This window comes from Pseudomonas sp. MWU12-2029, assembly GCF_023242425.1.
In the GTDB taxonomy this organism is placed as follows: domain Bacteria; phylum Pseudomonadota; class Gammaproteobacteria; order Pseudomonadales; family Pseudomonadaceae; genus Aquipseudomonas; species Aquipseudomonas kribbensis.
Genome location: NZ_JALJDY010000011.1, coordinates 1 through 110,484, shown reverse-complemented (window position 1 = coordinate 110,484; position 110,484 = coordinate 1). Strand labels below are relative to the sequence as shown.

Genomic DNA, 110,484 nt, shown 5'->3' with positions numbered 1-110,484 from the left:
CAGTTCCCCTGGGATCGAGACGGCAAGAACGACGAAACCAGTTCCTGCTGGGTCCGCGTGGTGTTGCCGTGGAGCGGCAAGGGTTTCGGCATGCAGTTCGTCCCGCGCATCGGCCAGGAAGTCATCGTGACCTTCATCGACGGCGATCCGGACCGGCCGCTGGTCACCGGTTGCGTGTACAACGGCGACAACGCCCTGCCCTACGCCTTGCCGGCGAACCAGACCCAGTCGGGGATCAAGACTCAATCATCCAAGAGCGGCGGCGGTTTCAACGAGCTGCGTTTCGAGGACAAGAAGGATGCCGAAGAGGTGTTCCTGCAGGCGCAGAAAGACTTGAAGATCAACGTGCTCAACGACACCACCGCCACCGTCGGCCACGACGAAACCCTGACGGTGCAAAACGCCCGTACCCGCACGGTCAAGGATGGCGACGAGACCGTCACCCTGGAAAAAGGCAAACGCAGCGTGACCATCCAGACCGGCAGCGACAGCCTCGATGTTAAAGACAGTCGCACCGTAAAGGTGGGCGCCGACCAGAACCACAGCACCGGCGGCAACTACACCGACAAGGTCACCGGCGACTACAACCTGACGGTGGACGGCAACCTGACGATCAAGGTCAGCGGCACCCTCACGCTGCAAAGCGGCGGCAGTTTCACGATCAAGAGCGGCGCGGATCTGGCGACCTCGGCCAGCACTTCGATCACCCAGAAGGCCGGCACCGCCATGACCAATCAGGCCGGTACTTCGCTGGACAACAAGGCCGGAACGACGCTGACCAACGATGCCGGCATCAGCCTGACCAACAAGGGCGCGGCCTCGCAGACCGTGGACGGCGGCGGCATGCTGACCATCAAGGGCGGGCTGGTACAGGTCAACTGACAAGGAGTCGCCATGGCGATCACACCGCTGGATTTGCAGCAGGATGACAAACACCTCAAGGGACGATTGCAGGACGGCCAGCTCGACGGTCCGTTGAATATCAAGGATGACGGTCGCCAACAGGCAGACCTGAATTACACCCAGGGCCAATTGCAGGGCACGTCCCTGCTCTACCATCCCAACGGCAAGGTCTCGGCGCAGATGCCGTTCGTGCGCGACAAGCTGCAAGGCGTCGCCAGTTTTTATGCGCCCGAAGGCTGGTTGCAGCGCAAGGCAACCTATCGGCGCGGCTTGTTGCATGGCGAGGCGTTCAATTACTTTCCCGACGGGCAAGTGGCGGAGGCCGAGTTCTATCGCGACGGTGTGCGCGAGGGGCGCTATCAGCGCTTTCATCCCAACGGCAAACCGGCGGTGGATGCGCGCTATCTGAATGGGCAGTTGATGGAGCCGGAGCAAGGATTTGCCGAGGACGGGCGACCGCTGGATGCCGATGGCAAGCCGATTTCCCGGGTGCGCTGGTGGTTTCGCAAGTGGACGGATCCGCAGCAGGCCTGACTCAGGGAATCAACATCTGCATCTGCCCCGGCATCACGATCTTGATCACCCCCGCCCAGTTGCACATCAACGTGCTGTTGGCATCGATCGCCGGCATCCCGCCCAACAACAGGGTCGGCGCGCCCCCGGGGATCCACGGCGTGGCGGTGGCGGGAATGCACGGCATCGGCGTCAACACGCCCAGCGCAGCAGCCGTGGCTGCGGCGACCATCGGGTTGGCCATGCTCATGCACATGCCGAACGTGGTGACGTTGACCAGCGGAATATGATCCATGATGTTCGCCGCCGGCATCCCGCCGGTCAGCGTGCGATTGACCGGCAGCACGTTGAGCACCGCCGGTGCGGCGCCGAAACTGCATTGCAGCGTAGCGCTGGCACAGACTTGCGGACAGCCCATTTCAAAGCTCCTTTGTGAACAAGGCATACGCGCTAAACCTTAGTCGCCAGCGGCCCGCCGCGCACATTCCCAAAGGTGATTATCGTCCAACACGCTAACCTATAAGACCGAACCGCGCTTGTGACCGCCCGAGCGCGCCATTAGATTAGCCAATGATGTCTGGCCTCCAAAATAAGCAGAAGGGATAAGCATGGCGCTTACTGACCAGTCCACCCGTATCCGCTCTGGCGAAGAACTCGATGCCAGCCTGATCGATCCGTACCTCAAGGCGCACATTCCGGGCCTGAGCGGCACGCCGCAGATCAGCCAGTTTCCTGGCGGCGCGTCGAACCTGACCTACCTGCTGGAATACCCGGACCAGGAATTCGTCCTGCGCCGTCCGCCGTTCGGCCACAAGGCCAAGTCCGCCCACGACATGGGCCGCGAATTCCGTATCCTCAACCAGTTGCGTGACGGCTTCCCGTATTGCCCGAAAGCCTACGTGCACTGCACAGACGAATCGGTGATCGGCGCCGAGTTCTATGTGATGGAACGGGTCAAGGGGATCATCCTGCGCTCGGACCTGCCGCCGGAACTGGGCCTGGACGCAGCGAAAACCGAAGCCCTGTGCAAGAGCTTCATCGACCGTTTCGTCGAGCTGCACCGGGTTGATTACAACGCCTGCGGCCTCGGCGATCTGGGCAAACCGGAAGGCTACGTCGCCCGCCAGATCAAAGGCTGGAGCGAACGCTACGAAAAAGCCCTGACCCCGGACGCACCGCACTGGGAAAAGGTCAAAGCCTGGCTCAACGACAAGATGCCGGCCGACCACCCGACCTCCAGCATCGTGCACAACGACTACCGCTTCGACAACGTCATCCTCGACCCGAACAATCCGATGCAGATCATCGGCGTGCTCGACTGGGAACTGACCACCCTCGGCGATCCACTGATGGACCTGGGCAACACCCTCGCCTACTGGATCCAGGCCGACGACCCGGCACCGGTGCAACTGATGCGCCGCCAGCCAAGCCACGCGCCGGGCATGCTGACCCGTCGCGAATTCGTCGACTACTACGCCGAGCGCTCGGGCATCCAGATCGACAATTTCGACTTCTACTACACCTACGGCCTGTTCCGTCTGGCCGGCATCGTGCAGCAGATCTACTACCGCTTCTTCCATGGCCAGACCCAGGACAAACGCTTTGCGCAGTTCATTCACATGAACAAACTGCTGGAGCAGATGAGCCTGCAGGTCATTGCCAAATCCAGCCTCTGATGACGGCGTTATAACAAGGCTCACTACAAGGGAATCCCATGTCCAAGACTCAGTTGTTCGACCTCGACGGCAAGATCGCTTTCGTCTCCGGCGCCAGCCGTGGCATCGGTGAAGCCATCGCCAAACTGCTGGCCCAGCAAGGTGCCCATGTGATCGTTTCGAGCCGCAAACTCGAAGGCTGCCAGCACGTGGCCGACGCCATCATCGCCGCCGGCGGCAAGGCCACAGCGGTCGCCTGCCACATCGGCGAAATGGAACAGATCAGCCAGGTGTTCGCCGGGATCAAGGAACAGTTCGGGCGCCTGGACATCCTGGTCAACAACGCCGCGACCAACCCGCAGTTCTGCAACGTGCTGGACACCGACCTCGGCGCCTTCCAGAAAACCGTCGACGTGAACATCCGCGGCTACTTCTTCATGTCGGTGGAAGCCGGCAAGCTGATGCGCGAAAACGGTGGCGGCAGCATCATCAACGTGGCCTCGATCAACGGCATTTCGCCGGGGATCTTCCAGGGCATCTACTCGGTGACCAAGGCTGCCGTGATCAACATGACCAAAGTCTTCGCCAAGGAATGCGCGCAATTCGGCATCCGCTGCAACGCCCTGCTGCCGGGCCTGACCGACACCAAATTCGCCTCGGCCCTGGTGAAAAACGACGCGATCCTGAAGCAAGCCCTGACGCAGATCCCGCTCAAACGCGTAGCCGACCCGAGCGAAATGGCCGGCGCCGTGCTGTACCTGGCGAGCGATGCCTCGAGCTACACCACCGGCGTATCGCTGAACGTGGACGGCGGTTTCCTGTCCTGATCCGCCGCTGATGTAAAAGAAAAGGCAGCCCAAGGGCTGCCTTTTTCATGCCTCCAGAACCTTCGGCAACTGCCAGCCGAAATGCACCAACAACAACCGCAACAACAGACACACCGCCCCCGCCAGCAACGCAGCCGCCACCGGCGAAACGCCCAGCCTGCGCCCGACAATCAACACCGCCGCCCCGACAAACGCCGAACTGGCATACAAATCCGCCTGCAACACCAACGGCACCCGCGCCAGCACAATGTCCCGCAGCACCCCGCCACCAACGCCGGTAATCGTCCCCATCAGCATGGACACAAACGGCGAAATGCCGAAATTCAACGCCTTCTGCGCCCCGGCCACGGCAAACAGCGCCAACCCCGCCGCGTCCAGCACGATCAAAGTCGAACCGGACCAGCCCAGCACCTGCTCATGAAACACAAACGCCACCCCGCCCATGGCAAACGCCAGCGCCGGATAACGCCAGTCGGCCACAGCCTTGGGCGGCGTAGCGCCGATCAACAGATCACGGGTCACCCCGCCGCCGAGCGCGACGATGAAGGCAATCACCATCACGCCCAACAGATCGAGTTGAGCGTGCATCGCCGCAATGGCGCCTTCAACGGCAAACACAGCGGTGCCGACCAGATCGGCCACCAGCACAATCCACTCGACCCGCGCCTTCGACGGCGCGTGCGTTATTGAGTGACGCAACGCGTCTTGGTGATGTGTCGGGTTACCTGCCCGTCGGCATACATGTCACCGGCGACTTCGGTATTTTCCATCACCTGACAGGTGCGTTCAGGGGGTGGAGGCGGCGCTGCCGGCGGAGGGGGTGGAGGACTGGCACAGCCACTGAGCAGCACCAGACCGAAAGCCGACAACAACGAAAAACACACGCGTTTCCCAGGATTGTTCATAGGATGACCCGCGATAAATGGAAGACAAACTCCCGTCGCCGAGCGTGCAAATACCCGGTTATGGAAACCGAACCACTCATTCCTTATAGACCAGTGGGGGGTGAGTGCCAGTGGAATGGGGAGAACAGGTGATATTTGCTGTCGATTTTCGGGATGAGCAAATATCGACTAAATGCGTCGACTGATAGGCCGCCATCGCTGGCAAGCCAGCTCCCACATGGTTCACGTACAGCCGAAGGTAATTGGCCGGCTATCAGGCCGCCATCGCGAGCAGGCTCGCTCCCACAGAAGAGCAAGCGGCGAAGCCGCCCCACTCAACACGATGAGCGTTAGCTCGAGTACCGCTTTTGATCGCAGGGCCCGTCGGCAGGCTGAGTGGAGGGATTGATCCGGGGGTGGGAGCGCAGCGACCGTTTGGCGAAGCCAAACACATCGAGAGGAGGTGCAGCGAAGCAAACCGTAGGCGATGCCCCCCGGATCAATCCCGGAGCGAAGGAACACCGAGCCAAAGCGAGGTGCCGAACGTCAGGGCACAGACCTTTTGGTTCCTTTTGGGGCGTTTGCCAAAAGGGACTCGCCGTAAGGGCGAAACCGCCAGCCGCAACACCCGAAGAAACGGATATTCACTCAAAAAACCATGAACCTGGTCGGCCCAGAGGCCGCCAAGTTCACCCCGGCGACCGCAAAGAATTACTCTCAAGCTCATACCGCAATTCATCAATCAAGGCATCCACCGCTTCCGGCGTCCGCAAGGCATCCAGACTCAACCCACTGATTACCAAATCCACCCGCCCCGAAACCGGCTCATACAACTTCACAGTAAGCGAATGATCCCCATCCACCACACACTCACAAGCCAACGGCGAAAAACTGCGCTCAAGCTGCGCCCGCAACTGCGCCAGATAAATCATCGCGCCAGCTCCACACAACGAAACTCAACGACAAACAACACATTCATAAGGGGCTGATCCATTAGCAGGTTCAATAGGGACGCGATCACGGAGAAAAAACCGCACCGCACCTCACCAGACTAAGAACACCCCGCCCGATCAAACACCCGAATTTGCACCCCATGAACTAGTGCATTTGCACCTTACCGCTGCCCCCTGCTGCTCCCCGAAAACAACCCGCGCTCCCGAGCCCAGACAATCGCCTCGCTGCGACTGTGCACATCGAGCTTGGAATACACCGTCGCCACATGATTGCGCACCGTGTTCGGCGCCAGCTTCAACCGCGCAGCAATCTCCTTGTCCGCCAGCCCCTCACAGATCAGCCCCAGCACATCACGCTCGCGAGCCGTGAGATCGGTGAACGAAACGCTGGGCAGTTGCGGCGAATTGACCTTCTTCACATTGGCCAGTTTTTCGATCAGCGTACGGCTGAACCACGAAGCATCCTTCATCACCTCTTCAATCGCCGCCACCAGTTCAAGCTCGGTACGCTTGCGTTCGGTGATGTCCATCAGCACCAGCAGATAGCACACCGTGTCCTGGATGTTGACGGTATCGGCGGACACCGCGCACTCAAGCAGTTCGGCGTCTTTCTTGCGGATCCGCATATCGACGCGGTCAACGCGACCAGTCTTCTCCAGCGCCGCCAGCAACCGGGCGCGTTCCGCCGGTTCATCGATGAAGTCCAGCTGCGCGACGGTCTTGCCGAGTACGTCGTCGCTCTCGTAAGCCAGGGTATCGAGAAAGGCCTGATTGACGTCGATCAGCCGCTGCTCGTCGGCGCTGCAGATCAGGATCGGCACCGGCGTCAGGCGAAAGGCCTTGGCGAAGCGCTCTTCACTTTGGCGCAGGGCGACTTCAGCCTTGTGCCGCAGCTCCATGTCGACGAACGAAAACAGCATGCAGTCCTCGTCGTTGAGCACCAGCGGCTGGCCGGCGACGATCACCTGCTTGCTGCCACCGTCCGGCAGACGCAACTCAGCCTGCATCTGCGGAATGGTCGCGACATCCCGCAGGCGCTGGATGGCGAGTTCCTTGCGTTCGGCCTGTTCGAGAATGTCGAGCTCATAGGTCGAGGCGCCGATCACTTGATCCCGGGTATAGCCAGTCATCTCCAGGAACCCCGGATTGACCTTGATGTAACGCAGATCACTGAGGCGGCAGATCACCGCCGGTGCCGGGTTGGCATTGAAGGTTTTTTCGAAGCGCTGCTCGGCGTTGGCCCAATCGGTGACGTCGCTCATGATCAGCACCAGCGATTCGGTCTCGCCGTCACGATCGGTCAGCACCATGCTGCGCACACTGTGCACCCAGGTGCGCTCTTCATCGCTGTGCGGGGTGACTTCCACCAGCACGTCACTGAAGGTTTCCCCCGCCGCCACGCGACTGATCGGGTACTGCTCCGGTGTCAGCGTGTGGTTGTTGCGATAGCGCAAATTGAAGCGCTCGGCATACTCCCCGGCATTGTTGCCCAACTCGCCGATGCGACTGACGCCATGCATCGCCAGCGCAGCTTCGTTGGCCCAGAGAATGGTCTGGTCGAGTTCCAGCAGAATCACCCCGTCGGACAGACCGGCGATGATCTGTTGCAACTGACGGCGATTGGTTTCGGTGGTCAGGACGTCCCGGCTCATTGCTTCTCCACAAGTTCGCGCATGTGAAGATTACGACCGCTGGCCGTTGTGATCGTGCCGGGCAATTTTGTCCTTGGTTATCGCGATGAGTGATCGACCAGTTCCCGCAGCGTATCGAGAAACAGCTTGAGCACCGGCGAGGCATCGTCCGCCCGATAGGTCGCGTACAGCGGCACTTGCGGCAACGCCGGGGTCAGGCGCCGGAACACCAGCCCGGCGGGCGCCAGTTGCTCGATGGAGGCCGGTAACAGCGCCACGCCGAACCCGGCGCGTACCAGACTGAGCAAGGTCTGCACCTCGATCACCTGCTGGCGGATCTGCGGGGTGAACCCGGCCTGAATGCAGCACTGATAGAGAAAATTGGCGAAGCGCGACTGCTTCAATTCCAGCGCCACAAACGGTTCCTGCGCCAGATCAGCCGGCGCCAGCACTTCACGCCGGGCCAGCGGATGATCCGCTGGCATCACCACATGAATCGGCTCGTGGATCAGCAATTCATTACGCAACTGCGGGTCGTCATAACCGACGCGGAATACGCAGGCGTCGATGCGTTTTTCCTTCAACGCCTTGACCTGCGCCGCCGGGGTCATCTCATGCAAGCGCCAGGTCACCTGCGGGTAACGCTCGCGAAACAGGTGCAGCGCCTTGGGCAGCACGCCGACCATCACCGAGCTGATCATGCCGATTTCCAGCTCGCCCAGTTGCCCGCGCCCGGTCTGCCGGGTCAGGTCCAGCGCCCGTTCGAGTTGTTCGAACACCAGCGGCGCCTGCTCCTTGAGCATCTGCCCCGCCGACGTCAGCTCGACACGGTGATGGCTGCGTTCGAACAGCGGCGTGCCGAGCTCTTCCTCCAGCAAACGGATCTGCTGGCTCAGCGGCGGCTGGCAGATGTGCAAGCGTTCGGCGGCACGGCCGAAGTGCAGCTCATCGGCCAGGGCCATGAAGTACCGCAGCAATCGCAGGTCCATGGCGGCTTACCCCAGGTTCAATGGCGTGGAACGCTGACGCACCCCGGTCAGGCTGAACAGCGCATTGGCAATCGCCGGAACCACCGACGGGCTGCCCAGCTCTCCGACGCCGCCCGGTTTGTCCGGCTGGCCATCGAGCACGAGGATGTCCACCGGCGGCATGTCGGACATGCGCGTGACGCGATAGTCGTGGAAATTGCTCTGCACTACCCTGCCCTGCTGGATGTCGAGACGGTCGAACAGCGCATGGCCGAGGCCCCACATCAGTCCGCCATATATCTGCTCTTCAACCCCGCCCGGCGACACCGCCAAACCGCAGTCGACCACACAGGTCAGCTTCTCTACCCGCGCCTTGCCGTCTACCTTCGCAACCCGCGCCACCACGGCGATGAAACTGGTGTAGCCCTGATTGGTGGCGATCCCCAGCGCCGTGTCCGGCGGCAGTTTCTGGCCCCAACCAGCGCGTTCGGCTGCCTGTTTCAACACCGCGACGTGCCTTGGCCGCTCCTGCATGTTGGCCAGCCGGAACGCCAACGGATCTTCACCGGCGGCATGGGCCAGTTCATCCATGAAGCTTTCCACGGCAAACACGTTGGGAATGAAACTTACGGAGCGATACCAGCCGCTGGGCACATGGCTTTCGTGCCTGACCCAGTTCAGTTCCAGGTGCGGCGGACGGTAGGCGAAGTCCCACGCGGTGATCGCTTCGGTGGTGCTGTAATCCATGTGACCCGGACGCTCGAAATAGCCCGGCTCCCACTGCTCCGGCGAGGCCGGCGACACTGCATGCAGTTGCAGCGCGGTGAGTTTGCCCTGGGCATCCAGTGCGCCTTTTACCCGATGCAGCGTGGCCGGGTGATTGAACAGCGCGTGCATTTCGTCTTCGCGGCTGTTGAGCAACTTCACCGGCACGCCGGTCTGCTGCGCCAGATACGCCACTTCGAACAGCCAGTACTTGGCTTCCCGTGCACCGAAGCTGCCGCCGGAGACCAGCTCATGGATGGTGACCTTGTCCTTGCCGATGCCGCACACGGTTTGCGCCGCTTCCAGTGCCGACGACGGCACCTGCACGCCGCCCCAGTAGGTGATCGCCTTGTCCTTGACCTGCGCGGTGATGCAGATCGGCTCCAGCGGGTTTTGCACCTTATAGGGCATCGTGTAATCGGCTTCGAGCAGCTTCGCCGCGCCCGGCCATTGTCCGGCGACATCGCCCTGGGTCATGGCTTTGACGGTTTGCGTTGCCGGATCGCTGATCGCTGCGACCTGTGCCTTGGGCAGCTCGGCACTGTCGAAACTGGCCAGCGGAGAGTCGCTCCATTTGATCTCCAGCAGTTTGCGTCCTTGCTGCGCCGCCCAGAACGTTTCCGCCAGGACCGCGACACCTTCGAGGTTGCCACCCAGCACGTCCGGGCGGCCCGGAATCGCAATCACCTTGCGTACACCCGGCACCTGCAACGCGGCCGCCGAATCCACCGCGACAACCTTGGCGCCCACTACCGGCGCACGCTGGATCACCGCCACCAGCATCCCCGGCAACTGCACGTCGATGCTGTATTTGAAACGCCCGCACACTTTGGCCGCCGCATCGCGTTTGTGACGCAATTTGCCGATGTATTTGAACTGCGCCGGATCCTTCAGCGTGACATTGGCCGGCGCCGGCAGATGCGCCGCCGCGCCGGCCAGTTCGCCATAGCCGAGGCTGCGTTTGCTCGAGGCATGCACGACTCGGCCTTCTTCGGTGGAACAGCTGTCGGGGCTGACTTTCCACTGCTGCGCCGCCGCACTGATCAGCAGCGCCCGGGCCGTGGCGCCGGCCATGCGCAGGCGATCGTATTCCAGCGACACACTGGTGCTGCCGCCGGTGGAGAAAACCTTCCAGACCGGATGAATGTAGGTTTCGAAAAACGGATCTTCCGGGGTGATGACCTGCACGGTCATCGGGTTCACGTCCAGTTCCTCGGCCACGCACGCGGCCAGCGCGGTCTGGGTTCCGGTGCCGGAATCGTGCTTGTGCACCACCAGTTTCACCGTGCCGTCAGGCAGCACGCGCACCCAGGCGTTGGGTTCGAATTCAGTGGCCGTGGTTTTCGATTCAGTTGCTGTACCGTTTGGCAGATACAGCGCAATCGCCAGGCCGGACGCCACCGTCACCGTCTGCTTTAGAAACACCCGGCGCGACAGTTCGAAACCGGCATTTTCGACGAGGCTCATCACGCCTCCTTCGGCGCGTTCGCCGCACGTTTGATCGCCTTGTTGATGCGCCCGTAAGTGCCGCAGCGGCAGATATTCCCGGACATGGCGTTGCGGATCGAGTCGTCGTTGACCGGGGCGCCGGTGTTGAGCAGCGCGGCGGCGGACATGATCTGCCCGGATTGACAGTAGCCGCATTGCGGCACATCTTCGGCGACCCAGGCCAGTTGCAGCGGATGGCTTTCGTTGGGCGACAGGCCCTCGATGGTGGTGATGCTGTGGCCCGCGACGGCGGCCAGCGGCAACTGGCAGGAACGCACCGCGACGCCGTTCAGGTGCACGGTGCAGGCACCGCAAAGGCCCATGCCGCAGCCGAACTTGGTGCCGGTGAGTTTCAACTGATCACGCAACACCCATAACAAGGGCATGGAGGGGGACGCTTCATCCAGCTCGCGTCGTTCGCCGTTAACCGTGAATGCAATCATTGTCAGGCTCCAAAAGAGCGGCCCGTCTTTGTGCGGGCCTGGTCACCGATTATTGGAACCCCGGGCAACACGCGGCCAGCGACGATTTCTGCCAACCGGTGTAAGCAGGACTAACAACATGTACAAGCGATACCCGTCGGTGCAGTCCATGAGCGCGTTCATCCACGCGGCGCGCAGCGGCAGCTTTTCCAGCGCCGCGCGCAAGCTCGACCTGACCCACAGCGCAATCAGCCAGCAGATCCGTGCGCTGGAAGAATTCATCGGCCAGCCGCTGTTCGTGCGCGAAGGCGGCGGCAGCAACCTGACCGACGCCGGGCAGTTGTTTGCCAGCGTGCTGTCGGATGGTCTGGCGCAGATAGACCGGGCGCTGTCCTCGGTGAAAAACCGCAGCGTGGCCCAGCGTCTGACCCTGGATATCGACAGCGAACTGGCGCAGAGCTGGCTCAATCCGCGCCTGCCGCAGTTGCTCGACGGCTTGCCGGATTACGAAGTGACGATCCTGTCGATGCCGCGCAGTGATCGCAGCACGTTCGAACGGGTGGACCTGTCGCTGCGCTATGGTTATGGCGATTGGGATGATTGCGAGATGACGCAGATCTGCGGGGATCGGGTGCTGGCGGTGGCGTCTCCGGCGTTGCTGGAGCGGCATGGTTTGCAGCTGCCGTTGAGCCCGGCGCAGATTCTTGAATTGCCGCTGCTGGGGTATACGCGCAGGTCGTGGATTCCGTGGCTGGATGCGGCCGGGATGACACCGAGCGAACCGCCGGCGCGGGTGGTTTTCGATAATGCGGCGAATCTGATTGCGGCTGCGGAGGCTGGCGTTGGCGCCGGGCTGGTGCGTGGGTTATTGGCTGCCGATGCGTTGCGCAACGGGCGGCTGGTGGCGTTGAACGAGGCGCAGATTGCGGCGCATTACAACCTGTATGCGGTGTGGCCCCATGGGCAGGCCGAGCGGGTGGCGCCTGTTGTTGAAGTGATCAAGCAGTTGGCCCGGCAAACACAGTCCTGACGCTATCTCCGGCAAGCCCATATCGAACAAGTATCACCACCCCACCCAATTAATATTGTACGAACCCTCCCCCGCCTTCCAATACTCGCCTCAAGCAACCACCCACCCGGGCCGGATGCGAACAGGCGAGGGAATGCGCGAGTGCTGCGCATAGAAACGGCCGATTGCCCGGGACGTGGATGCTGTGAGCCGCAAGGCTCCCTTCCCCGCTATCAGGAGATCGACTTCAATGATCATCGATATCAGCTGCTATCCCACCGATCTGGTGGACCTCGCCTGGAGGCATGACGGTGACCCGTTCACCGGCGAGCGTCTGCTGGAGATGATGGATGGCCCGTACATGGTCAACGGCAAGCCTCGCCGCATCGACAAAGCCTTCATCCAGCCACCCCAGGGCAACACCATTTACACCTGGACCGACGGCGAACTGTCGGGCCGCGAATCCATCGACGCCTACATGGCCTACACCCTGAAAATGGTCCAGACCTACCCGGACCGTTTCATCGGCTGCTTCGTCTACAACCCGCGCTGCGGCGTGGAAAACGGCGTCGAGGCGATCGAGCGCTACGTCAAGGAACACGGTTTCAAGATGGTGCAGATGCAGGCCAACATGCACGCCTACCGTCCCGACCGTGCGCTGGACTGGGTGCGTCCGGCCTTCGAGAAATGCGCCGAGCTGGGCATTCCGGTCAAGCTGCACACCGGCGACGGGCCTTACAGCATCCCGTCGGAATGGGTGCCGATGATCAAGGAATTCCCCAACGTCGATTTCATCATGGCCCACTTCGGCGTGCAGACCGGCGGCGTCTACGTGTTCGAACCGATGCAGTGGGCGATGGAGCTGCCCAACGTCTATTGCGAGTCCGGCTGGTGCCTGCAATCGCGGATCGTCGAGTTCGCCAAGGTCCTGCCGACCCACAAGATCCTGTTCGGCACCGACACACCGCCGAACGAACCGGGCATGTGGCTGCGCCTGCTCGAAGTGCTCTGCCACGAGCCGCCGCAGGGCCTGAACCTCGACGAGGACACCCTCGAGGATTACCTGGGCAACAACACCGCACGGATGATCGGCCTTCAGCCGTCCCCGCCGCCGCGTTCCGTTTCCGAAGCAGAGGCGCAACTCAAGCGCCCCGTCACCACTCAACTGGCCAGGAGCTGAACCGATGATCATCGACACCCATCTGCACCCCACCAACCTGGTCGACGAGGCCTGGCGCCACACCGGCGAACCGTTCACCGGCGAGCGCATGCTCAAGCTGATGGACGGCCCGTACATGATCAACGGCAAGCCACGCCGGATCGACATGGGTTTCATCCAGCCGCCACCGGGCAACACCGGTTATCGCGACGGCAACCGCCGTGGCCGCGAGGGCGTGCGCGACTACATGTCGTACGTCGCCGAACTGTGCGTGAAGTACCCGGACCGCTTCATCGGCAACTTCAATTTCAACCCGCGCTGGGGACCGGAAAACGGCGCGGCGGAGCTGGAATTCCACATCAAGGAATACGGCTTCAAGATGCTCAAGCTGCACGCCAACATGCACGGCTATCGCCCGGATCGCGCACTCGACTGGCTGCGCCCGGCGATGAAAGTCTGCGCCAAGTACAACATCGTGGTGCTGATCCACACCGGCGACGGCCCGTACACCATTCCGACGATGTTCTACCCGATCATCCGCGAGTTCCCGATGGTCAATTTCATCATCGGTCACTTCGGCATCCAGACCGGTGGCAACTATTCGTTCGAGGCGTTCTGGATGGCGATGGACACGCCGAACGTGTACTGCGAATCCGGCTGGTGCTTCCAGTCGCGGATCGTCGAATTCGCCAAGGAACTGCCGCGCAACAAGATCGTGTTCGGCACCGACTCGCCGCCGAACGAACCGGGCATGTGGCTGCGCGAGCTGGAAGTGTTGTGCTCGCCGGCGCCGCAAGGCCTGGGGATCGACGAGGATCACCTTGAGGATTACCTGGGCAACAACATCGCCCGGTTGTGCGGGATCGAACCGACCCCGCCGCCGAAGGATCTGGCCGAGGCGGACATTCGTCTGACCACGACCTACCTCTAAACCCGTACACAGCGACTTTACAGGCGCGAAGATGACCCGGCGTTCGCTCGACCGGCAGGCCAACGGCTTGTCGATCGAACGCCAGCCTCACCCCTGCGCGCCTGCTTTTTACGAGGTGAAACCATGACCCGTTCGACGCTCGGCGACTCTCAGGATTTTCACGTATTCATCGACGCCTATCGCCGCCAGTACCCGGACGATGTGCTGACCATCACCCAACCCCTTTCTGCCGATCAGGACGTCACCGCCCTGGTCGATGCCCTCGCCGCCCAGGGCCGCGACCCGCTGTTGATCTGCGAACACGTCGGCAACCTCGGCGTGCCGGTGGCGACCAATCTGTTTGCCTCTCGCCGTCGCATCGCCCGGCTGTTCGGCGTCAGCGCCGCGCAGTTGCACGAAACCTTCCAGACCCGCGCCAACCAGCCGATCCCGCCACGCTACGTCGAAACCGGCCCGATACTCGACGAGGTGTTCGAAGGCGAAGCGCTGGATCTGGCGCAGCTGCCGATGCTCAAGCATTTCGACAGTGATCGTGGCCCCTACATCACCAACGCGATCATCATCGCCGAGGACCCGCAGACCGGCATCGCCAACATGAGCTACCACCGCTCGATGCGCCACGCCCGTGAGGCCCTGGCCACCAGCCTGCATTCACGCGGGCACCTGTGGCGGATGTTGCAGACCGCCCGCGAGCGCGGCGAAGAATTGCGCGTGGCCATGGTGGTCGGCGCGCACCCGCTGTTCATGCTCGCCGCTGCGGCTCGCTTGCCCTACGGCAGCGACGAACGCGCGGTGGCCGGCGGGTTGTTCGGTGCGCCGCTGGAACTGGTCAAGACCCCGCGCTACGGCATCGGCGTTCCGGCTTACGCCGAGTTCGTGCTCGAAGGCGCGATAGACCCGGCGGCCTATGCCGAAGAAGGTCCGTTCGGCGAATTCAGCGGTTACTCCTCGGATCGCTCGACCAACAACGTGCTGCGCGTCGACACCCTGTTACGACGCAAGGACGCCTGGCTGGTGGACGTAATGGGCGGGCGCTATGCAGAGCACCTGACCCTGGCGCGGCTGCCCCGCGAAGCGGAAATGAGCGAGAAGCTCAAGGCGCGCTTCCCCGCCGTCACTGCCGTGCATTACCCCAACTCCGGCACGCATTTTCATTGCTACGTAGCGCTGGACCAGAGCCGCGACGGTGAGGCCCGGCAGATCATGCTGGCACTGCTCGGCTGGGATCCGTACCTGAAAACCGTGATCGCGGTGGACAGCGATATCGACCTCACCGACGACAGCCAGGTGCTGTGGGCACTGGCCACGCATTTCCAGCCGCACCTCGACATTTTCACCATCGACGGTTTGCCCGGTAGCCCGCTGGACCCGTCGTCCTCGGTCAATGGCACCACTTCACGCATGGGCCTGGATGCCACGCGCGGCTCGGGGTTCGACGGGATCAAGGCACAGCTCGATCAGGACGTGCTCGAACGCGCCCGGCAACTGCTTGAAGGCCTGCCATCGTGAACCGTCAGCGGATGGTGGTCGGCATCAGCGGCGCGTCCGGGTTCATCTACGGCGTGCGCCTGCTGGAGTTGCTGGCCGGGCTGAACATCGAAAGCCACCTGATCATCAGCCGTGCAGCGCTACTGACCATGGCCCACGAAACCGACTACAAACTGGCGGACGTCACCGCCCTCGCCAGCCATTACCACCGCGCCGATGACGTCGCCGCCGGGATCGCCAGCGGTTCGTTCCGTTGCCTGGGCATGGTGGTTGCGCCCTGTTCGATGCGCACCCTGGCGGAGATCGCCACCGGCACCTCATCGGGGCTGATCGGTCGCGCCGCCGACGTCACCCTCAAGGAACGCCGCACCCTGGTGTTGATGGCCCGCGAAACGCCGCTGACCCTCGCCCACCTGCGCAACATGACCGCCGTCACCGAGATGGGCGGCATCATCGCCCCGCCGGTGCCGGCCTTCTACGCCCGCCCCGACAGCCTGGCGCAAATGGTCGACCACAGCCTCGGCCGCGTCCTCGACCTGTTCGGCCTCGATGCAGGCACCGCACTGCGCTGGGGTGAAGCCCCGGCCACCGACCAAATCCAGCGTCACTCCCCTTCATCGTGCACCGGTCTATCAATACCAAGGAGCCTCACATGAACACCCCCTTCAACGCCCCGACCCCGAACACCAAAATCCCGGTCACCATCCTCACCGGGTTCCTCGGTGCCGGCAAAACCACCCTGCTCAATTACATCCTCAAGGAAAACCATGGCCGCAAGATCGCGGTGATCGAAAACGAGTTCGGCGAGGTCGGCATCGACGGCGATCTGGTGCTCAGCTCCGAGACCGAAGAAATCTACGAAATGGTCAACGGCTGCGTTTGCTGCACCGCCGAAGTCCGCGAGGATCTGGTGCGCATCGTCCGTGAACTGGTGGCGCGCCCGGTGCGGCTCGACCACATCCTGATCGAAACCAGCGGCCTGGCCGATCCGTACCCGGTGGCCCAGAGCTTTTTCATCAACGACCCGATTGCCGAGGAAGTCGAACTCGACGCCATCGTGACCATGGTCGATGCCAAACACATCGCCCAGCACCTGGAAGACCTGCAACTGGACGGCGTCGATAATCAGGCAGTGGATCAGATCGTCTGCGCCGACCGCATCGTCATCAACAAGGTCGATCTGGTCAGTGCTGAAGAGGTGGAAATCCTGCGCGGCAAGATCCGTGGATTGAACGCCACGGCGGATCTAGTGACCTCGACCCATGCGCAGATCGACCTGTCGAAAATCCTCGGCATCGGCGCCTTCGAATGCACGCAGAAGCTGATGGAAATCGGCGCGGATCAGCACGATCACGATCACCACGACCATGACCATCACGCCGAAGAGCCCGATCACGAACACGACCCGAGCGTGTCCTCGGTGGGCATCGCCGTGGATGGCGCCGTCAACCTGATGGCGTTCCACCGCTGGATCAGCGAGTTGCGCAGTGCTCAGGCCGACAACCTGTACCGCATGAAAGGCGTGCTGGCGGTGGCCAACGAAGACCAGCGCTACGTGCTGCAAGGCGTGCACAGTCTGGTGGAGTTCCGCGCCTCGACCGCGTGGGGCAGTGAGCCGCGCTCGAGCAAGATCGTGTTCATCGGCCGCGACCTGGATCGGGCGGCGCTGAACCAGGGCTTCGCCGCCTGCCTGGCCGGCTGAAACCCGGCATCGGAGCCGGTGGATGGCGGTTCCGGGCACACAGAACGAATACCCCTCTGTACCGAATAACAACAGCTAGAGGTGATTCCCCATGTCGTCAGCCAGTTCCTCCTCCACCGTCCACCCCGTCGACCGCGTCCTGCCGGTGCGACAGATGCTCACCCTCGGCCTGCAACACATGGCCGTCTCGTACATCGGCGCCATCGCCGTGCCGTTGATTGTCGCCAGTGCCTTGAAGATGTCCCACGCCGACACGGTGGTGCTGATCAGCACCACGCTGTTCTGCTCCGGCATCGCCACCCTGTTGCAGACCGTCGGTTTCTGGAAGTTCGGCGTGCGTCTGCCGATTCTGCAAGGTGTAGCGTTCAGCAGTGTCGGACCGGTGATCGCCATCGGCAGCAATCCGGAGGTGGGTTTCGCCGGGGTCTGCGGGGCGGTGATCGGTGCGGGGATTTTCACCCTGCTGATGGCGCCGTTCGTGGGCCGCTTGCGACGATTCTTTCCGCCGGTGGTGACCGGTTGCATCGTCACGGTGATCGGTCTGCAGCTGTTCCCGATTGCCTACGAGTGGGTCGGCGGCGGGCGCAACGCGAGCAATTTCGGCGCCCCGGCGTTTCTCGCCGTGGCGGTGCTGGTGCTGCTGACCATTCTGCTGGTCAACCGTTATGGCAGCCCGTTACTGCGCAACATGGCGGTGCTGGTGGGAATGCTGGTGGGCGCCGGTCTGGCCTACGGTCTGGGCATGGGCAACTTTCACAGTGTGCAGGACGCGCCGTGGCTGACCGTGCCCTACCCGTTCTATTTCGGCCTGCCGACCTTCAGCCTGATCCCCATCGCGACCATGGTGGTGGTGATGATCGTGCAGATGGTCGAGTCCATGGGGCTGTTCGTGGCCATCGGCGACATCGTCGATAAACCGGTGGACGACAAGCAGGTGATCAACGGCCTGCGCGCCAATGGCCTGGCCAGCACCATCGCCGGGATGTTCGCCGCGTTCCCGTTCATTGCCTTCATGGAGAACGTCGGGCTGGTGATCCTGACCGGCGTGCGCAGCCGCTGGGTGGTGGCGATCAGCGGTCTGCTGATGTGCTCGATTGCCTTGGTGCCGAAGGCCGGGGCGATCATCGCCTCGATGCCGACCGCTGCACTGGGCGGTGCCGGCATCGCCATGTTCGGCGTGGTCGCGGCGGCCGGCATCCAGACCCTGGCCAAGGTCGACTACGAGCGCAACCGCTACAACGTGCTGATCGTCGGTTTCACCATCGCCGCCGCCCTGGTGCCGGTGCTCGCCCCGACCCTGTTCAAACAATTGCCCGAGTGGTCACAGCCGTTCCTGCACAGCAGCGTGGTCATCGCCTGCCTGGTGTCGGTGCTGCTCAACGCGGCGCTCAACGGCGTCAGCGTGCCAGAAACCACACCCGGCAAATCCGCCTCGCACATCCTCTGACTGGAGCTGCCCATGACTCGACTTCAAAATATCCTGATCAAAAATCCCGTGGCGGTGATGACCGGCCTGCGCGGCCCCCGGGCCCGGGCTGGCGCCGTGGACATCCGCGTGGTCAACGGCCGTATCGCCGAAATGGCCGCCAACCTTGAGCCTCAGCCTGGTGAACGAGTGATCGACGCGCGTAATTCGGTGGTCTATCCGGGCTGGATCAACACCCACCATCACCTGTTCCAGAACCTGCTCAAAGCCGTGCCCGAAGGCTTGAATCAGGATCTGCAGGGCTGGCTGGCCAGCGTGCCCTACCCGCGCCTGAACCGCTTCACCCCGCAACTGGCGCGGATTGCCGCACGGCTGGGGATGGTCGAGCTGCTGCTGTCCGGCGTCACCACCTGCGCCGATCACCACTACCTCTACCACGCCCACGGCAGCACCGAGACCGGTGATTTGCTGTTCGACCTTGCCGATGAATTCGGCCTGCGTTTCGTGCTGTGCCGTGGCGGCGCGCTGGAGTCTGCCAGCGCGCATCCAGGCTTCTCGAAAACCGCGTTGCAACCGGAATCCCTGGAACAAATGGTCGGCGATCTCGAACGGCTGAAATCGCGCTACCACCAGGACACCCCGGACGCATTGCGCCGGGTGGTCGTGGCGCCGACTACGCCGACCTTCTCGCTGCCGCCGACGCTGCTGCGCGAACTGGCGCACACCGCCCGAGGCATGGGACTGCGCCTGCACACGCACCTCTCGGAAACCGAGAATTACGTGAACTTCTGCCGCGACAAGTACAACTGCCTGCCGGTGGAGTTCGTCGCCGAACACGAATGGCTCGGCCCCGACGTCTGGTTCGCCCACGCCGTGCACCTGCAACCGGGGGAAATCCGCATGCTCGCCCAGACCGGCACCGGCGTCTCCCACTGCCCGGTGAGCAACGCCCGGCTGGGCAGCGGCGTCGCGCCGATTCCGCAGATGTACGAGGCCGGCGTGCCGATCTCCCTCGGCGTCGACGGTGTGGCCTCCAACGAATCCGGGAGCATGGTCGGCGAAGCCAACACCGCGTGGCTGATCCACCGCGCCGAACAAGGCGCCTCGGCCACCACCGCCGAAGACGTCATCCACTGGGGCACCGCCGGCGGCGCACAAGTGCTCGGCCTCGGCGCGGTCGGCACACTGGAAGTCGGTCAGGCAGCGGACCTGGTGATCTACAGCCTCGACCATCCACGCTTCTACGGCTTCCACGACAGCGCCGTCGCACCGGTCGTCGCGGGTGAACCGATTGCCGTGAAATACAGCCTGGTGGGTGGGCGGATCGTGGTCGATGACGGGGTGATTCCGGGGCTGGATATCGAGCGGATGCGGGCCGAGGCGTGGGAGGGAGTGCAGGCGATGATGACGGTCGACGATTGATGCATGACCAGTGGAAGCGGCGGTGCGACGATTCGTCTCGTCGGCTTCCACCGGCGGCATTAGCGACTTCCGGTTTTGTCGACTAACGTTAGTACCTCATCGGATTGAGCCCCTGCCAGCTACACCGGGCTCTTGATCAAGGAGAGACTGATGACATCCAACCGCCTCATCGAACAGACCTATCGCACCTGGTCCAGCCCCATCCTGCTGGAGCTGAAAAAGCGCGAGCACCAGATGGCGCCGGCCGAGCGTCAGGCGCTTGAGAATGTAATGGTGGAAAGACGATTGCTGGACGTTGGCAATCCGAATGGCGTTGAGCGGCGCAAGAGTGCGACGAGTAAAACCGACAATCCCGGGTAATCACTTCACCCGCCTGAGTTTGCATTCAGCCCCAGGCTCAGTAGCTCCTTGCGCAAGATCGAGGGCTTTAGAATCGCCGCCCCAGCCTGCCACTCAATCGGCAGCAAACCACTCAACTTCTGCTGGCTGACCTCGGGTTCGGCCAGCAAACAACTTTTGCGCTGGTTGATGCTGATGACGTTCAGCAACCAGTCATCGCCCTGCCCGTCCATCCAGCGGCAAATCTCGCTGCGATGCTTCTCGATCAATGCATCGGCGTCCCACACGGTCATCTGCGCGAAAACCTCGGGCAACCGGCTCTCGGGTTTCATGCGTTTGAGATCGGCGGCCAATGCAGCAGACATATCTGATTCGATGGCCGCCTGACATTCGAGGAAGTACTGCTCGGGCCAGTCCGCCGTGAGTTTCCCGTGTAGCGCGAGTTCGGCGTAGGCCTCGATGTCCGCCGCCGTGGTCATCTGCCCGGTGAAATTCAGCGTGTTGTCCAGAATCGCCGTGGCCAGCAGCGCGGCGCTTTGCTCGCTGATCCTCGGCAGCAAACCTGCGGTTTTCCAGCGCTGGAAAACCTGGGTCGCCGCCGCGCCGATCGGGCGGATGTCGGCAGCAGATCCGAGCTTCTGCGCCCAATGGTCTTCAAAGCCCGGATGATGGTCGATGACTTCCACCACCCGATCGAGTGCGACCATCGGGTCGAAGTGCTGGTAATCGGAAACGTCGACCAGCACGAACCCGTCGCTGGATGTCGGGCGGTAATCGTCCAGAACAGTGCCCCAGCCCAGCACGGTATTCGAGACGCTGGCATTGGGTTTTGCGCTACTGACGGCGCGGGCGGGAATGCCTTGCAGGTTGAGCAGTTCGGCGTAGGCGATGCTGCAGCCGTAGGCGTCGATGTCCAGATACGCCGAGCCTGAGGTGATGACTTTGATGGGCGACATTGCGCGTCCCTGACTTCCTTTTCCGGGGCGGCAACGTCGCACATTTTCATGAACGATTAATGAACGTCAGGCAGCGCGTTGCCCCCCGGCCACCGCTGCCGAAGCCGCCAGCATCGCCCGCAGCAACACCGCACAGCCCGCCGCCAGATCGTCCGGCGCGGCGTTTTCGATTTCGTTGTGGCTGATGCCGCCTTCGCACGGCACGAAGATCATCCCGGCCGGGCCGAGTTCAGCGAGGAAGATTGCGTCATGACCGGCACCGCTGACGATGTCCATGTGCGACAGGCCGAGACCTTTGGCGGCGCCGCGCACCGCTTCGACACAGCCTTTTTCGAAGTACAGCGGCGGGAAGTCGGCGGTCGGGGTCAGCTCGTAGGTCAGGCCGTGTTCTTCGCAAGTGGTTTCGATGACTTGCCTGACCTCCGCGATCATCGAATCGAGGCGCGCCGGTTCCAAATGCCGGAAGTCGAGGGTCATGCGCACTTCGCCGGGAATGACGTTGCGCGAGCCGGGATAGGCTTGCAGGCAACCGACCGTGCCGCAGGCGTGGGGTTGGTGGCCGAGCGCTGCGCGATTGACTGCGCCGACGATCACCGAGGCGCCGACCAATGCATCCTTGCGCAGGTGCATCGGGGTCGGGCCGGCGTGGGCTTCGACGCCGCGCAGTTTCAAGTCGAACCACTTCTGCCCCAGAGCGCCGAGCACCACACCGATGGTTTTCTGTTCGTCCTCCAGGATCGGGCCCTGTTCGATGTGTGCTTCGAAATAGGCGCCGACCTTGTGCCCGCTGACCTTGCGTGGTCCGGCGTAGCCGATGGCGTTCAGCGCTTCGCCGACCGTTACGCCGTCGGCATCGACCTTGGCCAGGGTTTCTTCGAGGGTGAATTTTTCCGCGAACACGCCGGAACCCATCATGCACGGGGCGAAGCGCGAGCCTTCTTCGTTGGTCCAGACCACCACTTCCAGCGGCGCCTCGGTTTCCACGCCCAGGTCGTTGAGGGTGCGCAGCACTTCGACCCCGGCCAGCACGCCGAAGCAGCCGTCGAACTTGCCGCCGGTGGGCTGGGTGTCGATGTGGCTGCCGGTCATCACCGGCGGCAGGTTCGGATTGCGGCCGGGGCGGCGGGCGAAGATGTTGCCGACCTCATCGACCGAGACGCTGCAACCGGCGTCCTTGCACCACTGCACGAAAATATCGCGGGCCTGACGGTCGAGATCGGTCAGGGCCAGGCGACAGACCCCGCCCTTGACCGTGGCGCCGAGTTTGGCGAGTTCCATGAGCGACGCCCACAAGCGGTCGCGGTTGATGTGCTGATGGGTCGATTGCAGAACGTCTACGGCTGCGTTCATGGGGATCTCCTCAGGCAGTTCTTATGGGAATTACAACGGCGATTTGACGATGACCGGGCTGGTCCGCATCGCGCACAACCCGTAATAGATCAATCCGCCCAGCGCCGAGCCAGTGAACCAGCCGTAGCTGTAAAACCAGCTGAACGCGCTGCTGCCCAGCGACAGCAAGGTCAGCACCACCGGCACGCCGAACGCGATGAACCCGGCCCAGTTCCACGCCGGGTACACGTCGTCCCGGTACAGGCCGGCCAGGTCCAGTTGCTGTTTCTTGATCAGGAAATAGTCCACCACCATGATCCCCGCAATCGGCCCGAGCAGGCTGGAATAGCCCAGCAGCCAGTTCGAATACACGGTTTCCAGGCTGACATCGGAGACGATCCAGCCGAGCTTTTTCAGCAACTCATGGCCCATCAGCGCGAGGCCGACGAACCCGGTGAGAATCACTGCCTTGGTGCGGTTGATGACCTTGGGCGCGATGTTCTGGAAGTCGTTGGTCGGCGAGACGATGTTGGCGGCGGTGTTGGTCGACAGCGTGGCGATGATGATCAGTGCCATGGCTACCGCGACCCACACCGGGCTCTGGATATGGCCGATCAAAGTCACCGGATCGGAGACGCTGACGCCCACCAGTTTCACCGACGCGGCGGTCATCACCACGCCCAGTGCGGCGAACAGGAACATGGTCAGCGGCAGGCCGAAAATCTGCCCGAGGATCTGATCCTTCTGGCTGCGGGCATAACGGCTGAAGTCGGGAATGTTCAGCGACAACGTGGCCCAGAAGCCAACCATCGCCGTCAGCCCGGCAGCGAAGTAGCTGACCACGCTCGCGCCTTCGGGACGCTTCGGCGGAATCGCCAGCAGTTCGGTCATCGACACATTCGGCGTGGCCCATACCAGCAGCCCAATGCCGACCGCCACCAGCAGCGGCGCCGACAGGGTTTCCAGCCATTTGATCGACTCGGCGCCACGGATCACCACCCACAGGTTCAGCGTCCAGAAGATCATGAAACCGATCACTTCCCCCGTGCCGCCGAGGGATTTCCAGCCCTCGAAGATCGAACCGAGAAACAGGTGGATCGCCAGACCGCCGAACATGGTCTGGATGCCGAACCAGCCACACGCCACCAGCGCGCGGATCAGACACGGCACGTTGGAGCCGAGAATCCCGAACGAAGAGCGCAGCAGCACCGGAAACGGAATGCCGTATTTGGTGCCGGGAAACGCATTCAGCGTCAGCGGGATGAGGACGATGATGTTGGCAAACAGAATCGCCAGCAGCGCCTCGCCGACGGTCAAACCGAAATACGCCGTGAGCACGCCGCCCAGGGTGTAGGTCGGCACGCAGATCGACATGCCGACCCACAGGGCAGTGATGTGCCATTTGTTCCAGGTTCGTTCGCGCACCTTGGTCGGTGCCATGTCGTGGTTGTAACGGGGACTGTCGAGGACGTCGCTGCCGGCTTCGAGTTCGAACAAGCCGTCGCGCTCGGTCACTTGCGATCTGTTCTGTTGCATGGCCGCTCCACTGTTTCTTCTGATTATTTTTTGCTCATCAGGCGGCTGCACTCGCGGGTGCGAGCCGGACGATGGCCGGAGGAACTGACAACCTTCATGCACCGGCCATGGTGTCAGCGGCGGCATCAATAAACGTGCCGGGTGCCCCGCTTGCGCATCGGGCCGTGCTTTTCATTTCTTGTAACCAACTGATGTTTATCAGTTTTAATTATTCACCTTATGAGCCCGCGAACACTTGACTGAACACTCAGGCTAAATGCCAGGCAAGTTGTCCGAACTGTCAGGACTCAATCTGGTGCACTGCACTTTTTTTCATCGTGGGCGCTCAGCCGCAGCTCAACTTCAAGCGGCTGATTTCACATAGGAAATCTTGCTCATATTTCCAACCTGTCAAGTGCGTCAAAATGGTGAAGTGCCTCACCATTTTGGGGATTTGTGATTTTTATCGTTATTTATCAGTAAGTTAAAACAATTATAAGCTTATAAAAAATAATCTTGATCAATTGCAGAACTGCGACTAGCGTCTATTCCTGACAGCGCTGACAAGATTACGCATTTGGCGCTGCAACTAATAAAACACTAGAACCGGCACAAGTCGGTCATGCCTGCGAGGAACTCGGAATGTCTCTGTTGATCCGTGGCGCCACCGTTGTTACCCATGATGAAAGTTACCGCGCCGATGTCTATTGCGCTGACGGCGTGATTAAAGCCATTGGTGAAAACCTGGATGTTCCCGCCGGCGCCGAAGTGCTCGACGGCAGCGGCCAGTACCTGATGCCCGGAGGCATCGATCCGCACACCCACATGCAACTCCCGTTCATGGGCACCGTGGCCAGCGAAGACTTCTACAGCGGCACCGCCGCAGGCCTGGCCGGCGGCACCACCTCGATCATCGATTTCGTGATTCCCAATCCGCAGCAATCGCTGCTCGAAGCCTTTCACCAGTGGCGCGGCTGGGCGGAGAAGTCGGCGTCGGACTATGGCTTCCACGTCGCGATCACCTGGTGGAGCGAGCAGGTCCGCGAGGAAATGGCCGAGCTGGTCAGCCATCACGGGATCAACAGCTTCAAGCATTTCATGGCCTACAAGAACGCGATCATGGCCGCCGACGACACGCTGGTCGCGAGCTTCGAACGCTGCCTGGAGCTCGGCGCCGTGCCGACCGTGCACGCGGAGAACGGCGAACTGGTCTATCACCTGCAACGCAAGTTGATGGCCCAGGGCATCACCGGGCCGGAAGCGCATCCGCTGTCGCGACCCTCGCAGGTGGAAGGTGAAGCGGCGAGCCGGGCGATCCGTATCGCTGAAACCATCGGCACGCCGCTGTACCTGGTGCACGTCTCGACCCAGGAAGCCCTCGACGAAATCACCTACGCCCGCAGCAAGGGCCAACCGGTCTACGGCGAAGTGCTGGCCGGGCATCTGCTACTGGACGACAGCGTCTATCAACACCCGGACTGGCAAACCGCCGCCGGTTACGTGATGAGCCCGCCGTTCCGTCCGCGCGGGCATCAGGAAGCGCTGTGGCATGGTCTGCAGAGCGGCAATCTGCACACCACCGCCACCGACCATTGCTGCTTCTGCGCCGAGCAGAAAGCCGCCGGCCGCGACGACTTCAGCAAGATCCCCAACGGCACTGCCGGCATCGAAGACCGCATGGCGGTGTTGTGGGATGAAGGGGTGAACACCGGGCGGTTGTCGATGCAAGACTTCGTCGCCCTCACCTCCACCCACACCGCCAAGATCTTCAACCTCTACCCGCGCAAAGGCGCAATCCGCGTCGGCGCCGATGCCGACCTGGTGCTGTGGGACCCGCAAGGCACCCGCACCATCTCCGCCAAGACCCACCATCAGCAGGTGGACTTCAACATCTTCGAAGGCAAGACCGTGCGCGGTGTGCCGAGCCATACCGTCAGCCAGGGGAAAGTGGTCTGGGCCGACGGCGACCTGCGCGCCGAGCGTGGGGCGGGCCGGTATATCGAACGGCCGGCGTATCCGGCGGTGTTTGATTTGCTGAGCAAGCGGGCTGAGTTGCACAGGCCGGTTGCGGTTAAACGCTGAAATCCAGGCCTTCGGCCTTCGCTAGCAAGCTAGCTCCCACAGGGAAACGCATTCCAAATGTGGGAGCGAGCTTGCTCCGGGCGGCGATCCGACGAAGAGGCCCGCACAGACAACACAAAAACCACTGCCCGACAGAGGCAGAAAACCTCAAATAACCGTGAGGCAAAAAACCGTGATCGAGACCCTGAACCATCTCCCGCACCCGCACGAAAGTGCGGCCGCCCTCGCCGGCCACTTCACCGATCTGGCGCCGCCGTTCAACGACCGTCAGGCGCATCTGGAAGCCTCGCGCTGCCTGTATTGCTACGACGCGCCGTGCGTGAATGCGTGCCCGAGCGAGATCGACATCCCGTCGTTCATCCGCAACATCCATCAGGACAACGTGCCGGGCGCCGCGCAGAAAATCCTCTCGGCGAACATCCTCGGCGGCAGTTGCGCCCGGGTCTGTCCGACCGAGATCCTTTGCCAGCAAGCCTGTGTGCGCAACAACGCCCACGAATGCGCGCCAGTGCTGATCGGCCTGCTGCAACGCTACGCCGTGGACAACGCGCACTTCGCCGAACATCCGTTCCAGCGCGCCGCCGCCACTGGCAAACGCATTGCCGTGGTCGGTGCCGGTCCGGCGGGTCTGTCCTGTGCCCACCGCAGCGCCATGCACGGGCATGACGTGGTGATTTTCGAAGCGCGGGAGAAGGCTGGCGGGCTCAACGAATACGGAATCGCCAAATACAAACTGGTCGACGACTACGCGCAGAAGGAACTGGATTTCCTCCTGCAAATCGGCGGCATCGAAATCCGCCACGGGCAGAAACTCGGTGAGAACCTGACACTCAGCGAACTGCACCAGCAATTCGACGCGGTGTTCCTCGGCCTCGGCCTCAACGCCAGCAAACAACTCGGCCTCGCCCACGAAGACGCCCCCGGCCTGCTCGCCGCCACCGACTACATCCGCGAACTGCGCCAGGCCGATGACCTGTCGCAACTGCCGCTGGCCGAACACTGCATTGTCCTCGGCGCCGGCAACACCGCCATCGACATGGCCGTGCAAATGGCCCGTCTCGGCGCCCGCGACGTCAATCTGGTCTATCGCCGTGGCGCGGCGGACATGGGCGCCACCGGCCACGAGCAGGACATCGCCAAAGCCAATCAGGTGCGGCTGCTTACCTGGGCACAACCGGACGAAGTGCTACTCGATGCTCAGGGCAAGGTGCGCGGCATGCGCTTCGCCCGCACCCATCTGGTGGAAGGTCGCCTGCAAACCACGGGCGAGACCTTCGAACTGGCGGCCGATGCGATCTTCAAAGCCATCGGCCAGGCCTTCGACGGCAGCGCCCTCGCCGATCCGCTGGCCCGTGAGCTGAAGCGTCAGGGCGAACGGATTCAGGTCGATGAAAACCTGCGCACCAGCATCCCCGGCGTGTATGCCGGCGGCGACTGCACCAGCCTCGATCAGGACCTGACCGTGCAAGCGGTGCAACACGGCAAGCGCGCCGCCGAGGCGATCAACGCTCAACTGATGCTCAACGTGGAGGCTGCGTAAATGGCCGATCTCTCGATTGTCTTCGCCGGCATCAAAGCCCCCAACCCGTTCTGGCTGGCCTCCGCGCCGCCGACCGACAAGGCCTACAACGTGGTGCGCGCCTTCGAGGCCGGCTGGGGCGGCGTGGTCTGGAAAACCCTGGGTGAAGACCCGGCGGCGGTCAACGTGTCCTCACGCTACTCGGCGCATTACGGCAACAACCGCGAAGTGCTGGGCATCAACAACATCGAACTGATCACCGACCGCTCGCTGAAGATCAACCTGCGGGAAATCACCCAGGTGAAAAAGGACTGGCCGGACCGCGCACTGATCGTGTCGCTGATGGTGCCGTGCGTCGAGGAGTCGTGGAAACACATCCTGCCGCTGGTGGAAGCCACCGGCGCCGACGGCATCGAGCTGAATTTCGGCTGCCCCCACGGCATGCCCGAACGTGGCATGGGCGCGGCGGTCGGTCAGGTGCCAGAGTATGTCGAGCAGGTCACGCGCTGGTGCAAGACCTATTGCTCGTTGCCGGTGATCGTCAAACTGACGCCGAACATCACCGACATCCGCGTCGCCGCCCGCGCCGCGCACCGGGGTGGCGCTGATGCGGTGTCGCTGATCAACACCATCAACTCGATCACCAGCGTCGATCTGGAACACATGGTCGCCCTGCCCACCGTCGGCAGCAAAAGCACCCACGGCGGTTATTGCGGCTCGGCGGTCAAGCCGATCGCGCTGAACATGGTCGCGGAAATCGCCCGTGATCCGCAGACCCAGGGCCTGCCGATCTGCGGCATTGGCGGCATCGGCAGTTGGCGCGACGCGGCGGAGTTCATCGCCCTGGGCAGCGGCGCGGTGCAGGTGTGCACGGCGGCGATGCTGCATGGTTTCCGGATTGTCGAGGAAATGAAGGACGGCTTGTCGCGGTGGATGGACAGTCAGGGTTACGCCAGCATCGCCGAGTTTTCCGGGCGTGCGGTGGGCAACACCACGGACTGGAAGTACCTGGACATCAATTATCAGGTGATTGCGAAGATCGACCAGGAAGCGTGCATCGGTTGCGGGCGTTGCCACATTGCCTGCGAGGACACGTCGCACCAGGCGATCAGCAGCCTGAAACAGGCCGATGGCACGCATAAATATGAAGTGATCGATGACGAGTGTGTGGGGTGCAATCTGTGCCAGATCACCTGTCCGGTGGCGGACTGTATCGAAATGGTGCCGATGGAAACGGGCAAGCCGTTTCTGGACTGGAATCATGATCCGAGGAATCCCTACCATGTAGGTGCCTGAACCACCGCCATCGCTAGCAGGCTAGCTCCCACTGTTGGAATGCACTTCCCTGTGGGAGCTAGCCTGCTAGCGATGAGGCCGGCAGCCGCACCCTTGCCTCATGGCTCCAACCCTATCCCCCGCAGAATCACGCTAGTCACCGTCTGCACAGCCCGCTCGAACTGCATGTCCGACAACGGCTGATGCTCATTCAAAATATTCACCTGATGATCGAAGTCCGCATAGTGCTGCGTCGACGCCCAGATCATATAGAGCAGGCTCGAAGGCTCCACCGGCAGAATCCGTTTGTCCTCCACCCACTGACGGATCTTCGCTTCTTTCATCTTCGCCCAATCGTACAGGCTCACATCCAGCGCCTCACCCAGGGTCGGTGCGCCGTGGATGATTTCGTTGGCCCAGACTTTCGAGCCGTAGGGCCGGCTGCGCGAGTGGTTCATCTTGGCGCGGATGTAGCTGCTGAGCACCACGCGCGGATCGTCGAACATCTCGAAGCACAGCGCGTCCTGTTTCCATACTTCCAGCAGGTCGAACAGCACGGCGCTGTACAGCTCGCTCTTGGTTGAGAAGTAGTAATGCAGATTGGAGCGCGGCAGCTGCACTTCGGCGGCGATGTCGGCCATGGCGGTGCCGCCGAAGCCTTTTTCGGCGAAGACTTTTTCCGCCGCCAGCAGGATCTTGTCGACGTTGGTGCGGCGGATTTCGATCTTGTGATTGCCCATGAGGGCTCCCTGAAGACAACGTTGTTGAAGACTAGCATCCGCTCTGGGCAAGGGGCGACAGGCGAGAACGATTCTTCACACACTTGGGCTTTTTTCTGGTTTAGGATCGCCCCCCTTCTCCCTGTCAGACACTGAAGGATCTTGTCCATGACCATTCGCAAACGTATTGCCGCGGACGATCAGCAACTTGCCGACCTGTGGGAACGTTCCGTCCGCGCCACCCACGACTTTCTTCCGGAAGACGACATTCACCGACTGTTTCCGCTGGTCCGTGACGCCTACCTCCCCGCGCTGGAGGTCTGGGTCTTCGAGAACCCCGACAACTCTCCGGCAGGCTTTATTGCCACCGACGACGACACCGTGCAGATGCTGTTCATCGACTCGGCTCAGCGTGGCAAGGGCATCGGTCGACGCTTGCTCGACCATGTCCGCCGCCCGTTGCTGAAGGTCGACGTCAACGAACAGAATCCCCAGGCCCACGGCTTCTATCTGCACTACGGCTTCGAGGACATCGGCCGCTCGGAACTCGACGGCGAAGGCCGGCCCTTTCCGGTCGTGCACATGCGCCTGAAAAGCTTGTGAACCTCGCTCTATACTCAGCCCGCCATTTCACTGAAAGGACACTGCCCATGTCGATGAAAAAGCTGTTCACCGCCGGCGCCCTGCTCGCTTCGCTGGTCGTCACCTCCCAGGCGTTCGCCCATGCGCATCTGAAAAGCGAAACCCCGGCCGCCGACAGCACCGTCGCCGCGCCTGCGGATCTGCGCCTGGTGTTTTCCGAAGGCGTCGAAGCCAGCTTCACCAAAGTCATCGTGACCCACGACGGCGCGCCGGTGAAGATCAAGCCGCTGACCACCGAAGGCGACAAGAAAACCTTGATCGTCACCCCCGAAGCACCGTTGACCGCTGGCCAATACAAGGTCGAATGGCACGCGGTGTCGGTCGATACGCACAAGAGCGAAGGCGCCTATCAGTTCAAGGTTGGCCAGTAATTCATGAGCGACGCGCTGGTGCTGTGCCGGTTCCTGCATTTCATCGTGGTGTTGATGCTGTTCGGGGCCTGGCTGTTCCGGCCGCTGCTGCTCAAGGATGAGGCGCCGGCGCTGGATCGGCATCTGGCGCGACTGGCCCGCTGGTTGACGGCGATTGCGCTGGCCAGCGGCGTCGCCTGGGCGTTGCTGATCACCGCGAGCATGGCCGGCTCGGCTGCAGCGGCGTTCGACCCGGACACCGTCGAGCTGGTGCTGGGCCATACGTTTTTCGGTCAGGTGTGGCGCTGGCATCTGCTGATCAATGCCCTGTTGCTGGCGTTGCTGTTTACGCCCTGGCGTTCGAGCCAGCCATTGCGGCTGGGCCTGAGCGCATTGCTGCTGATGACCCTTGCGCCGGTCGGCCACGGGGCGATGCTCGACGGATTCAGCGGCCAGATGCTGATCCTTAATCAGATCGTTCACCTGACCTGCGTCGGCGCCTGGCTCGGTGGGTTGTTGATGCTGGTGATGATCCTGCGCCAGTCCGGCGAAACGGTGCGCTACGTCTTGCAGCGATTCAGCGGGGTCGGCTACGTACTGGTTGCCGGTTTGCTGATCACCGGAATGATCAACGTGCGCGTTCTAACCGGCCAATGGTGGCCGACGCCGTTGTTCTCGGGATTCGCCCTGATCCTGCTGATCAAGGCTTTGCTGGTGCTCGGGATGCTGGGGCTGGCGCTGTTCAATCGCTTGCGCATCCGTGATTGCGAACAGCGCGTCGACACCCTCAAACGCAGTGTGATGCTGGAGTGGCTGTTGGGGATCGGCGCGGTGGCGGCGGTTTCCGTGCTCGGCACCCTGCCGCCGATGATCGCCGCCTGACGTCAGTGTTTCTGAGTATCACCCTTCGCCGTATCGATGCTGACCACCACCGACATCCCCGGCCGCAAGCGCTCGATTTCCTGCTGATCCGGATCGATGGTCACCCGCACCGGCACCCGCTGGGCGATCTTCACGAAGTTGCCGGTGGCGTTGTCGGCCTGCAATAACGCGAATTCCGAACCGGTGCCGGGCGAGATGTGCTGAACGTGGCCGGTGAATTTGCGGTGGTTCAGCGCATCGACGGTGAAGCTCACCGGTTGCCCGACCCGCACGTTGTCCATCTGGGTCTCTTTCATGTTGGCGATCACCCACTTCTGGTCCGGCACCAGCGCCATCAACTGCGCCCCGGAATTGACGTAGGCACCGAGGCGCACGCCGATCTGCCCGAGCTGACCGTCACGCGGGGCGATAATCCGGGTGTTGGACAGATCGATCCGCGCCAGTTGCACCGCGGCCTCGGCGCTGGCCACGGCGGCCTCCAGCGAACCGCGATTGACGATCACCGTTTGCAGATCCTGCCGGGCGATTTCCAGATTGGCCTTGGCCTGCGCTACGGACGCAATGCTTTGCGCATTGGCGGCCAGCGCCACGTCCATCTCGCGTTTGGACACCGAACCATCGTTGACCAGCGCCGTGTTGCGGCGCAGGTCAGCCTCGCTTTTGCGCAACTGCGCCTCGCTGTCGGCCACCACCGCCTGTCGCAACTTGATGGTCGCTTCGGCGCTGTTGCGCTGCTGCACTACATTGGCCAGTGAGGCTTTCTGCACCGCCAGTTGCGCCAGTGACTGATCGAGACGCTGCTGATAAATCCGGTCATCGAGACGTACCAGCAAATCCCCGGCCTTCACAAACTGAAAATCCTGCACCGGGACTTCATAGACATAACCGCTGAGCTGCGGGCCGATGATCGTCACCTGCCCGCGCACCAGAGCGTTTTCGGTGGTTTCGACCGCACTGCTGAACGGCGGCAACTGCCACGCATACAGCACGATCAGCACACCGACGATGGCAATCGCGGCAAAACCCAGCGACGAGATGATCCGCACCCGCAACGAGCGCGGCTCGGTGTTCGGTGATGACGGCGGTGCCTCGCCCTCGGGCGTGGCGGCAATGGCATTAGTGGTCGTGGTGGTCGGTTCAGTCATGAAGAAGTGGCACCGCTGGAAGGTACGGAAGGTGTCGGAGCGACGGCTTTGGTGGTGCTGATCAGCCATAGCGCACGGATGGAAATCCAGATCATGGTGAGGATCGCGATCACCGCGATCAGCATGAACACATCGTTGTAGGCCAGCACGTTGGCCTCACGGGTGGCGGCGTTGGCCAGGCTGCGAATGCCTTGCAGGTTGCGCAGGCTCGGGTCCGCTATCAGGGAGCCGACCGCCGAACCGCCACTCTGCACCCGAGCGGCCACCAACGGGTCGGACAGCACCAGTTGCTCGACGATATGGCTGGAATGGAATTTCTCGCGAACGATCTGGAACGTCCCCAGCAACGCCGCGCCGATCAGGCCGCCGAGGTTGTTGCAGATCCCGAACAGCACGGAAAAGCTCACCAGATTGCGCGGATTGGTCAGCACGTTGCGGGTGCCAAGGACCATGGTCGGACCGAGGAAAAAGGTGCTGCCGAAGGCCAGCAGGAACTGGCTGAAATACAGGTTTTCCGGACGGGTCAGGTTGTTCGAGGAACTGTCGATGATCGAACCGGTGGCCATCAACGCCAGCGAGACAATCAGCGGCATCAGCAGGTGTTTCGGGTCGATGGTCAGCGCACTGGTCAGCAGCCCGGCGACGCTGCCGATCAGCATCACCACGTACAGGCTGTGCAACTGCTGGCTGCTCATGTTCAGGTTCTGCATGAAACCCACGGCGCCGGTAGATTGCTCCGAGGTCACCATGCGAATCAGGATCACCGCCAGCGCCAGACGAATCATCACTCCGCTGCCGAGCCAGCGGGTCATCAGCATCGGGTTGCTGCGGTTGTGCTCGATGGCCAGCCCCGCGAGGATCAGGGCAATCGATGCGGCGAGGGCAATGCCGATCCATCGCGCCTCCAGCCACCAGTCAATCCGGCCCAGGGACAGCACCGCACACAACAGCGCCACTCCGGTGGCGAGGATGGCGAAAGTCAGGAAGTCGAGGGGCTCGAAAGTCTTGAAGCGGTCACCCGGCGGCAGCTTGAGCATCAGTACGCAGCCCAGCGACAGCAGCGCCATGCCCAATTCGAACAGGTACAGGCCGCGCCATTCGGCGATCTGCAAAAGGTCTTCGGAAAACAACCGCGCCAGCGGCAAGGCCAGTTGCGAAGTGCCCAGCCCCAGCACCAACGCCTTCATCCGCCACTTGGCCGGGAACGCCTGCACCATGTAATACAGGCCCAGCGAACTCAGCGCCGCGCCGACCATGCCGTGGGCTGCTCGCACGGCAACCGCCGAATTCAGGTCATTGACGAACAGATGGCCGAAGGTCACCAGCGCATACAGCACCAGAAACACCTCGGTGAATGCCCGCAAGCCGAACTGCTGGCGAAACTTCACCAGCAGCAGGTTCATCGACACGTTGGTCATCACATACGCCGCCGGCAGCCAGGCCATCTCCGCCGTGGTCGCCCCGAGCGCACCTTGCAGATAAGGCAGGTTGGCGACCACCAGCGAGTTGCCCAATCCGCCGGTCAACGCCACCAGCAACCCGACCAGCGCATACGCCAGGCGCTTGGGGTTGGAGTGCAACGGCGTCGAGGGGGATCCGGGCAGACTGGGCTTCTCGTGAGGCTGCCAGTTGCGCGGGGCGTATCGATCCATGGAAAGGCCTTGTACGGTGATGGCTTGAGTGTGCCGCAAAACGGCAGCCAAACACATATCCCTGTGGGAGCTTGCTCCCACAAGTCAGTGGTGGATTCGTAAATTTTGTTTAAAGGTCATCTCGCCCGCAGCGGATTTTTCCCAAGCGTAGCGGATGCCAACCTTGCCGCACTTCTCAACCTGCAAGGTGCCCGTTATGACCACGTCCCGCTGGCAACGCTCCCCGCGTCTGCTGAAAAACCTGCTGGCAGCCACCCTGTTGCTGCCCGCCCTCGCCTTCGCCCAGGAACGCCCGTGGCCGGATGGCTCGCAACTGGTGATTTCGGTGTCGATGCAATTCGAAACCGGTGGCCAGCCCGAGGGCGCGGAAAGCCCGTTCTCCGGCACACCATTGCCAAAAGGCTACCCGGATCTGCCGGCGCAGACCTGGTTCGATTACGGCTACAAGGAAGGCCTGTGGCGCATGCTCGATCTGTGGGATCGCACCGGCATCAAGGTCACCTCCCACGTGGTCGGCGAAGCGGCGCTCAAGCACCCGGAACTGGCCAGGGCGATAGCCGAGCGCGGCCATGAATTGGCGGCCCACGGCATGCGCTGGGCCGATTCATACAACATGAACTACGCCCAGGAAAAACAGTTCATCGGTGACGGCGTCGCGGCGGTAGAGAAAATCACCGGCCAGCGCTCGGTGGGTTACAACGCCAACTGGCTGCGGCGCAGTCCCAATACGCTAAAGGTGCTGCAGGACCTGAACTTCACCTACCACATCGACGATGTCAGCCGCGATGAGCCCTTCGTGACCATGGTTCGCGGGCGCAAATTCGCCGTGGTGCCCTACACCCTGCGCAACAACGACATTGTGCTGATCGAAGGCAGGCATTTCTCCGCCGAGCAGTTTTATCAGCAGCTGGTGCTGGAATTCGATCGCCTCTACGCCGAAGGCGCGAGCAAGCGGCGGATGATGTCAGTGAGTCTGCACGACCGCATCGGCGGCACGCCGGCAATGGTCGAGGCGATGGAGCGTTTTATCCGCTATGCGCAGTCACATCCGAAGGTGACCTTCATGCGCAAGGATCAGATCGCCCAGGTGGTGCTGACCGAGAAAAACCCGCTGATCGACAACACCGAGGCAGCGTACAACCAGTGACAAAAAAAATCGCAGCCAAGGCTGCGATTTTTTCTGCTTGACCACTCACGCCCGCAGCAGCATATAAGCCGCAACCACCAGGCACACACTGGCGAATCCCACCTGCAATGTCCTCGCCGGCACTCGCGCGCAAAGTTTGCGCCCGATGATCATGCCGACAATGCTGGCCACGATAAACGCCGCGCCCAAATGATCGATCCGCACCCCGGCATGGAACGCGCCGATCACGCCGATGGCGGAAATCAGGCTGATGACCATCAGCGACGTGGCGACGATGCCGCGCATCTGCACATCGGTCAGTTGCTTGAACGCCGGCACGATCAGGAACCCGCCGCCGACGCCGAGAAGTCCGGACACCACACCAGTGACCGCGCCCAGCGCCGCGAGGGTTGCGGTGCATTTGGCGGTCCAGTCGAAACGGCCGGTCTGTTCATTGAGCATGCAGTTCTTCTGGCCCCAACTGGCGTGGCCATGATCGCTCGGCCCCTCTTGCTGGCGTTCGCGACGCAGCATGCGCCAGGCCACCATGACCATCAGCAGGCTGAAGAGGATCATCAGGACCTTTTCCGGCAACTGGTGCGCGAAGTAGATGCCCAGCGGCGAAAACACCGCCCCGAGCGCCGCGATCAACAGCGCCGCGCGGTAGCGCACCAGTCCATGACGCAAACCATCGATGGCCCCGACCGCCGCCGCACTGCCCACGGCAAACAATGCCACCGGCGCCGCTTGCGTCATCGTCCAGCCCAGACCGAGCACCAGCGCCGGCACCGCGAGAATCCCGCCGCCGGCCCCGGTCAGCCCGAGGATCAATCCCATCACCACGCCAAACAGACTTGCCAGCAACATAGGGAGTTCTCAGTCGACTTTGGACAGACTCGTCAGCCACTCACGGCCCTTGAGCATGCCGTTCCAGTAGAACCACGGCAGCAGGGACGCCTTCAGCCACCACGCGGAACGCCGTGGCACGGTCGGGTCGAGGGGAAAGGTCGGCAGCAACTTGCCGCCATAGCCGAACTCGGCGAGGATCACCTTGCCCTTCTCCACCGTCAGCGGGCAGGAGCCGTAGCCGTCGTATTTCAGCGGCAACGCCAGAGACTTGCGCTGGGCCAGCAGGTTCTCGGCGACCACCACGACCTGCTTGCGCACGGCAGCAGCGGTTTTCGCGTTGGTGGTGTTGCAGATATCACCGAGCGCAAACACCTCGGGATAACGCGGATGTTGCAGGCTGTGCGGGTTGACCTCGCACCAGCCGGCGGCGTCGGCCAGCGGACTTTGTGCGATGAAGTCCGGGGAAACCTGTGGCGGCACCACGTGCAGCAGATCGAAGGTCTTGGCCACCCGAGTGACGTTGCCGTCGGCATCCTTGATCTCGAACCAGGCGGTTTTCGCCGGGCCGTCGACCTTCACCAGATTGGCATTGAACGCCAGGCGGGCGTTGTATTTTTCGATGTACTTCATCAGCGGCGGCACGAACGTCGCCACGCCGAACAGCGCCGCGCCGGCCAGGTTGAATTCAACCTCGACCTTGTTCAATACGTCCTTCTTGAGCCAGTGATCGCAGGACAGGTACAGCGCCTTCTGCGGCGCGCCCGCGCATTTGATCGGCATCGCTGGCTGGGTGAACAGCGCCTTGCCGCCGCGCAACTTCTGCACCTGATCCCAGGTGTACTGCGCATGCTGGTAGCTGTAATTGGAGGTGACGCCGTGCTGGCCGAGGTTTTCCTGCAAGCCTTCGATTTTCTCCCAGGCCAGACGCAGGCCGGGGCAGACAATCAGATTCTGGTAGCTGACAGTCCGTTGATCGTTGAGGGTGAGCTGGCGGTTGTCGGGATCGATGGCCGTCACTGCCGCTTGAATCCAGGTGGCCTGGCGCGGCATCACCTTGTTCATCGGTCGGGCGGTATCTTTGGCGTCGTAGGCACCACCGCCGACCAGCGTCCACGCCGGTTGGTAGTAATGCTGGGCACTCGGCTCGATCACCGTAACTTTCAGGTGCGGATCACGCTTGAGCAGACTGGCGACAAAACCGATGCCGGCGGTGCCGCCGCCGATGACCACGATGTCTGCACTGATGGATGGGCCCCAGTGTTGATCGTTCATTGCTTGTTCCTTATTGCTGCACGCAAGGATAGCCGGGTCTATTGCGCCCAGCTTTTGAGCACGGCTCCGCAGTAGAGTCCGGACAGGGTTTTCATCACCTGGATGACTTCATGACTGGCGAGGCCGTAGAAAATGTACTTGCCTTCACGTCGGGTCGCGACCAGCCCTTCATCGCGCAGGATGCCCAACTGTTGGGACAGGGTCGGCTGGCGCACGCCGGTCATTTTCTCCAGCTCGCCGACATTGCGTTCGCCCTGGGTCAACTGGCACAGGATCAGCAGCCGGTCCTCATTGGCCAAGGCCTTGAGCAGCGAACAGGCCTTGGAGGCCGAGGCCCGCAGTTGGGCGACTTCACATTCGGTCAGACTGGATTGCATTTGCAGGATGCCTTCAACGTCACTTAAGCTGCGGACATTATGTGTTTACATAAAGTGTTGCAACCCTGACTTTCCACCTTCCTGCACAGGACCGTGTCCATGCCCGCGCTGATTGAAGCTTTCCTCGACCCCGCCTCCTCGACCTACAGCTACGTGGTCTACGAGGCCGATGGCGGACAGTGCGCAATCGTCGATCCGGTGCTCGACTACGACGCTGCCGCCGGCCGCACCTGCACGGCCCAGGCAGACAAAATCATCGCCTTCGTGCGCGCTCACCAGCTGCAAGTGCAGTGGCTGCTGGAAACCCACGCCCATGCCGATCACCTGTCCGCCGCACCCTACCTGCGCCGCGAGCTGGGCGGCAAGATCGCCATCGGCGAATCGATCAGCAAAGTGCAGAACGTGTTCAAGGCACTGTTCAACCTCGAGCCGGAATTTCGTGTCGACGGCTCGCAGTTCGATCACCTGTTCGCACCGAACGAGTCCTTCCTGATCGGCAACCTCAAGGCCACCGCCCTGCACGTCCCCGGCCACACACCGGCGGACATGGCCTACCTGATCGACGGCGAGCAGATCCTGGTCGGCGACACGCTGTTCATGCCCGACGTGGGCACCGCCCGCTGCGACTTCCCCGGTGGTAACGCACATCAACTGTTCAACTCGATCCACAAACTGCTGGCCTTCCCCGCCAGCGTGAAACTCTACGTCTGCCACGACTACCCGCCGCAGGGTCGCGCCTCACAGTGCCAGACCACCGTGGGCGAACAACGCAAAAGCAATATCCATGTGCATGACGGCATCGATGAAGCCGCGTTTGTCGAGATGCGCACCAAACGTGATGCGGGGTTGGGCATGCCGACCCTGCTGCTGCCGGCGATTCAGGTCAATGTGCGGGCCGGGAATCTGCCGCCGGCGGAAGGCAATGGCGTGACGTACCTGAAGATTCCAATCAATGCGCTATAAGAAAAAACTGCACAGGGCGTGATGGAGGAAGCTTTTCCCACATCACGCGTCGATAACCATGAACTGGTTTAATTCCGGCCAGCAGGCAGACTTCATTGGGCAATCAACCAATGGAGTTTTGGCAATATGGATATTCGCCGCAACCACCGGGATCTGTCCCGGGATGAGAAATCCGCTTTCATCGACGCGGTTCTGAGGCTGAAAAACAATGTCGACAGCGTACTGCGCCCCGGTCAGCAGAGTCGTTACGACGACTTTGTCCAGATCCACAAGAATTCGATGGGTCGGGGCAACCCGCTGGTCCCCAATCCGCACGGCAGTCCCCTGTTCTTTCCCTGGCACCGGATTCTGATCCGTCAGTTCGAGCTGGCCCTGCAAGCTGCCGTCAATAATCCCGGTATCACCTTGCCCTACTGGAACTGGCAACTCGGGGGTGCGGACAACCCGTTCACCTCCGACTTCATGGGGGGAAACGGCGACAACACGCTGGAGCAGCGCGTCACCACCGGCCCGTTTTCCCGGGAGCATTCTCAATTTGAAGTGGCGGTATGGGACGAGGCGCCGGGAAACACGGGCCTGCTTCGAAACCTGGGGGCAGAAGGTGCCTTGCCGTCGGAAGACGCCGTCATCTCTGCCCTCAACCGGACGCCCTACTGGCTGGAGCCGGCGGGTTGGGAAAACGTGGCGGAAAGAGAGTTGCACAACCCGGTTCACGCCTGGGTGGGCGGCAACATGCTGCACGCGGCCTCCCCGAACGATCCGGTCTTCTTCCTGCATCACTGCTACATGGATCTGCTGTGGGAACGCTGGAAGCATCAACATCCGCGCCTCCCGGCATTTACGTCCAGTGAAGGCGATCCCGCTGCGATGAATGAAACTGCGCTGGTCTTCCACCCGGAGAATGAACCCGCCCCCTGGGCCCAAACATTCACGGTTGGGCAGGCGATCCATACGACGGAGCTGAATTATCGATATGACCGCCTGTAATCCGACCAGCGATCAGTTGCCGAGGGTCAGACCGTTCGCCGGCAACGGCAAAGCGGTCTTGTAGCGCACCTGCTTGAGCGCAAAGCTCGACCGAATGTTGGCCACGCCCGGCACTTTGGTCAGGAAGTCCATCATGAAGCGCTCAAGGGACTGAATGGTCGGCACCAGCACCCGGATCAGATAGTCCGGGTCGCCGGCCATCAGGTAGCACTCCATGACCTCCGGCCGGTCGGAAATCGCTTCTTCGAAATGCTGCAGCGCTTCCTCCACCTGCTTCTCCAGGCTGACGTGAATGAACACGTTTACGTGCAGCCCGAGCAGGTCGGCATCCAGCAGGGTCACCTGCTCGCGGATCAGCCCCAGTTCTTCCATCGCCTTGACCCGGTTGAAGCACGGTGTCGGCGACAGATTGACCGAACGGGCCAGGTCGGCGTTGGTGATGCGCGCATTCTCCTGAAGGCTGTTGAGAATGCCGATGTCGGTACGGTCCAGTTTGCGCATGAGACAAAACCACCTGTTTTTTATGTTTATGCAGATTTTCTATCTGCAAATGATCTCCAGCGCAACGAAACAGAGAGAAATATTCTTCTTGCCCGGGCCTATGATTGTTGTAGGACAAGATTTCTTTTATCGAAGAATGACTGCCAGCTCACTACAAGAAATTCACAAGATCGAGCGTAGAAGCCATGACCCAAGCGTATGAACCGCTGCGTCTGCACGTCCCTGAACCTTCGGGCCGCCCAGGCTGCAAAACCGACTTCTCCTACCTGCATCTGACCGATGCCGGCACGGTGCGCAAACCTTCCATCGACGTTGAACCCGCCGACACTGCCGACCTGGCCCGTGGCCTGATCCGCGTGCTCGACGACCAGGGCAATGCTCTCGGCCCATGGGCCGAAAACGTGCCGGTCGAGATCCTGCGCAAAGGCATGCGAGCCATGCTCAAGACCCGGATCTACGACAACCGCATGGTGGTCGCCCAGCGTCAGAAAAAAATGTCGTTCTACATGCAGAGCCTCGGCGAAGAAGCCATCGGCAGTGCCCAGGCCCTGGCCTTGAACACCGACGACATGTGCTTTCCCACCTACCGCCAGCAAAGCATCCTGATGGCCCGCGACGTACCGCTGGTCGACCTGATCTGCCAGTTGCTGTCCAACGAGCGCGATCCGCTCAAGGGCCGTCAACTGCCGATCATGTACTCGGTCAAGGACGCCGGTTTCTTCACCATTTCCGGCAACCTCGCCACCCAGTTCATTCAGGGCGTGGGCTGGGGCATGGCTTCGGCAATCAAGGGCGACACCAAAATCGCCTCGGCCTGGATCGGTGACGGCGCCACCGCCGAATCGGACTTCCACACCGCCCTCACCTTCGCTCACGTCTACCGTGCGCCGGTGATCCTCAACGTGGTCAACAACCAGTGGGCGATCTCGACCTTCCAGGCCATCGCCGGTGGTGAAGCCACCACCTTCGCCGGACGCGGCGTCGGTTGCGGTATCGCTTCCCTGCGCGTTGACGGCAACGATTTCTACGCGGTCTACGCCGCCTCTGCCTGGGCTGCCGAACGCGCCCGCCGCGGCCTCGGCCCGACCATGATCGAATGGGTCACCTACCGCGCCGGCCCGCACTCGACCTCCGACGATCCATCCAAATACCGTCCTGCCGATGACTGGAGCCACTTCCCGCTGGGCGACCCGATCGCCCGCCTGAAACAGCACCTGATCAAGGTTGGCCACTGGTCGGAAGAAGAGCACGCCGCCGTCAGCGCCGAGCTCGAAGCCGAAGTGATCGCCGCACAAAAACAGGCCGAACAGTACGGCACCCTCGCCGGCGGCCAGATTCCAAGCGCCGCGACCATGTTCGAAGACGTCTACAAAGAGATGCCGGAGCACTTGAAGCGCCAGCGTCAGCAGTTGGGGATCTGACATGAACGACCACAACAACAATATTCAGTTGGAAACCGCCATGACCACGACCACCATGACCATGATCCAGGCCCTGCGCTCGGCCATGGATGTGATGCTTGAGCGTGACGACAATGTGGTGGTGTTCGGCCAGGACGTCGGTTACTTCGGCGGCGTGTTCCGTTGCACCGAAGGCCTGCAGGCCAAGTACGGCACCTCGCGGGTGTTCGACGCACCGATCTCCGAGAGCGGCATCGTCGGGACCGCCGTGGGCATGGGTGCCTACGGTCTGCGCCCGGTTGTGGAAATCCAGTTCGCCGACTACGTCTACCCGGCCTACGACCAGATCATTTCCGAGGCGGCACGCCTGCGTTATCGCTCGGCCGGCGAATTCACTGCTCCGATGACCCTGCGCATGCCTTGCGGTGGCGGCATCTACGGTGGCCAGACTCACAGCCAGAGTATCGAAGCCCTGTTCACCCAGGTCTGCGGCCTGCGCACCGTCATGCCGTCCAACCCGTATGACGCCAAGGGCCTGCTGATCGCCTCCATCGAAAACGATGACCCGGTAATCTTCCTGGAGCCGAAACGCCTGTACAACGGCCCGTTCGACGGCCACCACGAACGCCCGGTAACCCCGTGGTCGAAACACCCGGCCGCACAAGTCCCGGACGGCTACTACACCGTGCCGCTGGACGTTGCCGCCATCGCCCGTCCGGGCAAGGACGTCACCGTGCTGACCTACGGCACCACCGTGTACGTCTCGCAAGTCGCGGCAGAAGAAAGCGGTGTGGACGCTGAAGTCATCGACCTGCGCAGCCTGTGGCCGCTGGACCTGGAAACCATCGTCAAATCCGTGAAGAAAACCGGCCGCTGCGTCGTGGTTCACGAAGCCACCCGCACCTGCGGTTTCGGCGCCGAGCTGGTGTCGCTGGTGCAAGAGCATTGCTTCCACCACCTGGAAGCGCCGATCGAACGCGTCACCGGTTGGGACACCCCCTACCCGCACGCGCAGGAGTGGGCGTATTTCCCTGGGCCGTCCCGAGTGGGCGCGGCGCTGAAACGGGTCATGGAGGTCTGAATGGGCACGCACGTTATCAAGATGCCGGACATCGGCGAAGGCATCGCAGAAGTAGAACTGTCGCAATGGCACGTCAAGGTCGGCGATCTGGTCGTTGAAGACCAGGTGCTGGCGGATGTGATGACCGACAAGGCGATGGTCGACATTCCGTCGCCGGTCCACGGCAAGGTGATTGCACTCGGCGGTCAGCCGGGTGAAGTGATGGCGGTCGGCAGTATTCTGATCAGCATCGAAGTGGAAGGCGCAGGCAATCTGAAGGAGTCCGACAAACCGGCTCCTGTTGCGACGAAAGAAGCACCTGTTGCACCAAAAGTTGAAGCGGTCGTTGAAAGCAAACCCGCCGCGCCACGTACGGCTCCGGTTTGCCAGGGCCCGATGGTTGCCCGCGAAGCCGATGAGCGTCCGCTGGCCTCGCCCGCCGTGCGCAAACATGCGCTGGATCTGGGCATTCAACTGCGTCTGGTGCGCGGCTCCGGTCCGGCCGGTCGCGTGTTGCACGAAGATCTCGAGGCTTATCTGGCCCAAGGTCAGTCGAACGCTTCGGCGCCGGTCGCCGCCGCGTACGCCCGGCGCAACGATGAAGAACAGATTCCAGTGATCGGCATGCGCCGCAAGATTGCCCAGCGCATGCAGGACGCAACTCAGCGCGCTGCACACTTCAGTTATGTCGAGGAAATCGACGTCACCGCGATTGAAGAACTGCGTGCCCATCTGAACGAAAAACACGGCGCCAGCCGTGGCAAGCTGACCCTGTTGCCGTTCCTCGTGCGTGCACTGGTCGTCGCTCTGCGCGACTTCCCGCAGATGAACGCCCGTTACGACGACGAAGCCCAGGTCATCACCCGCCTCGGCGCAGTGCATGTCGGCGTCGCCACCCAAAGCGATGTCGGCCTGATGGTGCCGGTGGTGCGTCACGCCGAAGCGCGCAGCCTGTGGGACAGCGCGGCGGAAATCTCCCGCCTCGCCACCGCCGCCCGCAATGGCAAGGCCAGCCGCGATGAACTGTCCGGCTCGACCATCACCCTGACCAGCCTCGGTGCCCTGGGCGGCATCGTCAGCACTCCGGTGCTGAACTTGCCGGAAGTGGCCATCGTCGGCGTGAACAAAATCGTCGAACGCCCGATGGTCGTCAAAGGCCAGGTGGTGATCCGCAAGATGATGAACCTCTCCAGCTCCTTCGATCACCGCGTGGTCGACGGCATGGACGCGGCGCTCTTCATCCAGGCCATTCGTGGTCTGCTCGAACAACCCGCGACCCTGTTTGTGGAGTGATGGCATGCAAACTCTGAACACCACGCTGCTGATCATCGGCGGCGGCCCCGGCGGTTACGTGACGGCCATTCGCGCCGGGCAACTGGGCATTTCGACCATTCTGGTCGAGGGCGAATCCCTGGGCGGCACCTGCCTGAACATCGGCTGCATTCCGTCGAAAGCGCTGATCCATGTGGCCGAGCAGTTTCACCAGACTCAGCATCACAATCAGCATTCGGCACTGGGCATCAGCGTTTCCGCGCCGACCCTCGACATCACTAAAAGCGTCGAATGGAAGGACGGCATCGTCGATCGCCTGACCACTGGCGTCGCGGCATTGCTGAAGAAGCACAAGGTTCAGGTCATCAACGGCTGGGCCAAGGTCATCGACGGCAAGACCGTGGAAGTCGGCGACACCCGCATCCAGTGCGAACATCTGGTGCTGGCCACCGGTTCGAAAAGCGTCAACCTGCCGATCCTGCCGATTGGCGGGCCGATAATTTCGTCCACCGAGGCGCTGGCGCCGAAGTCGGTTCCGAAACGCCTGATCGTGGTCGGCGGTGGTTACATCGGTCTGGAGCTGGGCATTGCGTATCGCAAGCTTGGCGCCGAGGTCAGTGTGGTCGAGGCGCAGGATCGCATCCTGCCGGCCTACGACGCCGAACTGACCCAACCGGTGCACGAAGCGCTGAAGCAACTGGGTGTGAAGCTGTACCTGAAGCACAGCGTGCTGGGCTTCGACGGTACGTTGCAGGTCCGCGACCCGAACGGCGACACCCTGAACCTGGAAACCGATCAGGTGCTGGTGGCCGTCGGTCGCAAACCCAATACCCAGGGCTGGAACCTCGAAGCGCTGAACCTGGACATGAACGGCTCGGCGATCAAGATCGACAGCCGCTGCCAGACCAGCATGCGCAACGTCTACGCCATCGGCGACCTGAGCGGCGAGCCAATGCTGGCCCACCGCGCCATGGCCCAGGGCGAGATGGTCGCCGAGCTGATCAGCGGCAAGACCCGCGAATTCAACCCGACCGCCATCGCCGCCGTGTGCTTCACCGACCCGGAACTGGTCGTTGTCGGCAAGACCCCGGATGAAGCCAAGGCGGCGGGACTGGACTGCATCGTGTCGAACTTCCCGTTCGCGGCCAATGGCCGGGCGATGACCCTGGAGTCGAAAACCGGTTTCGTGCGAGTGGTCGCTCGTCGGGACAATCATGTGATTGTCGGCTGGCAGGCGGTCGGCGTCGGGGTGTCGGAGCTGTCGACTGCGTTTGCGCAAAGCCTGGAAATGGGCGCGCGACTGGAAGACATCGGCGGCACCATTCATGCGCACCCGACCCTGGGTGAAGCGGTGCAGGAAGCGGCGTTGCGTGCCCTCGGGCATGCATTGCACCTGTAACTCTCAGCCTCAGATCGTTCCCACGCTCCGCGTGGGAACGATCAAAAGAACCGACGCGGGGGAGTTTTTTCATAAGCAGGCTAATAAATCTGCTGATCCCCCCATCGCCCGGGCTGCGAAACCGCTCAAGAATGAAGTATTGTTGTGCCCATCCAAAAAAACGTCAGAAGCCTTGAACCGTTTCGACGGTTGTTAAGTGATAGAGGGTGTCATGGGTAACGAAAGCATCAATTGGGACAAGCTGGGTTTTGACTACATCAAGACCGATAAACGCTATCTGTCGTACTTTCGCAACGGCGAGTGGGACAAAGGCACCCTGACCGAAGACAACGTGCTGCACATCAGCGAAGGCTCCACTGCCCTTCACTATGGCCAGCAATGCTTCGAAGGCCTGAAGGCCTATCGTTGCAAGGACGGCTCGATCAACCTGTTCCGTCCGGACCAGAACGCCGCGCGCATGCAGCGCAGCTGCGCCCGCCTGCTGATGCCGCATGTGTCCACCGAGCAATTCATCGAAGCGTGCAAGGAAGTGGTTCGCGCCAACGAGCGCTTCATCCCGCCTTACGGCACCGGCGGCGCGCTGTACCTGCGTCCGTTCGTGATCGGCGTGGGTGACAACATCGGCGTGCGTACCGCGCCGGAATTCATCTTCTCGGTGTTCGCGATTCCGGTCGGCGCCTACTTCAAGGGTGGCCTGACCCCGCACAACTTCCAGATCTCCAGCTTCGACCGCGCCGCGCCACAAGGCACCGGTGCCGCCAAGGTCGGTGGCAACTACGCCGCCAGCCTGATGCCGGGCTCCCAGGCCAAGAAAGCGCACTTCGCTGACGCCATCTACCTGGATCCGCTGACCCACAAGAAGATCGAGGAAGTCGGTTCGGCCAACTTCTTCGGGATCACCCACGACAACAAGTTCGTGACCCCGAACTCGCCGTCGGTACTGCCGGGCATCACCCGTCTGTCCCTGATCGAACTGGCCAAGTCCCGTCTGGGCCTGGAAGTGGTCGAAGGCGACGTGTTCATCGACAAGCTGTCGGACTTCAAGGAAGCCGGCGCCTGCGGTACCGCTGCGGTGATCACCCCGATTGGCGGCATCAGCTACAACGACCACCTGCACGTATTCCACAGCGAAACCGAAGTCGGCCCTGTGACCCAGAAGCTCTACAAAGAGCTGACCGGCGTACAGACCGGCGACGTCGAAGCGCCAGCCGGCTGGATCGTCAAGGTTTGATCTGACGCCCAGATGCACAAAAGCCCCCATCGAGAAATCGATGGGGGCTTTTTCATGGGGTCTGTTTTTGCAGCCAGGTCAGAAACACCTGAGCCGCTGCGGAGGCCTGCGGCGCAATGCCGTAGTAATAACGGGGTAGCGGCATCCGCAAATCAGGCAACGGGCAGACCAGCCGACCGCTCGACAGGTGCGTGCCCAACAATGTGGTCGGACACAACGCAACGCCCTCACCCGCCACGGCGGCCTCCATGACTCGGTGCATGTAATCGAACTGACGAATCTCCTGGCTTGGACTCTGACTCTGGCCAAAACGCAGCGCCCAGTGGTGCCAGTCTTCGCGTCGGGCCCTGACGGTCAGCAAAGTGTGCCGGCCCAGATCCGCAAGATCCGCCAAGGGGATTCGCTCGATCAGCTCGGGCGACGCCACCATCAACAATTCATCCTCGAACAACGGGTGCGATTCGATGGTCGGCGCCCAGTCGTCGCGGCCACGGCGGATAACAATGTCGAAGCTGTCTCGCGCAGGATCCGGAGACCGGGTCTGGGTGATCACCTGCGGTTCGATGTCCGGATGTTCCGCCGTGAAGTCATCCAGCCGGGGCATCAGCCACAACTGAGCAAAGGACGGCCGGGTGTTGATGGTCACGGTCGGCCGTGCTGCCTGCTGCCGCAACTCGGCAGCAGCGTCGGCAATCTGCGCCAGGCCGGCGCTGACCTGCTGATAAAAACGCTGGCCGGCAGGCGTCAGCAACGATTGCCGGATACGCCGCTCGAACAGCAATACACCCAAGTGTTCTTCCAGCAATTTGATGTGCCGGCTGACGGCGCTATGGCTCACGTGCAGTTCTTCGGCCGCCAGCGTGAAACTCTGATGACGGGCGGCGACCGCAAAGGCGCGAACCGCATTGAGCGGCGGGAGTGATTTGTTCATGGGTCTAATTTAGTCACGTATGCGCTGCATTTAAAGCGTTTGTCACACGTTCGTCACCACGCCAATCTGCCCGCACGCCCAACCCCGCGCCCCGACGGAGCCAGACATGCACAGCTACGGACTCTTTGTACTCTTCGCCACCCTGACCATTTTGAGCCCCGGCCCGGGTGTGGTGCTGACCCTGTCCAACGCCGTACGCCTGGGCTGGACCGGCGCAGTGCCCGGGATTCTGGGGATTGCCTCGGGGGCCTTCGTGGTTGCCGCCGTCAGTGCAACCAGTGTCGGCCTGATCCTCAGCGCCTCGGCGACGGCCTTTACCGTGCTCAAATACGCCGGCGCCGCTTACCTGTTGTACCTGGGTTTCAAGAGCTGGCGTTCGGATAGTTTCCGCACCCTGCAACACGTCCGCCCCTCGCGCCCGAGCTACCGCTTTCTGGAAGCCGCGTCCCTGCAGTTTCTCAATCCCAAAGCCATCTTCTTCTTTCTGGCAGTGTTCCCGCAGTTCATCGACACCACACAGGCTTTCCTTCCGCAGTTCTTCAAACTGGTGGCTTCTTACGCGGTGCTGGTGATTCTGGTACACGGCAGTTATGCGCTGCTCGCCAATGCCGCCAAAGGTTGGCTGTCGAGCCCGAAAGGTTCCTGGCTGACGGCGAAAGTCTCGGGGGTGACCTTTGCCGGTTTTGGTTTGTTGATGGCTTCGGTGACGCGTTGAACGGACGGCGGATGCTCCACCTGTTTCAACGCAATACGTTTGCCGCCACGCCCGGCGATGCCGCCGGCCTGCCCGTTCTGCTGTTTGCCCATGCGCGCCTGGGTAATCAATCCGGGGATCAATTCGCCCTCTGGCAGATTCTTCCAGAAGCGCATGGGCAAGTGCCCTTGCATGACCTTCTCGTTCAACCGCGCCGGGTTGAAGATGTGGCTGTAGTACGCTAGCCACAGCTCACCCTGCGGATCGTCAACGTTCTGCGCCAGTTGCTGCCATTCCACCGGGCACTGGCGCTGATGAACCAGTTGTTCGCCATCGTAATAAACCCCGTCCCGTGGCGTAGCGATCAGCCAGCGATGACGCCCCATGCGCCCGATGAAGTGTTCACTGGCGCTATGCAGAATGTCGTGGGCCGGTTCGTGCCACGCGACGTATTGCGGGCCCGGCAGCCCTGACGGGCGCTCGATGAAGCGCACGAACGCATGCAGATGATGGGCCTCGCGCTGCACCTGCTTGATCCGCCGCTGTAACTCGCTGCCGAGTTTGTCGCCGACCATCATTGCCGTGCGATCGCCATGACTGACGCGCCAGAGCACTTCGTAAAGCAGACTCCAGCGCTGATCGCCACGGTAGCGTGACGCTTGTTCCAGGGTGTCGAGCAACGCACGCGGAATCCGCGCCTGAAACGGCCCCTGCCCTTCAGGCACCGACACATCACTGGCAAACAGATCACTCACCCCTTCCGACGCCCAGCTCACCAGGCTGGGATCGATTTCATGGCTGAGCAACCAGCGTGCCTGTTGGCGCCAGGTGTCGAACAAGTCATCGCAATCAAGATTGATCATCCCCACAACCCCATCTGCTGCGGCATCGGCCGGTCGCGCAACTGCTGATAGAGCATCTGGCTGGTGACTTCTGCCTGCTGCGGGTGATAGTCGCTGGTGATGATGAATGGCTTGGCTTTGGCCAATACGCAGCGCATGCGCGCCACATCTTCGTAGCGGATGCGCCGCTGCCGACGCAGCTCCACCAATCGCTCGGTGGTACGCAGGCCAATGCCGGGAATGCGTGAGATCAGCGCCGGTTCGGCGCGATTGAGATCCAGCGGAAACACCTCGCGATTCTGCAGCGCCCAGGCCAGTTTCGGGTCGATGTCCAACGCCAGATTGCCCGGCCCCTGAAGCAATTCACCGGCGGTATAGCCATAACCGCGCAATAGAAAATCAGCCTGATACAAGCGGTGCTCACGCATCAGCGGCGGCGCGGCCAGCGGCACGCTTTTCGGGCTGTCGGGAATCGGGCTGAATGCCGAGTAATAGACCCGGCGCAATCGGAAGTTGCCATACAACGCCTGGGCACTGTGGAGGATGGTGCTGTCGTCGGTGTCATCGGCACCGACGATCATCTGCGTGCTCTGCCCGGCCGGGGCGAACTTCGGAGCGCGGGGTTCGTTGAGCACGGTCTGCACGCCGGTATAGATGGTGTTCATCGCCTGCTTGATCGAGCCGATCTGCTTCTCCGGCGCCAGTGTCTGCAAACTGGCATCGGTGGGCAATTCGATGTTGACGCTCAAGCGGTCGGCATAACGCCCGGCCTCTTCGATCAGCGCAGGATCGGCTTCGGGAATGGTCTTGAGATGGATGTAGCCACGGAATTCGTGTTCCTCACGCAGCAACTTCGCAACACGCACCAGTTGCTCCATGGTGTAGTCCGCCGACCGGATGATCCCGGAGCTGAGGAACAACCCGCTGACGCAATTGCGCCGGTAGAAATCCAGGGTCAGCGTCACCACTTCCTCCGGCGTGAAACGCGCCCGGGGCACGTCGCTGGAGCGTCGGTTGACGCAGTATTGGCAGTCGTAGAGACAGAAATTGGTCAGCAGAACCTTGAGCAGCGACACGCAACGCCCGTCCGGCGTGTAGCTGTGACAGATACCCATGCCATCGGTGGAACCCAGCCCGCTCTTGCCCTCGGAGCTGCGCTTGGGCGCGCCACTGCTGGCGCAGGAGGCGTCGTACTTGGCGGCGTCAGCGAGGATGCTGAGCTTGTCGATAAGTTGCATGGCACGGACCTTATACTGTTCGCATATACAGTATAGAGTCCGTCCGCGGGCGACAAGCCGTAAAACGACCCTTTGTCAGTCGGACTTATTACAGTCGGCTGTCGGCTGCGATGGTCGAAGATTTACGCATCTGGGCAGGCTGCATCGCTTCGGGCCATTTCACCCCGAACCGCGCCGTCATCTCCTTGCGTCCCGCCGCCGTCAACGTCAGCGCCCGACTGTCCAGATCCTGCGTCACCCATTTACGCTTCAACGCCACCTGCAACAGCGCCGCTCCAAGCGATCCACCCAGATGTGGCCGGCGCATGCTCCAGTCCAGACACGGGCAGGCAAACCGTCGGCGTAACGTCGAAAGATCCCTGACCTCGACTCCCAACCCTTCGAACAGCGACTCTCCGCTCTCGCTCAAGCGATACGCCTGCTCATCGGTCTCCACCAGCCAACCGCCCTCCAGCAACCGGTCATGCAGCAGTACCGCCAGCGTCCCGGCCATGTGGTCGTAGCAGGTGCGGGCGAATTGCAGGCGATCGGGCGTGTGTGGTTTGAAGGTCGGCGCGGGGTTCTGGCCGATCACCATCAGCGCTTCCAGTGCCTGGGCCACGCGCTTGTCGGCGAGGCTGTAATAACGGTGGCGGCCCTGCACGTGCAGACGCACCAGTGCCAGGTCCTTCAGTTTGGCCAGATGTGCGCTGGCGGTGGAGGCGCTGACGTCGGCGAGGGTTGCCAGCTCCGTGGCGGTGCGGGCGTGGCCGTCCATCAGCGAGCACAGCATTTTGGTTCGCGCCGGCTCCGCGATGGCGGCGGCCACTTGCGAGACGCCGATGTCTGCATGTTCTGCGTGCATATTTCGCTCCCGGACGAATCATCGCCCTCAAGGACTGGAGATAGTAGCAACACTTTCCCCACCGACAAGGTTGCGATCCATGGACCCGATCATCGCTGCGACTCACGCCGATCCCTATCCCTACTACGCCGAACTGCGCGCGGCGGACGGGCTGACCTTTCATCACGGACTGAAACTGTGGGTGGCCAGCAGTGCCCGGGCGGTTTGCGCAGTGTTGGCGCATGCGGATTGCCGGGTGCGTCCGGTGCAGGAGCCGGTGCCCAAGGCGATTGCCGATGGCATGGCGGGCAAGGTGTTCGGCCAGCTGATGCGAATGAATGATGGCGAAGATCAGCGTTGCCCGCGTTCGGCCATTGAGCCGCCGCTGGGGCTTATCAATGACAAAGATGTCAAAGTGCTGATCGCCGCGCGGTTGATCACAAACGATGCCGACGGCTTATATAAGGCCATGTTTCGCGGCCCGGTGTGCGTGGTCGCGGCTTTGCTCGGATTCACTCCGGCACAAGCGCGGACGATCAGTGAGCTGACCGCCGATTTTGCAGCGTGCCTGTCGCCGCTGAGTAATGACCTGCAACTGGCGGCAGCCCATCGGGCGGCGGAGCAATTGCACGGTTACTTCATTGAATTACTGGCAGATCCGAACCTGTTTCTCGCCGACATTCAGCAGCGCTTTTCAGGCGAAGAGGACGTGCTGATCGCCAACCTCATCGGCCTTTGCTCGCAGACCTTTGAAGCCACCGCCGGCCTGATCGGCAATGCGCTGGTGGCGTTGCAGCGTCAGCCGGAATTACACAACGTGTCGGTCGATTCGCTGTTGGCAGAAGTCCAGCGCTTCGATCCGTCGGTGCAGAACACCCGACGATTTGTCGCGAACACCTGCGAAATCGACGGCGTTCGCTTTGAAGCAGGTGACGTGATTCTGGTGTTGCTCGCCTCGGCCAACCGCGACCCGGCACTGAATGAAAACCCGGATCAGTTTCTGCCGGATCGCCCCAACCGCCGCAGCTTTACGTTCGGCAGCGGCCGGCATCAATGCCCGGGACAAAGGTTGGCACTGACCATTGCCAGCGCCACCGTAGGTGAAATCCTCGCCCATGACATCGACCTGACGCGGTTCACCTGGCACTACCGCCCTTCGCTGAACGGACGCATTCCGCTGTTCAGCGAAGTACGGGCTTAGGCGCTGCGCAATTCGATGGTCAGGTGCGACAGCTCATGCACCGGCGCCAACCGCTCGCGAATCGCCTCGGCAGTCACGCCCGCAGCCGCCACCACACTGACAATCGCCGCCCGCGCCTGCGGGCCGACCTGCCACACGTGCAGGTCGCTGATGCGCACGTCGTCGGAGGTTTCCAGCAGCTCGCGGATTTCCTCGGCCACCGGTTCATCGGTGGTGTCGAGCAGCACGGCGGCGCTGTCGCGCATCAGGTTCCAGGCCCATTTGGCGATGACGATGGAACCGACGATGCCCATCACCGGATCCATCCAGACCCAGCCCAGATAACGACCGGCCAGCAGCGCGGCAATCGCCAGCACCGAGGTCAACGCATCGGCAAGTACGTGCACGTAGGCTGAACGCAGGTTGTTGTCGTGATGGTGGTGATGGCCATGATCGTGGCTATGGCCGTGGTCATGATGACCGTGATGGCCGGCCAGCAAAAAGGCGCTGAGCAGGTTGACACCCAAGCCGACCACGGCAATCAAGGTTGCTTCGCCGAACGCCACGCTGGTGGGCTCGAACAGACGGAAAACCGATTCCCCGGCAATGCCCAGCGACACCAGCCCCAGCACCATGGCCGAGGCGAAACCCGCCAGATCGCCGACCTTGCCGGTGCCGAAACTGTAACGGCGGTTGTTGGCATTGCGCCGGGCAAAACCATAGGCCGCCGCCGCGATGCCCAAGGCGCCGGCGTGGGTCGCCATGTGGAAACCGTCGGCCAGCAGCGCCATGGAACCGGTGAGGTAACCGGCGGCAATCTCGCCGATCATCATCACGAACGTCAGCGCCACCACCCACAAGGTGCGTCGGGCGTTGTCGTCGTGGGATGCACCGAGGAACTGGTGATCGTGGGAAAAGTCGTCAGAGCGAGTCGTCAGATTCATGGTGTCGGTGCTCACTTGGAATAACGGCGGATGGCTTGCAGCAACTCTTCCACGCCCTGGGCGCGGGCTTCGTCGCTGAGGTCGGGATGGGCGACATGCTCGCGGGCATGGGCCTCGATGAACTGCTCCATCAAACCGTTGACCGCACCGCGAATCGCCGCCATCAGGTGCAACGTCTTGGCGCAATCGGCCTCGGATTCCAGCGACCGTTCAACTGCCTGAACCTGCCCGGCAATGCGCCGGACCCGATTGAGCAACTCGCCTTTGTGTTCATGTGTGTGCGACATACCTATACCCCCTACCCCTATATGGCGAGCATAGTCGCTGTTCCGATCGAAAGGGGCAAGGCCTGTTTTCGACCGTCCGTCGCGGCTTGAAAATTTGATTGGGGAGAATGAGGCGGCGCGTCAGACGGCGCCGCCTCTGGAAGGATTTTCAGAGGCAGGGCCGCTGGGAACCCACGTCTGTCAGGCCCATTGCAGTGGCGGGGACGACGAGAAGCAGAGGTCTACGTCCAGTTTTGCGGCGGCCGACAGGTTGACCAGCGCATCCAGAGAGAACTTGTCGATTTTGCCGTTGAGTACGTCGTTGAGGCGCGGCTGAGTGATGCCAAGACGCTTGGCCGCCTCCTTTTGCGGAAGCTCCCAGGCTCGAATCGTTTCGCACAGCGTGCGCATCAGTTTGGCCCGCAGGCGCATGTTGGCCGCTTCCTGCGGCGTGTCTTCCAGTGCATCCCAGACGCTTGCGAAACGCTGGGCAGAGTTTTGATAATCCTTCATGGTTTAGCCTGATTCCTTGTGCTGGATGTGCCATGCAGGCTATATCGAAACCGATATAATTCAAGCTTGAAGTGGCTTATTAAATATCCAGTATCACAAAGCAGAAATTTGCGAGTCGGCACACTTGATAAGCCCACACAGAACCCCTGTGGGAGCGAGCCTGCTCGCGATGGCGGACTGAAAAATGACGCATCATTTTGCCCCCATCCGGGAGGCTACATTGCCTTGCGCCTTTGCCTACAACTACGCCAGAATCCGCCGGCTTGTGCGGTTTGGAGCCTGCCCGTAACTTGACTCGCATCACTGAATGGTCAGTGAACGGGTTTAGTCGCTCGGCGTTTTATCCAAGCTCGCAAGCTGTTTTTCAGTCAGGCATTCCCACGCCTGAACTCAATGGCGGCTGTGCGTAGGGCGCTCTAGGGCGCGCCAGTAGTGCTTGGATACTGGTCGACTAACCTGCGTACAGCTGCCACCTATTGTTTAGTCGCAAGAACGTGTCAGCCTCTATTGGAGGTTTCCAAGCAAATGATCAAGCCAACACCCAATCCTCCGGAAACAGACATCAAGTCCGAATCCGACCCAACCTCTCCCTACTCCACAACCGACTCAAAAAAACTCCACGAAGCCGCCGAGCGCGCCCTCGACCATTACCTGAAACCCACCGCCCCGAAACAGCACTGCCCCGGCCGCATGTTCCTCATCGCCCCCCACATCGATCAACATGCCTTGCTGGCCCACGCCTGCGAATCGATGGCCTCGGCCGGCGTGATGCTCAGCGACTTCGCCGCGTTGCTGGACCCGCCCTACCGCAATACCGTCCTGGGCATCGCCCAAGTGGTGATGTGTGGCGAACTCGCCGTGAACCGGGCGCTGGACACCCTCGATGCCACGACCTGAGGAACACTCCATGGAAAGCAAATCCGATGCACACGTCGTCGCCGCCCTGATCTCCATCGGCCTCAACGAAAAAGACAGCCAATGGGCCGAAAAGGCCTGTCTGCTCCTGCTCGAAAGCGAAAGAAAATCCATCGTCACCACCGCCCTCGAGGCCCTTGTCCAGCTCGCCCGCGATCACGGCAAACTGGACCGGGAACGCGTAATGCCGGCACTTCACAGCGTCAAACGCAGATTCCCGAGCCTGACCAGCACGGTTGCCGCGACGCTGGATGAGATGGCTATAGCTGCGTAACGTTTCAGGTAAAGGGCAAGAAAAAACCCGCTGCTCCGTGATCGGAGGCAGCGGGTTTTATGGCGTCAGCTGTAACGCGGAGCAATCAATCCTCCCGCGTCAAAACCTCCAGCAACTCAATCTCGAACACCAGATTCGAATTCGGCGGAATCTTGCCCATCGTCCGCTCGCCGTAACCCAGATGCGCCGGCACCAGCAGTTTGCGTTTGCCGCCGACCTGCATGCCCATGATCCCTTGATCCCAGCCCTTGATCACCCGGCCCGTGCCGATCACGCACTGGAACGGTTTGCCCCGGCTCCAGGACGAATCGAACTCGGTGCCGTCTTCCAGCCAACCGGTGTATTGGGTGGTGATCAATGCGCCTTTGACGGCGGCTTTTCCGTCGCCGGGCTGAAGATCGATTATCTGCAGTTCATCATTCATAACATTCACTCTATTGTTCCGCTGGCCGCCGTTTTCCCAGAAATGCCGGACATTGGCAACCGTTTGACCCAGCGTTGGCCGTGATGAATGATAGCCACCCGCCACCAACTCCGAATCGATACGCCATGTCAGCGATGCTTGAATGACTCAACTCTGGATCGGCTTTGCCCTTGTCGTTGTGCTGATGGTCGTGATCGCCGTGTTGATTCGCCACGAGCGTGCCCTGCGCCGGCAACTTGCCGAATACCGTGAATTGCTCACTCGCGCCGCCGAAGGTCAGAACATCCACCAGGATGGCGATGCCGAGCGCTTCAAGCGCAGCCAGTATTTTGCGCGGATCGGCACCTGGGATTGGGAAGTCGACACGGATCGACTCTATTGGTCGGACGCGATCTTCGGCATGTTCGGGTTCAAGATCGGCGAAGTGACGCCCTCCTACGCCTTGTTCTGCTCCTGCGTGCACCCGGACGACCGCGCCAAGGTACGCGCCGGGGAATTGCGCTGTCTGGAAACCGGTGAGAATCACGACGAGGAATACCGCGTGGTCTGGCCCGACGGCACGATCCGCTGGTTGCGGGAAACCGGCAACGTGGTGAAGAACGATCATGACGCGATGATCAAGATGATGGGCGTGGTGCGCGATATCACGGAAGAAAAGGCCTCGGCCAGTTACCTTCAGCACCTGGCGCACTTCGATCCGCTGACCGGTTTGCCCAATAGACTGGTGCTGGAAGAACGCCTGTCAGAAGCACTGGAACATGCCCGCGCGACCGAGACCCGGGTGGCGCTGGTGTTCATCGATCTCAACGGTTTCAAAAGCATCAACGACCGCTACGGCCATGCCGCCGGCGACCGCGTCCTGATCACCACCGCCACCCGGCTGAAACGCATACTGCGGGTCAGCGACACCGTCGCCCGCATCGGCGGCGACGAATTCGTGGTCATCCTGCAAGGCCTCGCCCCCGGCCTCAACCTGCAGGACGAAGCCCGCAGCATCTGCCAGAAAATCTTCATCGAACTGTCGCCGCCCATCACCATCGGCAACGACCAACGCCACATCGGCACCAGCCTCGGCGTGGCGGTATTCCCCGACCATGCGCCGACGATGGACCGGTTGCTGCATATTGCGGATCTGGCTATGTATGAGGCCAAGCGCAGCGGGAACAATCAGTATCGGTTGGGTGGCGGGCAGACGCTGAGACAAACGTTTGTGGAATGAGGCTCACGTGTTCATCGTCTACAAATGAATTACGGCGAGAAACTTCCTGGCTACATAAAATTCCAATTTCGAATACGTTCACAAATTTCGACCATACGCTCATTGATTTCCGGTCGAAAATTCAAGTTTTCTCGGGTAAGCAACTTAACGTACGACTTGGCTTTTTCAACTTTATTTGTATATTCAAACGCCTTGGTCACATTATGTTTCTTAAGATACTCGTTAATGCTTTCAAACATGCCAATATCATCAACATCGCCTAAGCCATTCACCGTTTGAAATACTTCCAGCGGAATGTAATTCTCAATTTCCCTGCATTGAGTGACCCATGCATAACCTCCGGAACCCTCAAGCATTTTCTTGGCATTAGACACCCTGCTTTTGAGTTCTGCTCCCTCACTTCTACGATCACCGTCGCAAACAAGAATAGCATTCTTGTTTATCCGCAGAACGCTAAGCGCTTCCCTGTTTTCCTGCGAAGGCAGCGACATATCGAAGTGAGACAACAAGCTGCCGCCAAACATTGCATACTGGAAGTGCACTCCCTCGCGAATATTGCCCCCACTCCAGATCTGGATAAATTTATTCATATAAATTCGATCCGACGGGCCTTCAATCCAAATCAACCCGTTTGCTTGCAGAAGATCACTTGCCTTGTTACCCAAATCAGTCAGCATTCCATACCCGTGCAGGCTACTGCTAACTACAGAACCAACCACCTCACCATTATCTTTCTGAATATGATTAATTTGCGCATGCTCTGAATGACTGTATACATCAATGGCGATACTCGAATGCGTTGTTATGAACATATGACAGTCGTTACTTACCGCAAAATTCTCCAAATACTGGAACAGTCTTCGTTGCAGGCTGGGATGAAGATTATTTTCCAGCTCCTCAAATGAAAAAATATAATCTTCTACCTTACCTCCTTCAAAAGCGGGACGAACCAAAAGATTTAACAACACTAAAATTATCGTTTTCAGTCCGCTGCCTGATTGAGAAAGCGGGTAGAGCTTTGCATTTTGTTCAGATAAATAGACTTCCCATACGCCACCCGTCTTGTTGTATTTTGTTGTTATCTCGACAAAACGAGTATCAGGACTAAAAATTTCGTTCAGCGCCCCAAGCAACGTCTTGGCAATAAGCTCCCTGTCAAGCTCAGAGTAATGAGAGTAAGCATGAATTATCTGAGTCGCACCTACACCATTGCTTGTAAACGCTGCCTTCTCATCATCATATTCAGGAACAATATCGCGATCCGCTCGCAACCTCACGTGCTTCTTACAAAGTACCTGATCACTAACATAATACGTACCATCAACTTCATCACGAAACAAATTGCTAGAATACCGTTCCTCTAGCCCAGCTCTTTCCTCCGGAGAAACCTCACGATCAACCCCCAAATATCGAGCACTGTCTTCCCGTTGCAAATAACTCACCACCGCACCTTTAAGGTGGCAATGATCAGCCTTCACACTCTCTTCATCCTCCTCATATAAAGGGCCATCGAAATCAATTTTAGAAAACACCTCATCGGTAATTGTTTCAAATAGCTCAATTTCAGAAAAAGGACTTTCATTCCACCCTTCTGGTTTACAAAGTGTATCCAGCACCTCTAAAAACGTTGACTTACCAACATTATTACGCCCCACCAACAAGTTAATATTTTTGACAGAATGAACACTTGCCCCACGAGATTTGAAACACTTATAGTCTTTTACGGAAAACCCGAAATTTATACTCATGACAATCCATTGAAATCCAACAAAAGGGCATTCTGCCATCATTTCAATGCATATATCCAATTACCGTATGGATTACTGATGCCCTTCAGCCGGGGGCCATCGCGGGCCAGTCACATAAACGCAAGCTGCACTTTCCCCGCGATGTCAAGCTAGCGGCTAACGCTCCACCGGCTTGATATCCACAATCGTCCCGTTGGTGATCATCACCATCACGTACTTGTCGTTCATCTGCACCCACTGCGCCTGCGGATCGGGTTGCTTGAGGCCTTTCTGTTTCCAGTTCTTGATGGCTTTTTCGCTGCGCTGGTAGACGTCCGGGGCGCGGTCGTTGACCCTCAGTTCGCGGCCGTCGGTGGGCGAGCGTTCGACGGTGTCGGTCGAGGGTTGCGCCGCTTGAACGAGTGGGGTGATCCCGGCGATGCCGGCGACGAGGGCCAGGCTGGCGATCAGGGTCTTGTTGTTCATCGGTGAACCTCCTTCAGATGTGTGATACCTGAACTCCGACTGCGGGGTTCGGGAATCATTCCTTGTTTTTTGATGATGCGGGACTTGAGATTGTAGTCGCGCCCCGGAGCACCATCCGGGGTTCCCCCGCTGCATGGCAATTACAGCCAATGGCCACCAATTACGATAAGATCCCGCGCGCCCCCGCCGAGTGAACAAGGACATCACCGTGAAAATCTACCTCATCGTCAATCTGGTGCTGCTTGCGGTTCTGGGCCTCTACGCTGTCAGTCTTTTCAACAAACTCGTTGCCCGGCGCAACGAGATCAAGAACGCGTTTGCCCAGGTCGAAGTGCAGCTCAAGCGCCGCTATGACCTGATCCCCAATCTGGTCAGTATCGCCAAGGGTTATCTGGCCCATGAGCGCGAAACCCTGGAAGCGGTGATCGCTGCGCGCAATGAAGCCGTGGCGGGACTTGAAGCTGCGCAGGCCAAACCGGGCAATGCCCAGCACATCGCGCAACTGGGGCTGGCGGACAGCGCACTCAGCAGCGCCGTGGGTCGATTGAACCTGACCCTGGAAGCCTATCCGGAACTCAAAGCCTCGCAGAACATGCAGCAACTGAGCGAAGAGCTGAGCAGCACCGAAAACAAGGTGAGCTTCGCGCGCCAGGCGTTCAACGACGCAGTCATGGCCTACAACACCCTCAAACAGAGCTTTCCTGCGGTGCTGCTGGCAGCCAGTTTTGGCCATCGCGATGACGCCGTGCCGCTGAAGTTTGCGGATACGCTGGCGATCAAAACCGCACCCAAGGTTTCTTTCTGATTTCTGCTTTCCATGGATGGTCCGATGAATTTCTTTGAACGACAAACCCAGGCTCGCAACCAGACCCGACGGCTGGTTTACATGATGATTCTGTCGATTGTCTCGCTGGTCTTCCTGACCGCCCTGCCCTTCGTTTTCAATGGTTTTGAAGATTACTTGAGCGGCACCGGCACGCTGGCAGATGCCTTTCTGGCGATGGCCGTCATCGCGTCGTTCATCAGCGGCATCGTGGTGATTGGCGGCCTGCTGAAATACCGGCAACTGCGAGCTGGCGGCAAAGTCGTTGCAGAGAAACTGGGTGGCCGCCTGCTCAACGGCAATGCGCACACGCTGGACGAGCAGCGCTTGATGAACGTCGTCGAAGAAATGGCGATTGCCTCCGGCACCCGCGTGCCGGCGGTGTATCTGTTGCCGGACGAGAGTATCAACGCCTTCGCAGCCGGACTTACACCGGAGGATGCGGCCATCGGTGTGACCCGTGGCGCGGTGAAGTTGCTGACCCGAGAAGAACTGCAAGGGGTGATTGCCCACGAATTCAGCCACATCTTCAACGGTGACATGCGCCTCAATACGCAACTGGTGGCGGTGGTGCACGGTCTGTTGGTGCTGGGGCTGGCGGGTACTTACATAATGGCCAGTCTGCTCAAGCGCGACAAACGCGACGTGCGGTTGATGCTGGTAGTTTTTGCGCTCGGTTTCGCACTGTGTGTGGCCGGATTTATCGGGCATCTGTATGGGAATTTGATCAAGGCAGCGGTCAGCCGCCAGCGCGAGTTCCTGGCCGATGCGAGCGCGGTGCAATACACGCGCAATCCGCAAAGCATTGTTGGCGCGCTGAAAAAAATCGGCGCCCATAAACAAGGCTCCGTCATCAACTCCCCCCGCGCCGCCGAGTTCAGCCATTTGTTTTTCAGCACGGGAGGATCAGGCTTGCTGAGTCGGATGTTTGCGTCACACCCTGATCTGAGCGTGCGCATTCGTCGAATCGATCCGCAGTGGGATGGCAGTTTTACAACCGCCACTGCGCCGGGTGTGCCGGCGAAGAAACAGGAAACGGCCACACCGCTTCAATAATGCGGCTGCCGCTCGATATGGATTGATCCGTCCTGCGCATCAATCCATACCAACTATGCAATTAACAGATCGATCCCCCTGCGCCACTATCCGCCCCAATAAAAACCGTGCGCCGCCTCCCCGTCGCGCACGTCATAAAAGCGGTGGAGTATTTTTCGATGACAGCCTCAATCCCACACGGCGGCTCGCGGGCCGGTGCCATTTTCCGGGTGACCTCGGGTAACTTCCTCGAACAGTTCGACTTCTTTCTGTTCGGCTTCTACGCCACGCAGATCGCGGCGGTGTTCTTTCCGGCGAGCAGTGAGTTCGCTTCCCTGATGATGACGTTCGCGGTGTTCGGCGCAGGCTTTTTGATGCGTCCGCTGGGGGCTATCGTGCTCGGCGCTTACATCGATGACGTCGGTCGTCGCAAGGGCCTGATCGTCACCCTGTCGATCATGGCCAGCGGCACGATATTGATTGTGCTGGTGCCCGGATACGAATCCATTGGTCTGTTCGCGCCGGCGCTGGTGCTGGTCGGGCGCTTGCTGCAGGGCTTTTCGGCCGGTGCGGAACTGGGCGGCGTTTCGGTGTATCTGTCGGAGATCGCCACACCGGGCCGTAAAGGCTTCTTCACTGCCTGGCAGTCGGCCAGCCAACAGGTTGCGATCATCGTTGCCGCTGCGCTTGGCTTTGCGTTGAATCAGTGGATGGCGCCGGACGTGATTGCCGATTGGGGCTGGCGGATTCCGTTTTTCGTTGGCTGCATGATCGTGCCGTTCATCTTCCTGCTGCGTCGTAACCTGGCAGAAACCGAAGAGTTTGCCACCCGCAAGCATCGCCCGAGCATGAAAGAAGTGTTCCGCACCCTCGGCCAGAACTGGGTCGTGGTCATCGGCGGGATGTTGATGGTTGCCTTGACCACCACCGCGTTCTACCTGATCACTGTGTACGCGCCTACCTTCGGTAAAACCGTGCTGCACCTGAGCACCTCGGATGCGTTGCTAGTGACGCTGCTGGTGGGCGTTTCGAACTTCTTCTGGCTGCCGATCGGCGGCGCGTTGTCGGACCGTTTCGGCCGTCGTCCGCTGTTGATCACCATGTCGCTGCTGGCCCTGGCGACCACTTATCCGGCGCTGTCGTATCTGGTGCAGGCGCCGAGCTTCAGCCACATGCTGCTGTCGCTGCTCTGGCTGTCGTTCATCTACGGCATGTACAACGGCGCGATGATTCCGGCGCTGACCGAGATCATGCCGGTTGAGGTTCGTGTGGCCGGTTTCTCGTTGGCCTACAGCCTTGCCACCGCGATCTTCGGCGGCTTCACACCGGCAATGTCGACCTTCCTGATCCAGTACACCGGCGACAAGGCTGCGCCAGGCTACTGGATGAGTGTCGGCGCGCTGTGTGCGTTGTGCGCGACGCTGTATCTGTATCGCCGTGCGGGCGGTCGTCTGCAACCTGCAGTCGCTTGAGGAGCCAGCCAACATGAAGAAGCTCTTCAATCTGACCGCCCTCGCCCTCCTCGCCTTCAGCGCATTTGCTCAAGCTGAGGAACTGCGGGTAATGACCTCCGGCGGCTTCACCGCCGCCTACAAAATCCTCGGCCCGAAATTCGCCGCGAACACCGGCAACACTCTCGACACCATCCTCGGCCCGTCGATGGGCAAGGCCCCGGAGGCGATCCCCAATCGCCTGGCCCGGGGTGAACAGGCCGACGTTGTAATCATGGTCGGCTACGCCCTCGACGACTTGATCAAACAAGGCAAGGTCGACCCGGCCTCGCGGGTGGAACTGGCGGATTCGCGGATTGGCCTGGTGGTGCGCGAAGGCGCGCCGAAACCGGACATCAGCAACGTCGACGCCCTGAAGAAAACCCTGCTCGATTCGCAGTCGGTGGCCTACTCCGACAGTGCCAGCGGCGTGTACATCGAGCAGCAGTTGTTCAAGAAACTCGGCGTCGAAGATCAGTTGAAACCGAAGGCGAAGATGATCCCGAAAATCCCGGTAGGCTCCGTGGTCGCCACTGGCGACTATCAACTGGGCTTTCAGCAGGTCAGCGAGTTGCTGCCGGTGCCGGGTGTGACGTATGTCGGGAAGATCCCGGAATCGGTGCAGTCGGTGACACGCTTCGCGGCCGGGATTCCGGTGGGTGCGCAGCATCCACAGGAGGCCAAGGCGTTGCTCGCCTATCTGGCCGCGCCTGCCGCCCAGGCCGACGTGCAGGCCACCGGGCTGGATTCGGTCAAGCGCTGACCTTCGGCGGCTGGACTTTCATTTCCACCACCAGCCGCTCCAGTTCCAGTGCCGCCGGGGTCAGCGTACGGCCCCGGCGCTTGATGATGCCGACGCTGCGCATCACTTGCGGATCGGTCAGCGGCACCCGCGTCAGGATCGGGTGATCCGCCGCCGGCATCGCCATCAACGGCACCGCCGCCACGCCCAGTCCCGCTTCCACCAGACCGATCATCGTCGTCACGTGCAGGGTTTCGCAGATGCTCGGGCGTTGCGGCACCACTTTCGCCAGCGCCTGATCGAGCAAAAAGCGATTGCCCGACGTCTTGTCCAGCGAGATGTAATCCTGCTGGTAGAACTCGTCCCAACTGACGCTGCTGCGCCCGGCCAACGGATGATCGCGGCGACAGGCAACCACGTAGCTCTCCTGCACCAGCGGCTCGAAATCCACGCCCGCCTCCTGGGTGCCCATGAAACTCAGCCCGAAATCCGCCTCGCCATTGACCACCGCCGTCAGCACGTCGTGGGCGCTGGAGTCGAGGACTTTGACTTTGATTCGCGGGAACTGCTGGTGATAGCGGGCGACCACCCGCGGCATGAAGTAGTACGCCGCCGACGGCACACAGGCGACGGTGACATGGCCCTGTCGATTCGAGGCGACTTCGCTGATGCCGAGCAACGCCACGTCCAGATCGTCCAGCAAACGCTCGACACTCGGCATGAAACCACGCCCGGCCTGGGTCAGGCTGACTTTGCGCGTGGTGCGTTCGAACAGCTTTACGCCGAGGGCGTCTTCAAGCTTTTCGATGCGCCGGCTCAATGCCGGTTGCGAGATGCGCACGGTGTCCGCGGCCTTGCGGAAACTACCCTGCTCGACCACGGCGCGAAAGGCTTGCAGGTCGTTGAGGTCGAAGTTGATGGCCATGGGAGACTCGGAAGGAATTGATTCGCTGAGGCTATAAATGTAACCAATTGATGCAAATTGTTACAGGAGCACATGCGCTCAAGCAGGGTCTGCGGTAGATCTGTAATCGTTTCAGCCTTTATCCTTGTCGCCCCCCGCCGTACCGCGTTACTGGAGTTCCGCTCATGCCCCATGAAGGCAATCTGTTGCAAGCCGCTGTCGTCTTCCTCCTGGCCGCCGTGCTCACCGTTCCTCTGGCCAAGCGCCTGCAACTGGGCGCGGTGCTCGGTTATCTGTTCGCCGGGGTGATCATCGGCCCGTCGGTGCTGGGCCTGATCGGCAATCCGCAGAGCGTCAGCCATATCTCGGAACTGGGTGTGGTGTTGCTGCTGTTCATCATCGGTCTTGAGCTTTCGCCGCGACGTTTGTGGGTGATGCGTAAATCGGTGTTCGGCGTTGGCCTCGCGCAGGTGTTGTTGACCGGTTCGGTGATCGGCGTTCTGGCGTTGTCGGTGTTCGGCCAGCCGTTGAACAGCGCGATTGTTTTGGGCCTGGGACTGGCCCTGTCGTCCACCGCGTTCGGCCTTCAAAGCCTCGCTGAACGCAAGGAGCTGACCAGCCCCCACGGTCGCCTGGCTTTTGCAATTCTGCTGTTCCAGGACATCGCCGCAATCCCGCTGATCGCCCTGGTGCCGATGCTCGCGGGCGTCGACCACCACACCAGCACCGCTGACGACGTGCGCCACAGTTTGCAGGTGCTGGGCAGCATCGCCGTGGTGGTGATCGGCGGGCGCTATCTGTTGCGTCCGGTGTTCCGCGTGGTGGCGAAAACCGGTCTGCCGGAAGTGTCTACCGCCACTGCGTTGCTGGTGGTGATCGGCACGGCGTGGTTGATGGACATGGTCGGCGTGTCGATGGCGCTGGGCGCATTTCTCGCCGGGTTGCTGCTGGCGGATTCAGAATATCGCCATGAGCTGGAAGCGCAGATCGAACCGTTCAAGGGTCTGCTGCTGGGGCTGTTCTTCATCAGCGTCGGCATGGGCGCCAACCTCAGCCTGTTGTTCAGCGCGCCGATTACCGTGCTGGGGCTGACGCTGCTGCTGATCGCCTTGAAGTTGCCATTGCTGTTTGTGGTCGGGCGTCTGGCTGGCGGGTTGAGCAAAGTCAGTGCGATTCGCCTTGGCATCGTGCTGGCGGCGGGTGGTGAGTTTGCCTTTGTGGTGTTCAAGATCGGTCGCGATCAGGGTCTGTTCGAACCGCGCCTGTACGACTTGCTGGTGCTGACCATCACCCTGTCGATGGCCGTCACGCCGTTGTTGCTGTTGATCTGCGCACGGCTGGTCAGCCCGAAGGTGCAGCCAGTGGAAGTGCCGGAGAAATTCCGCCAGATCGACACCGAAACTCCACGGGTGGTCATCGCTGGCATGGGCCGGATGGGTCAGATCGTGGCGCGGATCCTGCGGGCGCAGAACATCAAGTTCGTCGCGCTGGACACCTCGGTGGAAACCATCGAACTGTCGCGCAGTTTCGGCGGCGTGCCGGTGTTCTACGGCGACCCGATGCGCCCGGAAATCCTCAGCGCGGCCAAGGTCGGGGAAGCGGAATATTTCGTGATTGCCACGGACGATCCGGAGACCAACATCAAGACCGCCGAGATCGTGCGCAAGCTTTACCCGCACATGAAGATCATCGCGCGGGCGCGTAACCGGCAGCACGTTCATCGGTTGGTGGATGTGGGGGCCGATCCGATCCGGGAGACCTATTACTCCAGTCTGGAAATGAGCCGTCGCACACTGGTCGGCCTAGGTTTGACCCAGGCCCAGGCCGACGCGCGGATCAAGCGTTTCAAGCACCATGACGAACAGGTGCTCGAGGCTCAACACGCGGTCTACGACGATGCGGCCAAAGTCCTGCAGACCGCCCAGGAAGCGCGGGCGGAACTGGCCAGACTGTTCGAGTCGGATCAACTGGAAGAACAGTCCGGCAAGTCCTGAGCCCCGCCATCAAGCCTTCCCGTGCAATGCGCGGGAAGGTTCTGATCAGGCCATCTCCAGCGCCCGCTCCTCCTTCTCGGGCGCTACTGCAAACCGGTCCGCCAGAAACGGCGTGATATCCAGCGGCAGCGGTTCATCGTTGACCAGTTTGTCCAGCAATACCCCGGTGATCGCCGACGTCAGCACCCCGGTGCGGAAGTGCCCGCAGGCGTTCAGGTAACCCTCCACCCCGGCCATCGGCCCGAGAATCGGCAACTCATCCGGCGAACCCGGCCGCAGCCCGGCCCAGGTGCGCTTGAGGTTGATGTCCGCCAGCTCCGGCAGGCAACGCACCGCGCCCTGCACCAGCCCGGCGATTTCCGGCCAGGTGGTGGTGACGTCGAAGCCTTTGTCCTCGGTGGTGCTGCCGATCAGGATCTCGCCGTTGTCCTTCTGCGCCATGTAGCAATCGCTGGTGGTCAGGCAACCGTTGAGGATTTTCGGCAGGCGTTCGGTGAGCAGGATCTGGCCTTTCACCGGTTTTACCGGAATGCGGATGCCTGTGGCCCACTCGCTCAAGTCCGCTGCCCACGCGCCAGCGGCGTTGATCAGGGTCTTGCAGTGGAACACCCCGGCTTCGGCCGTTTGCACGCCGGTTACTCGCGTACCGTGATGCAGAACGCCGGTGATGTTGGTGTTGACGTACATGTCCACGCCATTCTGCCGGGCGCCTTCGGCGTAGGCGTCGGCGAGGCGGAACGGGCTGACCTGGTGGTCGCAGAGAAACTCCAGCGCACCGCGCGCTTCATGGCTGACGCTCGGCTCGGATTCGCGTAATGCCGCCTGATCGAGCCAGCGCACCTGATCCGCCAGATGCGGAATGCAGCCGACGATATGCTCGGCGTACAACCGGTCCTCATCGTCATAGATGACGAACTTGAGCCCGGTTTTCTCGAACTTGAAATCCATCCCGTGGTTGTCCTTCAGCTCACGGTGCAGCGCCGGGTACAGCGCGTTGGACTGCAAGGCGAAATCGAAGAACGACGGCGGCAGGATGTGCGGCGTGCTGGAGTCCACCGCTACCGCCGCGCCCTGGGTTTCACGCTTGCGGTTGGCCGACATCATGCGGAAGAAAATCACCCCGCAACCCAGCCCCACGGACTCACCGATGGCCCACAAGCCACCGGCCGACGCGCGGGTGGCGTTGCCCGGACGCTTGGCGTCGATCATCGCGACCTTGAGGTTTTTGCGCTTGGACAACTGATAGGCGATGGACGCGCCGATCACACCGCCGCCGGCGATGACCACGTCATAGAACTTACTCATGGGAAACGGCCTCCGTGCCGAGGGACTGGAACGCGGAAAAAGGAATCGGATCGACCGGAAAACGCGGCCGCAGCCAGCCGACATCCTTGCGCCCGGTGGCCTGACGCAGGCGGTCGCTGCAATAGCCGACGCACATCCGCCCCTGGCAGTCGCCCATGCTCACGCGGGTGCGCATTTTCAGGCTGGCGATGTCTTGCACGCCCTGCTCCAGCGCGCGGTCGATGTCGGCGCGGGTCGCGTGTTCGCAACGGCAGATCACCGTGTCGGCAGCCGGCAATGCGATTTGCCCGACACCACGCTCGGTGTAGCGATCCACCGCCGCGCGGAAACGCACGATGGCTTTGAGTTTGCCCAGGTAACGGTCGCGACGGACCCGCGCCAGTTCCTCTTCCAGCACACCGCGTTGCAGCAGGATCGAAGTGGCGGCGATCTTGCCGGCCAGCATCGCCGCTTCACCGCCGCGAATCCCGCCCATGTCGCCAGCCAGATGCACGTGGGGTTCGCTGCTCTGCTGCCAGATGTTGGAATTGGCGCGCAGGTAACCGTCGTCACTGAAGCCGTGATCCAGGCCCATTTGCTGGCTCAACTGAGTACGCGGAATGAAGCCGTAGCCGACCGCCAGCGTTTTCGCTTCGAAGCGCTCGACGCGGCTCATGTCCGGCTCCCACGTCGCCGAGTACGGCGCCACGCTGACGCTTTTCAGTTCGCCTTCGCCGTGCGCCTCGACCACGCCCCAGCCGTAGTTCATCGGGATGCCGTGCAGTTTCAGGTAGGCCAGCATGCTCAAGCCATCGAGGAACAGTTGCGGCTTGTTCAGCAGCGCCAGGCTTTCCTTGGCAATCTTGCCGAACGCGCAGGCCTCGTAGACGCCGACCACGCTCACGCCGGACGCGTGCAGCTGGGTCGCCACCAGCGGCAACAGCGGCCCGGTGCCGGCGATGACCACCGGCCCCTGAGGTTTGACCACACCACTTTTGATCTGCAATTGCAGGCCGCCGAGCATGATGACGCCGGGCAGCGTCCAGCCGGGAAACGGCACGCTGCGCTCGTGACAACCGGCGGCCATCACCAGTTGCGGATAGCTGATTTCATGCAGGCGCTCATCGCCATCGAGCACCACCAGCGAGCGGGTGCCTTCGGCGCCGACCACCCGGTGATGCAGGCGCACGTCGATCAGCCCGGCCTGCTCCTGAAAGTCGCCGTGCAGTTTGCTCAACGCCTCGGAGTAACGCGGCCCCAGATAATCCAGTTGCACGCCGTCCCGCAGCGGCCCGCGATAGACCACACCGCCAAGGCGCGACGCCTCTTCAAGCAATGTGCTGCGCACACCATGGCGCGCCAGTTCGATGGCCGCCGCCATGCCCGCCGGCCCACCGCCGACAATGACCGGATGCTGGCTCATGGCGCCTCCTGCCCGTGAATGCGGTTGACCTGGGTTTCGACCTGCATACCGTCACGCACCACGGTCTGGCAGGCGCGGCGCTTGTGCCGGCCGTTGATTTTCACCAGACAGCACTGGCACACGCCCATGCCGCAATAGGCACCGCTGACCTGGTTGTGATCGTTGCGTGCGACCTGGCGCACGCCGAGGGACTGAATGACGCTGAGCACGGTTTCGCCGATGGCGGCGGTGACCGGCTGGCCGTTGATGTGGACTGTCATATCCGCCTGCGCCAAGGGCTGGATATCGAAGGTTCTTTCTAGGCAGTGCATTGCGATGATCATCCGTGAAAAGGTTCAGGTGAGGTTGAAACAGCTCCTTGCTGCACTACACCTCGCCGGCACGTGGGGGTTTTCCTCTCTATCGTGCCAACAGGCTTACTCCGTCTGCGCAGCAAAATGTGAGCGCAAGCAATGTAGTCGATCCAGCGGCAAGGGCCGGGTTCTTTTACGTTAGGGGATATCGTCGGGGCGAATATTGATCCATGCCAGTGAAATGCACCGCTTTTCTGGGACAGCCGAGTCTGCTCTGAAAGCCGCCTAAACATATGAAAAAAAGGCATATACAAAGGATTGGATCCAACCTGTTATTTTTAAAGGATATTTTAAATCCGGGAGACGACTCCGATTAAAAGTCCACTTAACTGTAATTGACGACAAAATCGCCCCGCCTATAATCGGCTACCTTCTCGATGGACGACTGTATTTTCTATGGACAGAAAAGTAATCACGTCAAACATTTTGTTGTTGGCGGCCGCTGTGATTTGGGGTTGTGCGTTTGTTCCGCAAAAGATCGGCATGAGTTCAATCGGGCCTTTCTGGTATACGGGATTACGCTTCGCGCTCGGGACCCTGCTGATACTTCCCTTTATTCTTTTTGAAAAAAATACCCGGCCGCTTTCGTGGAAAGACTGGTCATCGGGGATCGTGATTGGCCTGATATTGTTCGGAGGAATAAACCTTCAACAAATTGCGTTGATGTACGCCTCTGTAGCGAACACCGGTTTTATTACCGGATTGTATGTAGCGCTGGTTCCGATATTGTGCAGCTTCTTCGGGCACCGATATTCTCCTGGCGTCTGGTTCGGTGTAGTCCTTGCGACAATGGGACTTTATCTTCTCAGTGTTCATGGCAACCTTAGTGTCAACCCCGGCGATCTATTGACACTGGCCAGTGCATTTTTCTGGGCTTTTCAAGTCATTGCATTGTCGACGTTCGGACATCGGCTTCCACCTATCAGACTGGCCGTTGTCCAGTCCGGAACCTGCGTTGTACTTTCCCTGGCCATCGCTGTGGTTTCGGAGCCGATTTCCTTCGAAATGATATCCAACGCCAAAATCCCGCTCTTATATGGTGGAGTATTGTCTGTCGCCATCGGTTTCACCTTACAGGTACTTGCCCAGCGGCATATAAAGGCAGCGCACAGTGCAATCATTCTAAGTATTGAAGCCGTGTTTGCAGCGGTTGCCGGATGGCTCATATTGAACGAATCACTTGGCCCGAAAGAGCTGGCCGGTTGCGCCCTTATATTGGCCGGCACGCTACTGTCGCAACTATCGCCGGAAAAACCACCGAAGGAAAAACGCACCCTGGTGCATGAACCTTCGTGAGGTGATGCCTTTCCCGTTCATTTGATCGCTATTTCCGAGCAGTCTCTGCAGCGTACTGACGCGCCCGTTTTTCGTGTAAACAACCAAGGAGAAGGTAATGAGCACCACAGAGAAAGAGACGCTATCGGAAGACGAGCGCGAGGCGCTCACGGCGGACCCGGAGCGCCAGGACGAAGCCCATACCAGCGGGGCCTACGGCTATTTGTCCGATGCCACGCTGGCGACCCGGTATTCGGTCATCTCGGGACTCGTCGAGCAATATGATTGCGCCGGCGTACTCGATATAGGGTGTTATGTAGGTGGCTTGCGAGGCGCCATCAATCGAAACCGCTCTTACCACGGTATCGATATTTCCGAAAATGCAATCAAGGATGCCATTGCCCACTATGGTGATTACGAACGAACAACGTTCAGCGTGGGGGATATACGCAGTGAATCAGCCAAACTTCCGCAATACCCGTGCGTGGTGTGGGCCGGAATCGGATTTGGTTATTCTGACAAGGACAACCGTTCATTTGCTGACTTGTTCAAAAAAGCCTGGGACTTGTGCAGTGACAATGGCGTGCTGATCTTTGAATGCATTGAAGATTACGCGTGGGTGCAATCTCACATCGAAGCCACCAGCAAATTACTGACCACTTTCCACGTTACTTACTCACTGGCATCCGTTCATAACCGCAGGGCGGTTTTTGTCGCTAGAAAAGTACTTAAATGATAAACGCTGCAGCCTTGGCTGCAGCGTTTTATTTTTCAACGTGACGGACTCACAAAACGGATGTGATTGCCAAACGGATCATCTATTTCCAGAACGTGATTCTTGCCGGCTTTTATAATTGCGAACTTGTTGCTGGGCAAACCACGCTTCAACTCAATGTAAAGACTGTCGATATCGCTGACCGATACCAGAATTGTCGTGCCTGGCTCCGCATCACCTTCATGCTCTGTCAAATGAATAATTAAATCTCCCTTGCTGACCTGAAGGTAAGCAGGATAATCATTGCGTCGATGTTCCCAATCCATCGAAAAACCCAGGCGATCCAGGTAATACTCACGCGCCAACTTTTCAGACGATATCTTGAAGATTGGAATTGCGGTTGAAAGCTCCATGCTTACGCCACCGAGTCAGTTGAAAACCCGGGTGAAAATACAATTGCAACCCTGCTCGGTCAAGCGCTTTGAAGGGCTGATCAACACCCCGTAAAAGCCGATCGAGGCTACTATCATTCGAAACAATATCTCGCCCTCCAAACAGCACAAAGCCAGTCAATTTAATTATTGACTGGCTTTGTGCTTTACAGGATTTAAAGATCGTTAAAGGTCAGTGCACGAACAACGCAATCAGAATAATGATCGGGATTGGCACGCCGAGGAAAAACAGCAGTAATGAGCGCATGGTGATGCTCCTTGATTAACGGACTGGGGGCACAGTGGTCGTGGTGTAGGTATCGACTTCAACGTACTCGACAGCATCCCGGCGGCGACCGCCGAAGGTGGCCGACAGGCTGGCGAAGAACGCACCGGCCAGCAGCGCGATGAACATCCACAGCGAGGTCCAGGCAGCGACTTTGGCGGCGGTGTCAGCGGCCTGCTGTGCTTTGACCTTGGCGTCGGCAATTGCCTTTTGCGTACGGGCGTAGATTTCATCGACGCGACGCTCGGCATCGGCCTGGCTCAGGTTGGTGCGTTGCGCCACCAGTTGCGCGAGGTAAGTACGATCCTCGGGGCTGAGCTGACCGTTAGCCAGGCTCTGGGCGAAGATCCGGGTCACGGTGCCGCGAGCGGCGTCATCGCTGACAGCAGCGGGACGATCATCGCGGAACAGGCTGTCGACGAAGTAACCGTACTGGTCGCTGCTGGTGTTGGCCGCAGCCGTGCCGGCGGCCTGAGTCATGGCACTGGCGGCACCACCGGCGACACTCGCACCGGCCTGCACACCACCACTGACGATGCTGCTGACCGAGCCGACCACCAGCGTCGCGGTCACCAGCGTTGCCACGCACCAGGCGAGGAAGCCGTGGGCGGTGTCGCGAAAATACACCTCGTCACCGTGCATGTTCGCCCACTTCACCCGCAGACGACCGGCAATGTAGCCACCCAGGCCGGAAGCGATGATTTGCGTCGCCGCGAGCCAGACGATCGTTGAAATGCCCAGGCCCTTGGCGCTGACGCCCTCCCCGGCCCACGGTGAAACAGCTGAGAAGCCCAGACCGAAACCGAGCAGCACCAGAATCATCGACAGTGCCGCAGCGGCTGCGGCCCCGGCGAAGATCGCGCCCCAGGACACCCCTGAGACGTTGCTCGACTCGCCTTCGAAGGCAGGATAAAACCCATCAGAGGATCTATTCATTGTTGTTCTGCTCCCGGCATGAAAAATGGTGTTACAACTCGTCAGCAGATGAATTGCAGTGACCGTGCCAGTCGCCAACATTAAATAAATCGTTGTAATTCAATTAGTTAAAAAGAATGAACTTCCCGGGACCATGCAATTTGCAACAAAGGCTCGAGAGCAGCGGGTTTTATGCATTGGCACAAACCGTTTACTTGCGTTTGTAGCTCTTCTTGCCGCTGGGCGTCAGGCAATACACGCCGCCGCGTGGCCCGGTGCAAAACGAACCGGTGCCACAATCGCAGCCGTCATTGCTTTGCAGAAACTGCTGGGGCCGTGCCTGTTCACGGATGCCGAACATGGCGGCGCAGCTTTTTTTCGAACCGCTGATGGAGCCGTCATTGCACAGAAACAGATCGCCATCGCAGCGATCGATGCCCCCTTTCTTCCCGGAACACGGGGTGTTGGCGGCCAATGCCGAAGCACTGAACAGCGCCAGAAGTATCCCGGCCATCGGCATCCAGCCACCGCGAATCAACTTGCCCACGGAATCTCTCCCTCGAAAATGTGGCCAGATGATATCAATGTTTCAGGAAATAAATCGGTAACCACGACGGGTCTTTTGCGTTTGTATCAACTACAACATGAAAGTTAATTTAAAGCGTTATTGCAAAATCTTGGCAAAATGCTGCCATTCCGTTTGAACCGATCAGCAGGCCCACCATGACTCGCATCCTGACCATCGAAGACGACGCCGTGACCGCCCGGGAAATCGTCGCCGAACTGAGCAGCCACGGCCTCGACGTGGATTGGGTCGACAACGGCCGCGAAGGCCTCGACCGCGCCGTCAGCGGCAATTACGACCTGATTACCCTCGACCGCATGCTGCCCGAACTCGATGGCCTGGCCATCGTCACTACCTTGCGCACCATGGGCGTGTCCACGCCGATCCTGATGATCAGTGCCCTGTCCGATGTCGACGAACGTGTACGCGGCCTGCGCGCCGGCGGTGACGATTACCTGACCAAACCCTTCGCCACCGACGAGATGGCCGCCCGGGTCGAAGTGTTGCTGCGCCGCCAGAACAACGGCGGCACCCAGCCCACCACCCTGCGTGTGGCGGACCTGGAACTGGACCTGATCAGCCACGAAGCCAGCCGCGCCGAGCAGGTGCTGACGCTGCTGCCGACCGAATACAAACTGCTGGAATTCCTGATGCGCAACAGCGGCCAGATCCTGTCGCGGATGATGATTTTCGAGGAAGTCTGGGGTTATCACTTCGACCCGGGCACCAACCTGATCGACGTGCACATCGGCCGTCTGCGCAAGAAGATCGACCCGCCGGGCAACGTCCCGCTGATCCGCACGGTGCGAGGCTCGGGTTATGTCATTGCCGAACCCGTCTGACGGTTGGCGTTCTTCCAGCAGCCGGCTGCTGGCGCTTTACAGTTCGTTGTTCGTGGCCTGGAGCGGGATCCTCATGGGGGTCATGTATTTCGAGGTGTCCGGTTACCTCGACAACCTGGCCAAGCATTCGCTGATGCAGCGTCAGCACCTGTTCTCGCACTTTCGTGGTGAGCAACTGGAAGACGCGCTCGCCGCCAGCATGACCTTCGACATTCGCGGCATCGACGCCTACGGCCTGTTCGCCGCCGACCACACCTATCTCGGCGGGGCCTTGCAGCAGATGCCTGCCGGCCTGCCGCTGGACGGCAAGATCCACGAACTGCGCGACTGCTCCGAATCCGACGACCCGACCCTGCCCGCCGACAGCTGCGATGCGGTCGCCACGCCGACCCGCGACGGTCGCTGGCTGGTGCTGGTGCGCGACAACGGTTCGCTGTTCGCCGTGACCCGAATCATCCTGCGTGCCCTGCTCTGGGGTGTTTCTCTGACGATCGTGCCGGGGATCATCGGCTGGCATTTGCTGCGGCGTCGGCCGTTGCGACGCATACGAGCGATTCAGGCCAGTGCCCAGTCAATCGTTGCCGGTGACCTGACCCACCGCTTGCCCGTGTCCAATCGCCGCGATGAACTGGACATGCTCGCCGCCATCGTCAACGCCATGCTCGATCGCATCGAGCGCCTGATGAACGAAGTCAAAGGCGTCTGCGACAACATCGCCCACGACCTGCGCACCCCGCTGACCCGCCTGCGGGCGCAGTTGTATCGCATGCAGCAGCAGGCCGGCGAAGGCTCGCCGGAGGCGGCTCAACTGGATCTGGTGCTGGCCGAGGCGGATACGCTGATGGCGCGTTTTCGGGGTTTGCTGAGGATTTCCGAACTGGAAGATCGGCAGCGCCGTTCCGGCTTCATCGAGCTGGATCCAGTGCGGTTGCTGCAGGAACTGCATGAGTTCTACCTGCCGCTGGCCGAAGAGGACGAACTGCGTTTCGAACTGAACATGCCGGAAACCCTGCCGATGCTCAATGGTGACCGGGCGCTGTTGTTCGAAGCGCTGGCCAACCTGCTGAGCAACTCGATCAAGTTCACCCCGCCAGGCGGCACGGTGATTTTGCGTGGAGTGAATGATGCGGGGCATACACGGATCGAAGTGCACGATTCCGGCCCCGGCATTCCCGAGTCGGAGCGGGAAGCGGTGTTTCAGCGTTTCTATCGTGCAGAGGGTGGGCAACCGCAAAGCGGTTTCGGGCTGGGACTGTCGATCGTTGCAGCGATTGTCAGCCTGCACGGGTTCAGTCTTGAGGTGGGTCGCAGCGATCTGGGCGGGGCGAAACTGGTGCTTGATTGTCGGCAGAGTCTGATTTCACAGTCCTGAACCTCATATGCTCCCCGTGTGGGAGCCAGCCTGCTGGCGATAACGGTGTGTCAGTCAATCAATAGTTGAATGATGGACCGCTATCGCTAGCAGGCTAGCTCCCACAGGAGGGCTTGCACAGACTCAGGCCGGGTAGTTGGCGCGCAGCGCTTCAAGTCCACCCTGATAGATGCCGCTGAACAGCGCCACCACTTCCTCGTCGCTCACGCCCTTGGCGGTGAAGCGTCCCGACCAAGTCACCTTCGCGCCCTGGCCCTGGGCTTCCACGCGAATCGTCGCCAGATAATCCGTGGCGGGAAACGGTGCCTGCAGGATCGAATAGCTGTAGGTCTTGCCGGCGTTATCGAAGCTTTCCAGGCGCTCGACCACTACCCCGCCGTCGGCGGTTTGCAGGCTGCGCACACGTCCGCCTTCACTCAGTTCACTCTTGGGAATGAACGGCAGCCAGTCCGGCAGCGTGTTGAAGCCGCCGATCAATTGCCAGACCTGATCGGCCGAAGCCGGGATGTCGATGGATGCTGATGCTGTTGCCATAAATAAATGTCTCTCTCAAAAAATTCAGATTGCCAGGCTGTCGACCACACCGCCGTCAACGCGCAGTGCGGCGCCGGTGGTGGCCGAGGACAGCGGTGAAGCGATGTAGGTCACCAGGTGCGCGACTTCTTCGACATTGGCCACGCGCTGGATGATCGAGGTCGGACGTGCCCGGCGCACAAACGCGTCGGCTTCGTCCCGCAGGCTGCGACCGGATTCGGCGGCGGCATCCTTGAGCATCTCTTCGACGCCGTCGGTGAAGGTCGGCCCCGGCAGGATCGCATTGACCGTGACGCCAGTGCCGGCCAGCCGTTTGGCCAGACCATGGGACACCGCGAGGTTGGCGCTTTTGGTCACGCCGTAGTTGATCATGTCGGCCGGGGTCGCCACGCCGGATTCCGAAGACAGGAAAATCACCCGGCCCCAGCCCTGCTCGACCATCGCCGGCACGTAATGCCGCGACAGGCGCACGCCGGAGATCACGTTGATTTCATAGAAGCGCGTCCACTCATCGTCCGGCGCATCGAAGAAATCCACGGCGTTGTAGATCCCGAGGTTGTTCACCAGGATGTCGGCCTTCGGTTCGGCGGCGAACAGTTTCTGCGCACCTTCGGCCGTGCCCAGGTCCGCCGTCAGACCGCGCAGTTTCGCGCCCGGCACTTTGTCGCGGATGCTCGCCAGTGCCTGCTCGACCTTGGCCGAGTCGCGACCGATCACCACCACCGTGGCGCCCGCCTCGGCCAGTGACTGGCTGATGCCCAAACCGATACCCGCCGTGCTGCCGCTGACAATCGCCAGTTTTCCGCTCAGATCGATCTTCATGCTTTCACCTCGTCGATAGGTAATGGTGCACGTTCGGACACCAGTTTCGCTTCACGCATGGCCTGCCAGAAACCGGCAGGAATCACTGCCGACAGCGCCGCCACGTCCTCGGCGATCCGCCCGGGTTTGCTTGCGCCGGGAATCACCGCCGCCACGGCCGGATTGGCCAGGGAGAATTGCAGCGCCGCTGCTTTTACATCCACACCATGGGCCGCCGCGATACGTTTGATCTGCTCGACCTTGGCAACGATTTCAGGGCTGGCCTTCTGGTATTCGAAGTGCGCGCCACCGGCCAGGATCCCCGAGCTATAAGGGCCGCCGACGACGATTTCAACGTTCTGCGCCCGCGCCGAATCCATCAGGCGCTGCAGGGCCCGTTCGTGGTCGAGAAGAGTGTAGCGGCCGGCCAGCAGAAAGCCGTCGGGCTGCGCCTCGGTCAGATCAAGGGTCAATTCGCAGGGTTCAACCTTGTTCACGCCCAGGCCCCAGCCCTTGATCACGCCCTCTTCACGCAAGCGGGTGAGGACTTTGAAGGCGCCGGTGCGGGCCTGGTTGAAATACTCCAGCCATTGGTCGCCGTAGAAATCCTGGGCGATGTCGTGGACCCAGACGATGTCGAGGCGATCGGTTTTCAGGCGCTTGAGGCTGTCTTCGATCGAGCGCAAGGTGGCGTCGGCGCTGTAGTCGTTGACGATCTTGTTCGGGCGGCCGTGTTCGAACACCCCGCTTTTTTCGCCCAGATCCCGGGCGGCGGCGTCTTCGACTTCATCGAGAATCACCCGGCCGACCTTGGTGCTGAGCACATAGTCGTCGCGCTTGTAGCGGGACAGTGCTTCGCCAAGGCGGATTTCCGACAGGCCCGAGCCGTAGAACGGCGCGGTGTCGAAATAACGCACGCCGGCATCCCACGCCGCATGCACGGTGGCCTGGGCTTCTTCCTCGGGAATGGCGCGGAACATGTTGCCCAGTGGCGCGGTGCCGAAGCCCAGTTGGCCGGGCAGTTTGTCTTTCAAACTCATGGGGATTTCCTCGTAGTGTCTGGGTCGTGGTTGACCGTTGAGCAGATCCTAGATTGCGCCACTCAGACCGTCCAAGACATAATTCGCAGCACTTGAGTCCCTGAAGGTCTGACATGATCGATATCCGCCAATTGCGCTACTTCGTAGTCGTCGCCGAGGAAGAGCACGTCGGCCGTGCAGCCGAGCGCCTGCATATTTCCCAGTCGCCCCTGAGCCGGCAGATCGCCCAGCTCGAAGAGCGCCTGGGTCTGACCCTGTTCGAACGCAGCCAGCAACGCATCCGCCTGACCCGCGACGGCCAGACGTTCCTCGCCGAAACCCGCGCCCTGCTGACCCACGCCAATCGCCTGGAATCCCTCGGCAAACGCCTGGGCCGTGGCGAAGAAGGAGGCTTGTGCATCGGCTACATCGAGAACGCCATGCACGCGGGCGTCCTGCCCAACGCCTTGCGTGTGCTGCGGGGGGATCGGCCGAACGTGCATGTCGCGCTGTACAACCTCAACTCTGCCGAACAGCTGGAAGGGCTGCGTCAGCGCAGCCTCGACATTGCACTGGTCAGTGAACCGCCGGCGGCGGACGATCCGGATCTGCTGGGTTTTCAGGTACTGGACGACCCGATGCTGCTGGCGCTGCCGGAACAGCATCCGCTGGCGACTCAGGCTTCGCTGAGCCCGGAGGATCTGGCCACTCAGGAATGGATCGGCGTGCAACCGCGTCAGGATGCGTGCGACGACTTCCTCAGCGCCTGCCTGCGCGCCGGCTTCACCCCGGATGTGCGCATGCAGGCAACCGAGCCATTCACCGCACTGGGGCTGGTCGCTTCGGGGCTGGGGATTGCAATGATCCAGAAAGGCTTGAGCCACAACGCCCCGCCGGGTGTGGTGTTGCGGGAAGTGCCGTGGCTGGCGTTTACCACGCCGTTGTGGGCGGCGTGGCATCGGGTCAATTTGCGACCGTTGGTGGAGACATTCAGGACGATGCTGACGGGGCCGGATATTTCTGGCGCCTGATTGAAGGCGCGGTTCAGCCCCCCAACCGCGCCCACCCCGCCACCAACTGCGCACTGATACTCACCCCACCACAAACAACAACCACCACGTCCCGAGCTTCCGCCAGCGCCGGATGATCAAGATAAGCCACCGCGAGCGACACTCCGCACGCCGGCTCCACCAGTTGCCGCAATTCACTGGCATAGCGCACCACACCCATGATCGCGTCGTCATCGGACAGCACCAGGCATTCGTGATCGAACTCGCCGATGTGCTGCACCGGCCACTCCGCCACCTGCGCGGCGCCCAGGGAGGTGGCGACGGTGTCGATCTTGCTCAGGCGCACCGGGTGGCCGGCCTGAACGGCGGCGGCAAACGAGGCGGCGCCCTGGGTTTCGCAGGCGATGATCCTGCAGTCGCGTCGGCCATGGCGGAGCAGTCCGGTGAGGATCCCTGCCAGCAATCCCCCGCCGCCGACCGAGGTGACCACGGTGTCGACCTGCGGGCAGTCTTCGAGGATTTCATCGATCATTGTGCTGTGCCCCTCCCACAACACCGGGTGGTCGAAGGCCGGGACGTATTCGGTGTCTGCCGCGCTGGCCAGTTCCCGCGCACGCTGATTGGCTTCGTCCCAGACCTTGCCATGGACAATGACTTCGGCGCCGGTGCGGCGAATCCGTGCGCGGGTCGCTTCGGGGGTGGTGTGCGGCACCACGATGCAGGCTTGCAGCCCCAGACTGGCCGCCGCCACCGCTGTGGCGAGGCCGGCGTTGCCACCGGACGGGCAGACGACTTTGTGTTTGCCCTGCACCGCCGCCTGACTGCACAACAAGCCCATGCCCCGCAGCTTGAAGGAGCCGCTGGGTTGCAGATTTTCCAGTTTCAACCAGATACGCCGGGAGGTGGTCGACAGGGTCGGATGGAGGATCAACGGCGTGCGGATGTGCAGCATGGCGGGCTCCTGATGACGCCACGCACGCAATGGCGCGTGGACGGTTGAAGTCGAAGCGTCCCTGTCTTCAGCTTAGTCCACCCTGTTCCCGGAACAGTAAACGCCGGGGATCGTGCCGGGATCTACACTGAACGGAACAGCCGTGAGGTGCCTATGAAAATGTCAGCGCAAATGACCGTGGTCGCGGTGCTCGCCACCCTCGCCTATCTGGGCCTGGCGATGTGGGGCATCGGCGGCGTGGCGGTGTTCTTCTCCCACGGATCACTGGTGGTCGTGGCCCTGGCGACGCTGGTGATGGTGGTGGTGTCGTTGTTCAGCGAAGTGAACCTCAGTTCCGGCGAGCGCGAGGACCGGGCCAATCGCTGGGTGCTTCCGGCGTTCGGCGTGATCGGACTGGTCAGTGGTTTTCTGCCGGCTTATTGCGACCGAATCGGTTTCTGGACCGTGGGCAGCGAAGGCACCCGCTGGCTGGGGGCGTTGCTGTTCATTACCGGTGGTGCGTTGCGGTTATGGCCGGTGTTCGTGCTCGGGCATCGGTTCAGCGGACTGGTGGCGATTCAGCCGGGGCACCGTCTGGTAACCGATGGCATCTACACACGCCTGCGCAATCCCAGCTATCTGGGGCTGGTCGTCAATGCACTGGGCTGGGCCCTGGCATTTCGTTCAGTGGTCGGGATCCTGCTGGCGGCGCTCACGCTGATCCCGCTGATCGCCCGTATCCACTCAGAGGAAGCCTTGCTACGCACCCAGTTCGGCGCCGAATACGACGCCTACTGCGCGCGCAGCTGGCGGTTGTTGCCGGGTGTTTACTGAGGTTGCAGACGCAACTGGCCGTCGCTGTCGATGCTCAGCGCAATCTCGCGGTAGCTGGCGATGGTCGCGTGCGGAGTCTTGATCGGATGCTGGTGGGTCGACGTGATGATCATCAACGGCGCACCTGCCGCCTCAGCGGCCTGGATGCCGACCGTTGCGTCTTCGAAAATCAGGCAATCGGCCGGTTCCAGACCCAGACGTTTCGCAGCCAGTCTATAGCCAGCCGGGTCAGGTTTACCTGCCGTCACGTCTTCGGCCGTGATCATCACCGCCGGCTCGGGAATCCCCGCCGCCGCCATCCGCCGCAACGCCAGATCCCGTGGCGCCGAGGTCACCATGGCCCACTGATTTGCCGGCAACGACTTGAGAAACGTCGCCGCACCCGGAATCTCGACAATGCCTTCAACGTCTTCGATTTCCGCCTCGGTGATGAACGCCGCTTGCGCTTCGGCGTCCACCCCCGGCAGGTTCAGACGCGTGATGGTGTCGATGGCGCGCACGCCGTGGATGGTCGGCAGAAAGGTCTCGACATCCACGCCATGACGCTCGGCCCAGGCCGCCCAGATCCGCTCGGCGGCGGCGATGGAGTTGAGGACGGTGCCGTCCATGTCGAACAGGAACGCGCCGAACGCGCGATTGAAAACAGCATCGTGAGCAGACAAGGGATCGCATCCTTAGGCAGAGCCGGGCAAATGTGCCCGGCAATGTAGCATCTGCCGCAGGCTTCAGTGCAGACGCGGCGCCTTGGATTTGAACGCGCCGTCCACGCAATCGAGCAACTGGCCGATGGCCCAGGGCTTCTTGATGAACGCCACCGGATGGCGGACGCCGGAGGTTTCCGGCGTTTCATAGCCGGACATGACCATCACCGGTTTTTCCGGCCAGCGCTCGCCGACCAGATTAGCCAGGTCCGCCCCGTTGAGGGTGCCAGGCATGGTGATGTCGGTGAGCAGCAGCGCGACTTCCGGCGCGTGCTCTTCCAGGTACTGCGACGCCGCATCGGCACTGGTCTGCGGCTCGACCTTGAAACCTTCCTCCTGAAGAATTTCGCACAGAAACTCCAGAATCAACGGATCGTCTTCCACTACCAGAATCAACCCGCCAGGAAGGTGCGCGCTCGACGTCGGAATTGGACACATGAACTGGCACTCCCTGAATTGCATGAACGATTTAGCGGCATGATCCCGCTGCTTATCTGGTATGAGCAGCGCCTTGTACATAAATTCATTTTTGATACAGGTCTTTTCGATAACGTCGCTCGGCGGGCCATCGCCACGGCGTATTTGTGGTTAAAATGCCCGCCCTTTTGCTGGCCGATCCCGATTGATGAACCCTCAAGCCCTCGCCGTTCTCCACGCCCACCTGCTTACCGCGCTGACTTCGGCACCAGCCGAAACCCGGCGCCTGTTCCATGGTCGTGGACGCTGCTGGCCGGGGCTGGAGCAAGTCACCGTGGACTGGCTGCAAGGCGTGGTGCTGGTGTCGCTGTTCAAGGAACCCGAGGCTTCGCAGCTGGAAGACCTCAAGCGTCTGTCGCTGGAGATCACTCATTCGGAGCAATGGCAGCAGTCCGGCGCCCATACCCTGCTGATCCAGCACCGCTACCTGCCGCAAAGCACCGCCGAATGGCTGCTGGGGGACGAGATCGACGAGATGACCATCGTCGAGGGCGGGCTGAAATACCGCGTGGATCTGGGCCGCAAGCAGAACGCCGGACTGTTCCTCGACATGCGTTACGGCCGCAACTGGGTGCGCGAGCAGTCTGCCGGCAAACGGGTGCTGAACCTGTTCGCCTACACCTGCGGTTTTTCGGTGGCGGCCATCGAGGGCGGTGCCAGCCATGTGGTCAACCTCGACATGTCCCGCGCGGCGCTGAGCCGGGGCCGCGACAATCACCGCCTGAACGGGCATGACCTGAGCAAGGTGAGTTTCCTCGGCCACGACCTGTTCAAGTCCTGGGGCAAGGTGATCAACAGCGGCCCGTACGATCTGGTGATCATCGACCCGCCGTCATTCCAGAAAGGCAGCTTCCTGCTGACCAAGGATTACCAGCGCGTGCTGCGCCGCCTGCCGGAACTGCTGACGGCACAGGGCACGGTGCTGGCGTGCATGAACGATCCGTCGTTCGGTCCGGACTTCCTGATCGACGGCGTGACCCAGGAGGCGCCGAGCCTGCATTTCGAGCAGCGGCTGGAAAACCCGCCGGAGTTTCCGGATATCGATCCGGAAAGTGGTCTGAAGGCGCTGGTCTTCAAACGCATCGACTAGCGAAACAACCCTTGTCCGAGCTCGCGCGCTGCCTGCAGCTGCACCGCAGGATCGCTCGACTCGGACTCCAGCAACAACGCCGAGCCTGCCACCGTCGCCCCGCAGTAATCGAAAATCCCGTGATCGATCTGCGTCTTCATCGCCGTGCCGTAGCCGTGGCGTTCGTAGGTCCGTGCATCGGCCCCGCCGAGTGCGACCAGATGCACGCGCAGGCGTCCGAGTTTCTTCAGGGTCGAATCGCCGCCGAAATCAAACGCCCAGCCATTACTGAACACCCGATCGATCCAGCCTGTGAGCAGCGCCGGCATCGACCACCAGAACACCGGATACACCAGCACCAGCGCATCGGCGCGGTCGATGCGTGCCTGCTCGGCCAGCACATCCGCCGGTGGTGCGGATTCACGGTGATGCACCGCCCAGTCGGCCACGCCAAAACGCGGATCGAATTCCTCGGCGTGCAGGTCAGCGATTTCGAAGGTGTTGGACGGATCGTTCTCCGACAGGCCTTTGGCGATTTTCTGCGCCAGTGCATGAGTCAGCGAACGGGGATCGTCATGAGCCACAACAATCAATGCGTGCATGGGAAGTCTCCGGGTGGTGAATGTTCATCAGGGGCTATATGCTGTTCGCAAGCTACTCTTGGTAAGTTACCTTCAGTAAGTTACGTTTGGTATATAAGCAATGTCAACCACTGAAATCCCCGAATCCGTTCAACCCCGCCGACGCCTGTCCCGGGAAGACCGTCAGCGCCAGTTGCTCGACATGGCCTGGCAATTGATTCGCGAAGAAGGCACCGATGCCCTGACCCTGGGTTATCTGGCGGAAAAGGCCGGCGTGACCAAACCGGTGGTGTATGACCACTTCACCACCCGCGCCGGTTTGCTGGCGGCGCTGTATCAGGATTTCGACAGGCGCCAGACCGCACTGATGGATGCCGCGCTGGACAATTGCGAGGCGACGTTGAGCGGCACTGCCTCGGTGATTGCCACGTCGTATGTCGACTGCGTGCTGACTCAGGGCAACGAGATTCCGGGGGTGATCGCTGCGCTGGCGAGCACGCCGGAACTGGAGAAGATCAAGCGCGAATACGAGGCGATTTTCCTGGAGAAATGCCGCCGTGTGCTGTCGCCGTTCGCTGGCGGTGGTGACATTACCCAGGCGGGATTGCGCGCCATGCTCGGTGCCGCCGAGGCGTTGTCTCAAGCTGCGGCCACCGATGAAATCAGCGCCGCACAAGCCCGCGACGAGTTGTTTGCAACCATCACCGCGATGGTCGAAAGGGCCGCCGCCAGCGCCGCAAAGCAAGTGACTGACGGTACTTGAGGCCGCCCGGGCACCTTCCTAGGATGGAGATACGCAGCCGCTTGGTTCGCCAAACCGCTGCGTAGGTGCGGGTGCCCTGAACCCCAATCAAGCCCGCACCTTGTTTCACGCGCATCTTGAGCCTCACGGGCTCTACTTCCTCCCCGTCAAAGAGTCTTGAGGCTCTTTTTTTGTCTCTGAAAATCAGCGTTCCGGTTCGCGGCGGATCGAGCGCCACGTGGCCTGCGCCAGCAACTCGCGATAAGCCTTCGGACTGCCCTGCACTCTTCCCGACAACCACGCGCGGCAATAGCTGTCGGCCTGGCCGACGATCAGTGACGGCAGCAATTCGGCCGGGCATTCATTGAGTTCGGCGGCGCGTCCGGATTCGCTTAGCCAGGTGCGCAGACCTTGGTTGCGCGTCCGGTTACGGTCGGCGAGTTCGTCCTTGTGCGGCCCCCGGGTCACGGCATAACGCGCGTGATATTGGAACCGCGCCCATTCCGGCTGGTTTTCCACCCAGTCCACATAGCTGTAGACCAATGCCTGCACGCCCTCCTCGGTCGTTGTCGCCTCGGCCAGATAGGCGTCACGCAAGCGCGCCTGATCTTCCAGCGCAGTGAAAAACAACGCGGCCACCAGCCCTTCCTTGTTGCCGAAGTGGTGGTAGATCGCACCGACACTGGTGTCGCACTCGGCACGGATCATTTCGATGGTGGTGGCCTCGATCCCCTGTTCGTTGAACAGGCGCAAGGCCTGGCGAAAGATGTCGCGCTTGAGTTCGGCCCGGCGGCCGGGGTAGCTGCGCTCGAGTAGATCTGCGGTGTCCATGGGGTTGAAGGCCTTGTAAATCCGGTTGAAAGGCACGCCCGTGCCGGTGATCGAAACGCGCCTAGGTTGACAGATTTCCCACGGACAGAATACCGTTCCGTTACAGAACAATATTCTGTAACGGAACATCATTCTGTAAATTCCCCTAATCGCGAGGCTTCACCATGAGTCAGTTTCTCAGCATGTTCACCAGCGCCGGCCCCGAAGCGTTCAGCCAGATGGCTTGTCAGGTCGCGCCGTATTTCAGCAGCATCAATCCGTTGGTCAGCGAGCTGCGCGCAGGCTCGGCGACGGTGCAGGTGCCGTTCCGCCGCGAGATCACCAACCACCTCGGCACCGTACACGCCATTGCCATGTGCAACGCCGCTGAACTCGCGGCAGGGATGATGACCGACGTGTCGATTCCCGCCGGCGCCCGCTGGATTCCCAAAGGCATGACCGTCGAATACCTGGCCAAGGCCAAATCCGATGTCACAGCCGTGGCCAATGGCGAAGGGCTGGACTGGCAGACCGAAGGCGACAAGATCGTGCCGGTGGACATCCACGACGCCGAGGGCAAGAAGGTGTTCACGGCGCGGATCACCATGAATGTGAAGCTGTCCTGAAATCACGGGCACAAAAAAGCCCTTGCTGCGGTCATCGCAACAAGGGCTTTTTGCCGTTGGCCGGATCAGTGCACGGTCAGGCGCTGGCGGACAAATTCTTCGGTGTGACGGGTGACTTGGTCCAGATGCCGGTCGCGCTGTTTTTCGGCATCGACCATTGCCCGTTTGCCGTGCTTCTGCAGCAGGTAGGTGTGGATCTGCTGCACTTCCAGCGAGCGGTAGATCGGCGTGGTGTCGATAAATCCGCGCAAACCGTTGCTGCGGTAATGCCGGGTGCTCATCAGCACCTGAGTCTCCAGCTGGCCCAGCACTTCAAAGCCCAGCGCCTCGAAATACGGGACTTTACCCACGCTGCACGTCAGTTCGGCATGGGGGTAACGCGCAACCATTTCAGCAATCAACGCACGGGCCACGCCCTGGCGGCGATGCTGCTGATCGACCGCCAAGTACGCCACATTGCACGCTTCCCAATCGCCTTGGACCGGCAGATACAACAGAAAGCCGATCACCTGTTCCGGATCATCGTCGTCGGTGGCCACCAGCAACTCCACTTCGGTGCCCTTCTCGCCGTTCAGCGCCTCCAGATACAAATGCACCTCGTAGCCGACCGCGTACTGATAGACGTTGTACAGCAGGTTGCTTGGGCCGAGACCGATCGCGCTGATGTCGGTCAGGTAGTCGACCACCATTTGCAGGATCTGGCTGTTGACGCCTTCGGCGCACGGGGATTTGTAGTGGGTGATGCGGGGCATGGCGGGTGAACTCCGGCGGTAAAACACAGGTTGCCACCGGGCTGACCGTGGCAAACGCCGACATCATACCGCGCCCGGGCGCGGACACCGGCTAAAGTTGCCCGCACCGCCGCCGATGCAGGCTTTCTCTATTCCGAAATCACGAAGGATCGTCCGATGTACTACCCGCGCGAAGCCCAAAGGGATCATCTCTACAACCGTATCGTGATGTTGACTGTCGCATGCTGTGTAGTGTTGCTGCTGGCCGGCATGGCCCGCCATCAGGGCATTCGTTATGGTCTGTTGCAGTTCAACGCCATGGAAGTCAGCGGCACCGTCACGCAACTGGAAGAGATCCGGATGAACCGGAACGGCAAGATCCTTCACTACCGCTACACCGACGATCAGGGGCAGAGCCACGAAGATCAGTTCGTCGACGAGCGCTACGCCGAGCACACGCAATATGAAGTGGGCGGGCCGATCCCTCTGCTGGTTTCACGATGGCTGCCGGAAAAGAACGCCATTGCCGCCGAACTGCACAGCTACCGTCCGGGCTTCTACATCATGACCGGCGGCCTGTTGCTCGGGGTTTTGTTCCTGCTGATCTCGGGCAGGACGTTCTGGCAGATCCAGGCCATGAAAGAAGAAGATCGTTTCTACTGATTCATCCTCTTTTTCCGGCGCCGTTCCTGACAAAAATTTCATCCGGCCGGCGTCGGATCTTTCGCCGATTTGGCGTCCAATTCTTCAACTGCGTTCATTTTCCCGACGCAGGTCCTGAGGAGTTGTCATGAACGTTCTGCGTTCCCTGTTGAAATGGCGAAAAGCCCTGCTGCTGGTGCCGCTGACGCTGGCCGCGCTGGCCAGTTCCCCCGTGTTTGCCAAACCCGAAATGATCATCCGCGAAGCACCGCCACCGATGCGCATGGAACCGATGCCCGGTCCACGGGCAGGTTATGCCTGGGATCGCGGCCACTGGCGCTGGGAAGGACGGGGTTATGTCTGGATGCCCGGTCACTGGCAACCGGTGCGTCACCACGGCGCACGCTGGGAACCCGGCCACTGGCAGGCGCGCGGGCCGAACTGGTACTGGATTGAAGGCCATTGGGTGCGTTGATCGCGCAACCGTCCGCCAACGTTACCCACCAGGAACATCACCATGTCGAAAACCATAAAAACCTTGATCACCGCCACGCTGGTGGCAATCACCCTGTCGGGCTGTGTCGTCGAACCGGCGCGCCCGCACCGGCCACCACCGATCGTCGAAGTGGTTCCGGCGATGCCTGCGCCGGGTTATCACTGGGTCGCCGGGCACTACCGCTGGGCCGGCAACCAGTGGCGCTGGGTGCCGGGGCACTGGCGGGCGTATTGAGTCCGGTCACTGGGCCGGCGCAACGACCTTGAACTTGATCGCGATGTCGTTCGAAACCACGGTGTCGGCCCACTCGCCGGCACCGAGGCCGAAGGCATCGCGCTTGAGCACCAGTTCACCGTCGAAGATGCCGATGCTGTTATCCGGTTTCAGATGCACCGGCACCTGTACTTCATGGGTGATGCCTTTGAGGGTGAGCCGGCCGGCCACCAGGTAATGGTTTTCATCGACCCTGCTGAAACCGGTCGATTCGAACACTGCCGTCGGAAACTTTTGCGTGTCGAACCAGGCCGGTTTCACCAGTTCGGTATTGGCGTCCTCGCTGCCGGCGTCGATGCTCGTGAGGTCAATGTGCAACGTGGTGCGGGCGTTGCTCAGATTGGCAGTGTCGAAGTCCAGCGTCGCGTCGAACTTGCCGAACGTGCCATACATCCGCGAACCCATCTGGTTGTAGGTGAAGCTGATCTGGCTGGCGGCGGTATTGACCCGGGTGTACTCCACCGCCTGCGCCGTCGGCATGACGATCAGGCAACACACGGCAGCCAACAACAATCGAATCGACATGGGATGCTCCGGCGCCTCGGTGGGCCTCGATTGACTTAAGCAAACAACCGCCGCTTACGCCACTCCGTCCGGCATGTGCGCTTTCAGGTATCCGATCAACGCCGTCACCTTGGGCGATGGCAGATGCTCGCGAGCCGTGACCGCGTTGAGATCCTGCGGCGGGCCGATCCACTCCGGCAACACCCGGATCAGGCGTCCGGCCTGCACATCCGCTTTCATGCTCTGGTCCATCGCCAGGCTCAGTCCCTCGCCGGCAAGCAACGCGTCGTGCAACAGCGCCGGGTCGTTGGCCAGGATGGAGGGTTCGACACGATAGTCTCTCAGGCGTGCCCCTTCCCGCCGCAATGGCCAGACATAACCGACATCGCGCCGGGCCTGATGCAGCGTCAACGTCTGATGGTGAAGCAATTCTTCCGGGGATTGTGGCGCTCCATGGCGCGCCAAGTACTGCGGGGCCGCGTAAATACCGGTGGGAAAGTTTGCGAGTTTGCGGGCGATCAGACTCGAATCCGGTAATGCCCCCAGCCGCAGCGCCACGTCGATCTCCTCGCCCACCAGATCCAGCGGCACATGAGAGGCCAGAATCTCCAGACGAATCTCCGGATACGCCTGACGAAACCCCGCCAGCAGCGGCGCAAACCAGCTCACCCCGAATGAAAACGGCACCGTCACCCGCAACCAGCCACGGGGCCCGTCACGCAATTGATGCACCGCCCGTTCGGCATGCTCGAGTGTGTCGGCGATGGATTTGCACTGCTCGTAATACACCGCGCCGGCCTCGGTCAGGCTCAACTGGCGGGTGGTGCGCCGCAGCAGTTGCACCCCGATGGCCTGTTCCAGCTCGCGCACCCGCCGGCTGACCGTGGTTTTCGGTATCTGCAACGTATGGGCGGCGGCGGTGAAACTGCCGAGGCGCACCACGCAGGCAAAAACCAGTGTGTCGTTCAAGTCGCGGATCATTTCGGGCCTGCCTGAGAACAATCAACTGTGCCACCCATGGCATATTTCATGCCGCGATTATGGGCTAATCAGCCGAGACCCTGCGACCTAATATCGACGCTCCCTCTCGGAGTGCTATCCATGAACCTCAACGAATACGCCGAACATGACGGCATCGGCCTCGCACAACTGGTTGCCTCAGGCGAAGTCCACGCCAAAGAGCTGACCGCTCTGGCCATCGAAGCGATACAGCAGGTCAACCCGGCGATCAACGCCGTCATCGAGCACTGGACACCGACCGCGACCACGGGCAGCGGCCCCCTGGCCGGGGTGCCGTTTCTGATCAAGGACCTGGCGATCACCGCAGCCGGACGGCGCAATGAACTGGGCAGCCGACTCGCCCAAGGCCTGGTCGCGCAAAGCGACTCCAGTCTGATGCAGCGCTTCAACGCCGCCGGGCTCATCACCCTGGGCCGAACTACCACGCCGGAAATGGCGTTCAGCACCGAAACCGACTCCCTCCTGCAAGGCCCGACCCGCAACCCGTGGAACACGCAACTCTCCGCCGGAGGCTCAAGCGGTGGCGCCGGTGCGGCGGTCGCAGCGGGTATCGTGCCGATCGCCCATGCCACCGACGCGGCAGGATCGATCCGCGTTCCGGCCGCTTTCAACGGGCTGGTGGGCCTCAAGCCGACGCGCGGCCGCAGCTCTCACGGGCCATTGATGGATGAAGTGTTCGCCGGGCTCGGCGTGCAATTGGGCCTGTCGCGGACGGTGCGCGACAGCGCGGCGCTGATGGATGTGGTGCAGGGCTGTGCGCCGGGAGATCCTTATTACACGGCGGCACCGGCCGAAGGTTTTCTGGCTCAGGTTGGCCGCGATCCTGGACGGTTGCGTATCGGTTTGCTCGATGCTCCGTGGAACGGGGCCAGCGTCGATCCCGAGATCAGTGATGCCACGGCCCGTGTTGCCCGTGAGCTTGAATCCCTCGGCCATCAGGTTGAAACCGTGCGGGCGCCGCTCGGCCTGTCGTGGGACGCGTTCGTCGAGGCCAACGCGCACATCTGGTGTGCGAGTCTGGTGCGCTGGATCGACCATCTCGCCGCTGCGACCCGGCGGCCAGTCGATCGCAACACCTTGGAACCAGCCACCCTCGCCTGCTATGCCTTCGGTCAACAATCGCGCGGTACGGATTTCGCCGCCGCGCTGGAAGTGCGCAACAGCGTCGCCCGGCAAGTGGCCGCGTGGTTCGAGTCCATCGACATCCTGCTGACCCCGACCCTGCCGCAACTGCCGCAAGCCATCGGCCTCTACAATCGAGACGCCGACAGACTGGATGGTCTGCAATGGACGGCGCGAGTGTTCGAGCATTCGCCCTTCACCCCGGTGTTCAACGTTGCGGGAACACCGGCCATCTCCCTGCCATTGGGAATTTCACACAGCGGCCTGCCGATCGGTGTGCAACTGGCGGCACGCTTCGGGGCTGACGATGTTCTGTTGCGTCTGGCCGCGCAACTGGAGCGGGCGTTGCCGTGGCATCACCAGCGGCCGCTGATTCACGCTGGCCGCTGAAAGCAAAAAGGGCCGTTCCTCCGGGAACGGCCCTGCGTTTTCTGACGGTCAGTCCTACACCAGCCGCTCGATCTTCTGATGCTGCCAGACCAGTTTGTAATACAGCGTCTGCAGTACCAGCATCCCCAGGTACGCCACCGGAAACGCCATCCACACGCCCTGCAAACCAAACTGCCCGTCCAGCCAGTATGCCGCCGGCAACTGCACGCCGACCACGCAAATGATCGCGATGGCCACCGGCACCAGCACCGTGCCACTGGCGCGCATGATGCCGCCGATGATCGCCTGGAAGCCGAAGATCAACAGGCTCCACAGCATGATGTGCAGCAGGTGCTCGGCCATGGCCCGGGTCGAGTCTTCGGTGAGGAACAGCCCCAGCAGCCAGTGCGACAGCAGGTACCCGAGCACGATCAAACCACCGGTCAGGCACACGTTGATCCACAACCCGGTGCGCAGAATCGGGCCCATCCGTTCCAGCCGCCCCGCACCAATCGCCTGGGCACCGAGGATCGACGCGGTGATCGCAATCGACAGCGCCGGAAACTGCACGTAGTTGACGATCTGCGTCACCGCGCCATAGGCCGCCGTCGCCTGGGAACCGTGCTGGTTGACCAGTGCCAGGATCACCATCTCCGACAGCGACAACACGATCATCTGCACCCCGGTCGGCAGGCCGATGCGCAACACCTTGCCGAGAATCTCGCCGTCCAGACGCAACGACGCAAAGAACTCGCGATCCGGCGCCAGCGGATGGCCTTTGCGGATCAGGCTCCACGCCAGCCACGCCATCGCCGCCAGCGTACCGGCCAGACCGGCGAACGCCGCGCTCTGAATGCCCAGTTGCGGCAAGCCGAACCAGCCGCGAATAAACGCCGGGGTCAGCGCCAGACCGACAACGGTCGACAAAAGCAGAGCGAGCATCGGCGACAGTGTGTCGCTCACCCCGCGCAACAGCTGGGTGAACAACACGTACACCAGCACAAACGGCAAGGTCCACATCATCACCCGGGCGTAGGAAACCGCATCATCCAGCACGTCCGCCGGCGTGCCCAACCCCTGCAACGCCTGACGCGCAAAAACACTGCCAAACACCGCCGCGACCAGCCCGATCAGCACCCCCAGCAACAGTGTCGCCCCGGCAATCGCCTTCACCATATGCGACTCACGCGCGCCCCACGCCTGACCGATCAACACCCCTGCCCCGGCCCCCAGGCCGATGACCAGCGCGATGAAGAAAAAGATGATCGGAAACATCCCCGATACCGCCGCCAGTGCCTGGGTGCCGAGCATCTGGCCGATGTAGATACTGTTGACCGTGCCTGACATCGACTGCAGGAAGTTCGACAGCACCATCGGCGCGAGGAACAGCAGGTAGGTTTTCCAGAGGGGGTTTTGCGCGGGGCTTTGCATTGAGAGTCCGTCTCGGGAGGAGGCAATGTGGGAGAGTCTAAGGTATGCACAGCCGTTCAGGTCGTACCCCTTTGCATTAAAACTTCGTAATCTCCACGACCTGTCCAAAATGGAAGTGAACCGAACCCATGTCCCGCGTCTCGACCCTGCTGACCTCTGCCCTTTTTGCCGTTCTGGCGACGACAGCCAACGCCGCCCCGGCGCCAGCGCCTGAAGCGCTGCAAAGCCTGCTGAGTACCCTGAACGAACGCCTGAACATCGGCGACCTCGTCGCCCTGACCAAATGGGACAGCGGCAAGCCGATCCAGGACAGTCCCCGCGAAGCCCAGGTCATCGCCAACGCCCGGACGCTGGCCACCGAACGCAAACTCGATCCGGAAGACGTGGCGCAATTGATCGCCGCGCAAATGGAAGCCAACAAACTGGTGCAATACGGTTTGCTCGCGAAGTGGCAGGCGGCCGGTGCTGCGCCGGACACGCCGCGTCCGGACTTGGGCAAACAGATTCGTCCGCGCCTGGATGAGCTGCAAACCCGGCTGTTGCAGCAATACGCCGACTTCACGCCCTATCGCCACGACCCGGACTGCACGGCTTGGCTGGCCAAGGCACGCAGCGGTCTGGCTCAGGATGCTTTGCATGAACTGGCCCTGACCCGCGCCACCGGTGAGTTATGCATTCGTGCGACAACCCCGTGAATCGGGGGCCACGCATCCATCGCTGGCGTCGATAGTCACCATTACGCCAATGAAGTTCTCATAAAAAATCCCGGGCGTAACATCTGCTCCATACCAAACAAACAACACCCCGGAGCACACGATCATGAAACGCCAAATCCTTCTCGGCATCGCTTTCTCGGTTCTTGCAGTCAACGCTTTTGCAGCAAAACCCGCTCACACCATGATCGCCGAAGGCGGTTCGGATCGATTGATCGAACAGCGTGTTGCCGAAGGTGGCTCCGATCGTCTGCAAGAACGTCGCGTAGCTGAAGGTGGCTCGGATCGTCTGCTGGAACGCCGTGTTGCCGAAGGTGGCTCGGATCGTCTGCAAGAACGTCGCGTAGCTGAAGGTGGTTCGGATCGTCTGCAAGAACGTCGCGTAGCTGAAGGTGGTTCGGATCGTCTGCAAGAACGCCGCGTAGCTGAAGGTGGTTCGGATCGTCTGCAAGAACGCCGTGTAGCTGAAGGTGGTTCGGATCGTCTGCAAGAACGCCGTGTAGCTGAAGGTGGCTCGGATCGTCTGCAAGAACGCCGCGTTGCCGAAGGTGGCTCGGATCGTCTGATCGAACGCCGCGTCGCATGATCTGAAAACGCTTTCGCAAGACAAAGAAAAGCCCGGCCTGATCAGCCGGGCTTTTTCACATCCAGCCGTCGCTTACTGAACGGTCTTCAGCTTGACCACGTCACCGGAAACCTTGGTGGTGTAGCCGCTCAGAACCCATGCCCAGAACCAGTTTTCCTGAACCTGGGTGTTGATCATGGCATCGCCGCCCTTGGCCTGGATGGCGGCCTCTTGCGCGCGGACGAAACGGCTGTTCTGCCGGATCGGGATCACGCCGAACAGCATCAGGCCGGTGGCGGTCGCTTCGCTGTGGCCAATCACGGTGTACTGGTTGCTGTCGTAGTGCTTGGTATTCATCGGGGTGCCGGTGCAACCTGCCAGAACCACACCGAACAGTGCGGCGGCGACTACTTTGCTGAGGTATTTCACTGCAAGACTCCATGGGTAAACGCCCGGGATCCATCTCTCGGGCGGCGCACACTTTACTGGAGGCAATGGCACATTGGTATCAATCTGGAAATGTTTCATGAAGCGCTGCCAGCAGCGCTTCACGAGTCTCTTCAGGTATTGGTCTTCAATTTGGTCCACAACCGCGTCGTCAACCGGGCAATCGCTGCCGGCAACTCTTCCACGGTGAACAGCTTGTCCATCACCTCTTTCGGCGGGTAGATCGCCAGATCCTGTTTCACCGCCGGCGTCAGGAACTCATTCGCTGCCGCGTTGGGGTTAGCGTAGTGAATGCTGTTGCTGATGTTGGCGATCACTTTCGGCTCAAGCAGGTAGTTCATGTAGGTGTAGCCGTTCTTCTCGTGGGGCGCGTTCCTGGGCATGACCACCATGTCGAACCACAGCGTCGTGCCTTCGTCCGGGATCGAATAGGCGATGTCGATACCGTTTTTCGCTTCCCTGGCACTGGCGGCCGCCTGGACCACATCGCCATTGAAACCGATCACCGCACAGACGTTGCCGTTGGCCAGATCGCTGATGTACTTCGACGCGTGGAAGTACTGCGCGTAAGGGCGAATCTTGAATAACGCAGCCTCGGCTTTTTGGTAATCCGCCGGTTCATGGCTGTGTGGCGGCAGGCCCAGATAGTTGAGGGTGATCGGCAACACTTGGGTCGGGTTGTCGATGATCGCCACGCCGCACTGGCTCAGCTTCTTGATGTTGTCTTCTTCGAAAAACAGCTTCCACGAACGGGTAACGTCGGTGTTGCCGAAAATCGCCTTGATCTTCTCAACGTTGTAACCGATACCCGCCGTACCCCACATGTACGGATAGCCGTATTGATTGCCCGGATCGTTGACTTCGAGTTTCTTCATCAACTGCGGGTCGAGGTTCTTCCAGTTCGGCAGTTGCGACTTGTCGAGTTTCTGGATAGCACCAGCCTTGATCAGCCGCGACAGAAAGTGGTTCGACGGACTCACTACGTCGTAACCGGTATTGCCGGTCATCAACTTGGATTCCAGCACTTCGTTGCTGTCATGGATGTCGTAAGTAGCCTTGATGCCGGTGGCTTGGGTGAAGTTGGCCAGGGTGTCGTCGGCGATGTAGCCGTTCCAGTTGGAAATGTTGACCGCTTCGTCGGCCAGGGCGCCGGTCGATGCGGTTGCGAGCAGGACCGCCAGGGAAAGTGTATGGACGCGCATGTTCTGTCACCTGAATTGAGTGGCTTTTGTTCTTGTGGGATGTGCGGAATTTCAGATTTCTGTTCTGGCCCTGACCGCCTCCACGCGCATGCGAAGCATGGCACCGATATCGAAGAAAGGTCGCGGCGGCAGCCAGCCGGGTTCGGCCCGTTGCATCACCGATTGCAGCAAGGGCGAGTCGACGCCCGATGCCAGTTCCGCCAACAGACGTCCCCACAGGGTTCCACGCGCCACGCCTGAACCGTTGCAACCGGCGACGGCGAAAACGCCCTCTTCCACCCGGTCGAAATAGGCCTGGCCGCTGCGGCTTGCACTCAGGTGACCGGTCCAGGTGTAGCGAATATCTTGCTCGCCGAGGAACGGAAAGCGCCGTTGCAGACCGCGCACATGATGTTGCCGACGCAAAACCAGTTCGCTGTCGGACAGGTCTCGCGTGCGGTATTCGGCGGTGTTGCGGATCATCACCCGGCGATCCGGGGTCAACCGCACGGTCGCGCCCAACGGCCGGGTCGACAGCACGCCCCACGGCTCGACCGAACCGATGGCCGCGAATTCCTGATCCGTGAGCGGGCGCGTGAGACTGGCGCTCAACTCCATCGGAAACGTGGCGCTGTCGCGGATGCCGACGCGGGGAATGAAGGCGTTGAGGCACACCAGCACCTGCTTCGCCTCGATACTGCCTTCGGCACCTCGGGCACGCAGGCGTCCCTGGCCGACACGCTCAAGACCCGAAATATCGGTGTTCTCGTACACCGTGACGTTGTCCGGAAGTGCATCGAGCAAGCCCTTCACGTATTTGGCCGGTTGCAGCAGCGCGTTGCCGTTGCCGCACCAGATCGCGGCCTGATAGTGGCGAGTACCGAGCTTCTGGCTCAGCGCCTCGCCTTGCAGGAATTCAGCGCGGGCACCGAGGGCGCGCAGCGTGGCCAGTTTCGCGTCGACCTGATTGAGCTTGTCCGGATCGTTCACGGCGAAGAAATAACCGCTGTCGCGGAAGTCGCAATCGATAGCGTGTCGGGCAATGCGTTGACGGACTTCTTCGCTGGCGGCGCGGGAAATTTCCGTGTCGACTTCAAACCCGGCAAAGCCTGCGGCGCCGATCAGTTCGCGGTCGGTCGGGTGCTCATGGGCGACCACGAATCCCGAGTTGCGCGCCGAAGCGCCCTGCGCCGCCGATTGCCGATCCACCACCACGATCCGCGCCTGGGGATGCAGTTGCGCGAGGTTATGCGCGGCGCTGAGCCCGGTGATCCCGGCCCCGATCACCAGCCAGTCGGCTTTTTGCGCTCCGCTCAGGCGACCGCGTGCCGGGGCGTTTCCGGCTTGTGCGATCCAGCCACAGATATTGTCCATGCATCACCTCGTAAGACTGTCGTTCAGCGGCTTGCCTTCTTCGGATGCCCATGCGTGAATCGCATGCCCACGTTGTGAAGATCGCCGCCAGAACTAGAATCTATAGGGTCTTCAAACGCCTCACCAACGCTAAGAAATCATCGAGCCATTCTGAAAACGCATGGATAAAATTCGCCACGTTCCGTCCCTGCAAGCTATGCAGGCACTGGTCGAAGTCGCCCGATGCGGCAGCTTCACTCAGGCTGCGCAAACGTTGTGCCTGACCCAAAGCGCCGTGAGCCGGCAGATCCAGCAACTGGAAAGTCACTTCAACGTGGCGCTGTTCGTGCGCACCAGCCGCAACCTGCACCTGACACCGGAAGGTGAACAGGTCCTGGCCAGCGCCCGGAGCATTTTCGAGCAACTGAAAACCCTCGAAGAGCGCCTCACGCCGCAGAAACGCCCTTTCCGCATTCGCATGCACGTGTCGCTGGCGGTGCGCTGGTTGCTGCCCAGACTCGGCGACTTTTATCTGCGCCATCCCGAGGTCTCGCTGGCCATCGAAACCGTCGCCACCGAAATCGTCGAACCGACCAGCGACAGTGACGCCTACATCCTTTACCTGCCGACGGCATCGAGCGATCCGGATTGCCTGACCCTGTTTCAGGAAACACTGGTGCCGGTGTGCACCCCGAAACTCGCCGGAGCACCGCGCTCAGTGGAAGAGCTGCTGCGCTTCCCGCTGCTGCATCGCTCGGCTGATCGCCAGGCATGGATCGAATGGCTGGCCGCGAACGACGGCAAACCGCTGGAGGATTACCGGCACATCCCGTTCAACCTCGATGAACTGGCACTGGATGCGGCGGCGCGGGAATTGGGCGTGGCCGTGACGGACATGACGCTGGCGGCAGAGTCCATCGAGCGTGGGGTGTTGGTGGTGCCGTTCGGACAGCCGCTGAAAACCGGGGGGATTTATTCGTTGTGCGTGCAGCCGTCAGCGGCAGCGCATCCGGCGTGTGGGGTGGTGATGGGGTGGTTTGCGGGGCAGGCCGAACAGGAGAATTGAACGCAGGAACGGCTTTGCGCGGTCCCCGCCATTAAGCTCATTGATTGGGAAATGACTGAAGATACGCCAACAGATTATCGATCTTCTCCTCGTCACTCAGCCCCCAGAAGATCATCCGCGTCCCCGGCACCACGCCTTTCGGATCTTTCAGATACGCCGTCAGCGTTTCACGATTCCAGGTGATGCCGGAGTTCTTCATCGCATCGGAGTAGACGTAGTTCGCCGATGTCCCCGCCGGACGGCCGATGATGCCGTTGAGTTGCGGGCCGAATCCAGGACGGGCGGACTCGCCGACCTGGTGGCAGCCGCCGCACAGGCGCGGGAAGATCTTGCTGCCGGCCTCGGCGTCGCCGGCCGCCAGGGCGGGCGTGCTGAACAGACCTGCGTTGAGGATCAGGGCGAGGGTCAATAACGCGGTGTTTTTCATCGAGAGCATCCAGATCTTCGGCGGCGCCAAGGGTAATCCTGCGGGGAGCGTTGCGCTACAGGTAAGCCGCGATCACTTGCCGGACTTTGAGCAAGGCTTGACGCAGGACAAGCATGTCCACCGAGCCCAGCGCCAGCCGGATCGCATGGGGCACATGGGCCGATACGGTGAACGGTTCGGCGTTGGTGACCGAGATCTGCGCCTTCATCAGCTCGATCACCACCTGATCGGACCTTGCGTCTTCCGGCAGCGGCAGCCACAGGAAATACGAGGAAGAATGGCCAACCATCGGCAAGCCTTTCAGGATTTCAGCGGCCAGCGCCTGACGGGCCCGGGCGTCATCGCGTTTTTGCGTCTCCAGCAAGGCCACGGTGCCGTCGTCGAGCCAGCCGCAGGCCATCGCGGTCATCACCCCCGGCGTGTTCCAGGTGGTGGCGCGGATGATGCGTTCCAGTGCCTGGACGATTTTCAGCGGCGCGGCGATGAAGCCGACGCGCAGACCCGTGGCGATGTTTTTCGAAAGCCCCGAGACGTACACCGTGCGCTCCGGCGCAAGATCCGCCAGTGGCGGCGGCGGGTTATCGACCAGAAAGGCGTAGGCAGCGTCTTCGATGATCGTCAGATTATGCTGTCGGGCAATCGCCACCAGTTGTTCACGCTGCGCCAGCGGCGTCACCCAACCCAACGGATTGTGCAGGGTCGGCATGCTGTACACGGCGCGCACCGGGCGACTGCGGCAGAGTCTGTCGAGTGCCGCCAGATCCGGACCGTTCCCGGTCACCGGAATCGCGACCACTTCAAGGTGCAACGCTTCGGCGAGCACCTTGAAGCCTGAATAGGTCAGCGCATCGGCCGCGATCACGTCACCGGGATTGAGCTGTGCCATCAGCGTCACCGCCAGCCCTTGCTGGGCGCCGTTGACGATCAACACCTGCTCGGCGTCGACAGTCAGGCCTCGCGCCTGCAGGTGCCGGGCAACCGAGGCCCGTTCATGCTGGCGCCCGGCGTGGGGCTGATAACGCAGGAGCGCTTCAAGGTCGCCGGACAGCGCCAATTGCCGCAAAGCGGTGCGCAACAGATCGGCCTGCCCCGGCAGCGACGGGTAGTTGAAGTTGAGGTCGATCATGCCGACGGCAATATCTTTCTGGTCAATGCCCTGCCCCGGCAATAACGAAGTTTCCCGGACAAACGTGCCCCGCCCGGTCTCACCGCTGACCAGTCCCATCGCCTCAAGCTCCGCATACACCCGCGACGCCGTGACCAGCGCCAGCCCTTCGCTGGCCGCCAGTTGCCGATGGGTCGGCAAACGCGTACCAGGCAGCAAACGACCGGCACGAATGTCGGCGGCATAGGTATCAACGAGGGTCTTGTAGCGGGAGCGCGGCATGTCGGGATGTATCCATGACAATTCTTTGATTGTGCTGATTCTCAACCCTAGGATGAGCCACAAGCAACCCCACTTTTGAGCATGACCGACATGGAACGAACCACGAATCTGCCCGCCCCGGCCCTGGAAAAAACCAGCGGCTGGATCAACGGTTTCATCGGCGTCGTGATTTTCAGTGGCTCGCTGCCGGCCACACGGCTGGCGGTGCTGGAGTTCGACCCGGTGTTCCTCACCGTCATCCGCGCCACCATCGCCGGGGTCTTGGCGTTGTGCCTGTTGTGGCTGTTTCGCGAACGACGCCCGGCGCGGGATCAGTGGTTCTCTTTGTTGATCGTGGCAATGGGCGTAGTCGTGGGATTCCCGCTGTTGACCGCCCTCGCGCTGCAATACGTGACGTCGGCGCATTCCATTGTGTTTGTAGGATTGCTGCCACTGGCGACGGCGATTTTCGGCGTGCTGCGCGGCGGTGAACGGCCGCGCCCGGTGTTCTGGGTCTTTTCGGTGCTGGGCAGTTCGCTGGTGGTCGGCTTTGCGGTATCCCAGGGACTGACCGCCTCGCCGACCGGCGATCTGTTGATGCTCGCGGCGATTCTCGCCTGTGGCCTCGGTTATGCCGAAGGCGCCAAACTGTCGCGCAGCCTCGGCGGCTGGCAGGTGATCTGCTGGGCACTGGTGTTGTCGCTGCCGGTGATGGCCGTACTCAGCGTAGGGCGGGCGCCCGCCTCGTTCAGCGGCATCAGCGTGTCGGCTTGGGTGTGCCTGGCTTACGTTTCGCTGTTCAGCATGCTGATCGGTTTTGTGTTCTGGTACCGAGGCCTCGCTCAGGGCGGGATTGCGGCGGTCGGGCAGTTGCAGTTGTTGCAGCCGTTTTTTGGCCTGGCGCTGGCGGCGACGTTGCTGCATGAACACGTCAGCGTCGGCATGCTGGTGGTCACGTTGGGCGTGATTTTGTGCGTGGCCGGGGCGAAGAAATTCGCCAGATAAGCTTCAGCTCGTTCCCGCTTTCCACTCCCGTGGACTGAGCCCGGTCTTGCGCCGAAACGCCCGGGCCAGCGCCGAAGGACTTTCATAGCCGACTTCTTCGGCAATCAGGGCAATCGGTCGACCTTCGCGCAGGCGTTTCTGCGCGAGGCTGACGCGCCAGCTCACCAGATAATCCACCGGCGTCTGCCCCACCACTCGCCGGAAATGCTCGGCAAAACCGGCACGGGACAAATGCACGGTCGCGGCCAGTTCGGCGACGCTCCAGGCCTTGGCCGGATGGTCGTGCATCAGGCTCAAGGCACGGGAAATCTTCGGGTCGGCCAACCCCGCCATCATCCCCGGTTGCTGGTCGCGACTGCTGATGAGATGCCGCAGCAGCAGAATCACCAACAGTTCGAACAGCCGATCCATCACCGCTTCACGCCCGCAATGACCATCGAATGCCTCCTTGAACAGCCATTCCAGAGTGCTCGCCATTTCCGGAAGGTCGGCGAGTTTCAGCACCAGATAATCCGGCAGCGCCGCCGCCAGTGCATTGCCCGCGCCGCCATCGAAGGTCAGCGAGGCGCACACCAGTTGCGTGTTCATGGCCTCGTCGGCGAACAGTCGGTGAGCAAACGGTCGGGGGAAGAAAATCAGCGTCGGTTCGCTGAGCGTGAGTTCGGGGTCATTCCCCGGTTTGAGCAGCACTTGTCCGGCCTGCAACAGATGCACATGGCCGCAGACCTGATCGCCACCATAGGCGCTGATGCCGCAGAAAGTACCGCTGTGGAAGGTGCCGGCATTCACGCCGAAGTGGCTGAGCAACGTGGACAAGCGATCCATGGACGAATCCTCGACGACAGGTTTGGACGTTCTGTCGCATATCCTCGACGATTTGCACCCAAGGCACCAGCCTCGCTCAATAACATGACCTCCATCCCCGGCGCACTTCGCACCGGATTTTCGGAGAATCACCATGAGCCGCATTGCCCCGATCACCCTTGAAAACGCCACCGACGCCACCCGCCCTACCCTGGAAGGCGTGCAGAAAAAAATCGGTTTCCTGCCCAACCTGTTCAAGACCCTGGCGGTTGCCCCCGCCGCACTGGATGCCTACGTGCAAGCCTCCGCCACACTGGGCAAGACGTCCCTGAGCGCCAAGGAAAAAGAGGCGGTGTACCTTGCCACGTCGCAGGTCAACGGCTGTGATTACTGCCTGGCGGCGCACACCTTGTTTGCCAGCAAGGCCGGGCTGGCAGCAGAAGAAATCATCGACGCGCGTCACGGCAGGCTGAATGCCTTCGCCACCCTCGCCCATCAACTGACCGAAACCCGTGGTCATCTGAGCGATGAGCAGATCGCCGCCGCCCGCGCTGCCGGCATCGACGACAAGCAGATCATCGAAGTGATCGCCATCGTCGCCGTGCAGACCCTGACCAACTACCTCAACAACACCGCGCTGACCGACATCGATTTCCCGGCTATCGATGCCTGATCCGTGACCGGGGTCGATCTCAGTCGTGATCGACCCCGGCGCGTTTCAGCAGTTTCTTGCAGCGTTCGGACAGGTGAAACACCTGCAACTGCTTGCCGGCCTTGGCGTAGCGTTCACGCAGGGTTTTCAGCGCGGCGATGGCCGAGTAGTCGACAAAGCTCAGGTGCCGGCAGTCCAGCGTCACGCGCTGGGGATCGTTGGCCGGGTCGAACTGATTGAGGAACGGCGTGGTCGAGGCGAAAAACAGCGTGCCGTGCAGGCGATAGAGTTTGCTGCCGTCGGCTTCCAGATGTTCGTCGGCGTACAGTTCACGCGCCTGCTGCCAGGCGAAATTCAGCGCGGCAATGATGATCCCGCACAGCACCGCCGTCGCCAGATCGGTGAACACCGTGATGGTGGTCACCGCGATGATCACCAGCACATCGTTGAGCGGCACTTTGTTCAGCACCCGCAACGAGGCCCAGGCGAAGGTCTGCTGCGACACCACGAACATCACCCCCACCAGCGCCGCCAGCGGAATCCGCTCGATCAGCGGCGACAGAAACAGAATGAACAGCAGAATCAGCACGCCCGCCACAACACCGGACAACCGTCCGCGCCCGCCGGAACTGAGGTTGATCACGGTCTGGCCGATCATCGCGCAACCGCCCATGCCGCCGAACGCACCGGAGACCATGTTCGCCGCGCCCAGCGCCACGCATTCGCGATCCGGGTAGCCACGGGTTTCGGTGATTTCGTCGGTGAGGTTGAGGGTCAGCAGGGTTTCCAGCAGGCCGACCAGCGCCATCAGGATCGCGTAAGGCGCGATGATGCGCAGGGTTTCGAGGTTGTACGGGATGTCCGGCAGCGCGAACGTCGGCAGACCGCCAGCGATGTGCGCCATGTCGCCGAGGGTGCGGGTCGGCAGGCCGAGCAGATAGACCAGCGCCCCGACGCCGAGGATCGCCACCAGTGCCGGCGGAACGGCACGGGTCAGGCGCGGCAGGATGTACACGATGGCCATGGTCAGCAGCACCAGCCCGGTCATCAGGTACAACGGCGTACCGCTGAGCCACTGCTCGCCGCTCTTGAAATGCTCCAGTTGCGCCAGCGCAATGATGATCGCCAGACCGTTGACGAACCCGAGCATCACCGGGTGCGGCACCATGCGCACCAGTTTGCCCAGGCGCAACAGCCCGAACGCCATCATGATCAACCCGCCAAGCAACACCGTCGCCAGCAGGTACTGCACGCCGTGCTGCACCACCAGCGCGACGATCACCACCGCCATCGAACCGGCCGCCCCGGACACCATGCCCGGCCGGCCGCCGAACAACGCAGTCAGCGTGCAAATGATGAAGGCGCCGTAAAGCCCCATCAGCGGATTGAGATGAGCCACCAGCGCGAACGCAATGCATTCGGGCAACAGGGCGAACGAGGTGGTGAGTCCGGCCAGGACATCGGCGCGCAGACGAATCGGTTTCATGGCTTACCTGACAGCGCGGCCGACACTGGCGGCCGCTGTATTCACGGGAAAAAGAGGGTTGCGGATGTTACGCAATTGACCGGGCACGGGCCAGCGGTCGCTGACAGGGACGGCCTGGCGCTTTATGCTTGCGCGCTTCGTTGATCGACGGATTTGAACATGTCACCGCTATCCACCCGCGAAGTCTGCCAGCGCCTGCGCGATGCGGCATTGGGCGTTTGCGCATTACGGCGTATTGCACAGGAATCCGGGGCCGGCCAGATGTCGGTCGAGATCGACGGCTGGCACCTGTCGCTCGACTTTGACAGCCAACGCCTGCACCACTGCCTGCAATGCCGGTGCCCGGAAGGTCGCTTATGGACACTCGACACCACTCAACGTTTCGGCACCGACCCGGTCAGCCTGCTCAGCACCTGGGAACTGGCTCAGATCGAGCGGCTACTGGCCTGGGCCGACTGACCGAATCAGCCCTGTCGCAGGTCCAGGTTGTAGGTGTAATAGCCTGTGTCACGCACCCAGCCAAGGGACTCGTACAAGCCCTGAGCCGTGAAATTGTCGGTGGCGGTTTCCAGAACCAGTCCCTTGGCACCGGTTTCCACGGCGAAGTCGCGGGCGGTGTTCATCAGCAATCGCCCGACGCCACGGCCTCGAGCGGCCGGCGTGGTAAACAGGTCGCTGAGCAACCAGGTGCGGTGGGCATCAATCGATGAAAACGTCGGATACAACTGTACGAATCCCAACGCCTCGCCGTTTTCATCTTCAACCAGAAAAATCGCCGATTCGTTGCCGGCCATGCGCTCGGCGATGAAGGCCCGCGATTGCGCCAGGTTCGATGGCTGACCATAAAATCCACGATAGCCGTCGAACAGAGAGGCCACCGCATCCAGATGTTCCGCGCTGGCGCGTATTGCCTGAAGACTCATATCCCCTCCCCCGATCCCGTCAAATGATTGCAGCAGCATAGCGCTGTCCGTCGAGTTCGCTGGCTTAATCGCTATATAGTTTTGTATATTGCGAACCCGAAATCGCCAGACTTTCAACGCCTTCCATGAGCAGCATCCGCGAACGCAACCAGCAACTGATCCTCAAGGCCGCCAGCGAAGAGTTCGCCGCCAACGGCTTCGACGCGACCCAGACCCGCGACATCGCCGCCCGCGCCGGTGTGCCCAAGGCCAATCTCTATTACTACTTCCAGAGCAAGGAAAACCTCTACGGCAAAGTGCTGCTCGGCTTTGTCGAACCACTGTTGGAGGCCTCGGCGGTATTGCGCGAAAGTGACGACCCGTTGATCGGCCTGCGCGCCTACGTCGCGGCACGCATCCGCATCGCCCGCGAGCATCCGGCGATTGCCAAGGTGTTCAGTGGTGAACTGCTGCTGGGCGGTCGCCAGCTACCCGATGAATGCCGCGACCTGCTGCACGCCGAAGCCCGGCGCAATGTCGAGTGTCTGCGCAGCTGGATCGAGCGCGGCTTGCTGGCCCCGGTGGATCCCGAGCATCTGATGTTGTTCATCTGGTCGGCGACGCGCACCTACACCAATATCGGCTGGCAGATGGGGCGCATCACCGGGCGGGAAGTGCCGCAGGATGAGGATTATGAAAGGGCGGCGGATACCATCACGCGGCTGGTGCTGGGCGGTGTGGTGTCCGCGCCGGTGAGTGATGTGCGCAGGTTGATGTTTGCGACTTGAAGTGTCAGGGCATGAAGTCCAGCGGCAGCGCTGCTTCACCTGACCTTTGCTTGTACCAGGCCTGCATGACGTCGGGTAATCGAGCTTTCCATTGCGGCACGTTGGTGTAGTAACGAACACGAGAATTTCCCTTGCCGTCGTAGGCCATCAGCATCACCCAAAACCGGCTGCTTGGGCCGCTCATGAAAATCGCCGTCCCCCCTATACCACGCATCCACATTTCCACAACCTGGCCGTCCGGCACATCTGCACCAGGGTCGCCGATCATCATTGAACCGGATGTTTCAACCAGCACCTGATAGTCAGCGTTGAGTAACGCATGCAGCGTCGCGTTGTCCTGAGACGAACGGGCCAGTCCAAGGCTGAGTAAATCGTATTCGATCTTCAATGGTTGCTCGGAAGCCACATAGCGACCGGCGTAGAAAACCCCCATGCCCCCACCGCAGGCGGCGTCGGAACCATCCTGAACAACATTCAGAATGCCGTTGATCGCCGTAAAGCTCAGCGCACATTCACCTTCAGCGTAATCGGCCTGCTTACCCTTCAGCACAGCCACACCCTCCAGATCGCCCGAGTTGCCGCCCTCTGCCGCCGAAATATCGAAAGCGATATGCCCGGCGTCGCGCTGCCGGGTATTGATTTGGGCGGCTGTCGAGGGACCATCAGGGATGAGCTGCCATGTGGCGTTCCAGCCAAAAGGTTTGGCGGCGTAATCGAGCTCGGTAATTCGCATCAGATAATTGCGGCGCAGACAGGCCAGCCGCTGGTCGCAACTATTGCGGCTTTTCAGCCACATCCGCTGATCAGCCTTGAGGGCTTTGGGATCGGCAACTTTGGCCAGCGCCGAACGCCAGACTGCAGCCAGTTTGTCATCGAGTCCCGAGAGATCCGGATCCGCACAAATGGCTTTTTCAACCGGGCTGGAAGCGCCGGCGCAGTCGAAACTGGCAGCGTGGGTGTTGGCAGCAAAAACGAGGGACGTCAGCAGCAAGGCGTGACGGAGATTGAAAGCGAGCATCGACAGATTCCATTCCTGAGGCGGCGGCAGTATGCCGGGCCCGGGCTATCGATGCTCTGGAAATTTCACCGGTTACTTCAAGAGAGTCAGAACGCGATCTCGGCCGCCGGCTTCACATCAATCCGCGCCACGGAACCGGTCAGGTGCGCCCAGTCCTTGTTGTGTTCGGCGATGATGTCTTCCGCGCTCATGTTGCCGTTGTCGACGGTGGAATGCGCGTCGGCGGCCAGTTCCACGTCGTAGCCCAGTTGATGGGCCTGGCGTACGGTGGCGTTGACGCAGTAATCGGTCTGCAAGCCGCAGATCACCAGGCGATCGAAGTCTTCCCGGGGGATCAGCTTTTGCAGGTGGGTCTGGTAGAACGAGTCGTTGGCGGTCTTGTCGACGTGCAGGTCACTCGGTGCGGTATTCAGGCCATCGGCCAGTTGCCAGCCCTCGGCGCCGTAGGTGAGCGGGCTGTCCTTCTCGTTATGCTGGATCAGCACGACTGTGACGCCAGCCTTGCGTGCGCGGGCGCTGAGGCCGTTGATAGTGTCGATCACCCGTTTGATGTCGTGGCACTCGTATTCGCCTGTGCACAGGGCGCGCTGGACATCGATGATCAGCAATGCGGTGGTCATGGTGAGCCTTCCTTGATCGGTCCTTGAGACAGGGGCGGACGTGTGCCCGCCCCCTTTTTACCCTTCTCAGTAACCCAAAGACAACCCGGTGTTGCGCCGTGGATCATTGGCGCCGTAGAAGCGGTTCTTGCCCACCGGTTTACCGCCCAGCGACGGCGCTCCGACCAGAATCGCAGCGATGTGGTTGGCGTCCTGCGGGCCCGCAAACTTGTGGCCCCAGCTCTCGAGAATCTTCTTCGTGTCGGGGCTCGCGGCGTAGTCCTCGAGGTTGGTCTGCTCCGGCATCCACTGCTGGTGGAAGCGCGGCGCATCGACCGCTTCCTGCAGGCCCATGCCGTAGTCGATGACGTTGAGCATGGTCAGCAGCGTCGCCGTGATGATGCGACTGCCGCCCGGCGTGCCCACCACCATCACCACTTTGCCATCCTTGGTGACGATGGTCGGGCTCATCGACGACAAGGGCGCCTTGCCGGGGGCGATGGCATTGGCTTCACCCTGCACCAGGCCGTACATGTTCGGCACGCCCACTTTCGAGGTGAAGTCGTCCATTTCATCGTTGAGGATCACCCCGGTCTTGCTCGCCATCACACCCGCGCCGAACCAGTCGTTGAGCGTGTAGGTGACCGACACCGCGTTGCCCCATTTGTCGACGATCGAGTAGTGCGTGGTGTTGCTGCCTTCGTGAGGCGCAACGCCAGGTTTCAGCTCAGCCGACACACCGGCCTTCTGCGGCTGGATCGCGTTGCGCAGCTTGGTCGCGTAGTTCTTGTCCAGCAGGTGCTCGATCGGGTTCTTCACGAAATCCGGGTCGCCCAGATAGCTGTTGCGATCCACATAAGCGTGGCGCATCGCCTCGATCTGATAGTGCATGCCCTGGGCCGAATGGAAGCCCAGATCCTTCATCGGATAGCCTTCGAGGATGTTCATGATCTGGCAGATCACCACCCCGCCAGAGCTTGGCGGCGGCGCCGACACCACGTGGTAGCCGCGATAATCGCATTCCACCGGGGCCAGTTCGCGGGTCTTGTATTTGTCGAGGTCGGCCTGGGTGATGATGCCCTTGTTGGCCTGGCTGGAGGTGACGATGGCATCGGCCACCCAGCCTTTATAGAAGCCGTCGGCGCCTTTCTCGGAAATGGTACGCAGGGTCTTGCCCAGATCCTTCTGCACCAGTTTCTGCCCGACCTGCATCGGCTCGCCGTTGTGCAGGAAGATCGAGCCTGAATCTTTCATGTCCTTCTTGAACACGTCGGTGGCGTAGTCCAGCAGATCGACGTCACCCTGCTCCAGCTCGAAGCCTTCTTCCGCCAGTTTGATGGCCGGGGCGATCATGTCCTTGCGCGGCTTGGTGCCGTACTTGGTCAGCGCCAGCTCCATGCCGGAGACCGTACCCGGAACGCCCACCGCGAGGTGGCCACGGGTACTCAGATCAGGAATGACGTTGCCATCCTTGTCGAGGTACATATTGGCCGTCGCGGCCAGCGGGGCTTTTTCCCGGAAGTCGAGGAAGGTCTTGCGTCCGTCCGCCAGTTGGATGGTCATGAAACCACCACCACCGAGGTTGCCCGCTGCCGGGTAAACCACCGCCAGTGCGTAGCCCACGGCGACCGCCGCATCCACCGCGTTGCCACCACTTTTCAAGACATCGACACCCACGTGGGTGGCCAGGTGCTGGGCGGTGACCACCATGCCGTTTTCGGCGGCGACCGGGGCAACCGAGGCGGCATGGGCCATGAGGCAGCTGAGCGCCAATGAGGTCGCAATCAGCGATTTGGCAAAAGGTTCGTACTTCATGAGTCGGTCTCTTCTTTTTATAAGGTAGGAAAGCGCTTCAAGAGCATCAGCCAGTATGGTCGCGATTGCGGTTTGCGCCTCCCCAATCCGGCAGTATGCTGGGCGCTGTTGCCGACCCGACCCGGAGTTTTTCCCATGGCCTACACGTTCATCACCCTGCCCTCGCCCGTCGGCGAGTTGAAGCTGGTCGCGAACGGTTCACGACTGGCCGCCATCCTCTGGGAAAACGACAAACCGAACCGGGTGCGCCTCGGACCCATGACCGAAGCCCCTGATAATCCGGTGTTGCTGAAAACCGCGCGACAGCTGGAAGAATATTTTGCAGGAACGCGAAGTGCGTTCGATCTGGAGCTGGACTTTGCCGGCACCGAGTTCCAGAAAAAGGTCTGGGCCGCGTTGCTGACCATTCCGTTCGGCGAAACCCGCACTTACAGCCAGATTGCCGAACAGATTGGCCATCCCAGCGCGGTACGTGCCGTCGGCGCGGCGAACGGCAGAAACCCGATTTCGATCATCGCGCCCTGTCACCGGGTGATTGGTGCTTCGGGAAAACTGACCGGGTTTGCCGGCGGCCTTGAAGCCAAGGAACGCTTGCTGATACTGGAAGGTGGCCAGTGGTCAGACATCGGCAAAACCGGCGAGCTGTTTTAAGCGTCGAAAAAGTTATTCATCGCCGCGTACTGCAACAGCATGATGGTCTTGGCATCGCAGATCTCGCCACGATGAAACGCTGCCAGTGCATCGTCGAAGCGCCACTCCAGAACCTCCAGTTCCTCAGTTTCCTCCTCCAGGCCTCCACCGTCGCTGACCTTTGACGCCGCATCGTATTCGGCAACGAAGAAGTGCAGCTTCTCGGTCACCGAGCCCGGGCTCATGTACGCCTCGAACACCTTCCTCACATCGTGCACGCGGTAACCGGTTTCTTCCTCGGCCTCGTCGCGGATGCGCTGCTCCGGCGCCGCGCCTTCCAGCAACCCGGCAGCCACCTCGATCAGCAGACCGTCATGACCATTGACGAACACCGGCAAGCGGAATTGGCGAGTCAGCACCACCGTACGCTTCTCTCGGTTGAACAACAGAATCGCTGCACCATTGCCACGGTCATAGACTTCGCGGGTCTGGCGTTGCCATTCACCGTTGTTGCGCAGGTAGTCGAAGGTGATTTTCTTCAGCAGATACCAGTCGTGGGACAACACCTGAGTGTCGACGATGTTGATCCGCTCGGCGGTGTTGGGCATGACGCTCGATCCTTTTTTGTCATCGATATCGTTAATGGCATGGTAGGCGAAAGCCCTGCTCCACGAACAGCCTCTCGCTAATACCCGGCAAAGCCGAATGCACTTAGAGAAACGCCCTACAGACATCGCCTACTCGGCTGACTTCTTTCCTGTTTGATCCCCCGCAAAGTTTCGCGCCATCCCCTTGATGCGCGCGAGTGACTGCGAATGCTTCCATCTGACCAACTCCTGAAACTGAACAACAGCATCGGTTTGCTGGTGGTCGCTGCGCTGAACCCTGACCAGCCCGACGCCGAGAAGCTGTTTCAGGAGTTCCGTCTCTGCCTCAACGACTATGAAAGCTGGGCCGAGCAGTTCTGGACGGGAACCGCGCTGGATGTCGATCAGGTGTTCAAGGTCGGCAACGATGTCCAACTCAGTGCG

General features: G+C 61.1%; 116 protein-coding genes and 1 pseudogene (1 of these 117 only partly in view). 59 read left to right on the top strand and 58 right to left on the bottom strand.

Features of this window, described 5'->3' with window-relative positions; genetic code table 11:
* Both tssI and M5B44_RS24670 read left to right on the top strand, forming a co-directional pair.
* On the top strand, positions 1-882 hold the 3' portion of the coding sequence (tssI, locus tag M5B44_RS24675) for a type VI secretion system tip protein VgrG (protein WP_248740823.1). The gene continues 1,128 nt to the left of window position 1, outside the view; the window shows 882 of its 2,010 coding nt (coding positions 1,129-2,010); its start codon lies off the left edge, out of view; its stop codon occupies positions 880-882.
* Positions 883-894: 12 nt separating this feature from the next.
* Complete coding sequence (locus M5B44_RS24670) at positions 895-1,437, top strand: toxin-antitoxin system YwqK family antitoxin (RefSeq protein ID WP_248740822.1); 543 nt, start codon at positions 895-897, stop codon at positions 1,435-1,437.
* Position 1,438: 1 nt separating this feature from the next.
* Here the strand turns inward: M5B44_RS24670 and M5B44_RS24665 are convergent, their stop codons facing one another.
* Positions 1,439-1,834 carry a DUF4280 domain-containing protein gene (locus tag M5B44_RS24665; RefSeq protein ID WP_007958887.1) on the bottom strand — a complete coding sequence of 132 codons (396 nt, stop codon included), beginning with the start codon at positions 1,832-1,834 and terminating at the stop codon, positions 1,439-1,441.
* Positions 1,835-2,024: 190 nt separating this feature from the next.
* Here M5B44_RS24665 and M5B44_RS24660 point away from each other — a divergent pair, with 190 nt between their 5' ends.
* Positions 2,025-3,092, top strand: a complete 1,068-nt coding sequence (locus tag M5B44_RS24660) for a phosphotransferase family protein (protein ID WP_248740821.1) — start codon at positions 2,025-2,027, stop codon at positions 3,090-3,092.
* A gap of 38 nt (positions 3,093-3,130) precedes the next feature.
* Positions 3,131-3,898 (top strand): SDR family oxidoreductase, encoded by a 768-nt coding sequence (locus M5B44_RS24655; protein WP_085687598.1) that lies wholly within the window; start codon positions 3,131-3,133, stop codon positions 3,896-3,898.
* A 45-nt stretch (positions 3,899-3,943) separates the two neighbouring features.
* Here M5B44_RS24655 and M5B44_RS24650 read toward each other — a convergent pair whose 3' ends face one another.
* From M5B44_RS24650 to M5B44_RS24625, 6 genes are all read right to left on the bottom strand, one after another.
* A complete protein-coding gene (locus M5B44_RS24650; protein WP_248740820.1) occupies positions 3,944-4,597 on the bottom strand; it encodes a trimeric intracellular cation channel family protein in 654 nt (217 codons plus the stop codon).
* Positions 4,598-5,471: 874 nt separating this feature from the next.
* Complete coding sequence (locus M5B44_RS24645) at positions 5,472-5,714, bottom strand: DUF1652 domain-containing protein (RefSeq protein ID WP_192551971.1); 243 nt, start codon at positions 5,712-5,714, stop codon at positions 5,472-5,474.
* A gap of 182 nt (positions 5,715-5,896) precedes the next feature.
* Positions 5,897-7,387, bottom strand: a complete 1,491-nt coding sequence (locus M5B44_RS24640) for a helix-turn-helix transcriptional regulator (protein WP_114883851.1) — start codon at positions 7,385-7,387, stop codon at positions 5,897-5,899.
* Positions 7,388-7,464: 77 nt separating this feature from the next.
* Positions 7,465-8,355, bottom strand: a complete 891-nt coding sequence (locus tag M5B44_RS24635) for a LysR family transcriptional regulator (protein WP_248740819.1) — start codon at positions 8,353-8,355, stop codon at positions 7,465-7,467.
* Positions 8,356-8,361: 6 nt separating this feature from the next.
* Complete coding sequence (locus M5B44_RS24630) at positions 8,362-10,566, bottom strand: xanthine dehydrogenase family protein molybdopterin-binding subunit (protein ID WP_248740818.1); 2,205 nt, start codon at positions 10,564-10,566, stop codon at positions 8,362-8,364.
* Positions 10,566-11,030 (bottom strand): (2Fe-2S)-binding protein, encoded by a 465-nt coding sequence (locus M5B44_RS24625; protein WP_085711504.1) that lies wholly within the window; start codon positions 11,028-11,030, stop codon positions 10,566-10,568. The genes M5B44_RS24630 and M5B44_RS24625 overlap by 1 nt, the downstream gene beginning before the upstream one ends.
* Positions 11,031-11,148: 118 nt before the next feature.
* On the opposite strand from M5B44_RS24625, the gene M5B44_RS24620 reads away from it, so the two are divergent.
* The 9 genes from M5B44_RS24620 to M5B44_RS24580 all read left to right on the top strand — a co-directional run bounded on the left by M5B44_RS24620 (position 11,149) and on the right by M5B44_RS24580 (position 20,506).
* Entirely contained in the window at positions 11,149-12,039 is an 891-nt protein-coding gene (locus M5B44_RS24620; protein WP_248740817.1) for a LysR substrate-binding domain-containing protein, read from the top strand.
* A gap of 229 nt (positions 12,040-12,268) precedes the next feature.
* On the top strand, positions 12,269-13,198 hold the full coding sequence (locus M5B44_RS24615; RefSeq protein WP_011334798.1) for an amidohydrolase family protein: 930 nt from the start codon (positions 12,269-12,271) through the stop codon (positions 13,196-13,198).
* 4 nt (positions 13,199-13,202) lie between these two features.
* Positions 13,203-14,108 (top strand): amidohydrolase family protein, encoded by a 906-nt coding sequence (locus tag M5B44_RS24610; protein ID WP_007952854.1) that lies wholly within the window; start codon positions 13,203-13,205, stop codon positions 14,106-14,108.
* Between the two features lie 123 nt (positions 14,109-14,231).
* Positions 14,232-15,617, top strand: coding sequence for a UbiD family decarboxylase (locus M5B44_RS24605; protein WP_248740816.1), 1,386 nt, complete (start codon positions 14,232-14,234; stop codon positions 15,615-15,617).
* Positions 15,618-15,628: 11 nt separating this feature from the next.
* Entirely contained in the window at positions 15,629-16,252 is a 624-nt protein-coding gene (locus tag M5B44_RS24600; RefSeq protein ID WP_248740919.1) for a UbiX family flavin prenyltransferase, read from the top strand.
* Positions 16,249-17,298 (top strand): CobW family GTP-binding protein, encoded by a 1,050-nt coding sequence (locus M5B44_RS24595; RefSeq protein ID WP_248740815.1) that lies wholly within the window; start codon positions 16,249-16,251, stop codon positions 17,296-17,298. Before M5B44_RS24600 ends, M5B44_RS24595 begins: the two co-directional genes overlap by 4 nt.
* A gap of 91 nt (positions 17,299-17,389) precedes the next feature.
* Positions 17,390-18,745, top strand: coding sequence for a nucleobase:cation symporter-2 family protein (locus M5B44_RS24590; protein ID WP_248740814.1), 1,356 nt, complete (start codon positions 17,390-17,392; stop codon positions 18,743-18,745).
* Between the two features lie 12 nt (positions 18,746-18,757).
* Positions 18,758-20,146: an amidohydrolase family protein gene (locus M5B44_RS24585; RefSeq protein WP_248740813.1), complete on the top strand. Its 1,389-nt coding sequence runs from the start codon at positions 18,758-18,760 to the stop codon at positions 20,144-20,146.
* Positions 20,147-20,296: 150 nt separating this feature from the next.
* Entirely contained in the window at positions 20,297-20,506 is a 210-nt protein-coding gene (locus M5B44_RS24580) for a hypothetical protein (protein WP_248740812.1), read from the top strand.
* A gap of 5 nt (positions 20,507-20,511) precedes the next feature.
* Here the strand turns inward: M5B44_RS24580 and M5B44_RS24575 are convergent, their stop codons facing one another.
* From M5B44_RS24575 to M5B44_RS24565, 3 genes are all read right to left on the bottom strand, one after another.
* Complete coding sequence (locus M5B44_RS24575; protein WP_248740918.1) at positions 20,512-21,432, bottom strand: DHH family phosphoesterase; 921 nt, start codon at positions 21,430-21,432, stop codon at positions 20,512-20,514.
* Between the two features lie 75 nt (positions 21,433-21,507).
* Positions 21,508-22,791, bottom strand: a complete 1,284-nt coding sequence (locus tag M5B44_RS24570; protein ID WP_248740811.1) for a Zn-dependent hydrolase — start codon at positions 22,789-22,791, stop codon at positions 21,508-21,510.
* Between the two features lie 30 nt (positions 22,792-22,821).
* Positions 22,822-24,306 (bottom strand): NCS1 family nucleobase:cation symporter-1, encoded by a 1,485-nt coding sequence (locus M5B44_RS24565; RefSeq protein WP_248740810.1) that lies wholly within the window; start codon positions 24,304-24,306, stop codon positions 22,822-22,824.
* Positions 24,307-24,927: 621 nt separating this feature from the next.
* Between M5B44_RS24565 and hydA the strand changes: the two genes are divergently transcribed.
* The 3 genes from hydA (at position 24,928) to preA (ending at position 29,182) form a co-directional block, all read left to right on the top strand.
* A complete protein-coding gene (gene hydA, locus M5B44_RS24560; RefSeq protein WP_248740809.1) occupies positions 24,928-26,367 on the top strand; it encodes a dihydropyrimidinase in 1,440 nt (479 codons plus the stop codon).
* Between the two features lie 172 nt (positions 26,368-26,539).
* Positions 26,540-27,907: an NAD(P)-dependent oxidoreductase gene (locus M5B44_RS24555; RefSeq protein ID WP_248740808.1), complete on the top strand. Its 1,368-nt coding sequence runs from the start codon at positions 26,540-26,542 to the stop codon at positions 27,905-27,907.
* Positions 27,908-29,182, top strand: a complete 1,275-nt coding sequence (gene preA, locus M5B44_RS24550; RefSeq protein ID WP_248740807.1) for an NAD-dependent dihydropyrimidine dehydrogenase subunit PreA — start codon at positions 27,908-27,910, stop codon at positions 29,180-29,182.
* Between the two features lie 98 nt (positions 29,183-29,280).
* On the opposite strand, the gene M5B44_RS24545 is transcribed toward preA, so the two are convergent.
* Positions 29,281-29,901, bottom strand: a complete 621-nt coding sequence (locus M5B44_RS24545) for a TetR/AcrR family transcriptional regulator (protein WP_007952885.1) — start codon at positions 29,899-29,901, stop codon at positions 29,281-29,283.
* Positions 29,902-30,048: 147 nt separating this feature from the next.
* On the opposite strand from M5B44_RS24545, the gene M5B44_RS24540 reads away from it, so the two are divergent.
* Genes M5B44_RS24540 through copD form a run of 3 tightly spaced genes read left to right on the top strand, consistent with a single transcriptional unit; the run spans position 30,049 to position 31,754 of the window.
* Entirely contained in the window at positions 30,049-30,483 is a 435-nt protein-coding gene (locus M5B44_RS24540) for a GNAT family N-acetyltransferase (RefSeq protein ID WP_248740806.1), read from the top strand.
* Positions 30,484-30,530: 47 nt separating this feature from the next.
* Positions 30,531-30,893 (top strand): copper homeostasis periplasmic binding protein CopC, encoded by a 363-nt coding sequence (copC, locus tag M5B44_RS24535; protein WP_248740805.1) that lies wholly within the window; start codon positions 30,531-30,533, stop codon positions 30,891-30,893.
* A gap of 3 nt (positions 30,894-30,896) precedes the next feature.
* Positions 30,897-31,754 carry a copper homeostasis membrane protein CopD gene (gene copD, locus M5B44_RS24530; protein ID WP_248740804.1) on the top strand — a complete coding sequence of 286 codons (858 nt, stop codon included), beginning with the start codon at positions 30,897-30,899 and terminating at the stop codon, positions 31,752-31,754.
* 2 nt (positions 31,755-31,756) lie between these two features.
* Here copD and M5B44_RS24525 read toward each other — a convergent pair whose 3' ends face one another.
* Both M5B44_RS24525 and M5B44_RS24520 read right to left on the bottom strand, forming a co-directional pair.
* A complete protein-coding gene (locus M5B44_RS24525) occupies positions 31,757-32,899 on the bottom strand; it encodes an HlyD family secretion protein (protein WP_085711521.1) in 1,143 nt (380 codons plus the stop codon).
* The gene (locus M5B44_RS24520) at positions 32,896-34,551 is read right to left on the bottom strand and encodes an MFS transporter (RefSeq protein WP_248740803.1); all 1,656 of its coding nucleotides are present in this window, start codon (positions 34,549-34,551) and stop codon (positions 32,896-32,898) included. The genes M5B44_RS24525 and M5B44_RS24520 overlap by 4 nt, the downstream gene beginning before the upstream one ends.
* A gap of 196 nt (positions 34,552-34,747) precedes the next feature.
* On the opposite strand from M5B44_RS24520, the gene M5B44_RS24515 reads away from it, so the two are divergent.
* Positions 34,748-35,698 carry a polysaccharide deacetylase family protein gene (locus M5B44_RS24515; RefSeq protein WP_248740802.1) on the top strand — a complete coding sequence of 317 codons (951 nt, stop codon included), beginning with the start codon at positions 34,748-34,750 and terminating at the stop codon, positions 35,696-35,698.
* 45 nt (positions 35,699-35,743) lie between these two features.
* Here the strand turns inward: M5B44_RS24515 and M5B44_RS24510 are convergent, their stop codons facing one another.
* From M5B44_RS24510 to M5B44_RS24500, 3 genes are read right to left on the bottom strand one after another with little or no spacing between them, the layout of a single operon-like run.
* On the bottom strand, positions 35,744-36,544 hold the full coding sequence (locus tag M5B44_RS24510; protein WP_065258956.1) for a sulfite exporter TauE/SafE family protein: 801 nt from the start codon (positions 36,542-36,544) through the stop codon (positions 35,744-35,746).
* A 9-nt stretch (positions 36,545-36,553) separates the two neighbouring features.
* Positions 36,554-37,798: an FAD/NAD(P)-binding oxidoreductase gene (locus tag M5B44_RS24505; RefSeq protein WP_248740801.1), complete on the bottom strand. Its 1,245-nt coding sequence runs from the start codon at positions 37,796-37,798 to the stop codon at positions 36,554-36,556.
* A gap of 38 nt (positions 37,799-37,836) precedes the next feature.
* Positions 37,837-38,175, bottom strand: coding sequence for an ArsR/SmtB family transcription factor (locus M5B44_RS24500; protein WP_007952897.1), 339 nt, complete (start codon positions 38,173-38,175; stop codon positions 37,837-37,839).
* A gap of 99 nt (positions 38,176-38,274) precedes the next feature.
* On the opposite strand from M5B44_RS24500, the gene M5B44_RS24495 reads away from it, so the two are divergent.
* Together M5B44_RS24495 and M5B44_RS24490 are read left to right on the top strand one after the other, a co-directional pair.
* Entirely contained in the window at positions 38,275-39,138 is an 864-nt protein-coding gene (locus M5B44_RS24495) for an MBL fold metallo-hydrolase (protein ID WP_248740800.1), read from the top strand.
* Between the two features lie 126 nt (positions 39,139-39,264).
* A complete protein-coding gene (locus M5B44_RS24490) occupies positions 39,265-40,125 on the top strand; it encodes a tyrosinase family protein (RefSeq protein ID WP_248740799.1) in 861 nt (286 codons plus the stop codon).
* A 12-nt stretch (positions 40,126-40,137) separates the two neighbouring features.
* Here the strand turns inward: M5B44_RS24490 and bkdR are convergent, their stop codons facing one another.
* Positions 40,138-40,626, bottom strand: coding sequence for a Bkd operon transcriptional regulator BkdR (bkdR, locus tag M5B44_RS24485; protein WP_007915088.1), 489 nt, complete (start codon positions 40,624-40,626; stop codon positions 40,138-40,140).
* Between the two features lie 185 nt (positions 40,627-40,811).
* On the opposite strand from bkdR, the gene M5B44_RS24480 reads away from it, so the two are divergent.
* The 5 genes from M5B44_RS24480 (at position 40,812) to M5B44_RS24460 (ending at position 46,988) form a co-directional block, all read left to right on the top strand.
* Positions 40,812-42,047, top strand: a complete 1,236-nt coding sequence (locus M5B44_RS24480; protein ID WP_114883893.1) for a 3-methyl-2-oxobutanoate dehydrogenase (2-methylpropanoyl-transferring) subunit alpha — start codon at positions 40,812-40,814, stop codon at positions 42,045-42,047.
* 1 nt (position 42,048) lies between these two features.
* Positions 42,049-43,107: an alpha-ketoacid dehydrogenase subunit beta gene (locus M5B44_RS24475; protein ID WP_085711528.1), complete on the top strand. Its 1,059-nt coding sequence runs from the start codon at positions 42,049-42,051 to the stop codon at positions 43,105-43,107.
* Entirely contained in the window at positions 43,108-44,379 is a 1,272-nt protein-coding gene (locus M5B44_RS24470; protein WP_248740798.1) for a dihydrolipoamide acetyltransferase family protein, read from the top strand.
* 4 nt (positions 44,380-44,383) lie between these two features.
* Positions 44,384-45,757: a dihydrolipoyl dehydrogenase gene (gene lpdA / locus M5B44_RS24465; protein ID WP_248740797.1), complete on the top strand. Its 1,374-nt coding sequence runs from the start codon at positions 44,384-44,386 to the stop codon at positions 45,755-45,757.
* Between the two features lie 211 nt (positions 45,758-45,968).
* Positions 45,969-46,988 carry a branched-chain amino acid aminotransferase gene (locus M5B44_RS24460; RefSeq protein ID WP_085711531.1) on the top strand — a complete coding sequence of 340 codons (1,020 nt, stop codon included), beginning with the start codon at positions 45,969-45,971 and terminating at the stop codon, positions 46,986-46,988.
* Between the two features lie 52 nt (positions 46,989-47,040).
* On the opposite strand, the gene M5B44_RS24455 is transcribed toward M5B44_RS24460, so the two are convergent.
* Positions 47,041-47,919 (bottom strand): LysR substrate-binding domain-containing protein, encoded by an 879-nt coding sequence (locus M5B44_RS24455; RefSeq protein WP_248740796.1) that lies wholly within the window; start codon positions 47,917-47,919, stop codon positions 47,041-47,043.
* A 106-nt stretch (positions 47,920-48,025) separates the two neighbouring features.
* On the opposite strand from M5B44_RS24455, the gene M5B44_RS24450 reads away from it, so the two are divergent.
* On the top strand, positions 48,026-48,634 hold the full coding sequence (locus M5B44_RS24450) for a LysE family translocator (protein WP_248740795.1): 609 nt from the start codon (positions 48,026-48,028) through the stop codon (positions 48,632-48,634).
* 23 nt (positions 48,635-48,657) lie between these two features.
* Here the strand turns inward: M5B44_RS24450 and M5B44_RS24445 are convergent.
* The 3 genes and pseudogenes from M5B44_RS24445 to M5B44_RS24435 all read right to left on the bottom strand — a co-directional run.
* A pseudogene (locus M5B44_RS24445) lies at positions 48,658-49,476 on the bottom strand (TIGR03915 family putative DNA repair protein); the annotation flags it as partial.
* A complete protein-coding gene (locus M5B44_RS24440; RefSeq protein ID WP_085711534.1) occupies positions 49,473-50,693 on the bottom strand; it encodes a putative DNA modification/repair radical SAM protein in 1,221 nt (406 codons plus the stop codon). The gene M5B44_RS24440 and the pseudogene M5B44_RS24445, both read right to left, overlap by 4 nt.
* 88 nt (positions 50,694-50,781) lie before the next feature.
* Positions 50,782-51,537: an ArsR/SmtB family transcription factor gene (locus M5B44_RS24435; protein ID WP_248740794.1), complete on the bottom strand. Its 756-nt coding sequence runs from the start codon at positions 51,535-51,537 to the stop codon at positions 50,782-50,784.
* Positions 51,538-51,616: 79 nt separating this feature from the next.
* On the opposite strand from M5B44_RS24435, the gene M5B44_RS24430 reads away from it, so the two are divergent.
* Complete coding sequence (locus M5B44_RS24430; RefSeq protein ID WP_248740793.1) at positions 51,617-52,717, top strand: cytochrome P450; 1,101 nt, start codon at positions 51,617-51,619, stop codon at positions 52,715-52,717.
* On the opposite strand, the gene dmeF is transcribed toward M5B44_RS24430, so the two are convergent.
* The 3 genes from dmeF to M5B44_RS24415 form a co-directional block, all read right to left on the bottom strand.
* A complete protein-coding gene (gene dmeF, locus M5B44_RS24425) occupies positions 52,714-53,640 on the bottom strand; it encodes a CDF family Co(II)/Ni(II) efflux transporter DmeF (protein ID WP_119427132.1) in 927 nt (308 codons plus the stop codon). The genes M5B44_RS24430 and dmeF overlap by 4 nt on opposite strands.
* An 11-nt stretch (positions 53,641-53,651) precedes the next feature.
* Positions 53,652-53,927 (bottom strand): metal/formaldehyde-sensitive transcriptional repressor, encoded by a 276-nt coding sequence (locus M5B44_RS24420; RefSeq protein ID WP_096822565.1) that lies wholly within the window; start codon positions 53,925-53,927, stop codon positions 53,652-53,654.
* A 180-nt stretch (positions 53,928-54,107) separates the two neighbouring features.
* Positions 54,108-54,419: a helix-turn-helix domain-containing protein gene (locus M5B44_RS24415; RefSeq protein WP_248740792.1), complete on the bottom strand. Its 312-nt coding sequence runs from the start codon at positions 54,417-54,419 to the stop codon at positions 54,108-54,110.
* A 525-nt stretch (positions 54,420-54,944) separates the two neighbouring features.
* Between M5B44_RS24415 and M5B44_RS24410 the strand changes: the two genes are divergently transcribed.
* Complete coding sequence (locus tag M5B44_RS24410; protein WP_248740791.1) at positions 54,945-55,316, top strand: DUF6124 family protein; 372 nt, start codon at positions 54,945-54,947, stop codon at positions 55,314-55,316.
* A gap of 10 nt (positions 55,317-55,326) precedes the next feature.
* Positions 55,327-55,608, top strand: coding sequence for a hypothetical protein (locus M5B44_RS24405; protein ID WP_248740790.1), 282 nt, complete (start codon positions 55,327-55,329; stop codon positions 55,606-55,608).
* Between the two features lie 85 nt (positions 55,609-55,693).
* On the opposite strand, the gene M5B44_RS24400 is transcribed toward M5B44_RS24405, so the two are convergent.
* Positions 55,694-56,032, bottom strand: coding sequence for an FKBP-type peptidyl-prolyl cis-trans isomerase (locus M5B44_RS24400; RefSeq protein ID WP_007952931.1), 339 nt, complete (start codon positions 56,030-56,032; stop codon positions 55,694-55,696).
* A gap of 142 nt (positions 56,033-56,174) precedes the next feature.
* Between M5B44_RS24400 and M5B44_RS24395 the strand changes: the two genes are divergently transcribed.
* Complete coding sequence (locus M5B44_RS24395) at positions 56,175-57,251, top strand: sensor domain-containing diguanylate cyclase (protein ID WP_248740789.1); 1,077 nt, start codon at positions 56,175-56,177, stop codon at positions 57,249-57,251.
* A 50-nt stretch (positions 57,252-57,301) separates the two neighbouring features.
* On the opposite strand, the gene M5B44_RS24390 is transcribed toward M5B44_RS24395, so the two are convergent.
* Both M5B44_RS24390 and M5B44_RS24385 read right to left on the bottom strand, forming a co-directional pair.
* On the bottom strand, positions 57,302-58,999 hold the full coding sequence (locus M5B44_RS24390; protein ID WP_248740788.1) for an ATP-dependent nuclease: 1,698 nt from the start codon (positions 58,997-58,999) through the stop codon (positions 57,302-57,304).
* 156 nt (positions 59,000-59,155) lie between these two features.
* On the bottom strand, positions 59,156-59,464 hold the full coding sequence (locus tag M5B44_RS24385) for an RcnB family protein (protein ID WP_248740787.1): 309 nt from the start codon (positions 59,462-59,464) through the stop codon (positions 59,156-59,158).
* A 208-nt stretch (positions 59,465-59,672) separates the two neighbouring features.
* On the opposite strand from M5B44_RS24385, the gene M5B44_RS24380 reads away from it, so the two are divergent.
* The 4 genes from M5B44_RS24380 (at position 59,673) to M5B44_RS24365 (ending at position 63,575) form a co-directional block, all read left to right on the top strand.
* Positions 59,673-60,269 (top strand): LemA family protein, encoded by a 597-nt coding sequence (locus M5B44_RS24380; protein WP_085711616.1) that lies wholly within the window; start codon positions 59,673-59,675, stop codon positions 60,267-60,269.
* A gap of 24 nt (positions 60,270-60,293) precedes the next feature.
* Positions 60,294-61,343 (top strand): M48 family metallopeptidase, encoded by a 1,050-nt coding sequence (locus M5B44_RS24375; RefSeq protein WP_248740786.1) that lies wholly within the window; start codon positions 60,294-60,296, stop codon positions 61,341-61,343.
* A gap of 158 nt (positions 61,344-61,501) precedes the next feature.
* Positions 61,502-62,794 carry an MFS transporter gene (locus tag M5B44_RS24370; RefSeq protein ID WP_248740785.1) on the top strand — a complete coding sequence of 431 codons (1,293 nt, stop codon included), beginning with the start codon at positions 61,502-61,504 and terminating at the stop codon, positions 62,792-62,794.
* A gap of 13 nt (positions 62,795-62,807) precedes the next feature.
* Complete coding sequence (locus M5B44_RS24365) at positions 62,808-63,575, top strand: substrate-binding domain-containing protein (protein ID WP_248740784.1); 768 nt, start codon at positions 62,808-62,810, stop codon at positions 63,573-63,575.
* Here the strand turns inward: M5B44_RS24365 and M5B44_RS24360 are convergent.
* Positions 63,565-64,479, bottom strand: a complete 915-nt coding sequence (locus M5B44_RS24360; RefSeq protein ID WP_102622005.1) for a LysR family transcriptional regulator — start codon at positions 64,477-64,479, stop codon at positions 63,565-63,567. The two genes, M5B44_RS24365 and M5B44_RS24360, sit on opposite strands and share 11 nt — an antisense overlap.
* 164 nt (positions 64,480-64,643) lie before the next feature.
* Here M5B44_RS24360 and M5B44_RS24355 point away from each other — a divergent pair, with 164 nt between their 5' ends.
* Positions 64,644-66,452, top strand: coding sequence for a monovalent cation:proton antiporter-2 (CPA2) family protein (locus M5B44_RS24355; protein WP_248740783.1), 1,809 nt, complete (start codon positions 64,644-64,646; stop codon positions 66,450-66,452).
* Positions 66,453-66,497: 45 nt separating this feature from the next.
* On the opposite strand, the gene hcnC is transcribed toward M5B44_RS24355, so the two are convergent.
* The 3 genes from hcnC to hcnA are packed head-to-tail and all read right to left on the bottom strand — an operon-like array spanning position 66,498 to position 69,470.
* Positions 66,498-67,757: a cyanide-forming glycine dehydrogenase subunit HcnC gene (gene hcnC, locus M5B44_RS24350; RefSeq protein ID WP_248740782.1), complete on the bottom strand. Its 1,260-nt coding sequence runs from the start codon at positions 67,755-67,757 to the stop codon at positions 66,498-66,500.
* Positions 67,750-69,159, bottom strand: a complete 1,410-nt coding sequence (gene hcnB, locus M5B44_RS24345; protein WP_134826278.1) for a cyanide-forming glycine dehydrogenase subunit HcnB — start codon at positions 69,157-69,159, stop codon at positions 67,750-67,752. Before hcnB ends, hcnC begins: the two co-directional genes overlap by 8 nt.
* Positions 69,156-69,470, bottom strand: a complete 315-nt coding sequence (hcnA, locus tag M5B44_RS24340) for a cyanide-forming glycine dehydrogenase subunit HcnA (RefSeq protein WP_248740781.1) — start codon at positions 69,468-69,470, stop codon at positions 69,156-69,158. The genes hcnB and hcnA overlap by 4 nt, the downstream gene beginning before the upstream one ends.
* 438 nt (positions 69,471-69,908) lie before the next feature.
* Here hcnA and M5B44_RS24335 point away from each other — a divergent pair, with 438 nt between their 5' ends.
* A complete protein-coding gene (locus M5B44_RS24335) occupies positions 69,909-70,808 on the top strand; it encodes a DMT family transporter (RefSeq protein ID WP_248740780.1) in 900 nt (299 codons plus the stop codon).
* Between the two features lie 97 nt (positions 70,809-70,905).
* Complete coding sequence (locus M5B44_RS24330) at positions 70,906-71,523, top strand: class I SAM-dependent methyltransferase (protein WP_085711553.1); 618 nt, start codon at positions 70,906-70,908, stop codon at positions 71,521-71,523.
* Between the two features lie 35 nt (positions 71,524-71,558).
* Here M5B44_RS24330 and M5B44_RS24325 read toward each other — a convergent pair whose 3' ends face one another.
* The 3 genes from M5B44_RS24325 to M5B44_RS24315 all read right to left on the bottom strand — a co-directional run bounded on the left by M5B44_RS24325 (position 71,559) and on the right by M5B44_RS24315 (position 73,654).
* Positions 71,559-71,915 carry a glyoxalase superfamily protein gene (locus M5B44_RS24325; RefSeq protein WP_248740779.1) on the bottom strand — a complete coding sequence of 119 codons (357 nt, stop codon included), beginning with the start codon at positions 71,913-71,915 and terminating at the stop codon, positions 71,559-71,561.
* A 301-nt stretch (positions 71,916-72,216) separates the two neighbouring features.
* The gene (locus M5B44_RS24320) at positions 72,217-73,155 is read right to left on the bottom strand and encodes a hypothetical protein (RefSeq protein WP_248740778.1); all 939 of its coding nucleotides are present in this window, start codon (positions 73,153-73,155) and stop codon (positions 72,217-72,219) included.
* A 190-nt stretch (positions 73,156-73,345) separates the two neighbouring features.
* Complete coding sequence (locus tag M5B44_RS24315; protein ID WP_371320932.1) at positions 73,346-73,654, bottom strand: hypothetical protein; 309 nt, start codon at positions 73,652-73,654, stop codon at positions 73,346-73,348.
* Positions 73,655-73,857: 203 nt separating this feature from the next.
* Between M5B44_RS24315 and M5B44_RS24310 the strand changes: the two genes are divergently transcribed.
* Positions 73,858-74,541, top strand: a complete 684-nt coding sequence (locus tag M5B44_RS24310; protein WP_085711556.1) for a response regulator transcription factor — start codon at positions 73,858-73,860, stop codon at positions 74,539-74,541.
* Complete coding sequence (locus M5B44_RS24305; RefSeq protein WP_248740776.1) at positions 74,519-75,913, top strand: sensor histidine kinase; 1,395 nt, start codon at positions 74,519-74,521, stop codon at positions 75,911-75,913. Before M5B44_RS24310 ends, M5B44_RS24305 begins: the two co-directional genes overlap by 23 nt.
* A gap of 123 nt (positions 75,914-76,036) precedes the next feature.
* Here the strand turns inward: M5B44_RS24305 and M5B44_RS24300 are convergent, their stop codons facing one another.
* Genes M5B44_RS24300 through M5B44_RS24290 form a run of 3 tightly spaced genes read right to left on the bottom strand, consistent with a single transcriptional unit; the run spans position 76,037 to position 78,288 of the window.
* Positions 76,037-76,447 carry an SRPBCC family protein gene (locus tag M5B44_RS24300; protein ID WP_248740775.1) on the bottom strand — a complete coding sequence of 137 codons (411 nt, stop codon included), beginning with the start codon at positions 76,445-76,447 and terminating at the stop codon, positions 76,037-76,039.
* A gap of 24 nt (positions 76,448-76,471) precedes the next feature.
* Positions 76,472-77,269, bottom strand: coding sequence for an SDR family NAD(P)-dependent oxidoreductase (locus M5B44_RS24295; protein ID WP_248740774.1), 798 nt, complete (start codon positions 77,267-77,269; stop codon positions 76,472-76,474).
* Entirely contained in the window at positions 77,266-78,288 is a 1,023-nt protein-coding gene (locus M5B44_RS24290; protein WP_248740773.1) for an aldo/keto reductase, read from the bottom strand. The genes M5B44_RS24295 and M5B44_RS24290 overlap by 4 nt, the downstream gene beginning before the upstream one ends.
* Positions 78,289-78,401: 113 nt before the next feature.
* On the opposite strand from M5B44_RS24290, the gene M5B44_RS24285 reads away from it, so the two are divergent.
* Positions 78,402-79,298: a LysR substrate-binding domain-containing protein gene (locus tag M5B44_RS24285; RefSeq protein WP_248740772.1), complete on the top strand. Its 897-nt coding sequence runs from the start codon at positions 78,402-78,404 to the stop codon at positions 79,296-79,298.
* Positions 79,299-79,311: 13 nt separating this feature from the next.
* On the opposite strand, the gene M5B44_RS24280 is transcribed toward M5B44_RS24285, so the two are convergent.
* The gene (locus M5B44_RS24280; protein ID WP_248740771.1) at positions 79,312-80,229 is read right to left on the bottom strand and encodes a pyridoxal-phosphate dependent enzyme; all 918 of its coding nucleotides are present in this window, start codon (positions 80,227-80,229) and stop codon (positions 79,312-79,314) included.
* 153 nt (positions 80,230-80,382) lie between these two features.
* Here M5B44_RS24280 and M5B44_RS24275 point away from each other — a divergent pair, with 153 nt between their 5' ends.
* Entirely contained in the window at positions 80,383-81,042 is a 660-nt protein-coding gene (locus M5B44_RS24275) for a methyltransferase family protein (RefSeq protein WP_248740770.1), read from the top strand.
* Here M5B44_RS24275 and M5B44_RS24270 read toward each other — a convergent pair.
* Both M5B44_RS24270 and M5B44_RS24265 read right to left on the bottom strand, forming a co-directional pair.
* A complete protein-coding gene (locus M5B44_RS24270) occupies positions 81,036-81,704 on the bottom strand; it encodes an HAD family hydrolase (protein ID WP_248740769.1) in 669 nt (222 codons plus the stop codon). The genes M5B44_RS24275 and M5B44_RS24270 overlap by 7 nt on opposite strands.
* Before the next feature lie 63 nt (positions 81,705-81,767).
* Complete coding sequence (locus tag M5B44_RS24265; protein ID WP_085711565.1) at positions 81,768-82,181, bottom strand: response regulator; 414 nt, start codon at positions 82,179-82,181, stop codon at positions 81,768-81,770.
* Positions 82,182-82,368: 187 nt separating this feature from the next.
* Here M5B44_RS24265 and M5B44_RS24260 point away from each other — a divergent pair, with 187 nt between their 5' ends.
* Positions 82,369-83,310: a class I SAM-dependent methyltransferase gene (locus M5B44_RS24260; RefSeq protein ID WP_248740768.1), complete on the top strand. Its 942-nt coding sequence runs from the start codon at positions 82,369-82,371 to the stop codon at positions 83,308-83,310.
* Here M5B44_RS24260 and M5B44_RS24255 read toward each other — a convergent pair.
* Positions 83,307-83,891 carry an NAD(P)H-dependent oxidoreductase gene (locus tag M5B44_RS24255; protein WP_248740767.1) on the bottom strand — a complete coding sequence of 195 codons (585 nt, stop codon included), beginning with the start codon at positions 83,889-83,891 and terminating at the stop codon, positions 83,307-83,309. The two genes, M5B44_RS24260 and M5B44_RS24255, sit on opposite strands and share 4 nt — an antisense overlap.
* A gap of 100 nt (positions 83,892-83,991) precedes the next feature.
* Here M5B44_RS24255 and M5B44_RS24250 point away from each other — a divergent pair, with 100 nt between their 5' ends.
* Positions 83,992-84,633 (top strand): TetR/AcrR family transcriptional regulator, encoded by a 642-nt coding sequence (locus M5B44_RS24250; protein ID WP_248740766.1) that lies wholly within the window; start codon positions 83,992-83,994, stop codon positions 84,631-84,633.
* Between the two features lie 183 nt (positions 84,634-84,816).
* Here the strand turns inward: M5B44_RS24250 and M5B44_RS24245 are convergent, their stop codons facing one another.
* On the bottom strand, positions 84,817-85,443 hold the full coding sequence (locus M5B44_RS24245; protein ID WP_248740765.1) for a TetR/AcrR family transcriptional regulator: 627 nt from the start codon (positions 85,441-85,443) through the stop codon (positions 84,817-84,819).
* Positions 85,444-85,607: 164 nt separating this feature from the next.
* On the opposite strand from M5B44_RS24245, the gene M5B44_RS24240 reads away from it, so the two are divergent.
* Positions 85,608-86,048: a hotdog fold domain-containing protein gene (locus M5B44_RS24240; protein WP_248740764.1), complete on the top strand. Its 441-nt coding sequence runs from the start codon at positions 85,608-85,610 to the stop codon at positions 86,046-86,048.
* A gap of 65 nt (positions 86,049-86,113) precedes the next feature.
* Here M5B44_RS24240 and M5B44_RS24235 read toward each other — a convergent pair whose 3' ends face one another.
* Complete coding sequence (locus M5B44_RS24235; RefSeq protein ID WP_248740763.1) at positions 86,114-86,800, bottom strand: GNAT family N-acetyltransferase; 687 nt, start codon at positions 86,798-86,800, stop codon at positions 86,114-86,116.
* Positions 86,801-86,956: 156 nt separating this feature from the next.
* On the opposite strand from M5B44_RS24235, the gene M5B44_RS24230 reads away from it, so the two are divergent.
* From M5B44_RS24230 to M5B44_RS24220, 3 genes are all read left to right on the top strand, one after another.
* Positions 86,957-87,442, top strand: coding sequence for a DUF3592 domain-containing protein (locus tag M5B44_RS24230; RefSeq protein ID WP_248740762.1), 486 nt, complete (start codon positions 86,957-86,959; stop codon positions 87,440-87,442).
* Positions 87,443-87,569: 127 nt separating this feature from the next.
* Positions 87,570-87,896 carry a YXWGXW repeat-containing protein gene (locus M5B44_RS24225; RefSeq protein WP_248740761.1) on the top strand — a complete coding sequence of 109 codons (327 nt, stop codon included), beginning with the start codon at positions 87,570-87,572 and terminating at the stop codon, positions 87,894-87,896.
* A gap of 42 nt (positions 87,897-87,938) precedes the next feature.
* Positions 87,939-88,151 carry a YXWGXW repeat-containing protein gene (locus M5B44_RS24220; protein ID WP_085732108.1) on the top strand — a complete coding sequence of 71 codons (213 nt, stop codon included), beginning with the start codon at positions 87,939-87,941 and terminating at the stop codon, positions 88,149-88,151.
* Positions 88,152-88,157: 6 nt separating this feature from the next.
* Here M5B44_RS24220 and M5B44_RS24215 read toward each other — a convergent pair whose 3' ends face one another.
* On the bottom strand, positions 88,158-88,715 hold the full coding sequence (locus tag M5B44_RS24215; protein WP_248740760.1) for a YceI family protein: 558 nt from the start codon (positions 88,713-88,715) through the stop codon (positions 88,158-88,160).
* A 54-nt stretch (positions 88,716-88,769) separates the two neighbouring features.
* Positions 88,770-89,675 (bottom strand): LysR family transcriptional regulator, encoded by a 906-nt coding sequence (locus tag M5B44_RS24210; protein WP_248740759.1) that lies wholly within the window; start codon positions 89,673-89,675, stop codon positions 88,770-88,772.
* A 120-nt stretch (positions 89,676-89,795) separates the two neighbouring features.
* Here M5B44_RS24210 and M5B44_RS24205 point away from each other — a divergent pair, with 120 nt between their 5' ends.
* Complete coding sequence (locus M5B44_RS24205; protein WP_248740758.1) at positions 89,796-91,226, top strand: amidase; 1,431 nt, start codon at positions 89,796-89,798, stop codon at positions 91,224-91,226.
* Positions 91,227-91,280: 54 nt separating this feature from the next.
* Here M5B44_RS24205 and M5B44_RS24200 read toward each other — a convergent pair whose 3' ends face one another.
* The gene (locus tag M5B44_RS24200) at positions 91,281-92,636 is read right to left on the bottom strand and encodes an MATE family efflux transporter (RefSeq protein ID WP_248740757.1); all 1,356 of its coding nucleotides are present in this window, start codon (positions 92,634-92,636) and stop codon (positions 91,281-91,283) included.
* A gap of 128 nt (positions 92,637-92,764) precedes the next feature.
* Between M5B44_RS24200 and M5B44_RS24195 the strand changes: the two genes are divergently transcribed.
* A complete protein-coding gene (locus M5B44_RS24195) occupies positions 92,765-93,331 on the top strand; it encodes a chorismate mutase (protein ID WP_248740756.1) in 567 nt (188 codons plus the stop codon).
* 124 nt (positions 93,332-93,455) lie between these two features.
* Positions 93,456-93,935, top strand: coding sequence for a phage infection protein (locus M5B44_RS24190; RefSeq protein WP_248740755.1), 480 nt, complete (start codon positions 93,456-93,458; stop codon positions 93,933-93,935).
* 72 nt (positions 93,936-94,007) lie between these two features.
* Here the strand turns inward: M5B44_RS24190 and M5B44_RS24185 are convergent, their stop codons facing one another.
* The 3 genes from M5B44_RS24185 to M5B44_RS24175 all read right to left on the bottom strand — a co-directional run bounded on the left by M5B44_RS24185 (position 94,008) and on the right by M5B44_RS24175 (position 96,916).
* Positions 94,008-94,343 (bottom strand): hypothetical protein, encoded by a 336-nt coding sequence (locus M5B44_RS24185; RefSeq protein ID WP_085711582.1) that lies wholly within the window; start codon positions 94,341-94,343, stop codon positions 94,008-94,010.
* Between the two features lie 131 nt (positions 94,344-94,474).
* The gene (locus M5B44_RS24180) at positions 94,475-95,563 is read right to left on the bottom strand and encodes a polyamine ABC transporter substrate-binding protein (RefSeq protein ID WP_248740754.1); all 1,089 of its coding nucleotides are present in this window, start codon (positions 95,561-95,563) and stop codon (positions 94,475-94,477) included.
* A gap of 51 nt (positions 95,564-95,614) precedes the next feature.
* Positions 95,615-96,916 (bottom strand): NAD(P)/FAD-dependent oxidoreductase, encoded by a 1,302-nt coding sequence (locus M5B44_RS24175; protein ID WP_248740753.1) that lies wholly within the window; start codon positions 96,914-96,916, stop codon positions 95,615-95,617.
* A 160-nt stretch (positions 96,917-97,076) separates the two neighbouring features.
* Here M5B44_RS24175 and M5B44_RS24170 point away from each other — a divergent pair, with 160 nt between their 5' ends.
* A complete protein-coding gene (locus M5B44_RS24170) occupies positions 97,077-97,961 on the top strand; it encodes a LysR family transcriptional regulator (protein WP_248740752.1) in 885 nt (294 codons plus the stop codon).
* A 37-nt stretch (positions 97,962-97,998) separates the two neighbouring features.
* Here the strand turns inward: M5B44_RS24170 and M5B44_RS24165 are convergent, their stop codons facing one another.
* Both M5B44_RS24165 and M5B44_RS24160 read right to left on the bottom strand, forming a co-directional pair.
* A complete protein-coding gene (locus M5B44_RS24165; protein WP_248740917.1) occupies positions 97,999-98,388 on the bottom strand; it encodes a c-type cytochrome in 390 nt (129 codons plus the stop codon).
* Between the two features lie 55 nt (positions 98,389-98,443).
* Complete coding sequence (locus M5B44_RS24160; protein ID WP_248740751.1) at positions 98,444-99,775, bottom strand: PLP-dependent aminotransferase family protein; 1,332 nt, start codon at positions 99,773-99,775, stop codon at positions 98,444-98,446.
* A 90-nt stretch (positions 99,776-99,865) separates the two neighbouring features.
* On the opposite strand from M5B44_RS24160, the gene M5B44_RS24155 reads away from it, so the two are divergent.
* Positions 99,866-100,759 carry a DMT family transporter gene (locus M5B44_RS24155; RefSeq protein WP_248740750.1) on the top strand — a complete coding sequence of 298 codons (894 nt, stop codon included), beginning with the start codon at positions 99,866-99,868 and terminating at the stop codon, positions 100,757-100,759.
* Between the two features lie 3 nt (positions 100,760-100,762).
* On the opposite strand, the gene M5B44_RS24150 is transcribed toward M5B44_RS24155, so the two are convergent.
* Positions 100,763-101,584 (bottom strand): cupin domain-containing protein, encoded by an 822-nt coding sequence (locus M5B44_RS24150; protein ID WP_248740749.1) that lies wholly within the window; start codon positions 101,582-101,584, stop codon positions 100,763-100,765.
* Positions 101,585-101,717: 133 nt separating this feature from the next.
* On the opposite strand from M5B44_RS24150, the gene M5B44_RS24145 reads away from it, so the two are divergent.
* Complete coding sequence (locus M5B44_RS24145) at positions 101,718-102,236, top strand: carboxymuconolactone decarboxylase family protein (RefSeq protein ID WP_248740748.1); 519 nt, start codon at positions 101,718-101,720, stop codon at positions 102,234-102,236.
* A 19-nt stretch (positions 102,237-102,255) separates the two neighbouring features.
* Here the strand turns inward: M5B44_RS24145 and M5B44_RS24140 are convergent, their stop codons facing one another.
* Positions 102,256-103,701, bottom strand: a complete 1,446-nt coding sequence (locus M5B44_RS24140; RefSeq protein ID WP_248740747.1) for a SulP family inorganic anion transporter — start codon at positions 103,699-103,701, stop codon at positions 102,256-102,258.
* A gap of 159 nt (positions 103,702-103,860) precedes the next feature.
* Between M5B44_RS24140 and M5B44_RS24135 the strand changes: the two genes are divergently transcribed.
* A complete protein-coding gene (locus M5B44_RS24135) occupies positions 103,861-104,160 on the top strand; it encodes a hypothetical protein (protein WP_248740746.1) in 300 nt (99 codons plus the stop codon).
* A 5-nt stretch (positions 104,161-104,165) separates the two neighbouring features.
* Here the strand turns inward: M5B44_RS24135 and M5B44_RS24130 are convergent, their stop codons facing one another.
* The gene (locus M5B44_RS24130; RefSeq protein ID WP_248740745.1) at positions 104,166-104,624 is read right to left on the bottom strand and encodes a GNAT family N-acetyltransferase; all 459 of its coding nucleotides are present in this window, start codon (positions 104,622-104,624) and stop codon (positions 104,166-104,168) included.
* A 125-nt stretch (positions 104,625-104,749) separates the two neighbouring features.
* On the opposite strand from M5B44_RS24130, the gene M5B44_RS24125 reads away from it, so the two are divergent.
* Positions 104,750-105,391, top strand: coding sequence for a TetR/AcrR family transcriptional regulator (locus M5B44_RS24125; protein WP_134826247.1), 642 nt, complete (start codon positions 104,750-104,752; stop codon positions 105,389-105,391).
* A gap of 4 nt (positions 105,392-105,395) precedes the next feature.
* Here M5B44_RS24125 and M5B44_RS24120 read toward each other — a convergent pair whose 3' ends face one another.
* From M5B44_RS24120 to ggt, 3 genes are all read right to left on the bottom strand, one after another.
* Entirely contained in the window at positions 105,396-106,409 is a 1,014-nt protein-coding gene (locus M5B44_RS24120; RefSeq protein ID WP_248740744.1) for a lysozyme inhibitor LprI family protein, read from the bottom strand.
* Between the two features lie 86 nt (positions 106,410-106,495).
* Positions 106,496-107,029 (bottom strand): cysteine hydrolase family protein, encoded by a 534-nt coding sequence (locus M5B44_RS24115; protein WP_248740743.1) that lies wholly within the window; start codon positions 107,027-107,029, stop codon positions 106,496-106,498.
* A gap of 66 nt (positions 107,030-107,095) precedes the next feature.
* Positions 107,096-108,823, bottom strand: a complete 1,728-nt coding sequence (gene ggt / locus M5B44_RS24110) for a gamma-glutamyltransferase (RefSeq protein ID WP_085711597.1) — start codon at positions 108,821-108,823, stop codon at positions 107,096-107,098.
* Between the two features lie 135 nt (positions 108,824-108,958).
* On the opposite strand from ggt, the gene M5B44_RS24105 reads away from it, so the two are divergent.
* A complete protein-coding gene (locus M5B44_RS24105; protein WP_248740742.1) occupies positions 108,959-109,474 on the top strand; it encodes a methylated-DNA--[protein]-cysteine S-methyltransferase in 516 nt (171 codons plus the stop codon).
* On the opposite strand, the gene M5B44_RS24100 is transcribed toward M5B44_RS24105, so the two are convergent.
* Entirely contained in the window at positions 109,471-110,061 is a 591-nt protein-coding gene (locus tag M5B44_RS24100) for an NUDIX domain-containing protein (RefSeq protein ID WP_248740741.1), read from the bottom strand. The two genes, M5B44_RS24105 and M5B44_RS24100, sit on opposite strands and share 4 nt — an antisense overlap.
* A 207-nt stretch (positions 110,062-110,268) precedes the next feature.
* Between M5B44_RS24100 and M5B44_RS24095 the strand changes: the two genes are divergently transcribed.
* The coding region (locus M5B44_RS24095; RefSeq protein ID WP_248740740.1) for a hypothetical protein at positions 110,269-110,484 on the top strand (216 nt) is incomplete at its 3' end.

Excerpts from the sequence above, each read along its gene's own strand:
- M5B44_RS24670 (WP_248740822.1), top strand. The coding sequence starts at position 895 with ATGGCGATCACACCGCTGGATTTGCAGCAGGATGACAAACACCTCAAG.
- M5B44_RS24665 (WP_007958887.1), bottom strand. The coding sequence starts at position 1,834 with ATGGGCTGTCCGCAAGTCTGTGCCAGCGCTACGCTGCAATGCAGTTTC.
- M5B44_RS24660 (WP_248740821.1), top strand. The coding sequence starts at position 2,025 with ATGGCGCTTACTGACCAGTCCACCCGTATCCGCTCTGGCGAAGAACTC.
- M5B44_RS24655 (WP_085687598.1), top strand. The coding sequence starts at position 3,131 with ATGTCCAAGACTCAGTTGTTCGACCTCGACGGCAAGATCGCTTTCGTC.
- M5B44_RS24645 (WP_192551971.1), bottom strand. The coding sequence starts at position 5,714 with ATGATTTATCTGGCGCAGTTGCGGGCGCAGCTTGAGCGCAGTTTTTCG.
- M5B44_RS24640 (WP_114883851.1), bottom strand. The coding sequence starts at position 7,387 with ATGAGCCGGGACGTCCTGACCACCGAAACCAATCGCCGTCAGTTGCAA.
- M5B44_RS24635 (WP_248740819.1), bottom strand. The coding sequence starts at position 8,355 with ATGGACCTGCGATTGCTGCGGTACTTCATGGCCCTGGCCGATGAGCTG.
- M5B44_RS24630 (WP_248740818.1), bottom strand. The coding sequence starts at position 10,566 with ATGAGCCTCGTCGAAAATGCCGGTTTCGAACTGTCGCGCCGGGTGTTT.
- M5B44_RS24625 (WP_085711504.1), bottom strand. The coding sequence starts at position 11,030 with ATGATTGCATTCACGGTTAACGGCGAACGACGCGAGCTGGATGAAGCG.
- M5B44_RS24620 (WP_248740817.1), top strand. The coding sequence starts at position 11,149 with ATGTACAAGCGATACCCGTCGGTGCAGTCCATGAGCGCGTTCATCCAC.
- M5B44_RS24615 (WP_011334798.1), top strand. The coding sequence starts at position 12,269 with ATGATCATCGATATCAGCTGCTATCCCACCGATCTGGTGGACCTCGCC.
- M5B44_RS24610 (WP_007952854.1), top strand. The coding sequence starts at position 13,203 with ATGATCATCGACACCCATCTGCACCCCACCAACCTGGTCGACGAGGCC.
- M5B44_RS24605 (WP_248740816.1), top strand. The coding sequence starts at position 14,232 with ATGACCCGTTCGACGCTCGGCGACTCTCAGGATTTTCACGTATTCATC.
- M5B44_RS24600 (WP_248740919.1), top strand. The coding sequence starts at position 15,629 with ATGGTGGTCGGCATCAGCGGCGCGTCCGGGTTCATCTACGGCGTGCGC.
- M5B44_RS24595 (WP_248740815.1), top strand. The coding sequence starts at position 16,249 with ATGAACACCCCCTTCAACGCCCCGACCCCGAACACCAAAATCCCGGTC.
- M5B44_RS24590 (WP_248740814.1), top strand. The coding sequence starts at position 17,390 with ATGTCGTCAGCCAGTTCCTCCTCCACCGTCCACCCCGTCGACCGCGTC.
- M5B44_RS24585 (WP_248740813.1), top strand. The coding sequence starts at position 18,758 with ATGACTCGACTTCAAAATATCCTGATCAAAAATCCCGTGGCGGTGATG.
- M5B44_RS24580 (WP_248740812.1), top strand. The coding sequence starts at position 20,297 with ATGACATCCAACCGCCTCATCGAACAGACCTATCGCACCTGGTCCAGC.
- M5B44_RS24570 (WP_248740811.1), bottom strand. The coding sequence starts at position 22,791 with ATGAACGCAGCCGTAGACGTTCTGCAATCGACCCATCAGCACATCAAC.
- M5B44_RS24565 (WP_248740810.1), bottom strand. The coding sequence starts at position 24,306 with ATGCAACAGAACAGATCGCAAGTGACCGAGCGCGACGGCTTGTTCGAA.
- hydA (WP_248740809.1), top strand. The coding sequence starts at position 24,928 with ATGTCTCTGTTGATCCGTGGCGCCACCGTTGTTACCCATGATGAAAGT.
- preA (WP_248740807.1), top strand. The coding sequence starts at position 27,908 with ATGGCCGATCTCTCGATTGTCTTCGCCGGCATCAAAGCCCCCAACCCG.
- M5B44_RS24545 (WP_007952885.1), bottom strand. The coding sequence starts at position 29,901 with ATGGGCAATCACAAGATCGAAATCCGCCGCACCAACGTCGACAAGATC.
- M5B44_RS24540 (WP_248740806.1), top strand. The coding sequence starts at position 30,049 with ATGACCATTCGCAAACGTATTGCCGCGGACGATCAGCAACTTGCCGAC.
- copC (WP_248740805.1), top strand. The coding sequence starts at position 30,531 with ATGTCGATGAAAAAGCTGTTCACCGCCGGCGCCCTGCTCGCTTCGCTG.
- copD (WP_248740804.1), top strand. The coding sequence starts at position 30,897 with ATGAGCGACGCGCTGGTGCTGTGCCGGTTCCTGCATTTCATCGTGGTG.
- M5B44_RS24525 (WP_085711521.1), bottom strand. The coding sequence starts at position 32,899 with ATGACTGAACCGACCACCACGACCACTAATGCCATTGCCGCCACGCCC.
- M5B44_RS24520 (WP_248740803.1), bottom strand. The coding sequence starts at position 34,551 with ATGGATCGATACGCCCCGCGCAACTGGCAGCCTCACGAGAAGCCCAGT.
- M5B44_RS24515 (WP_248740802.1), top strand. The coding sequence starts at position 34,748 with ATGACCACGTCCCGCTGGCAACGCTCCCCGCGTCTGCTGAAAAACCTG.
- M5B44_RS24510 (WP_065258956.1), bottom strand. The coding sequence starts at position 36,544 with ATGTTGCTGGCAAGTCTGTTTGGCGTGGTGATGGGATTGATCCTCGGG.
- M5B44_RS24505 (WP_248740801.1), bottom strand. The coding sequence starts at position 37,798 with ATGAACGATCAACACTGGGGCCCATCCATCAGTGCAGACATCGTGGTC.
- M5B44_RS24500 (WP_007952897.1), bottom strand. The coding sequence starts at position 38,175 with ATGCAATCCAGTCTGACCGAATGTGAAGTCGCCCAACTGCGGGCCTCG.
- M5B44_RS24495 (WP_248740800.1), top strand. The coding sequence starts at position 38,275 with ATGCCCGCGCTGATTGAAGCTTTCCTCGACCCCGCCTCCTCGACCTAC.
- M5B44_RS24490 (WP_248740799.1), top strand. The coding sequence starts at position 39,265 with ATGGATATTCGCCGCAACCACCGGGATCTGTCCCGGGATGAGAAATCC.
- bkdR (WP_007915088.1), bottom strand. The coding sequence starts at position 40,626 with ATGCGCAAACTGGACCGTACCGACATCGGCATTCTCAACAGCCTTCAG.
- M5B44_RS24480 (WP_114883893.1), top strand. The coding sequence starts at position 40,812 with ATGACCCAAGCGTATGAACCGCTGCGTCTGCACGTCCCTGAACCTTCG.
- M5B44_RS24475 (WP_085711528.1), top strand. The coding sequence starts at position 42,049 with ATGAACGACCACAACAACAATATTCAGTTGGAAACCGCCATGACCACG.
- M5B44_RS24470 (WP_248740798.1), top strand. The coding sequence starts at position 43,108 with ATGGGCACGCACGTTATCAAGATGCCGGACATCGGCGAAGGCATCGCA.
- lpdA (WP_248740797.1), top strand. The coding sequence starts at position 44,384 with ATGCAAACTCTGAACACCACGCTGCTGATCATCGGCGGCGGCCCCGGC.
- M5B44_RS24460 (WP_085711531.1), top strand. The coding sequence starts at position 45,969 with ATGGGTAACGAAAGCATCAATTGGGACAAGCTGGGTTTTGACTACATC.
- M5B44_RS24455 (WP_248740796.1), bottom strand. The coding sequence starts at position 47,919 with ATGAACAAATCACTCCCGCCGCTCAATGCGGTTCGCGCCTTTGCGGTC.
- M5B44_RS24450 (WP_248740795.1), top strand. The coding sequence starts at position 48,026 with ATGCACAGCTACGGACTCTTTGTACTCTTCGCCACCCTGACCATTTTG.
- M5B44_RS24440 (WP_085711534.1), bottom strand. The coding sequence starts at position 50,693 with ATGCAACTTATCGACAAGCTCAGCATCCTCGCTGACGCCGCCAAGTAC.
- M5B44_RS24435 (WP_248740794.1), bottom strand. The coding sequence starts at position 51,537 with ATGCACGCAGAACATGCAGACATCGGCGTCTCGCAAGTGGCCGCCGCC.
- M5B44_RS24430 (WP_248740793.1), top strand. The coding sequence starts at position 51,617 with ATGGACCCGATCATCGCTGCGACTCACGCCGATCCCTATCCCTACTAC.
- dmeF (WP_119427132.1), bottom strand. The coding sequence starts at position 53,640 with ATGAATCTGACGACTCGCTCTGACGACTTTTCCCACGATCACCAGTTC.
- M5B44_RS24420 (WP_096822565.1), bottom strand. The coding sequence starts at position 53,927 with ATGTCGCACACACATGAACACAAAGGCGAGTTGCTCAATCGGGTCCGG.
- M5B44_RS24415 (WP_248740792.1), bottom strand. The coding sequence starts at position 54,419 with ATGAAGGATTATCAAAACTCTGCCCAGCGTTTCGCAAGCGTCTGGGAT.
- M5B44_RS24410 (WP_248740791.1), top strand. The coding sequence starts at position 54,945 with ATGATCAAGCCAACACCCAATCCTCCGGAAACAGACATCAAGTCCGAA.
- M5B44_RS24405 (WP_248740790.1), top strand. The coding sequence starts at position 55,327 with ATGGAAAGCAAATCCGATGCACACGTCGTCGCCGCCCTGATCTCCATC.
- M5B44_RS24400 (WP_007952931.1), bottom strand. The coding sequence starts at position 56,032 with ATGAATGATGAACTGCAGATAATCGATCTTCAGCCCGGCGACGGAAAA.
- M5B44_RS24395 (WP_248740789.1), top strand. The coding sequence starts at position 56,175 with ATGACTCAACTCTGGATCGGCTTTGCCCTTGTCGTTGTGCTGATGGTC.
- M5B44_RS24390 (WP_248740788.1), bottom strand. The coding sequence starts at position 58,999 with ATGAGTATAAATTTCGGGTTTTCCGTAAAAGACTATAAGTGTTTCAAA.
- M5B44_RS24385 (WP_248740787.1), bottom strand. The coding sequence starts at position 59,464 with ATGAACAACAAGACCCTGATCGCCAGCCTGGCCCTCGTCGCCGGCATC.
- M5B44_RS24375 (WP_248740786.1), top strand. The coding sequence starts at position 60,294 with ATGAATTTCTTTGAACGACAAACCCAGGCTCGCAACCAGACCCGACGG.
- M5B44_RS24370 (WP_248740785.1), top strand. The coding sequence starts at position 61,502 with ATGACAGCCTCAATCCCACACGGCGGCTCGCGGGCCGGTGCCATTTTC.
- M5B44_RS24365 (WP_248740784.1), top strand. The coding sequence starts at position 62,808 with ATGAAGAAGCTCTTCAATCTGACCGCCCTCGCCCTCCTCGCCTTCAGC.
- M5B44_RS24360 (WP_102622005.1), bottom strand. The coding sequence starts at position 64,479 with ATGGCCATCAACTTCGACCTCAACGACCTGCAAGCCTTTCGCGCCGTG.
- M5B44_RS24355 (WP_248740783.1), top strand. The coding sequence starts at position 64,644 with ATGCCCCATGAAGGCAATCTGTTGCAAGCCGCTGTCGTCTTCCTCCTG.
- hcnC (WP_248740782.1), bottom strand. The coding sequence starts at position 67,757 with ATGAGTAAGTTCTATGACGTGGTCATCGCCGGCGGCGGTGTGATCGGC.
- hcnB (WP_134826278.1), bottom strand. The coding sequence starts at position 69,159 with ATGAGCCAGCATCCGGTCATTGTCGGCGGTGGGCCGGCGGGCATGGCG.
- hcnA (WP_248740781.1), bottom strand. The coding sequence starts at position 69,470 with ATGCACTGCCTAGAAAGAACCTTCGATATCCAGCCCTTGGCGCAGGCG.
- M5B44_RS24335 (WP_248740780.1), top strand. The coding sequence starts at position 69,909 with ATGGACAGAAAAGTAATCACGTCAAACATTTTGTTGTTGGCGGCCGCT.
- M5B44_RS24330 (WP_085711553.1), top strand. The coding sequence starts at position 70,906 with ATGAGCACCACAGAGAAAGAGACGCTATCGGAAGACGAGCGCGAGGCG.
- M5B44_RS24325 (WP_248740779.1), bottom strand. The coding sequence starts at position 71,915 with ATGGAGCTTTCAACCGCAATTCCAATCTTCAAGATATCGTCTGAAAAG.
- M5B44_RS24320 (WP_248740778.1), bottom strand. The coding sequence starts at position 73,155 with ATGAATAGATCCTCTGATGGGTTTTATCCTGCCTTCGAAGGCGAGTCG.
- M5B44_RS24315 (WP_371320932.1), bottom strand. The coding sequence starts at position 73,654 with ATGCCGATGGCCGGGATACTTCTGGCGCTGTTCAGTGCTTCGGCATTG.
- M5B44_RS24310 (WP_085711556.1), top strand. The coding sequence starts at position 73,858 with ATGACTCGCATCCTGACCATCGAAGACGACGCCGTGACCGCCCGGGAA.
- M5B44_RS24305 (WP_248740776.1), top strand. The coding sequence starts at position 74,519 with ATGTCATTGCCGAACCCGTCTGACGGTTGGCGTTCTTCCAGCAGCCGG.
- M5B44_RS24300 (WP_248740775.1), bottom strand. The coding sequence starts at position 76,447 with ATGGCAACAGCATCAGCATCCATCGACATCCCGGCTTCGGCCGATCAG.
- M5B44_RS24295 (WP_248740774.1), bottom strand. The coding sequence starts at position 77,269 with ATGAAGATCGATCTGAGCGGAAAACTGGCGATTGTCAGCGGCAGCACG.
- M5B44_RS24290 (WP_248740773.1), bottom strand. The coding sequence starts at position 78,288 with ATGAGTTTGAAAGACAAACTGCCCGGCCAACTGGGCTTCGGCACCGCG.
- M5B44_RS24285 (WP_248740772.1), top strand. The coding sequence starts at position 78,402 with ATGATCGATATCCGCCAATTGCGCTACTTCGTAGTCGTCGCCGAGGAA.
- M5B44_RS24280 (WP_248740771.1), bottom strand. The coding sequence starts at position 80,229 with ATGCTGCACATCCGCACGCCGTTGATCCTCCATCCGACCCTGTCGACC.
- M5B44_RS24275 (WP_248740770.1), top strand. The coding sequence starts at position 80,383 with ATGAAAATGTCAGCGCAAATGACCGTGGTCGCGGTGCTCGCCACCCTC.
- M5B44_RS24265 (WP_085711565.1), bottom strand. The coding sequence starts at position 82,181 with ATGTGTCCAATTCCGACGTCGAGCGCGCACCTTCCTGGCGGGTTGATT.
- M5B44_RS24260 (WP_248740768.1), top strand. The coding sequence starts at position 82,369 with ATGAACCCTCAAGCCCTCGCCGTTCTCCACGCCCACCTGCTTACCGCG.
- M5B44_RS24255 (WP_248740767.1), bottom strand. The coding sequence starts at position 83,891 with ATGCACGCATTGATTGTTGTGGCTCATGACGATCCCCGTTCGCTGACT.
- M5B44_RS24250 (WP_248740766.1), top strand. The coding sequence starts at position 83,992 with ATGTCAACCACTGAAATCCCCGAATCCGTTCAACCCCGCCGACGCCTG.
- M5B44_RS24245 (WP_248740765.1), bottom strand. The coding sequence starts at position 85,443 with ATGGACACCGCAGATCTACTCGAGCGCAGCTACCCCGGCCGCCGGGCC.
- M5B44_RS24240 (WP_248740764.1), top strand. The coding sequence starts at position 85,608 with ATGAGTCAGTTTCTCAGCATGTTCACCAGCGCCGGCCCCGAAGCGTTC.
- M5B44_RS24235 (WP_248740763.1), bottom strand. The coding sequence starts at position 86,800 with ATGCCCCGCATCACCCACTACAAATCCCCGTGCGCCGAAGGCGTCAAC.
- M5B44_RS24230 (WP_248740762.1), top strand. The coding sequence starts at position 86,957 with ATGTACTACCCGCGCGAAGCCCAAAGGGATCATCTCTACAACCGTATC.
- M5B44_RS24225 (WP_248740761.1), top strand. The coding sequence starts at position 87,570 with ATGAACGTTCTGCGTTCCCTGTTGAAATGGCGAAAAGCCCTGCTGCTG.
- M5B44_RS24220 (WP_085732108.1), top strand. The coding sequence starts at position 87,939 with ATGTCGAAAACCATAAAAACCTTGATCACCGCCACGCTGGTGGCAATC.
- M5B44_RS24215 (WP_248740760.1), bottom strand. The coding sequence starts at position 88,715 with ATGTCGATTCGATTGTTGTTGGCTGCCGTGTGTTGCCTGATCGTCATG.
- M5B44_RS24210 (WP_248740759.1), bottom strand. The coding sequence starts at position 89,675 with ATGATCCGCGACTTGAACGACACACTGGTTTTTGCCTGCGTGGTGCGC.
- M5B44_RS24205 (WP_248740758.1), top strand. The coding sequence starts at position 89,796 with ATGAACCTCAACGAATACGCCGAACATGACGGCATCGGCCTCGCACAA.
- M5B44_RS24200 (WP_248740757.1), bottom strand. The coding sequence starts at position 92,636 with ATGCAAAGCCCCGCGCAAAACCCCCTCTGGAAAACCTACCTGCTGTTC.
- M5B44_RS24195 (WP_248740756.1), top strand. The coding sequence starts at position 92,765 with ATGTCCCGCGTCTCGACCCTGCTGACCTCTGCCCTTTTTGCCGTTCTG.
- M5B44_RS24190 (WP_248740755.1), top strand. The coding sequence starts at position 93,456 with ATGAAACGCCAAATCCTTCTCGGCATCGCTTTCTCGGTTCTTGCAGTC.
- M5B44_RS24180 (WP_248740754.1), bottom strand. The coding sequence starts at position 95,563 with ATGCGCGTCCATACACTTTCCCTGGCGGTCCTGCTCGCAACCGCATCG.
- M5B44_RS24175 (WP_248740753.1), bottom strand. The coding sequence starts at position 96,916 with ATGGACAATATCTGTGGCTGGATCGCACAAGCCGGAAACGCCCCGGCA.
- M5B44_RS24170 (WP_248740752.1), top strand. The coding sequence starts at position 97,077 with ATGGATAAAATTCGCCACGTTCCGTCCCTGCAAGCTATGCAGGCACTG.
- M5B44_RS24165 (WP_248740917.1), bottom strand. The coding sequence starts at position 98,388 with ATGAAAAACACCGCGTTATTGACCCTCGCCCTGATCCTCAACGCAGGT.
- M5B44_RS24160 (WP_248740751.1), bottom strand. The coding sequence starts at position 99,775 with ATGCCGCGCTCCCGCTACAAGACCCTCGTTGATACCTATGCCGCCGAC.
- M5B44_RS24155 (WP_248740750.1), top strand. The coding sequence starts at position 99,866 with ATGGAACGAACCACGAATCTGCCCGCCCCGGCCCTGGAAAAAACCAGC.
- M5B44_RS24150 (WP_248740749.1), bottom strand. The coding sequence starts at position 101,584 with ATGGATCGCTTGTCCACGTTGCTCAGCCACTTCGGCGTGAATGCCGGC.
- M5B44_RS24145 (WP_248740748.1), top strand. The coding sequence starts at position 101,718 with ATGAGCCGCATTGCCCCGATCACCCTTGAAAACGCCACCGACGCCACC.
- M5B44_RS24140 (WP_248740747.1), bottom strand. The coding sequence starts at position 103,701 with ATGAAACCGATTCGTCTGCGCGCCGATGTCCTGGCCGGACTCACCACC.
- M5B44_RS24135 (WP_248740746.1), top strand. The coding sequence starts at position 103,861 with ATGTCACCGCTATCCACCCGCGAAGTCTGCCAGCGCCTGCGCGATGCG.
- M5B44_RS24130 (WP_248740745.1), bottom strand. The coding sequence starts at position 104,624 with ATGAGTCTTCAGGCAATACGCGCCAGCGCGGAACATCTGGATGCGGTG.
- M5B44_RS24125 (WP_134826247.1), top strand. The coding sequence starts at position 104,750 with ATGAGCAGCATCCGCGAACGCAACCAGCAACTGATCCTCAAGGCCGCC.
- M5B44_RS24120 (WP_248740744.1), bottom strand. The coding sequence starts at position 106,409 with ATGCTCGCTTTCAATCTCCGTCACGCCTTGCTGCTGACGTCCCTCGTT.
- M5B44_RS24115 (WP_248740743.1), bottom strand. The coding sequence starts at position 107,029 with ATGACCACCGCATTGCTGATCATCGATGTCCAGCGCGCCCTGTGCACA.
- ggt (WP_085711597.1), bottom strand. The coding sequence starts at position 108,823 with ATGAAGTACGAACCTTTTGCCAAATCGCTGATTGCGACCTCATTGGCG.
- M5B44_RS24105 (WP_248740742.1), top strand. The coding sequence starts at position 108,959 with ATGGCCTACACGTTCATCACCCTGCCCTCGCCCGTCGGCGAGTTGAAG.
- M5B44_RS24100 (WP_248740741.1), bottom strand. The coding sequence starts at position 110,061 with ATGCCCAACACCGCCGAGCGGATCAACATCGTCGACACTCAGGTGTTG.